Here is a 102,008-nt window from a genome sequence, read left to right as displayed (position 1 = left end):
ATGAAATACGGTATTCTGATGTGACAAAACCTGAATCCTGGTCGTTAAAGTGTTTGTTTGCACTCATATTTTAACTGTTAGGACTCAGGTTTTTTTATTTAAAGCAAACTATGGGACAGCAGTGACCCGAAGGCGGCTCTTTTCTATGATTCATCTATGTAAGATTAACCAATAAATTTACGTGCATTACGGAACATACGTAACCAAGCACCATCTTGATCCCAATCTTCTGGTTTCCACGAATGCTGAATCGCACGGAAGTTACGTTCAGGGTGCGGCATCATAATCGTTGCACGGCCGTCTTTAGACGTTACACCTGAAATCGCTTCTGGCGAACCATTCGGGTTCATTGGGTAATGCTGCGTTGGGTTGCCTTGGCTATTGACATAACGCAAGATCACTTGATCGCCTGCATTCAATGCTGCAATGTTTTCCGCACTAGCAACCACACGGCCTTCACCATGTGCAACAGCGATAGGAAGAATCGAACCTTCCATACCTTCTAACAATACAGAGTTAGATTTTTCAACGCGTACGTTAACTGCACGCGCTTCAAACATCTCAGATGTATTACGGTGGAAACGAGGCCAAGCTTCTGCGCCAGGAATAAGCGGTGCAAGCTGAGACAACATTTGGCAGCCGTTACAGATACCTAGAGAGAATGTTTCATCACGGTTGAAGAATTTCTCAAATTGGTCACGAAGTTTAGGATTGAACAATACAGATTTAGCCCAACCGCCGCCTGCGCCCAATACGTCACCGTAAGAGAAACCGCCACACGCTACTAGACCTTCAAAGTCATCAAGACTGATACGGCCAGCAAGCAAGTCGCTCATGTGTACGTCTACAGTGTTGAAGCCGACTTTATCAAATGCAGCAGCCATTTCTACATGACCGTTTACACCTTGTTCACGCAGAATCACCATGTTTGGACGGCGTTCATTGATGTACGGTGCTTCGATTGGCTCGTTCAAATCAAATGTTGGTTTTGCAATTAAACCTGCATGTGATTTGTCAGCAATCAGCGCATATTCTTGATCCGCAGTTTCTACGTTGTCACGCAGACGTTGGATTTGGTGAGACACTTCAGTCCATGCTTGCTGTAATTCAGCACGGTCTAAGCTCAAACCATTTACAGTTAAAGTATCTGTATCATTTACAGTACCTACCACTGCAATTGCATCTTTAAGGCTAGACGCTGCAACTTCAACTTCTAAGGCAGCCCAATCTGCTTTGCTGATTTGAAGCACTGCACCAATTTCTTCTGCAAACAAGCTTGCAGTAGATTGATCTTCAAGTGCTACACCTAGGCGTGAAGCGAACATCATTTCTGCAACAGTCGCCAATAGGCCGCCATCACCGATGTCATGGTAAGCCTTGATTAGACCACGGTTGTTCCAGTCTTGAACCAAGGCAAAGAATGCTTTGAAGTCATCGAAGCTGTCTACATCAGGAGTTACAGAACCAATTGCTTTGTAAACCTGAGCAAGGATCGAACCGCCTAGACGGAATTGACCTTTAGACAAATCAATACGTACCAGTACAGACTCGATATTTTTAAGTTCAGGTGTAAGCGTTTTACGAACATCGGTCACAGGTGCAAATGCTGTGATCACGCCTGACATTGGTGAAGTGACAGATTTGTCTTCGCCTTCGTCATTCCAAGTGGTACGCATAGACAATGAGTCTTTACCTACTGGAATTGCGATACCTAGTGCAGGACACATTTCCATACCGATGGCTTTAACGCCTTCGAATAGCGCTTGGTCTTCACCTTGTTGACCTGCAGCAGCCATCCAGTTTGCAGACAATTTAATGTCACTGATCTGGTCGATTTTTGCAGACATGATGTTTGAAATTGATTCTGCTACAGATAAACGTGCAGAAGCAGCAGGATTCAACAACGCAACTGGTGGACGCTCACCCATTGCCATCGCTTCACCTGTATAACCAACAAGGCTAGTCGTTGTTACTGCAACATCCGCTACAGGCACTTGCCACTTACCGACGAACTGATCCCGTGCAACCATACCTGTAATCGAACGGTCACCAATGGTGATCAAGAACGATTTAGATGCAACTGTTGGATTTTTAAGAACGCGGTAAATCGCATCTTTCAAATCTGTGACAGTTTCAGCAGTGAAATCATCGCCTTTACGTTCAATGGTTTCATATGAACGGCTCATACGCGGTGTACCACCAAGCATCACTTGCATAGGCATATCCACAGCTTTGTTTTCAAACAATGGATCGTTTACTGTCAATTGACGTGCTTCAGTTGCTTCACCAAGTACGGCGAATGGGCAGCGTTCACGTGCACACAGTGATTCAAACAATTCTAAAGAGCTTGGACGAATTGCCAATACATAACGCTCTTGTGCTTCGTTCGACCAAATCTCCATCGGAGACATGCCTTTTTCCAGTGATGGAATTTTACGAAGATCAAGGATTGCACCTAACTCATGATCGTTCACAAGTTCAGGCATTGCATTTGAAATACCGCCCGCACCCACGTCATGTACAGACACGATTGGGTTATGATCTTCCATGCGCCAGCATGCATCAATCACTTCTTGGCAACGGCGTTCCATTTCTGGGTTTTCACGCTGTACAGATGCGAAATCTAGGTTTTCACCTAACTTACCGCTGTCTACAGAAGACGCAGCACCGCCGCCTAAACCAATCAGCATTGCAGGACCACCTAGTACGATCAGTAAATCGCCTGGTTGAATCGCATCTTTTTCTACATGGTCAGGACGGATGTTACCGTAACCACCGGCAATCATAATTGGCTTATGGAAGCCTTTTACATCACCATTGACATTTTGTTCAAATGTACGGAAGTAACCATTTAACGCAGGACGACCAAATTCATTGTTAAACGCTGCACCACCCAATGGGCCTTCAATCATAATTTGAAGTGGAGATGCCATACGAGATGGTTTGCCGTAGTTTTCTTCCCATGGCTGTTCAAAACCCGGAATGTTCAAGTTAGAAACAGTGAAACCTGTTAAACCTGCTTTTGGCTTACCACCACGACCTGTTGCGCCTTCGTCACGGATTTCACCGCCCGAACCTGTTGCTGCACCAGCAAATGGTGCAATCGCTGTCGGATGGTTATGTGTTTCCACTTTCATCAAGATGTGAGCGGCTTGACTCTTGTATTTATAAACGTGGTGACCTGTTTCAGCATCTAGTTTTGGATAAAAACGCTGTGTGTCAAAACCCACAATTACAGAAGCGTTGTCTTTATATGCCGACAATACATCTGTAGGTGATTCTTTATAGGTGTTTTTAATCATTTGGAACAATGACAATGGTTGAACTTCACCATCAATTGTCCATTCTGAACCAAAGATTTTATGACGGCAGTGTTCAGAGTTTGCTTGAGCAAACATCATCAACTCGATGTCATGCGGGTTACGGCCTAACTTGATAAATGCTTCGGTTAAATAATCAATTTCTTCATCAGACAAGGCAAAACCAAACTCACTGTTGGCTTTTACCAATGCCGCTTTGCCTTCACCCAAAATATCAATGCTATTTAAAGGTTTTGGTTCAGTTTCAACAAATAACGCTGCAGCATCGTTAATGTGGTTAAACACACTTTCGGTCATGCGGTCATGCAATACTTGTTTTACTTCGTTTGAAACGTCTGTAATACCTTTTAAGGTAAACAAAACACCGCGTTCTAGGCGGTGTACAGGCGTATTACAGTTGGCAAAAATATCGGTTGCTTTTGATGACCAAGGAGAAATTGTGCCCACACGTGGTGTCACTAAAATTTGAACTTCATCACTTGCAGCTTGGCGTAATTCAAAAGATGCACCATCGTTTAAAAGCTGTAAAGCAGATTGCTGTTGTTGCTCGTCGAGCGCTTGGTCAAATAAATAAACCCATTGGCTATCGAAAGATTGAACAGAACTCATTGACGCTAAACGGTTTAAGAGTTGAGTTTTCTTAAAAGATGAATGTGCAGGTGCACCGGCAACGATAAACATGCTGATTTTGGCTCCACGGGCTGATCTTTTGGACCATGCCACAATGTGACTTGAAGAGAGCGCATATTCTACTGTGTATTAGTTAAATCAGCTAGATGTGAAAGTGAAATTGTAGTGCTTATATCGGGAAGTTTAGGCAATAATGCTTTTATTTTTAAATAATAAAATTGAATTTAGTCGCACAGATTAACACAAAATTATCTGATTTTTTCATTTCATCCTAAGAATAATATTCAAACTATAAAAATGTTTTATTTTTCAATAACAACTCACTTTTTAATCAAGCGTTCAAACCATATTTGAAAATGATTTTCAGGTCTAAATGTGTGAGATTTAAACCTGAAATTCATAAAAGACTAAAATCATTTCACATTTGAAATTGAAACATTTTATTTATTCAAATCTGACAATAGATGTTGAATTACATTGAGGGCTAAGTTCAGTGAGTTTACATCTACACCATCAATCGTATCGCAAGCCTTGTGATAGCACGGTGCAAATTCGAGTTCATCACCTTTCATTTGCTCATTAAATAAAATTAGTGAAGTAACGGGAACTTTCCCTAAAAATGGCAAAGTATCGCTTGCTGTTAAAGTCGTTACATCATCTTTAATCTGCATATTATTGGTTTTAAAATATTGACGCATACTTTGTTCTAATGCAGCATCCTGCGGGTGCTTAGGTAATTGACTCATGCTGTCTAAGATTGGCTGATAATCACTTTGTATAAGTCCATTGGCTTTAAACTGTGCCGCCATTTCTGCAATTGATGAATGGTCACCATCGGCAATCATGATATTCGGATTCTTTGTTCCCACCATATCAACATTGATATAGGCTTGAATGCCTTGAAGCTGTTTCTCACTGAGTGATTTCACAAAAGCTTGTGAACCTGCAATACCAACCTCTTCCGAATCCCAAAAGGCAAGATATAGTGTGTGTTTAGGTTTTACCTTTTGCTTCGCATAGTCTTGTAATAATGCTAACAATACTGCAACGCCTGAAGCATTATCATTAATCCCAGGCCCCATTTTCACCGAATCATAGTGCGCGCCGACAATCACAGCGGTATCTTTGAATTGCCCTTCAATCTCAATCACAATATTTTGCCCAACGGTCTTTTCTCGATTTTCAAATGGCAACATTTGCGCGTGCAAGCCTGCTTTCTTGGCTTGTTCAAGAATATATTGTGCAGAAGCCAATCCACCTGCTGTACCTACTGCACGATTGCCACCATTTTGTTCCGCAATTTCTTCAAATGTTTCTAAATGATGCATCATGCTATTTTCTGATGCAGCAACATTTTGGTTTGGCTGCACTTTCGTTATATTTTTTTCTGTATTGAAACTTGTACAACCTGACAAAAAAATGTCACGCCCAAACTTAGTGCAGTCAAAGTAGGAAGAAATTGCTTTCTATACATTTAAATTATTCTCATTGAAAATTAAAAAATGGGATAAAAGGTAAAATTTGCCCATCTATACTAACAGCCCATTTTTAAATTTCTGTTTTGTTTTGCATTTCATTAAGGCAAATCACTCATACATCTTTTAAGACAAGTTGTGTCGCCCCAGACTAGTGATTTTCAACTAAGTTTGGCATTATTCAATTCAAGTAATAAATGAATAATGATAAATGACTCAAATGCGTTGGCTTGAACTTCTTTCTACAGTTCGTATTGGTAGCAATAAACACAGTTCTGAACAGGCACGTAGCCCTTTTCATAAAGACTATGACCGCATTATATTTTCGCAGAGTTTTCGACAGCTTAATCGCAAGACCCAAGTCCATCCATTAACCCAACACGATGGCATTCATACTCGCCTGACGCACTCTTTAGAAGTGTCTTGTATTGGACGTTCATTGGGGATGCTGGCGGCTGAAAAAATTAAAGATGAACTCCCGATGTGGATTTCACCTGCCGATGTCGGTGCAATTATTCAAGCTGCGTGCTTGGCACACGATATTGGTAATCCACCTTTTGGCCATGCAGGCGAATATGCCATTCGAGAATGGTTTGATGACGCATCGCATACCAACTTTTTACAGGACTTAAGCCCTGAAGAAGAAGCCGATGTGCGTCAGTTTGAAGGTAATGCACAAGGCTTACGTTTACTGACTAAAATTGACTATCACCCGAATGATGGTGGTATGCGTTTAACCTATGCAACTTTAGGTGCATATTTAAAATACCCGTGGCTATCCAAAACTATTGCATCGCAAGGCAATAAACCTGCAAGCCAACGAGCAAAGTTTGGTTGTTATCAAGCAGAAAAAGAAATCTTGCAGCAAATTGCAGAACAATTGGGTTTAATTCAACTGGGCGAATATCACTACTGTCGTCATCCTTTGACTTATTTGCTTGAAGCCGCAGATGATATTTGTTATGCCTTAATTGACCTTGAAGATGGCATTATCCTCAACATGTTGAACTATAACGAAGTTGAGCCCATTTTCCTTGATTTGGTCGGTGACTATGGCATACCTGCCGAATTGGCTATGACTGATACCACTTGGCAACAAAAAATTGCCGCATTACGAGGTCGTGTGATGAAACGTCTAGTCGAAGAAGTCACGACTGCCTTTGCCCGTCATCATCATGATATTTTGTCAGGTCAACTCAAAGGCAGTTTATTGCAATATTGCAGTGAAGATATTGAGCGTGGAATTAACCGAGCAAAAGAATTAGCTCGCGATAAAATTTTTGAACATCCACAAAAAGCCGGCTTAGAGATTATTGCGCATCAAAGTCTACAAAATATTTTAGATGCATTTATTCCTCTAACTACGCCAAATAAAACCTTGAGTTTTAAAGAACAGCGACTGATGTCCATTCTCCACCGTTCGGGGGCACATTTTGGGCCGTTGCATTATGAAAACATCATGCAAGTATTGGATATTATCTCTAAATTTTCAGACCATCAGGCTTATAACCTTGCACAGGAACTTCAAGGCAATAAAGTTGGTTTCTTTTAAAGCTGAAAAAATGTGAAGGCTAGTAATTCGCTGGCCTTCACGCTAATCTCGCAACAAATTGAAATTGAGCAAATAGCTCAGACTAAACTGAAATAAAGTGAATAAATGACATGATCGGATGTTTAATTGGCGAAGTGCTGGCATTGGAAGCACCAACGGTATTACTCAATGTAAATGGTGTGGGCTATGAAATTGACACCCCACTTTCAACATTTTGCCAACTACAGAAAGGTCAAAAAATTACCTTGTGGACACATCTGGCTGTACGTGAAGATGCACAACTGCTGTATGGATTTAGCAATGCTCAAGAAAAACTGATCTTCCGCACACTGTTAAAAGTTAACGGCGTAGGCCCTAAAATGGCACTGGGCATTTTATCAACATTAAGTGTTGAAATGCTGATTCACACGGTTGAACATGAAGATGTAAACACTTTAGTCAAAGTTCCGGGTGTGGGTAAAAAGACCGCTGAACGCCTCATGATTGAGCTTCGTGATCGCTTTAAAGCCATGGCTTCAGGCACTGCACCAACCAATTCAACTGTTGAACAAATTCAATTTACAGGCAACTCTGCAGTTGCCGAAGCTGAGGCGGCATTGCAATCATTAGGTTACAAACCAATTGAAGCACAAAAATTAGTGAATGCTGCCAAAGGTGACTTTACTGAAGCCAGCGACATTATCCGTGCAGCACTTAAGTCGATGAATAAATAATTCAAATAGACATACCAATACACCTAAATTGGATACACGAAGGCGACATGGATGTCGCCATGTTGGATTGGGATATAAGGATATATCCTCAATCCAACACAAGATTTACTTGCGGACTTTTAAATATATTTAAAAGCCCTCATTTTGATCTTTCAAAAGTAAAGCAATGCCTACACAATGGCACTTAAACACAAATCACAACTTGAGGCTGTGCCTCGAAAGTTCAGCCAGAGATTGATTTAATTATATGCAAGACCGTCTTATCAGTGGTTCCGAAAAGCCCGAAGACCACTTCGACCGCGCCATCCGCCCAACTTCCCTTGATGACTACATCGGGCAGCCTGTCGTCCGTGAACAAATGGAAATCTTTATCGGTGCTGCACGTGGCCGTGAAGAAGCACTTGATCACACCTTAATTTTTGGCCCACCGGGTTTAGGAAAAACCACACTAGCCAATATTATTGCGCGTGAAATGGGCGGCAACTTAAAATCGACATCAGGCCCAGTCCTTGAGCGTGCAGGCGATTTGGCTGCGATGCTAACCAACCTCGAAGAAGGTGATGTTTTATTTATTGATGAGATCCATCGTCTTTCACCGGTCATCGAGGAAATTCTCTATCCAGCGATGGAGGATTACCAACTCGACATCATGATTGGTGAAGGCCCTGCTGCCCGTTCGATCAAACTGGATTTACCACCCTTCACTCTTGTTGCAGCGACGACTCGTGCAGGCCTACTGACCTCTCCTTTACGTGACCGTTTCGGTATCGTACAACGTTTAGAGTTCTATTCTGTCAAAGACTTAACGCATATTGTGACTCGATCTGCAAACTTGATGGATGTACCCATGACTGCCGAAGGTGCTCAAGAAGTTGCACGCCGTGCTCGTGGGACACCTCGTATTGCAAACCGTTTATTACGCCGGGTCCGTGATTATGCGCAAGTTAAAGGTACGGGTGAAGTAACCCAAGAGATGGCTCAACGTGCTTTGGACATGCTAAATGTCGATAAAGATGGTTTAGATACGCTAGACCGCCGTTATTTATCAATGCTACTAGAGCGTTTTGATGGTGGCCCTGCAGGTGTAGAAGCTTTAGCTGCTGCTATGGCAGAAGACTCAGGGACCCTAGAAGATGTGATCGAACCCTACCTCATTCAGCAAGGCTATGTCATGCGTACTGCACGTGGACGTATTGCCACCAATATGGCTTATTTACAGTTTGGGATGACACCACCAGAGCCGAAAGATAAATAGACGATTATTCACTGAACGACTTCAGGGAGTTAAATGCTCCCTGAATGTTTATTTAAATTTTAAAATAAATTCAATCCACTACAAACAGCAAACTAAAATGATAAATCTTGAGAATAGAATAATTAACAAAATTAATAGCGAATACATTCAAAACCTTCCATTAGACAGTGCCATTGAAAACATTCCCAGAGAACAACCCATCAGTTCATTTAGCCCAAAACAAATGAGTGATTTTGAAAGCTTATTCCACACCGAATACAATTATTTTATCACTGTCGAATGTGAAAACATTCTTAGCAAAGAAACTATAGAAGTAGATGAAGATAACATCTTAACTATTAAGCAATCGCCTTCTGCATATCGTATAAAAAACCTGAGCTTCAACTATACTTCTGCCCTCATTTTTATTGGGACGTACTATCACGACGACGTACAAGCTTTGGTCAAGGAAAACTTTAAGCCAGCAAAAATTAATACGTTGTATTTTAGCTTCTCATTCTTTGCTTTAGTCATACTCGTTTATGTGTTTTTCTGGATAGATCTACCTAATAAACTTTTACTCATGGTAGTTATTGGCCTTGGCTTTTGCTGCTTAACGTATATGTATGAATCTTTAAAAGCATTACTTCCAAAGCAACAGAAAAAGAAAATGGAAGAAACTCACTTTCATATTGCGGGATATTTAGCAGCTCATCTACAGGATTTTGTCGATGCAAAATTTAAATTAGATGAAAAAACAAATTAAAAGCAGCCACTTTTTAACCAATAATGACAACTACGAAAGTTAAAGATTTACGTGAGTTGAAACCTTGTGCCATTGGACTGATGACTCACGGTGCTAAACTGCCCGTCATTGAAGCACTTGACGAATCATTGAATTATCGCCATTTTTAAATGCTCTAATTCTTTGCTGAAGTGCAGACCAATATTTTTCAGATTTTATAAAGACGGAACACTCTCATGGCGAATAAATTCGAATTCAACATTCGTGTATATATTGAAGATACAGATGCAGGTGGCATTGTTTACCACGCAAATCATATTCGCTTTATGGAACGTACCCGCACAGAATGGCTACGCGCTTCAGGTGTAGACCATTATTGGCATCAAAAAGATTACAACTTTGTCGTTCATAAAATTAATGTGAAATATTCACGCCCTATATTAATGGATGACCTGATTACTGTTACAGCAAGTGTAGTTTCGTGTAAGGCTACGTCATTTGTGTTGCAACAAAATATTTATCGTGGTGATATTATGCTGGCATCAGGTGAGGTAGAATTGGCATGTATCAGTGCAGAGATGAAACCCCGTCGCCTTCCTGATGAAATACGTGAACTGATTCTGAAAGAATTGGAACAAGATTAAAAAAATTATTTGGCACATGTAGTAACTATGGCAACTCAACTAGAATCAACACTTAAAGTTTCAGACCTCATCTTACAAGCAAGTCCTGTCGTACAACTGGTAATGCTCCTGCTGCTCTTAGCTTCGTTATTCAGTTGGTATCTGATTGCCAAGTTACACATGAGTTATAAAAAAGCGCAGGCTGACGATGAACATTTCCAAAAAATCTTTTGGTCTGGCGCCGAACTCAACACTTTATACAACAATGCTCAGCTCAACTCGAAACGTGTTGGCCTTGAAGATGTTTTCTATCAAGGTTTAGGCGAGTTTTTCAAACTTAAAAAGCGTAATGCCAGCGCAGAACAATCCATTGAAGGTACAGAACGTATTCTTCGTGTGGGTTTAAGCCGTGACCAAGGACATTTAGAAAATGGTTTAGGCGCGCTTGCGAGTATTGGATCGGTTGCACCCTATGTTGGTTTATTCGGTACCGTTTGGGGCATTATGAACGCTTTTATTGGTTTGGCAGATGTTGACCAAGTCACCCTTGCTACGGTTGCTCCTGGTATTGCAGAAGCATTGATTGCAACGGCCATTGGTCTTTTTGCGGCAATTCCTGCTGTACTTGCATTTAACCATTTCACAGCCAAAGGTGAAGCCGTTTATAACGATCGTGCGCTTTTTGCCGAAGAAATGGTTGCGTTATTACAACGCCAGTCTGTAGGTTCAACTCAGGACAATGACTAATGGCTATTCAACGTTCTGGACGCTTTGAGCGCATCAAAAAACCATTAAAAAGTGACATGAACGTCGTACCTTATATTGATGTCATGTTAGTTCTTTTGGTGATTTTCATGGTCACTGCACCCATGATTACCACAGGTGTCAAAGTCGATTTACCACAGGCAAATGGCACGCCTATGCAAGCGGAAGATCGCCCTGCGATTGTTACACTTGAGGCGGATGGAACGATCAAACTCGAAGATAAAAATCATCAGAATGATGTACTCACACTTGATGAACTAAAATCTGTTTTAACTGCTTCACAAAATGAAGCGAACGAACAGAAAAAGCAAATGAGTGTCCTGATTAACGGCAGTGAATCTCGTCCTTATGGTGAAGTCATGAAACTCATGTCTGCCCTTCAAGATGCAGGTTTAACACAAGTAGGTTTACTGACTGAGCCATTAAAATAATTTATGAAAGATTTCAACAAGCCGCCTTTTAAACAAAAAGCCGTTGCGATTGGTTTCACACTAGGTGTGCATATCGTCGCTGTGGTTGGCTTACTTTATCTTGGCATGAGTAAACCACCTGAGCCCCCTAAAAAAATAACCACTGTTTTGGTAAAACCGGAAGATTTAAAACCTGTAACACGTGAAGTCACTGAGTTTGATGAAACCGCGCATGAAAATGTAGCTGAACAAATCACGCAAACAGCAGAACCTAGCGTTGAACCGGCACCCGAGATTCCAACGGCTGCACCACCTAAGCCAGCAGAACCACCTAAGGCAGATCCACAGATTGCTGCTCAACAGGCACTCGCTGCGGCAAAAGCACAGCAGCTTGCTGAACAAAAAGCTGCGGACAATGCAAAACGTGCTCAAGAACAAGCTAAAGCGGCTGAAGCTGCAAAACTAAAAGCACAACAAGAAGCCAAAGCGGATGCAGCTAAGGCAAAAGCAGATGCTACGGCGAAAGCCAATGCTGAAGCAGCAAAACGTAAAGCTGATGCTGATGCCAAAGCCAAGGCTGAAAAAATCCATGCCGATGCTTTAAGAAAAGCAGAAGCTGACAAAGCCAAAGCTGCAGCAACGGCAAAAGCCAATGCAGATGCAAAAGCCAAGGCCAATGCGGATGCTGCAAAACGTAAAGCAGATGCAGACGCGAAAGCTAAAGCCAATGCGGAAGCTGCAAAACGTAAAGCTGATGCTGATGCCAAAGCTAAAGCCAATGCAGAAGCTGCAAAACGTAAAGCTGATGCTGATGCGAAAGCCAAGGCCAATGCAGATGCGGCAAAACGTAAAGCAGATGCTGATGCAAAAGCTAAGGCCAATGCAGAAGCTGCAAAACGTAAAGCAGACGCCGATGCAAAAGCCAAGGCCGATGCAAAGACTAAAGCCGATGCCGAAGCACGCGAACGTGCAGCCGAAGAAGCCAAAGCTTCATCTGCAAAAAAAGCAGCTGAAGAAGCTGCACAGAAAAAAGCTGAAGCGAAGAAAATTGCTTCAACAGCAAAACGTGATTTTGAAAATAGGATTAAGCGTGCGTGGGATACACCTTCAGACTCTGCGGGTAAAACGGCGTCTGCTCGCGTTACCCTTACGGAAAGTGGTTCAGTTCGGTCAGTGATTGTGAACTCTAGTGATCCTGATATGAAAGCCAGTATTGAGGCTGCTGTTCGAGCTGCTGCACCATACCCAATGCCGAGTGACCCAGATGCAAAACGTGAAGCTCAAAGTTTTACGTCCACCTTCAAGTCATCACGTTAATTTTTAAATCCCTGCAAACCTTGTGGGGATTTTTCATTTACTTATATACTGAATTATATAACATGAAAACATTATTATTATTTTCGACACTAACACTCCTAGGCTCTCAATCATTCGCCGAAAATCGTTCAATTTACATCCCATCTTCGACCATGCCTGACCATATTCCACCTGAACAATTTAATGCTTTGCTGATGGATCATGCTAAAACAACTCAACCTGAGAAATCAGTACAGGACGTAAAAAAGCCTCTTAAACCCATTTCACATGCTCTAAATGAAGAAGATGCAAAGAAAAAAACGGAAGCCAAGAAAATCGCTTCAACAGCTAAACGTGATTTTGAACATAAAATCAAACGTGCTTGGGATACACCACCTGGCTCTAGCGGTAAAACGGCCATTGCTCGCGTGATTTTATCTGAAACAGGTGCTGTCCAAGCTGTCATCGTAAGCTCCAGTGATCCTGATATGAAAGCCAGTATTGAGGCTGCAGTTCGTGCTGCTGCACCATATCCGATGCCTAGCGACCCAGATGCTAGACGTGAAGCACAAAGTTTTACCTCTACATTTAGATCTTCAAATTAAGTTTGATAAATCCGTGCATTGCTTGCGGGGATTTTTTTGTGGTTAAGCAATGAATCACCCCATACCCATTTTTTCTTATCTTCAATAGATCAAGTTTCATCGCTGGTATGATGTTTATTTTTAAGCTTCTACATCCATCCCCCCAGTTCCACCCTTTCCTAAAATGAATACTCAATCGATTGTACCTGTGTGTTTCAATACTTGAGCTTTTATAAAGCTCTAGCCCCGACTAATTGATCCATTCTTGTCTTCGTTCTATATAACGCCGTGTATGTGGGACTCAGCAGCATCAAGTATTGCTAAAATTTTCTAAACACTTGATTCAAAAATAGAATCTTATAACTAAAGAATTATCATTTTCATTCCAAAATGTGATGTTGTGTTCATCATTTTTAAGCTAGACTTGACGAAACTCGAATAAAATCTTTGCATTTTTCACAGTGTTATAACAGTTCAGTCATATTTTCATGCTTTCAATATCCCAAAATCATGCCATTATGTGACACAACCAAATACAGACAATAACTCACATTTTTAGAGTAATTAGCGAATGATGGAAATGACGCGTAAACATCTTCTTTGCTTAGCCGTATTCACTGCTTTGAGCCCAGTTTTAATCACTCAAACGCATGCGCAGCTTCACCTCGAAATCACTAAAGCTCCTGAAGAAGCACCTAAAATTGCGATCGTGCCTTTTAGTAATGACTCAAATATTTATCCAGTGGTTGAAAATGACTTGAACCGCTCAGGTAAATTTACCAGTGCCTCTAAAAACTTACCTGCAACTGCAACAATAAACTCACCTAATGCAGAAGCATGGAAAGCTGCGGGCGTACCCTATGTTGTGACAGGTACATCAAAAACAACTGCAGATGGCTCTTATGAAATTCACTATCAACTGTATAATGTTGAAAAAAAACAATACCTGTTAAATGAACTACTCACTGTACCTGCTTCACGTTACCGTCAAGCTGCGCATATGATCAGTGATGCAATCTATCAAGCTTTAACGGGTATTCCAGGTGACTTCAGCGGCCGTATTGCCTATGTATTGCGTAATGCAGCAACACCAGATCAGCGCTATACCCTACAAATTGCAGATACGGATGGTGAACAACCCCGTACCATTTTGACTTCACGTGATCCAATCCTGTCCCCTGCGTGGACGCCTGATGCGAAAAAGCTAGCCTATGTTTCTTTTGAAACCAAGCGCCCTGCAATTTACATCCAAGACTTAGCAAGTGGTAACCGTGAAAAAGTTGCAAGTTTCCGTGGACTAAATGGTGCGCCAAGCTTCTCACCTGATGGTAAATCAATGTTATTTACCGCATCGATGCATGGCAATCCTGAAATCTATCAAATGGATTTACAGACTCGCCAATTAAAACGCATGACCAATGACACAGCGATTGATACAGAAGCACGTTATGCCCCTGACGGTAAATCATTTATTTTTACCTCTGACCGTGGCGGCTCTCCACAAATTTATACCTACAACTTAAGTGCTGAAAGTGTCAAACGTTTAACTTTCCGTGGCGCTTTCAATGCACGTGGTACGTTAAGTGCGGACGGTAAAAAATTAGCTTTGGTACATCGTCCTAGCGGTAGTAACTATAAAGTTGCAGTTCAAGACATTGGTTCTGGTGTAACCAATATTTTAACGCCAACCAGTTTAGATGAATCACCAAGCTTCTCTCCAAATGGTCAAATGGTGGTGTATGCAACACGTGAAGCAAACCGTGGTTTGCTCTCGATCATGTCTTTAGATGGTCGTTTCCGCATGAACTTACCAAGTGAACAAGGTGAAGTTCGTGAACCAGCTTGGGCACCGAAATAAACACTGCATGATTTATTCAACAATAACTTTTTAATGAAACATCATAAATAACTGTCATGGAGATCAATATGAACGCGATGAAACTGATTGCACTACCTGTTTTAGCTACAGCATTAGTAATGACTGGTTGTGCCAGCCGTAAACCTGCTGCAGATGTACAAGCAGGACAAAACCCAAATGGCTCAACCACTGTAAACACTTCAGGTTTAAGTGAAGATGCAGCACTCAATGCACAAAACCTTGCAGGTGCCTCATCGAAAGGTGTAACTGAAGCGAATAAAGCATTTTTAGCGAAGCGCGTAGTACACTTTGACTACGACAGTACAGAGCTTAGCAATGAAGATTTACAAACCCTTCAAGCTCACGCTCAGTTCCTAGTTGCTAATGCAAACTCACGTGTGGCTTTAACAGGTCACACCGATGAACGTGGTACTCGTGAATACAACATGGCACTTGGTGAACGTCGTGCCAAAGCTGTTGAAAGCTTCCTAATTACAACAGGCGTAAGTCCAAATCAGCTTGAAGCAGTCAGCTATGGTAAAGAAATGCCAATCAATGCGGGTCATGATGAAAATGCATGGAAAGAAAACCGTCGTGTAGAAATTAACTACGAAGCTGTTCCTCCGCTGCTTAAATAAGACTTGAATAAGACTTGAATAAAACTGAGCTAAAAAAGCACTCATTAATGAGTGCTTTTTTATTTAACCGGTATCATTTTATTTATATCGTTTCATTTGCACCGTTCTATTCAACGTTCTTTGCTTTAACTCAATTTAGCCCTTTAACTCAGGATAAATTCGATTAGCGGCTTTAGAACTTAAGAAAATATCCAATTAAAAATGCAAATGAACGACTTTTAAAACGATATCCTTAGCTTTACTAACTAGAAAATTAGCTTAACAATCCAAATCATTACGCTTCTGCTTCTGGATGTTCAGCATTTTCTTTTTCTGTTTGCATCGACTCAATGAGGTCATGTTTATTGAACTTTTTATACTCTGCTTTTGCTTCGTAACTGCTCCATGCAGCTTTTACGGTATCCGCAGAAATATCGTCTAAATTCAATCCCTCAGTTGCAGTCGGAGTCGCATCAAATTTTTGTGTGGTCATTGTTGTGCTCCCTGTCTTTCGATTTATACATTAGATTCAACATAGCATGTTATTCAGGACTTGCAAGGGTAAAATCACGACAAATAGTCTAGTTTAATTTTTCTTTTCCTTCGTTCTCATCTAAAATGTTGCACAATCACATTTTTATCATTTTTGATAAATTAATATTTGGAGTTTTCCGGTTATGTCAAATCTCACCCTTTCCCAATTTCTACAACAACAAAGTGGTAATCTAACTCCTGCATTAGCACAAGTTATTGAAACAATTGGTAATACATGCAAAGACATCGACCTTCTTTTACAAAAAGGTGCTTTGGCTGGTGTATTGGGTAGCGCGCAACACGAAAACGTTCAAGGTGAAGAACAAAAGAAACTTGATGTCATTTCAAATGATTACCTCATCGATGCATTAAAAGTTCATCCACATGTCGGTGGTTTGGCATCTGAAGAATTAGATGAATTCACACCAGCTCAAGAAAATGGCGATTATCTTGTCTTATTTGACCCATTAGATGGTTCAAGCAACATTGATATCAATATGTGTGTTGGCACAATTTTCTCAATTCTTCCTGCAAAAAATGCCGTAACACAAGCTGAAGATTTCATGCAAGCGGGTGTTAACCAAGCGGCTGCAGGTTATGTATTGTATGGCCCATCAACAATGATGGCTCTAACTGTCGGTGCTGGCGTAGTCTTTTTTACTTTTGATCCAGAAAGCAAAGAATTCTTATTAACTAAAGATGCGATTGCGGTTGCAGCAGATACTAAAGAATATGCAATTAATGCATCAAACCAGCGTCACTGGGAAGAGCCTGTAAAACGTTATATCGACGAACTTCTTGCAGGTAAAACTGGCCCGCGTGAAAAAGACTTCAATATGCGTTGGGTTGCATGCATGGTGGGTGATATTCATCGTATTCTTTGCCGTAGCGGTATCTTCATGTATCCATACGACTTCAAAGATCCGAAAAAAGCAGGCCGTCTACGTTTAATGTACGAAGCAAACCCAATGAGTATGTTGATGGAACAAGCTGGCGGTGCTTCTACAACAGGCCGTGTCCGCATTCTAGACATCCAACCAACAGAACTTCATCAACGTGTTCCTGTGATTATTGGTTCTAAAAACGAAGTTGACCTAGTTACGTCATACCATAATTAATTTCTTATAACGAAAGTCAGTATTTTTGCTGACTTTCGTGGATATCTCCCTCATGGCTCTGATTTATCTCGAATCAAAAGACAACCCGAAAATTAAGCACCTCCGTGGCTTAATCGAACAAAATGCCTACCGTAAAAAACAAGGTCAAACTGTTTTGGAAGGCACACACTTGGTGTTGTCATGGTTAGACTCAAAACGTCCAATCAAATCGATTTTCACCACTGAACAAGCAATTAACCATGCTGATTTCGACCGCATTGCGGAACAATATCAAGGTGCTGTGTTCATTCTAAGTGAATCTTTATACAAAGATATCAGTACACTTGGAACATCTATTGCTTGCTTAGCAATTGTGGATTTACCAAGTTCAAGTGAAGCGCTTAACTTCAGTGAAGACACCTTAATTTTAGACAATATTCAAGACCCCGGTAATGTAGGCACCCTACTCCGTTCTGCTGCCGCGGCGGGTATTGAGCAAGTTGTTTGTACCAAAGGCTCTGCATCGCTCTGGTCACCGCGTGTATTACGCGCAGGTATGGGCGCACATTTTTCATTAAATACCTTTGAAAATATTGCCCTTGAAGATATTTTGACGAAATTCAAAATTCCAGTGTATGCAACAAGCTCACATCAGTCTGAAAACCTATATAGCAAAAATTTACGCAAACAATGTGTGTGGATTTTAGGCAATGAAGGTCAAGGTGTTTCTGAGTATGCATTACAACATGCCGAAGCCGTTGCGATTCCTCAACCGGGTGGTCAAGAATCACTAAACGTAGCCATTGCTGGCTCGATCTGTTTTTTTGAAATGGTACGTCAGCGTCAGTAAAATCGTTATTTTATTGTATTTAGCGCTTAAGCCTGAAAAAAATAGACTACACTAGAAAAAATAATAATTCTTTTTGTCAACCTAACCGTTATTTCCATCGTTATTTGTACATGAATATGGAAATAACGGTGGGTATCCGATGACAGGATTTTCCATCTCTATGGATTTAGCACCCAAAAAGTCCGAGACGCAAGACAGCAGTGTTTTAAAAAGCACGGCTGAGTCTCGCCTGAAAAACTTCATGAATGAAGTGACGGGGCGTGCTTTAGTAATGATGGAAAGTGCAACGCACGGTCAACATGGCATTGCCATGGACTTGGTGCAAGAAGCCTTTATTTCCTTACATAAAGCTTATGCTGAAAAGTCCACAGAGGAATGGTATCCCCTGTTTTACACCATTTTAAATAATAAGCTGCAAGATTGGCGTCGAAAGGAAGCACGTCGTTCGCAGCCGTTTTCCCTATTTAGAAAAGTCAGCCTAGATGACGACGATGTCGAAATACAGGATGTTGTAGATGAATCTACACCAAACCCTTTCGACTTTCTGGATCAGGCTGTCACTGCAGAGGAAATACAAGATGCTATCGCAGAACTTCCAGTCCGCCAGCAACAAGCATTTATGTTACGAGCTTGGGAAGGCTTTGATACGCATACAACTGCAGAAATTATGAATTGTTCCGAAGGCAGTGTTAAAACACATTACCACCGTGCCATTCAAGGTTTACGTACCGCTTTGGCACATTTGAATCCACATATGGGAGGATCATCCGAATGAAACAAGATGATTTCTTAAAGCAAGTAACTTCCAAACTTGATGGACTCGCACAGCACCATAAAGACAAAGCAACTGTCATGAATAACGTGCTTGAAGATATTCATCAGCGCGAAACTTCTCGTTATGGTTTCTGGAAAATGTCTGGCTTTGCACTTGCAGCAGCAATTGCAGGTTTTGTCATTTTACCGAATGCGACTGTACTGGATGACAAACCACAAAATCAGGTGATTTCAACCCCTAAGCTCTCCCCTCAAATGGTGGAAGATCTTGAAATGTTGATGGTTCTGGGTGAGGACAAAGTTCCACATGGCAGCTAAAAAATTAGCAATTGCATTCTGTGCTTTTAGTTTTTTGCAAACCAGTTTTGCTGGCTTTGATCGCTTTTGGATTTTTTCAAAAGATGCAGATACTCAAGTTAATGAAACTTGGGATTCGCTATCTGAAGCAGAACAACAGGCTTTAATTAAAAAGTATCAGGCACTCAAAGAGATTCCTGCAGATCAACGTGTCAGCTTGCAACAGCGCATGGATTGGTTCACCCAACTTCCAGACAGTGAAAAGCAGCGTATGCGCGAAACATGGCAAAAAATGAGTACTTTAGAACGTAAAGAACTCGCGACACGTATGCAAAAAGCTAGTCCTGATGAACGACCTGCTATTCGCGATGAGTATATCAATAAATACTTACAGCCTATCGCTATCGTTCACTAATCAAAAACAACAGTATGCTGTGAAAATCAAATCCATTACATTAGCTAAGCCATAAAAAAAGCCTCTTATCGAGGCTTTTTTTATTGTATTACTTGCTCAACCGACGCTGACGATACACACCTAAACCAATCAATGCCAACAGTCCAAATACTCCCATTGAGCCACCGCCGCTAGAAGAAGAGTTGGTATTTTTCGCGGTATTCTTAAGGGTCAGAATTGCATTACTTGATGCAATGCCGTCACTATCGACAACACTATATTCAACAGGATAGTCAAACTGACTAAAGCCATTTTTTACAGAGAAGGTGATTTTGCCACCGTAGCAGGTTTCCTTTAAATAACTTGCTGGACAGCTACCACTATACTCAGCTTCAAAGTTTAAACCTGCTGGGATTTTCGTAAAACGAATTGGAATAATTTGGCCTTCTTCATTTTTATGCCATACCGATTTACCCGCTGGCATAGATGCAACTGGACCATCACCATCATCATTAGCATTTTCTAATAAATTATTGACGGTAACAGACAAATTATTTGACGGACTAATCGTATATTGAGCAGCTTTGGCCACTGGGGTCATATTTTTAAATGCCACACGGACCACACCAGAGGATTCCGCCTGACTCCCTGTCTTTTGTTTTAGCGTATATTTACAAAAACCGTATTCGGTAGGCGCTGTTGTTACCCCACTGGTGCGATATATAACGATTTGTTTTATTCCAGCATCCCAATCACAGTGCAGGTCATGTGGTGGATTACCCACAATACTTGCTTCGCCTGTACTAGACACCGTAATTTCACTACCAATGCCGATTGGTGAAGTCGTCACGGTATAGTTGTCAGCATTTAAGGCGATTTGTCGTGTTTCAGCACTTCCATTCACAGACTCTTCTTGAGGTAATGATGCTGGGAATGGATCAAAATAAACCGCACGATATTTAAGGTTATTTTTTAATGCACTGAATACCGCTTCGTACTTTGTTAAATCATCCTGATTGGCAACTTTGTATTCTGCATAATCAGGATCATCGATATCCTTTTTCAAAGCATCAATTGTATTTTGATACTTATCTTGCAGAGCTGTTAAAGACTCATTGGTAATATCTGCCATATCTGCTGCGGTTAAATTCATTAACTCAACCGAACCAATATCACATGTGTTTCTTTGCGTAGGTGATAACTGTAAAGTACCATCTGTGATCCGCAAAATACCCCGTTGATCCGCATCACTACAACCTTCTAAGCCAAGATTGATCAAGTCAAAACCGCTGCCGATTGCTTTCGGGTAATACAAAGGTAAATACAAGTTATAAGCAGATTTTGTTTGTAGGGCGCTTAATAAAGTGCCCATAGCATAGCTACTTACGTCATGGTTTTGCAGAAAGCTTTCCGTACTATTCAGCACACTTTCGGGTAAATCACACTGTGCGGCTGCCAGTTCAAAAGCGTTATTACTTGCAACAAATTTTTGACTATTATCAGGTACAGCGTTATTGAGATAACGACAAGATTTCCCACCAGTATTGTAGGCCAATACATTGAAATACCAAGCCTTTGTACCATTGTTATCATAATAATAGGTACTAGCCGCATTGTTCTCGACTATTGTATTACTGGTTAAAACGAAGCTAGAAAAAGCACTTAAACGTTCCGTTCCCTGAGAAATGGCACGGATAATACTACCCGTATTTGGATTTGCTTGGTTTTTTGCAATCGTATTTGCTGTCAGTTCAACTTTGGCATTTCCACAGAAGTCCATCACACTATTGCTCGTCGATGAACCATTTTGAATAATACTGCTTTGCTGGAACACAATTTCAGGCTGGGTATCCCCCAAGTTGCCGATACAGTCCATAGCTACCACACTACCTTTAGGTGCGACGTTACCCTGAACTAAACTGCTCACCAATAATGTTTTTTTCGACATATTATGCGCAACGGAGTAGATCGCACCGCCAGCAACTTTGGCCTGAGAGTTTTCTATTGCACCATTATTTAAGGTAAATGCTCCCCCTAAATACAAGGCACCACCACGGTCTTCTGCCATCCCGCCAGTAAGGCGTACATTATTGACGATAAAGTTGGCTTCTGAGCGTGAAGTATTAAAAATACGCGATTTGCCTTGGGCATTAATCGTCGTTCTAATATATTCATAGGCAGGAAATTTCTGCGTCAGTAAATTTTTTGAATCATAGTTAAAGCGACTTTTCCCCTCTATCACGATCTGATTTAGAGGAACTAACTCACCTTTGGTCAGAAGATATTCACCTGCTTCAAGTTGAATATAATCGGTCTGCCCATTATTTGGATTACCGACATTACATCCACCAAAAGATTTGTTTTTACGTGCAGTTTCAATCGCTTCACGTAAAGAACATTGATTGAGATTTTCACCATTTTCATCATCAAAGGTCGTAACTTTGATGATGTTACTTGTCGCTGCCATAGATGACATAGCCGCAAGGACCATGACCGCCAGCAATCCTTTTTTATAATTTTTCATGTGCTGTCCTTAATTCTATCCAGACTATTTTTTAAAGCGACGAAATCCAACTAAGCCAAGCAGCGCAAAAATACTCGCCCAGCCTAGAGCACCACCCGAAGTTTTAACGGTTTTACTTTCCATTTCATTGTTTGGTTCTTGGAAAATACGCACTTCTGCAGCTAAATAATTTTTTGCCGAAGTATTAAAACGGGTTGAAGACGTCACCACACGCAATTCAAAAATATCTGCGCCATGCCAATTTCCATTTGGCGTGTATTCAAAATCACCATTCAAATTCAGTGTAAATTTACCTTTAGATTCGGTGCTTTGTACAATTATTGGGCAACCATCTTGCCATGGCTCACCCGTTGAATTTGCCATACCCATCACTTTTGTACATTCTTCTTTTGGAATTAAATCACTGTCACCTAATGCATCTAAAATATTAAACTTGGCCACTTCACCTGTACGAATGTCTTTACCTAATCGAGGCATGCTCACAGGAACCACAATTTCTATAGCCCCACGATCACACCAAACATCATCCAAATTACGATTTTTTCCACGCTGATCAGAAGACTCACAATACACATGATGCTCATTGCCATCTGCTGTGGTCTTCCCCTTATTTAATATCGGGCTTGAGAAAATCGTTTCGTAATCTAATAAAATACGAGGACGTAAATAACCAATAAATGCGTTATTTGCTGTGGTAAATGGACAGAAAAGTGCATTACGATCTTCTGTTAAGGTTTTACAGCTACCTTCATCTTCACCCGCAATTAAACTCGTCCCAGACCATACATCATTTAAATTTGCAGCAGGCCCAACAGGACAACTCGCAGCCACTAAGTTGTTATAAAAAACAGATTGGTCTGTTCCTGAGTTCACGACTTTACAATCTTGAGCGGTACCACTGAGCGCATTACCAATCACCACACTATTGGCTAAATAAGCATGCTCAGAGGTACTATTTAGTTCGATACCGCCACTGTTCTTCAGTACTGTAATATTATTGAGTGCTAAACCATCACGTAAGTTGACAGCAAAACCTTTGTTTTTGAAAAAGGTACTATTGGCAATGATATTTTGAGGGTTACTGAACACCAACTTGCTGATGTCTGCGAGCCCATTTTGATTGTAAACAATCGCTCGACCAGAAGTGCTTTCATTATTTTTGAACAAAGATGTATAGATTTCATAAGCCGGTGCTTCTGAGTAAATTGCACCACCATCTACCGCTTTGTTGTTTTGAAAAATCGTGGTTCGCATATACAGACGGCTTGCTACAGCTGCGCCATCTTCTGAGAATCCAACATTGTAGATTGCACCACCAAGTCGTGCATTACCATCTTCAAACTTTACATTTTCAAGTGTGAGTTTTTCATTATTAAAAAGGATGCCGCCTTTATCAGCGCACTGATCTTGCTTACATCCTTTAAATGAAATTTCTTTAAAATTGATCGCAATTAGTTCTTTTTCGCCGTCATTAATATTAAAAATTTGATCCTTACCGGTCATTTCAATGACGGCATTATTAAGACCGAGTACGACATCTTCATTGACGTTACTGTCATACGCCGTTTTCAGATTCAGTTCTGCTTTAATATCAATTTTTTTAGTGAGTTTATAAACTTCATTTTTTTTCAGAGAAATTGAGGCATAGGCGTCTTTCCCCCCGCAACCATTATATCCGGCTTCTGGCATACCATTATTGATATATTCTATGGCTTCACGAAGTGAACATTCCTTGTCATCCTTTACAACATCTTCAGTGGTTGTAACGGTAATTTCTGCGCTAAATGCATGACCTGCCATGAGAAGCATGCCAATGCCTATGCTCTGTTTGAGCATATCCATCTCCTTAAATATTTTTTATCTTTTTATTCTTAAGTTGCACAATCCTTGCAACATTAAAATATTTTTATGTACTTTGTCACAGCTTGAGTAATTACTCAAGAATTTTTATTGCTTACCGATATTCATCAATTAGGGCAAAAATTTGTCTTAAATTGGCATGACTCAATTTGACTTTTTCACCTTTTAACATCTGAATAAGTTGTTCTAAAGAGCGAAGTAAAATAGACGCCTGATGCGGCCCATGTGCCAACAAATAATCCACAATTTGTTGATCCATATGGATGCCACGTCGCGCTAAAACAGAGTTCACGAGCGCTTGACGGTCTGCGTATAAGCTACCATTCGGCACTTTCACACTAACAGCCTGAGTTAATCTAGACTGTAGGTCTGGCAGTTCAAGTTTGAGTTCAATTGGCGCTAGTCGAGATGAAAAGACCAATTGACCACCTTCTTCGTTATTATAGTTAATCAGGTGAAAAACAGCTTTTTGCCAATGTGGAACTCCACTGATGGCTTCAATATCATCTAAAGCCACCAAATCATAGCGATCAAGCGAAGTAATCGCTTCAGTTGGCGCATCGAGCAATTCAAGCAATGAAACTTGAATTGCTGATTTGCCAATTTCTAAATAGGAGTCACATATTGCAGACAGTAAATGGCTTTTTCCTGTGCCAGCTCCACCATAGATATAGAAACGATTCATTAAACCAGCATGTAACTGACGAACACCATCGATTACATGCCCCCAACTCGGCCCAGAAAAATCACTAATTCGGGCATCGAGTTGTGGTTCTATATCTAGCTGCAATTGACGCATATCTATATTTTGGCCTTATCAATCTTTATGTTCTGATCTTTCAATGTTACTCGAAATTTCAGGATCTTGCAGCGAATTTGCAGACTGATTTTTGAGCTCAATATCGACAGCAACTTGATTGGTTTCTATGTTTAAAGTGCCACTTGCAGCATCATTTACGACAAGTACATCATTTCGGTATAAATTACTTTTCTCGTAATTTTCGCGTGCATGACGTAATAAGACCACAATAATCGCTGCAACGGGTAGTGCAATGAGCATTCCGAGGAGTCCTGCCAATTGCGCGCCTGCAAGGACTGCAAATACCACTGCCACAGGAGACAAACCAATTTTGTCGCCTAATAAGAAAGGCTGTAAAATATAACCTTCTATCGCCTGCCCTACCATGAATACCACCAGTACTAAGGCCAAATGCACCCAATCCAAACCGAATTGGAACAGGCAAGCCACAATTGCCGAAATAATACCTACCGCAAAACCCAAATACGGAATAATACTGGCTAGACCCGCAATCATCCCAATGATGATGCCAACCTCAATACCGACTAATTGGAGTCCAACCGCATAAACAACACCCAATAAGAACATTACCAAGAATTGGCCTTTTACAAATGCACCTAAAACTTCATGACATTCGCCCACGATTGTGAGCGTGCTTTTTTCATATTTACGTGGAATAAGTCGACGCATGTTTTCTAACATTCGTTCCCAATCTAATAAGAAATAGAAAGCTATGATTGGAATTAAGACAATCGTGCCACCAATCTGTATGAAATTCAGACCCGATTGTGCCACTTTTAACAACATGGCTTGGATACTGTCTGCACTATAGTTGGTTTGAATATACTCCATGATCGCTGCTGACATTTGCTCTGTATCAATTTCCATCGGTACAAGATTAAATGTCTCTGATAACCACGGCAGGAATGTATAGTTGACCCAATGAATATTGCTTGGAATATTGTTTTTCGCATACATCAACTGTTCCCATACCAGTGGTAAGAGGAACCACATTGCAAGGAATATAGCAACACCAATTCCAATAAAGACCAAACTGATGGATAACCAGCGCGGCAAACCAATTTTATGTAATTTATCGACTAAAGGGCTAAATAAATATGCAATTAGAAATGCGCCGATAAAAGGAACAACTACAGGCTTTAATAAGTATAAAACCCATAGGATCAATGCTATCCCAGCAAGAATAAAAATTCGGCGCAAGGTGCGATCACCCATATAAAGTCACCTTTTTTCAATGTAATCGTTATAGAAAAGAAAATATTTTAATAAAGATAACATTTTAGTGCGAAATAGCATAAGAGTTTTGCATATTCAGGTTATAATCCCCGCGCGAATGCGGAGACTTCATTATGAGCAACTCAACTTCTACCCCAAACACTGGTTTAAGCTACAAAGATGCAGGTGTCGACATTGAAGCGGGCGACGCGTTAGTCGATCGTATCAAATCTGTCGCGAAACGTACTGCACGTCCTGAAGTAATGGGCGGTCTAGGCGGCTTCGGCGCTCTTTGTAAAATTCCTAAAGGTTATGAAGAACCTGTTCTCGTATCTGGCACAGATGGTGTTGGTACAAAATTACGTTTAGCATTGAATTTGAACCGTCATGACACAATTGGTCAAGACTTGGTTGCAATGTGCGTAAACGATCTTCTCGTATGTGGTGCTGAACCACTGTTCTTCCTTGACTACTATGCAACTGGCCACCTCAACGTTGACGTTGCAGCAAATGTTGTGACTGGTATCGGTGCGGGTTGTGAACTTGCAGGCTGTGCATTGGTTGGCGGTGAAACTGCTGAAATGCCAGGTATGTATGAAGGCGAAGACTACGACCTTGCAGGTTTCTGCGTAGGTGTAGTTGAGCAAAGCAAAATTATTGATGGCTCTAAAGTTAAAGCGGGTGACGTTTTAGTTGGTGTTGCATCTTCTGGCGCACACTCAAATGGTTACTCACTTCTTCGTAAAATTTTAGATGTGAAAAACGTTGACCTTACTCAAATCGTTGATGGTCGTCCACTTGCCGATACAGCAATGGAACCAACTCGTATTTATGTAAAACCAATACTTCAGTTATTGAAAGAAGTGGATGTACACGCAATGGCACACATCACTGGTGGTGGTTTACCGGGTAACTTACCTCGCGTACTGCCAAATGGTGCTCAAGCGGTAGTGAATGAAGCATCTTGGGAATGGCCAGAATTGTTCAAACTACTTCAAAAAGAAGGTGGTGTTGAACAATTTGAAATGTACCGCACATTTAACTGTGGCGTAGGTATGGTTCTCGTAGTTGATGCAGCAGATGCTGACAAAACTGTTGAATTACTCAACAGCCTTGGCGAAAAAGCATTCACAATGGGTCACATTGCAGACAATGCTGAATCTGTTGAAGGCGCTGACGAAAAAATCCGTGTAGTTTTCGCATAAGCAACGTTCATGATTAAAATTGCTGTACTTGTTTCAGGCAGCGGATCTAACCTGCAAGCCCTGATCGATGCCAATCTATCAGGTCAAATCGTTGGGGTAATTTCCAATAAACCTGATGCTTTTGCACTGCAACGTGCAGAAAAAGCAAAGATTGCAACTGCAGTCATTGAACACAAACAATATCCAAGTCGTGAAGCTTTTGATGATGTGATGCATCAACAACTGCTCGACTGGGATGTTGACTTGGTGATTTTGGCAGGCTTTATGCGCATTTTAAGCCCAAAATTTGTCAAAGCATGGGAAGGGAAAATGATTAACATCCACCCTTCTCTGCTGCCAAATTATAAAGGCATGCATACTCATCAACGTGTGTTAAACACTGGTGATGTCTTCCATGGCTGTACAGTTCACTATGTGACTGCAGAGCTAGATGCCGGCCAAGCGCTTGCTCAAGGTGTGCTTAAAGTCAATGTGCATGATCATGCTGAAAGTCTGGCAAATCGCGTTCACGTGCTTGAGCATGTGATTTATCCTCAAGTCGCAGAATGGATTTGTAATGGCACCATTCAACACACTGAAAACGGTGTTTTATATCGTGGTGAGCCTTTGCAACAACCTGTTCAATTCTGTAAGTTCTAAGCATCTGTATAATTTAACAATCAACGCATCTTAGGGTGCGTTTTGTTTTTTCAGTGCCAAATAAAACTCTATTTATTACTAAAATCTAAAATCTAAAATCTAAAATCTAAAATCTAAAATCCATTTTTGCAGAATGTTCAACTTTATGATCAATATGTAGTTTTTAGTTAAATTAAAGCTTTTAGCATCATTAAAATAATAAGCTTATATTGCAATTAGTAAACCTTATAAATCTAGAAATATTACATCCTTCAAACAAAAGTGGAGAAAATCACATGTTAAAATCCATCACACTGGCGACTTGTGCATGTATAACACTGGGTATGATTGGTTGTGCTACGACATCAAATCCGGCTACTGATCGTAATTTAGATAAATTACAAAACAAAAATTGGGTTGCGAGTGAAATTCAAGGCGTTAAGCTTGAAGCTGACCCTAACAATTCGAACGTACCCACCATCACTTTCGACGATACTCGTGTAAGTGGTTCTGATGGTTGTAATCAATTCATGGGCGGTTACGCTGTGCAAAAAACAAAAATCCAATTTTCAAACCTTGCTACAACACAAAGAGCGTGTTTGACTGCGACAAATATTCCTCAACATTTTTCGCAGGCATTGAGCCAAGTTACTCATTATGATGCCTCTAAAGATCATTTGAAATTTTTAGATGCCAACAACAAAGTTGTTTTACAATTTGAAAATGCGAAATAAATCTCAAAAGTAGAAAGTAGAATGTTTCATTCATAAAAAAAGCACTCTATAGAGTGCTTTTTTGTGTTGTCGTTTTTAAGGTTCAATGATGACGCTTAGACAATTTAAGTAAATTTTTGATCAATTCAACAGTTTCCACAGGATGTTCCAAGGGAAACATATGACTCCCCGCAGCAACTTTAAATGGAATCCCAAATTTTTTCTCAACCTTTTGTGGAAAGTGACGTGCCAAAAATGGCCCCTGCTCTGCAATTAACTGCTGCACAGGCACTTGTGGTTGAGTCTGAGGTAACCACCACAGTGAAGGATTGGTTCGAAAAATATGAACCTCATCATCACGTGAAATCGTTAATTCCACCCCACCACGCAGTTTATCGTCCATCAATGCATAATCAATATAAGCTTGATAACAGTCTGGATCGAAATCTTTATAAAAACCTTTCGGCCTTAAAAGCTCCGCTGCTTGTTCACGACTGTCCCAATGATCACGACGACGTTTCGACAAGCCTGCGGGCGACATTTTATCGAGGACTTTAAGTTTGAGGAGTTTTGCAATGTGCAAAGCAAAAGACTCTTTACCCATGATCATAGGCGGATCAATCATTAACACTTGTTCAAACAATTCTGGGCGTTGTAACGCAGCCTGAAATGTTAAAACCGAACCTAATGAGTGACCTAATCCAATCACCTTACGACCATTGGCCTGACGTACAATACTGTCTATTACCTGCTGTGTTAAGCTTTTCCAATGGTTATCGATTGGGTAACGCTTATCTGGCCCAAGTAACGGCACATAGATCACATCATATTCATCACTCAGTAAATCAAACAATTTTTGATAAACCTGTGATGGCACGCCATTGGCGTGCGCAAAATGAATTAACGGTTTCATTGTAACTTCGTGCTGTTTTCAGATTGAACCTGTTGTGACAATGCACTTGCCAAACCTTGACCAAATGAACTTCCCATACGACCTAGCACAGAATCAAATGGACTATTTTCAATGGTGTAGTTTACGGCTTTTTCAGTTTTCAATTCACGTTTCAGGCTATTTAAACTACCTGTACGGTCAGCAATACCCAGCTTCACAGCCTGATCACCTGTCCAAAATAAACCTGAGAAAATAGCCGGATCATTTGATTTTAATTTCTTACCGCGACCTTCTTTCACGGCATTAATGAAATGCGCATGAACGTTATCGAGTACACCTTGAACATGTGCTTTTTGTGCAGCATCGACAGGTTGAGTCATGGATAAAATCGCTTTGTTCTCACCCGAAGTCATGGTGCGATCTTCTACACCGAACTTTTGCATCAAACCACTAACACCATAATTCGGCATAATCACGCCAATTGAACCCACTAAACTTGAAGGGTTGACAATAATTTCATCTGCGGCAGACGCAATATAGTACGCACCTGAAGCACCAGTATCACCAATAATGGCATACAGTTTTTTATCGGTATGGGCTTTTTTCAAGTACTGAATTTCTTGCCAAATTTCATCAGACTGAACAGGTGAACCGCCCGGTGAGTTAATATTTAAAACAACCGCTTTGCTTTGTTTATTTTCATAGGCTTTTTTCAAAGCTTTGATGGTATTTGCACTGTTTACACTTTGCTTGTCCGCTGCAATGGTCCCAATGATATCAACCACGGCAATATGTGAGCCCACTGTTGCTGCAGGATCTGATGATGACATGCTGCAACTTTTTGCCATCGCAATGATAATAAATAGCAAATAAGCAAAGGTTAAAAATTTAAAAAATATACCCCATCTACGTGCTCTACGTTGTTCCTCAACGGAAGAAAGCACGGCTTTTTCTAATATTTTCCATTCATTTCCAGTTGGCTGCTGGATATTGTTTGAAGAACTTTGCTGTTTTTCTTCAGGTTTTGGTGGCCATTCGGACATAAAAAAAACCTAGTTAATCGTTAATTTGTAGTCATTATATACACGCTAATCGCTATAACTGTCTAATCAATTCATTTTCCCCTATAATTATTTTAAATTTTCTTTCATTTGTATCAGACTTAAACAAGATGACCGACCAAAATTCACAGGACACCACATATCACCTGTTAAAATTTATCAGCCGTCAACCTATTCAAATTTCTAGATTAATTGCAAAAGGTTTGGCTGGGTTAGTCAATGTTTTAAAAATCTCTAAAACCTACTCTACGATTCAACGCAATCTTAAAATTGCATTGCCTGAATTATCAGAGTCAGCTCGCATTCAACTCACTAAACAAGCGATTCGAAACGAACTTTGTTCTTATTTTGAATTTTTTAACATTTGGGGTGCAAGTACAGAAAAAAATATTCAACGAATTCATCACGTACATGGCGCTGAATATTTACATGAAGCGCTCGCCCTACAAAAAGGCGTTGTCCTCGTGGTACCGCATTTTGGCACATGGGAAATCATGAATGCATGGGTTGCGCAGTACACTCAAATGACCATCATGTACAAGCCGGTAAAAAGTGAATCTGCCAACAATTTTGTCCGTGCTGCACGAAGCCGCGAGCAAGCAACATTGGTTCCTACGGATGAATCAGGTGTACGTCAAATTTTCAAAGCCTTAAAACAAGGTGGGACGACTGTAATCTTGCCAGACCATACGCCCAATGCCGGCGGCGAAATGATCCCTTATTTTGGCATCCCATTAAAAACCAGCAACTTAAGTGCAAAACTAATTCAAAAAACCAAAGCACGTGCGCTCTTACTATATGCCATTCGTAACGATAATCATGGTTTTGATATGCATATCGAACCTATCGATGACAATATTTATCAAGGTAATGCAGATGATGGCTCGATGGTTATCTTTAAAGCAGTGGAAGATTTAATCCATCGTTACCCAGAGCATTATCACTGGAGCTATAAACGCTTTAAAGCCAATCCAAAATTGAGAAATCTATACAATATTAGTGATGAAGAGGCTGCTCAACGCATCCACGATATTCGTGAGGAATATCAACAACAGCAAACAATGACAGTGGCTGAATAACATCTTCACGCCTTGCCCTTGAGCGAGTTTCTCTATTCGGATTCTTTTGATAGGCTGCGATATAGATCAAGCCATTTATACTTTGTTCGCTCTTCGATCAACTCGATTTGCTGTTTATTTTGCTTGAAATGAATACTTCCACTTTGTGCGGTCTGTAAGAGTGGAATATCTAATTGTTTGAGTCGTGTTTGGGTCATCTTTGCAGGATGTCCATAACGATTAAATCGCCCCGCAGAAGCAATCGCCAACTTGGGCTTAAAATGGTTTAAAAACGCATAGGATGAACTATGCTGACTACCATGATGTCCAAGTACCAAAATATCGACTTTTAGGTCTGGATAATCACGTAATATTTGATATTCAGTCTCCCAACCCGCATCCCCCATCAATAGAAAATGTCTTGGTCCATTGACGCCTTTGACCGTCACATACAGTACACAAGAGCGTTCATTGGCATTCCATTGGGCATTTGTCAGATCTTCAGGCTTTGGCGAGAGTATTTCAAAATAGACTTGCTGATCCCAATTCCACTGCTGACCACGCTGACATAAACGCTGTGGAACTTGGTTCGTGGTTTGTACTCGCTCATTACTTGAAAGCTGCCCGATATCAAGCTGTTGCTCCAATGAGAAAAAACCACCGCTATGGTCTTGATCTAAATGAGTCAATAACACCCGATCTAGTCGATGGACACCATTCACACTCAAAAATGGCCGGATGATATTCTGCCCGACACTAAATTGACTTTCATCATAGTTTCCACCGAAGTCCACCATCATATGATGATCTACAGAACGGATATAGATCGCCTGCCCTTGTCCCACATCTAAAATTGAAAGCTGAAAATTTGCTGAATTTTTCCATGGAATAAACAGAGCAAAAAAGGTAATGACCGCCCAATATTTTGGCAAGATTCCTTCAGGTAAAAATAAGATTACTATGGCGAGTATCAACAGTACGATCTGAGTGGACGTCAATGCGACATCTTGCATTTGTGGTGCAAAGAGTCGATCTAAGCCATAGAGAAATACATGTAACACTTCTAAACACAGATCATTGAATAAAAAGACCAAATGCGCCAAAGGTGTAGAAATATATGAAAGTGCCCCTCCGATGATATCTAAAGGAACCACCACTGCCCCTAGCCACGGGATGGCGAATAAATTACTTAATGGGCTAATCCACGTGACTTGCTTGAAAAAAATCACCATCAATGGAAATAAGGCAACAAAGATTTTCCATTGTGATTCCACCATCAACCACATTGAATGTTTTAACTTTTGCCAAAAACTGACTTCTGTTTGAGCCAGTATATGCTTCCTTAAGGTTTGATAAATCCGCAGTAAAATAAAGCATGCGCCATAAGACAACCAAAATGCCGCGGATAAAATACTAAAGGGATCCACTAACAATAAAATTGCGGCACTAAAAACCAGCAGTTGAAAAGGCTGAATGGTTTGCCGTAACAACAGCATGCTACTGGCGACAAGGCAGATCGTCAGCGTTCTCAGCGCCGGTATTTCAAAACCGGTAAATGCACAATATACAAGGACACAGAAGATAAAGGGCACGACCAAAACATACTGTTTGGGCCATTTGAGATAGATTTTGGGACAATATTTTCGAATAGCTAACTGTATCGCCCAACAGAGCATACTGGCAAATACCAACACATGCGGACCAGAGATTGCCAATAAATGACTCATGCCAAAACGTTGAAATAATTCACTAGTGCCTTCAGTGAGTAAACTTTTATCGCCTGTAAGCAGTGCTAACAACAAGCCATGATTCCGCAGCGGTTGTTGATATATAAACGCTCTTAAATATAAACGTTGTTGTTCGACTTTTATTTTGAACTGATGTAACACACCTTGATGCCGTTGATACTGTTGACCATAGCCCATCGCAGTCATATGTCGAGGTGGTATCAATTCAACCGACTTCACCTTTAAACTGGCATGTATATTTTGCTGTATACTCCACCTTTCTTGGTCAAATGCACCTTCGGTCACATAGCTTTGGGTAGGTCTTAACTCACCATACATACGATAGTATTGTCCAGGGACCAACTGAATCGTCTGTTCATTATTTTGCAAAATTGAATTGGGTAAATGCGCCATAAAATATTGAATCTGCTGATTCATATTTAGCACTTCAATTTTTTGCTGAATTGCTTGGTCTTTGAGTTGGCTGATCTGTGGAATATACGCAATAAATTCGCCTTGTCTGCTCTGATGTTCAACCAATGCCAAACGCTGATCGAGTTGAGTATTGGCAAAACTAAAGCCGAGAATTGCGCCCATGCAAAGATTTGTACTGAGCTGTAAGATTTTCAAAAAAATACTTTTTAGTTTTGGTGAAATACAAAGCTGTAAACCTAGCCAAATAAGAACAATAAAAAGCAACTGAGCTGTCGAAATATGTGGATTCCAAAACCTGAACCCCATAAAAGAAATGCCTAAAATCCAGCCAATACAAAAGCTTTGCAACATAAGTCATCATTATTTTTATTATGTGCTGGCAATAATAAAGCCCACCGCGGTGAGCTTCAATCAAACAATCTTAATCCACTAATTTTTGCGAAATCAATTTAGCGCTTAGTCATCTACCCATAAACCATCTTGCATATGCAAAATCGCATCAGCAGATTGAGCTAAATATTCATCATGGGTCACGATTAACATGGCCATGTTAAATTCTTTACGCAACTCAGACAGCAACTCAAAAATCTTCACCGCGGTTTTGCGGTCTAAGTTCCCTGTTGGCTCATCAGCCATCATCAACTTAGGTTTTGCTACCAATGCACGAGCCAAAGCCACACGTTGACGTTCACCGCCTGAAAGCTCACCGGGTTTGTGCGTCATGCGGTGGGAAAGTCCAACGCGTTCCAAAAGATATTCAGCTTGCTGCTTCACTTCTTTGAAGTTACTCGACTTCCGTAACATTAATGGCATCGCCACATTTTCAAACGCGGTAAATTCAGGCAACAAGTGATGGAATTGATACACAAAACCTAAATGCTCATTGCGGATATAACCACGCTCTGCTTCACCTAAAGTGTCAAAGCGTTGACCATTAATCAACACTTGACCCGATGTTGGACGATCCAAGCCACCCAATACATGCAATAACGTACTTTTACCAGAGCCACTTGACCCCACAATCGAAACAAACTCACCTGCTTTGACTTGTAATGAAAGTCCACGAATTACATCGACTGTAGACTTCCCATCGGTAAAAGATTTGGTAATGTTTTGGGCATCTAAAACTAAATTACTCATAGCGTAGAGCCTCTGCAGGTTGAACTTTAGCTGCACGTAATGCCGGATAAATAGTCGCGATAAAGCTAAGACCCAATGATAAAGATACAATCACCACAACATCTTGCCATCTTAAATAAGACGGTAAATAGTTGATGAAGTAAGCATCAAACATATTTAAGCCCAATGTTGTATTCAACCAACCGACTAAATTACTAATACTCGATGCAGCGATAATCCCTAAAATCGCCCCAGACACCGTACCAATCACCCCAATCACTGTACCTTGCACCATGAAGATCCGCGTGATTGTAGCCGGTGAAGCGCCTAGAGTACGCAAAATGGCAATATCGGATTTTTTATCAGTAACCACCATCACCAATGAAGACACGATATTAAATGCTGCAACCAATACAATCAGGAACAGCAATAAACTCACCATTGCCTTTTCCATTTGAATCGCGCTGAATAGGTTGCCGTGTGTATAAGTCCAGTCAGAAGCATAGAAGTTTGCAGGTAGATCACGCACAATTTCTTGAGACACTTGTGGCGCTGCAAAAATATCATCCAACTTCATACGGATGCCTTGCGCACCGTCTGGTAGTCTTAATAAAGTTGATGCATCGTTCAGAGCAATATAGCCCATCATCGAATCAACTTCTGCACCAATACTGAAAATACCCACAATTTTAAATCGTTTAAAACGCGGAACGACCCCAGCCGGCGAAGGTGTTGCTTCAGGAAGCACCAAGGTCACACTGTCATTCAAACCTAAACCTAAGGCATCTGTCATTTGCTTGCCAAGGACAATACCAAACTCACCTTTTTTCAGGTTATCGATACTGCCTTCCACCATATGGTCTTGGATAATTGATACCTTTTTTTCATACTGCGGTTCAATCCCACTGACCATAATGCCAGACACTTGACCTTGTGCCGTCAACATTCCCTGTAATTGGGTGAATGGTGCGACCCCTTGAACATGCTCATGCTGCTCAATTTTTTTTGCAAGTTCAGGCCAATTTGTTAAAATTTGTGTTGAAGAAACAGTGGCTTGAGGTATCATTCCTAAGACACGAGTTTTCAGCTCACGATCGAAACCATTCATCACAGATAAAACTGTAATAAGGACTGCCACACCAAGCGTGAGGCCGATCATGGATACCAGAGCAATAAAAGAAATAAAGTGGTTACTGCGCCGAGCGCGAGTGTATCTCAACCCTATATACAGCGAGATTGGTTTAAACATAACCATCTAGTCCGAGGTAATATATTATGGAAAATTTACAGCATCAAAGCGTTCAAACTGAACGCCGTGTAATGTCGCGTATCGATGCTGCTTTGCGCATCAACTATCAGATTATCTCTGATGATGTTGCACTGAATGATCCTTACGATCCTAATTTTGTATTGCCGCGCTATTTTCTACTACTTGCTGAATTAGATCAATTTGATCATGCACTCAACTACGAATTAGAACAATTAGCTGAGAAAGATCAACAAATTGCTCGAATCTTATCCTTATTTAACCAAAAGTTAAACCTTATTACGGGTTCTTTATACGACGCAATTGTACAAAGCATGTTACCAGTGCCTGAGCATGTGAATTTCTCAGAGACTGGTTTGAGCTTTTTTAGCGAACGCGCGATTAAAGAAGGTACTTATATCCATGTGACCTTAAGCCACCCTGAAAATTTCTTCCATATTGCGGCAACTGCGCAAGTGGTTTATAGCCGTGAAGAAGAAAGCAACTTATACCGTACGGGTGCCTATTTTATCACACTGCTCCCTCAAGACCGCGTCAAACTTGCAGAGTGTATCGCACTGACCCAAAACAAAGAGTGATTTTTAATCAATGTTTTAATTTGTGGGCGAGCTCTCTGTTCGCCCGAAAATCTTTATAAAAATAAACAAACAAGCCTGATAATAGAATCACAGCACCAAGTAAAACCATCAATGATAATTTTTCATCATTCAGTAAAGCACCAAAGAGCATAGCAAGCATGGGTGTGAGTACCGTTGTTAAAGACAAAGTTGTCGCCTTGATGTTTTGTACCAGTTTGAAATAACAAAACATTGCAATCAATGAAGCCATAATCACTGCATAAAATAAGCCAATGAGTGCTTTGGTCGAAGGCATCTGTGTCGGTGCATACTGCCAAATAAACGGTAGCATCGCGGCAGAAAATAGTGCTGAGATAAGAATCGAACCCGTGGCCTGAGACATAGGCTGCAAAGGTGCATTGACTTTTTTCACCCAAAAAATCGACATACAGTAGACGAATACGCTCATTAACATTAAGACAATACCAACAGGCTGTACGTGCTGATCACTGCCGCCTAAGCAAATAATGGCTAAACCACAAACGGCAATCAACATCCCAATCCATTGCAAGCGATGCAGATAGGTATGAAAGAAGAAACGACCGATCAGACCCGTCATAATTGGTGCCAAACCAAACATCAGGGCAATAATGCCTGAGCTGAGATAGGCCGTTGCCATATAGGTAAAAATCTGAGAACCAATAAAACTAAATGCCCCCGCCAAATAACTGTGCAGCGAGGTTTTATCCATCGGAAGTTTATGTTTAAAAATAAACAATAATGCAACAGCCAAGGGTAATGCGATAAAAAAGCGTAATGTCAGTGCCCAAAACGCATTGATATCACTGACACTCCAAACGATGGCAAGTGGCGTGGTCGACCAAATGAACACCAACAACGCATAGGTCGTCGCTAGATTTGTTTTAGATGGCATGGTTTTTACTTCTGCGCCGTTTTACGTTTTTGCTTTTGAATGGTTTGATCTAAGCTACTAGAAAATTCGCGCTTATCACGTTCTGAAATAGGGGCTGGACCACCGGTTTGCACACCTGCGCCCCGTAAAGTATCCATAAAGTCGCGTAAGTGTAGACGTGCTTTGACATTTGCTGTGGTATAAATCTCTCCGCGTGGATGTATCGCTATACCGCCCCGCTCAATCACTTCAGCAGCAAGTGGAATATCCTGTGTCATCACGATGTCGTGCTCTTTCATGCGCTGAATAATTTCTTTATCCGCTGCATCTGCCCCACTCATGACTTGAATCGAGTTAATTCGCACCGAAGGCGTTATCCCAACATTTTGATTGGCGACAAAAGTGACTTCTAACTTGTAACGATCAGAAGCACGAATAATTACATCACGTAAAATGCGTGGTAACGCATCTGCATCCACCCATAATTTAAATGGCAGCACTGATTTTCCATTCACTTTTAAACATGACTCATAGTAACAAATCCACATGACAATTTGGGGATCTGTATCCGCTGAATGGATCTACATTTCTTTAATCATGAGAATCAAAAAGCTGCAAAATGACTCCTACTTGGACTTATTTTCCAATGCTTTTACATTTAAATCCTACTGAAAACATTTTTTATGCATGATTTCATGATAAATATGACGTCGGTGACTTGAAAATTTCAAATAACCCTCGATTTATTAATTATGAAACCAACCCAATATCAATTGTGCATATGAAAAAACAAAATAGCCCTGAAATTATCACTATTGAAGATCAAACTTTTGGTAGTCATGTTGAACATTGGAATTTGCTCACCGGCAACCCGACAACTGATGTACCAGTTTGGCTGGGTCAGGCATTGGATGCACCCATTATGCCAATGGGCTTATGCGCACAAGAATCTGATATGGATCAAAATACCTGGCTGATTCAAGGTCCATCACAAGCGTCGATTCAACTGTGCCAAGTGATTGCGGTAGAAAATAATAAACCTAAAGCCGTTAAAACTGCATTTCCAAGTTTTGATAGCCCATATAAAACCAAAGCCACCATTGAACGTATTATTACCTGTAAATCCAATACACAAGCAGTGCTTTGCCTCGACTTAGGCGCAAATACCAGTGTGTATGCTTTTGATAGTTTATATAGCGTCAATCACGACCAATATGAAAAAGATGCAAGCTACAGTGTGCAACTCAATGCTTGGGCTTATGAACTCGAAGCTGTCGCAGAACATGAACAGCTTGTCGTTGACGATCCTGCATCGATTAAACATCATCGTGCTTTAAACGATATCTTGGCAGCAAATAATGGTGTTGCCCCTGCAGACTTACACGAACAAATTAAAGCATGGCAACCAAAGTCTGAAGATGACAAAGCACCAGTCACAGTCGATTTTTCTAAAATGGTTGCATACCTATATGGTGAAAATCTTGGACAAGAAGATGAAGCATGGTTCCAAGGGCATATAGTTGGCAAAACCGCCATGCAATTTAAAGAGCAAGACTATACGCTGTATGATGTGACCTTAATCCACGAAGAAAACCAAGAAGCGGTGATTGTTCGTGTTGCAACACGAAATCCGGCGCATAAAGATTTCAATGTTGGGCAATATATTCGTGGCAACCTGTGGATACAAGCCAATATTTACGCGAAATCTGCCTAATTTGAATTCAAAAACCCTATTTCAAATAAAAAAAACCGCCTCAGTGCGGTTTTTTTATTTCTCGCTAATCATGTGTATTCGCTGAATATTTAAATGATTGATTATTTCTTATCCACAAGCCAGTCAATATATTCTATTTTTAAATTCAAATTAAAATAACTTATCCACAATATTAAATTCAAAATAATGCTGCTAAATAAATCCATCTGCAAAGGATAAAATATAAAAATCTAATATAAATAAATAAGATAGGAAATTTATGAAACTAAATTTAGCAATTCAATTGCTCATTTTTTAATAAACTAAATAGTTTAGTAAGTTTATGGCAGATAGTACTTTATTTAATCAAATAATTATGTTAAAAATGCGTTTAAGAAATAGTAATTAACGATAAATAGATCGGAAAGAATATCTATGAAAGTCGTGCAAGAAGAAAACTTATCGCAAGTTGACCATCACATGGAATCTCGATATCAAATCGAGCCAATGTCCTGCTTATTTTTTATGTTAGGTATGCTGATTTGTGCATACGTGTTACATACTTTTATTTTTTAATCTATTCAATAAAAAAAACCGGCAAATGCCGGTTTTTTTTATGCCTTTAGGATTATGCGTTGCGTTTTGCAAAGTCATCCATAAAGTTAACGAGTGCTTGAACGCCTTCTAGCGGAACAGCATTATAAATACTTGCACGCATACCACCCACTGAACGGTGACCAGCTAAATTCAGTAAATGGTTTTCTTCAGCTTCTTTCAAGAATTGTTTTTCCAATTCTGGATTCGCCAAAGTAAATGGTACGTTCATGATTGAACGGAATTCTTTTGCAATTGGATTTGCATAAAAATCGCTTGAATCGATATAACCATAAAGCAATTCAGCTTTTGCCATATTCGCTTTATAAATTGCGTCTACACCGCCCTGCTCAAGTAACCATTCAAAAACGAGGCCAGATAAGTACCATGCATAAGTTGATGGTGTATTCACCATTGAACCATTTTTCGCTTGAGCTGAATATTTCAAGATACTTGGAATATCTGCTTTCGCTTGATCCAATAAATCATCACGAATAATCACTAAAGTTAAACCAGCCGGACCAATATTTTTCTGAGCGCCTGCATAGATTAAACCGAACTTAGAGACGTCTAATGGTGCAGATAAAATGCTTGATGAAAAATCGGCAACCAATGGCTTGTCTGTTTCAGGAATGTTGGCAAACTGAAGACCACCAATGGTTTCATTATCTGCATAATGCACATAAGCCGCATCATCAGATAAGTTCCAGGTGCTTTGATCAGTAATCGCAAGTTTACCGTCAATGCTCGTACCCGCTTCAACGACATTAATGTCGCCATAACGCTGTGCTTCTTTCAACGCTTTTTCAGACCAAATACCAGTGTGGATATAGTCTGCTTTGCTGTTTTTACCCAATAGGTTTAATGGGATCGCAGAGAATTGCAGTGATGCGCCACCTTGAAGGAATAACACTTTATAGTTGTCTGGAATATTCATCAGCTTACGAAGATCAGCTTCTGCTTTCTCTGCCACAGCGACATAGTCTTTACTACGGTGGCTCATTTCCATGATCGAAAGGCCTTTGCCTTGCCAGTCAAGCATTTCAGCTTGAGCTTTTTCTAAAACGGCAGTGGGTAATGCAGCAGGACCAGCACAGAAGTTGTACGCGCGCATGAGTTTTCCTTTCAAAGTGAAACACAATAAAATGATGGCATTTAACCATATCTGACGCGTGCTTGCAGTAGTTAAAGCTGAAAATATTCCAATGCTGTCTGACATTTGAAGTCAAATTTTCAATAAAGATCAAAATTAATTCTTCTTAATTCAAATTATTAGATTTACTGATATTTTTTATCCCTTGAATTGATGCTAATTTAAGGTCTTGATGTGCGAAAATGACGTGCGCTACAAAGATAAAATTTATTTACATATGTATATGAAACAATACAACAACTTAGTGAATTTACCCAACTTCATCACAATGACTATAATGAACCCATCCTAGCTGTGAGTGTGTTTTTATGCCTCTACCTCGAACAGATTATTCTATAAAAATTAAACATACATTTCGTTCAGGATTGCTGCTTGGCCTTGGTTGTTTGAGTGTTTTTTTTAGCCCGACAGTACTTGCGCAAAGTATCAGTTATAGCCAAGCAGAACAAAGTCTACTCACTAGTTCTTTTAGCACTCAGGCCAACCAAGCGCTACAACAATCTGCCGAACTTCAAGCTCAGGCCATTAAAGGCCTTGGTTTACCTCGTGTGGATTTAAACGTCCGTGCCTATACCTTTCATAATGAACTCGATATTCCTCTCGGCGCCTTAAAAAACAACTTAGAACAAACGCTGAGTAATGGCATTAATAATAAAATTGATGAAAGCTTACCGAGTGATTTGGCAGACCCATTAAAAGACAGTCTGCAACAGCCAATCCGTGATGGTGTCGGATTAATTCCAGATTCTTCCCAAGTGGTCTTAGATGATCAAGTGATCCGCCCTACCGTTTCCGTAATGATGCCGCTGTATACCGGTGGGTTAACGTCTAGCGCCAAGGAAATTGCCAATATCCAAGCCAAACGCAGCGCGATAAGCAGTGAACAACAACAAGATGTGCAACGTTTTGAATTAATCCAAGCCTACTTCAATGCTCAATTACAAAAAAAATTAGTCGAAAGCAGCCGCTTCAATTTAAATGCGATGCAACAACACTATGCCAATGCGCTCAAAATGGAACAACAGGGTTTTATTAGCAAAGGCCAGCGTATGCAATTTGAAGTGGCGAAGAATAATGCACTCAGAACTTTTCAAAATACTGAAGCGAATCTTCGCTCTAGCTTATTTAAGTTAAACAACTTAATGCAAAGCAGCCAAATTACTGATCTTTCAACGCCATTATTTATTAATCAGCAACACAATCAAAATATAACCGCCTTGCTGAAAAGTTATCAGGATCAGTCTAGTTTGGTGCGTAAAATGCAATTGGACAGTCAATTGGCTGGTGCTAATGTGAAAGCCCAAAGCGCAGCAAAAAAACCCAACGTCTTTGCATTTGGCGAATATAGTCTCGACGATAAACAAAACTGGATTGTTGGTGTTGCCGCTCGCTACAACTTATTTTCAGGTATTGATAAAAACAAATCCGTACAAGCTGCCGAACTTCAACGCTATGCATCTGAGTTAATGACTGAGCGTACCAAACAAGAAATTGAAAGCCTGATTTATAGCTCATTTAATGAAGTCACCAGCGCTCAGCAAAGTCACCTGTTGTTGCAGCAAAACCTAAAAGCTGCTCAAGAAAATTTAAGAATTCAACAGCTTTCATTTAAGGAAGATATGGGTACGGCCACACAAGTCATTGATGCACAAAATGCATTGAACGGGCTACAAAGTGAAATGGCGCTGAATGCTTATAAATACGTGATGTCACTCGCAACACTGCTACAAAGTCACGGGAGCATTGACCAGTTCCAAAGCTATATCAATCAATCACACACCGACTATATTCGCTAAGCTTAGCCGAGGGGAAAACATATGAATCAGGAACCAACTGATCACCAAGAAGATGCCTCTGCGAAAGGTGAAACATCCCAATCCAATGTCTCGAGTTCAGACGTTTCATCTACAGCAAATACTGCTGACGATACTCAAGAAAAAGTGGCGACTAATACCGATGGAGAGACGAAAAATAGCTCTGTGCAAAGTCGCAATAAAGCTGCATTGATCAAGTTCGGGATTGGCATTGTCTTGATTCTGCTTTTGGCATTGATTGCATTTGGCTTATGGAAAAGTTATCAGCCCAAACAGGTTGAATTACAAGGTCGAGTTGAGGCTGAAACCATCCACATTAGTACCAAAGTACCTAGCCGTATCGAAGAATTATTTGTGCATGACGGTGAAAAAGTACAAGCAGGTCAAGCACTGGTTCGTTTAACCAGCCCTGAAGTCGATGCAAAAAAACAACAGGCTTTAGCTGCACTCCAATCTGCGCAAGCACTGCAATCCACAGCTGAACGCGGCTCTCAACAAGAAAATATTGATAGTTTGTATGCCAATTGGCAAAGTCTAAAAGCACAGCAACAATTGGCGCAAACCACCTACCAACGTGGTCAAAACCTCTATAAAGAAGGTGTCATTTCACGACAACGCCGTGATGAAATGCAAGCTGCCGCAGTGTCTGCTGCACAAATGACAGAAGCGTCTTATCAACAATATGCGCGTGCAAAACGTGGCAGTACACCGCAACAACAAAGCTCGGCAGATGCCCAAGTCAAGATTGCGCAAGCCGCGTTGGCCGAAGCAAATGCACTTGAGGCTGAAACCAAATTGTTTGCACCGTCCAATGGCACCATTTCAAAAACCTATGGCAAAGTTTCAGAATTAGTTGCGATGGGTGTGCCCGTTGTAAGCCTGATTCAAGATGATAGCTTATGGATTAGCTTAAATGTCCGTGAAGACCAGTATGCTCAAGTGTATCAACTCAAGACCATGCAAGGATTTATACCGGCGCTAAACAAATCTGCCGAGTTTAAAATTGATCACATCGAAGCCGAAGGTGAATTTGCAACAATCAAAACCACGCGACAAACGGGCGGCTATGACATTCGTAGTTTTAAAGTCCAACTGAAACCCGCTCAGCCGATTGCTGACTTAAAAGTGGGTATGAGCGTTTTGTTTAAAATTGAAGAGCGTAAATAATGTTTAGGGGCATTCTGCGTGAGTTTCGCTATTTGATGCAGCATAAATGGGACTTGTGTATGGTCACACTTGCCCCTGCCCTTGTGATTTTGCTCTTTACCAATATGTTTGCTCAAGGCAAACCAGATCATTTACCCATCGCGATCATAGACCAAGATCAAAGCAGTTTAAGCCGTAACATTACTCATTTTGCGCAGCTGAACCATACCTTAAAAGTAGCCACCATTACACCCAGTATGGATGATGCTGAAAAGCTTTTAAATCAGACTCAAATTTGGGGCTATATTCATATTCCTGCTGGTGCAGAGCAACGGCTGGTTCAAGCAAAAGATGCAGAAGTCAGCATTGCCTATAACCAAAGCTATTTTAGTGTCGGCAATAGTATTTCATCAGCCATGCTGCTAAGTACATTGCAAGCCATGGCCGATTTTAGTGGTCATCAGTATTTAGAAAATACAATTCCCTACCTCGATGCACCGACACCCAATGTCAAAATTTCACCTTTATATAATCCAGGTTTAAATTATGAGTTCTATTTAGAGCCGTACATGATTCCTGCGATTCTGCATTTATTACTGTGTTGCTGTGTCGCATTTTCAGTCGGTCAAGAAATCAAATATGGCACTGTAAATCAATGGGTGAAACCGACTTCTGTCTTTCAAGCTTTAATCGCTAAAAATCTCAGTTATGTTTTCATTTTTACCGCTTGGACATGGGCGTGGATGTTGTGGCTAATCGTGTTTCGAGGGTGGTTTGTTCAGGGTTCATTACTGCTCATTTTGCTCGGGCAATTGTTTTTTTATACAGCCTATGCCTTTATCAGTTCTACTGTAGTTTTGGCGACACGTGATCTCACCAAATCTTTTGGTTTTATTGCGGTATATGGTGGCTCATCACTGAGTTTTGCAGGGGTAACATTGCCGCTGAATAACGCGCCGATGTTTACAAAATTCTGGGCCAATATTATTCCCTATACGCCTTATGCCAAATTACAAACAGAACAATGGGTCATTGGTAGCCCAATCTCCATTTCAATCACACCGCTTGTCACCCTGATCATTTACTGTCTGTTCTATTTTGTTCTCGCCAGCTTCTTTTTACGTAAAGTACTGAAGGAGCAAGTCATATGAATAAAATCGCGTTATTTATAACAGCTTTGCTCAGATACTATATTCAAACCTTTAAAGATATTGTGAAGCACAGTTCGATTTTTACCACTTTGGTGCTTTCTGTTTTTCTTTATAGTTTTTTTTATCCCATTGCCTATCAAGCGGAACACGCAGAATCGCTCCCCATTATTGTGGTGGATGAGGAACAAAGCATACTCACCAATACGATTATTGGTGCTGTAGCCAATAGTCCCAATGTAGAAATTCAAGCTGTGACTGGTAATTTTGCTGAGGCTGAAAATATGCTCAGAAGTCAGCAAGCTGACGGGATTTTACTGTTGCCTAGTAATCTTTCAAATAGCATTCGCCGTGGTGAAACCGGTGGAATTGGTTTATATCTCAGTGCTGCAAACTTTCTAAAGACACAAAAAATTGGCTTAGGTTTAGCCAGTTCGATGGAAAATGCCCTCGTCGAATATGCAGAAAAATTCCAGAACATATCCGATTTTAGCCCCGCTTTGTCTATCCATAAGATTCCATTATTTAATCCACTTTCAGGCTATGGTAGCTATATTTTCCCAGCGGTTGCACCCTTAATTATTCATCAGACGATTTTATTGGGTCTGTGCATGCTGATTGCGACCTATCGACAAAACACCACTTGGCGTCCGAGCTATGCACAATTGGCTGGCATCTTCTTGTGTATTTTGACCATTGGAACGTTGGGATGCTTCTATTTATTTGGTTTTACCTTTTGGCTGAACGACTATCCACGCGGTGGAAATTTTTGGGGCATGTTCATTGCTGTGCCCATCTTCCTCAGTTGTATTATTGCGATGACGCTCTATTTAGCCACCTTTCTTGACCTGCCAGAACGTGCGGGACATGTCATCGTTTTTAGTTCTATTCCACTATTTCTACTCTCGGGAACGGCATGGCCGCATGCAGCTATGCCTGAATGGATGCAAATACTTGCTCAGGTGTTGCCGTCAACTCAAGGCATTCAAATGTTTCTTCAACTCAATCAGATGGGTGTACCTACAGCAATTGTCATCCCAAAACTGCTTTACCTCACAAGTATTGGACTGATTTTTTTATGTCTTGCTCTCTGGCGTTTAAAGTTTGCCAAAAGATAAAGCTTTTTGTGCTGTAAGACATGTCTGATCTCAGGCGAAATGGGTTCAAATCTATTCATCATGGACTCGAACGCTTTGCTTCTTAGCATGTCTCAAATTTTAATGCTTGCTGTCATCTATTAACTGTATGCATTTGGCGTCACAGTCGATGCTTCATCCACTTGAATATCAAAATCATCTGAATCTTTTTCTGCAGCGTTTTCAAGCCAGAATCCTTTCACTTTATCGTCCCCATCATGACCTGCAAAGACCACACTCATATACAGTTCTTTTTGCGGATAATCATATTTATACACAATCGTTGTGGTCTCACCTTCTCCCAGCCGAGTATTTGCCATTCGCTGAATTACTTCAGCCTCAGCACTAGGTTGACCTGCAGGAATCAGCTTTTTCATACGTGAAAACAGCTCTGGATCTGCTAGCATCGCATCACGAACATTTTCTTCAACCAATGCCAAAAAGCTGTCTTGATGGGGTTCGTGTAGCGCGACGAATAATTTTTCTGACTTCACACGCTGTGAACTTGTCTCACTTGGCAGGCTTGATTCGAATTTTGCAATCAAGAAATCGCCGATTTTTTCACAAGCCGTTATAGGTAAGATTAAAGTGATGATGACGACTAATTTTTTCAACACCGTACAAGCCCTCTGGTTATTATTAAAATATATAAAGCTAAAATTTATTTCGGATAATCTGTGTGATTTATAGAATTTTCACTGATTTATCTGCCTGACAAGTATAAAGCAAACTTCTATATAAAAATGAAAAATACAGGCTCACATTTAGTTTTTCGATCTTTCTAGGCAAATCAGAAATTTTGTGAAGTGTTTATTAATAACTCAATTTTATTCGTTTTATAAATTAAACTTAACAATCGAATCGCTTATACAACTTAAAATGATAATTTATCGATCAAACAGTTTGGTTTTGATCAAAATCGTTGGCTGTATTCTCATATAAACTGCAAAATATTGTCGTATTTATCTCCCAAATTATTCAGAACTTTTTGTCATTGCGGATTCAGTCTGTCTGCAACATTTGTTCGTGGATGACTGTGGGCTTTTTTCTCCCAAATCTGACATAAGAGCTGATGTATGAAAAAGATTAAGGTGAGCCTTGCCTGGCAAATCGTGATTGCTCTCATTCTAGGTATACTTGTTGGTGCTTTCCTACACTATTCTCCTGAATATCGTGATGCTTTAGTTAATAACTTTTTGACTCCTTTGGGCTCAATTTTTATTAATCTTATTAAGATGATCGTTATTCCGCTTGTTGTGTCGATGCTTATTTTAGGTATTGCCAATACAAGTCACGGTAGTAACTTAGGTAAACTAGGTTTCAAAACAATTATTTATTTTGAAATCATTACCACCGTTGCTATTTTAGTCGGTTTAGTTGCAGCCAACGTATTCCAACCTGGTGCCGGCATTGATATGTCTGCATTGACGCAAGTCGATATTTCAAAGTATCAAGAAACAACACATGAAGTCAGTGAACATTCTCATGGTTTGATTCAAACAATACTTTCACTTATTCCATCTAACTTTTTTGCAGCTTTGACTAGTGGTCAAATGCTCCCAATCATCTTTTTCTCTGTGATGTTTGGTGTAGGTTTAGGTGCGCTTGATCAGGAAGTAAAACAACCTTTAATTAAAGTGTTGACCGCTGTTTCTGAAACGATGTTTAAAGTTACGCACATGATCATGATGTTTGCACCTATTGGTGTATTCGGCTTGATTGCTGCAACTGTTGCGAATTTCGGCTTCAGCTCACTTGTGCCACTGCTTAAACTCGCAGTTTTAGTTTATGGTGCAATCTTCTTCTTTATTTTCATTGTATTAGGTGCAGTTGCTAAATTCTGTGGCTTAAGTGTTTGGGCCATTATCAAGATCTTAAAAGATGAATTGATTCTCGCGTATTCAACTGCAAGTTCTGAAACTGTCCTCCCCCGTATTATGGAAAAGATGGAAGCTTATGGTGCTCCGAAACCGATTACCAGTTTTGTCATTCCAATTGGCTATTCATTTAACCTCGATGGTTCGACCTTATATCAAAGTATTGCGGCTATCTTTATTGCTCAGCTTTACGGGATTGATCTGACAATCACCCAACAAGTGATTCTAGTACTGACCTTGATGATTACCTCTAAAGGGATTGCAGGTGTACCTGGCGTTTCTTTCGTGGTCTTGCTGGCGACTCTCGGCAGTGTCGGTATTCCTCTCGAAGGTCTGGCATTCATTGCAGGTATTGACCGTATTTTAGATATGGCACGTACTGTACTGAATGTGATTGGTAACGCGCTTGCGGTACTGGTGATCAGTAAATGGGAAGGCCAATTTGATACTGAAAAACAAAAAAATTATGCCGCTAATCTAAAAGATGCCGCTTAATTTTATGTTATAAAAAAGGACGCTTCGGCGTCCTTTTTTACAGCTTTGTTTTATTTTTTACCAAACTTTATTTATTTTTTTCACCAAACACTGAAATATTAAAATCTCGAATTTTGTTACTTCCTGCCGGCTTATCAAAACTTACATCGTACTGTACAAGGTTTTTATTGGTATAACCGTACTCATAAGTGACCGTATATAAAGACGGCTTTTCAGTCGATTTTTCAATGTGCTTAGCCACTATATTTTTGCGTGAGTAATCTTGTTTCGGAATACCTCGTGCAAATTTACGCAGCTCTTTTTCATTCTGTTCAAACTTCGCTTTGAGTTCTGGTTCAAAGTAGGTGTACAGCTTTTCAAAATTGCCTTCACGTAATTGATCATAGGCAGCTTGGGCAACTTCAGTCTGTTCAGCACTTGGGTCTGGTATTGCATTTAAGGCTTTTTGACCTATTTGGTCACAGCCGCCCAGCCCAATAAGTGAAGCCATTGCAAAATATTTTAATTTCATATTGTACTCATCAATCTAAAATTATCTGTCTATAAAAAAGGACGCCGTAGCGCCCTCTTTTCTCAATCTTCAATTAGTCTTCTTCAGGCTCATTGAGACCTGATTCATTGTCATTTTGATCAATAATCGTTGAGTCATCGACAAGCTGCTCAGTTTCGATTGCTTCCACTTCTTCAAAAGTTTCGTCTTCTTCAACTGCTTCGATCGCCACAACACCGACTAAGATTTCGCTTTCACCTAAACGGATCAAACGAACACCTTGAGCATTACGACCTGTTTGTGCCACTTCAGATGCACGTGTACGAACCAGCGTACCACCATCTGAAATTAACATTAGCTCTTTAGACGCATCAATCGCTACCGCACCAACAAGTTCACCGTTACGTTCAGATGTTTTAATTGCAATAACACCTTTACCGCCACGTTTCTTAGTTGGGAAGTCATCTACTGGTGTACGTTTACCATAACCATTAGCTGAAGCACAAAGTACTTCACCAGTTTCCGGAACAACTACCAATGACACTATACGGCTAATGAGAGCTGAATCAGAGGTATCTTCATCATCAGACTCTACATCCGCATCTTCAGCGTCTTCAGCTTGAGCTGCTGCACCAATGGTCACGCGCATACCACGAACACCTTTGGCAGAACGACCCATTGAACGCACGTCAGTTTCTGCAAAACGAATGGCTTTACCTTCGTTTGAGAACAACATGATTTGTTGTTCGCCGTCGGTAATGGCAACACCGATTAAGGTGTCATCACCATTGAGTTCAATCGCGCGTAGACCGTTTGAACGAACATTCGAGAATTGTTCTAACTCAACACGTTTAATCGTACCGTATTCTGTTGCCATAAATACGTAGAAGTTTTTACGAACGGCTTCCGCTTGCTGTGCAAAGTCATTGATGATTTCATCATCAAGATCAGTCGTAGACAACTCTAGACCCAATTGTTTCAACTGAATACGAAGTGCGTCAGATAAATCATCTGCACCATCTTCAGTCTCAGCAAGTGCAGCTTCTAAGCCCGCAAAATGACTATTAATCACTTCATTGGTTTGTAACTGTGCACTATTGGCTTTTACAAATACTTTAAAGTCAGCCAAACGTTCTTTAAATTTCTTCGGCGCATCGACCACTGGTAAAATAGCGGTGATGGTTTCGTTTTCATCTAATGGCAATAAGTTCACCATCGGACGACCTTTCGCACCACGAGATGCTTGAGGCACTTCATAGACTTTCAGACGATAAACTTTACCTACATTGGTAAAGCAAAGCACTGTTGCGTGGTTTGAAGTCACGATCAAATGTTGGATGTAATCGTCTTCTTTCATTGAAGTTGCAGACTTACCACGTCCACCACGACGCTGTGCAGCGTAGTCTGACAATGGTTGAGTTTTTGCATAACCTGATTTAGAAACAGTCAGTACCATTTGCTCTTCAGGGATTAAATCTTCACGAGAGAAGTCGATACGTGATTCCACGATATCGGTACGACGTGCATCGCCATATTGTTGAAGGATTAAAGCCAATTCTTCTTTAATTACGTTCATCAATAAGTTGAAATCGTTCAAAATTGCCGTGTATTCAGCAATTTGACCAAGAATTTCTGTATATTCAGCTTGTAACTTGTCTTGTTCTAGACCGGTTAAGCGATGTAAACGAAGTTCTAAGATCGCACCTACTTGGGTTGGAGACAGACGATAAATATCACCTGTTAAACCAAATGGACGTGCTGGATCTTCGCCTTCAATTTCATCTGGACGGACAGATACCGCGCCTGCTTTTTCAAGCAAGGCAACAACACCACCGCCTGCCCACTCGCCCGCTTGTAAACGTTCACGTGCTTCGCTTGGGTTTGCAGATGTTTTGATGGTTTCAATGATCGCATCGATGTTTGCAAGTGCAACCGTCAAACCTTCTAAGATATGTCCACGTTCACGTGCTTTACGCAATTCGAACATGGTACGGCGTGTAACCACTTCCTGACGGTGACGGATAAACGCTGCAATAATATCTTTCAAGTTCATTAACTTAGGCTGACCATTATCGAGGCAGACCATGTTAATACTGAATGAATTTTCTAATTGGGTATTTTGGAATAAGTTATTTACAATCACTTCAGCGTTTTCACCACGCTTCAAGTCAATTGCAATACGCATCCCTTCTTTATCTGATTCATCACGAAGTTCAGAAATACCTTCAAGTTTTTTCTCTTTGACCAACTCAGCAATACGTTCAATGGTTTTTGCTTTGTTAACTTGATAAGGAATTTCAGTGAAGACAATCGTGCTACGGCCCGATTTTTGGTCTTCTTCAATGTGATATTTACCACGGATATGCAAACGGCCTTTACCAGTACGGTACGCATCGACAATGCCAGATTTACCGTAAATTATACCGCCTGTAGGGAAGTCTGGACCAGAAATGTGTTCCATTAATCCTTCAATGCTGATGTGCGGATCGTTGGCATAAGCAAGACATGCATTAATGACTTCTGTCATGTTATGCGGAGCCATATTGGTTGCCATACCTACAGCAATACCAGCTACACCGTTAATCAACAAGTTAGGCACACGTGTTGGCATGACTTGTGGAATACGTTCAGAACCGTCGTAGTTGTCTTCCCACTCTACGGTATCTTTCTCAAGATCCGCTAAAAGTTCGTGGGTTAATTTACGCATACGAACTTCGGTATAACGCATTGCTGCTGCACTGTCACCATCGACAGAACCGAAGTTACCCTGACCATCAACCAATTGATAGCGTAAACTGAAATCTTGAGCCATACGAACAATGGTTTCGTATACAGCTAAGTCACCATGTGGGTGATATTTACCGATGACGTCACCGACTACACGGGCAGACTTTTTGTAAGCTTTGTTGTAGTCATTGCCCAATTCGTGCATTGCAAAAAGCACACGACGGTGAACAGGTTTGAGACCATCTCGGACATCTGGCAACGCACGTGACACAATCACGCTCATTGCATAATCGAGATATGAGCTCTTCAGTTCATCCTCAATGGCAATCGGTCTAATTTCCGATACGCTCATGCATACTCCTTGTTATACAAGCAGAATTCTGCCCGCATTTATATATCGTAAATCTGTAAAAATTAGTTCAAAAAATACTGAACCAATATCAAAAATCAAGTCGGACAGTATAGCATAAAAACCCTGATTTTTGTGCCAATCATCTTGCACTAGAACCATGATTTTTTGTATTTATTTTAAGCATTTTGATTTTATTTGCTGTGAAAAAAACCTCTACGAATAGAGGTTGTTTAATGTTCAAAATATTTCTTTTCGAAGCTTCAAATTTAGACCCATAAATGTGATAAAAATCACTCTTTATGATATTGCATGACCTCTAATTCTTGAGGCACATGATCATGCTGCAACCATGGGTATGCTGTTAGAAACAAACCAAAAATAAGCGGAAATTCATAAACTTCTTCGATGAAATCTTTATAAGCCAAATCGTACAAAAATAAAAAACTAAGACTTCGACTATGCTCAACTGCATCAGAAATAAATAAGCCCAATATCACCAAGCCGAATGGCCAAATTGGCAAAGCCAAGGTTTTTAAGTTACGTGCGATTTCTTGGCGTAAATAAGGCGAAAACAGCATAAAGACGACAGGGTGCAATCATGAATACCGAAATTAAACGAAAATACGGTTTAGGCACATCAGGAAAATAGTCACGCCCCCAACTAATACTACGACCAAATAGCAACAACCACCATGCAACAGCCCACAACCAAAATTGTTTCTTTCCATCTTGCATTTCAAGTGGTCGAATATAGAAAAAAGTAAAAATCGCAAAAAACAGCAATAACAATGCTTGGACCGATTCAACTGCTGTAACAGTCATTCCATCAAATAAAGGAAAAGAGATACTTTGTAAAACAGGAAAAAGTAAACAACAGATCATCAGCACCAATACACTGATTGGTAACTGAAAATCAAATTTCAAAGGGAGACTCCGCCTAAAGGGCAAGTTCAATAAAAAAGCAATGTTAACACAAAATATACAATTCTTTAAGCTTGCTTTAAGTTTAAGATTCAAACTTGAAGGATAAATTTTTATTATTTTATTTTAAATCTTTGTATTTTTTATAATTTATTAATCTCCATCCTATTACCAAGCGATTGCGCCTGCTTACTTACCATTTAAGTTTTAACGTACAAATAGCTTGCGCTACAGTAGTGTCTAATACCAATAATAAGAAACACTATATGAATTTTGAACTACAAAACTAAGAATCCACTACCCTCATAAGCATGAAACATCTAAGTGCAATTTATATATGTACATTTACGTATAATTAATCGATTAAACATAACCAAGAAGACCTACTAATTCTTCAAACAACAAAAACGCCCCTAAACCATAAGCTTAGGAGCGTTTTGAACTGCGTTCAGAAATTAGATTTTAGATACTAATTCTGGAACAACAGTATTCAAATCACCCACTAACCAGTAGTCAGCTACTGAGTTAATTGGCGCTTCTTCATCTTTGTTGATCGCAACGATCACTTTAGATTCTTTCATACCTGCCAAGTGCTGAATCGCACCAGAGATACCTACAGCGATGTACAAGTCAGGAGCAACGATTTTACCTGTTTGACCCACTTGCATATCGTTTGGTACGAAACCAGCATCAACTGCTGCACGAGATGCGCCTTGCGCAGCACCAAGCTTGTCCGCTAATGGATCAAGAACAGTGTGATAGTTTTCACCTGAACCAACACCACGACCGCCTGAAACAACAATACGCGCAGCTGTTAATTCTGGACGTTCAGATTTCACGATTTCTTCAGAAACAAACTTAGAAATACCAGCATCACCAGTAGATGCAACAGCTTCAACTGCAGCAGAGCCGCCTTCGCTTGCAACAGCATCAAATGCAGTACCACGAACAGTCGCAACTACAACAGACTCGCCAGACTCTACAGTTGCAATCGCGTTGCCTGCATAGATTGGACGTTTGAAAGTTTTAGGACCTTCAACAGCAATGATGTCAGTGATCATGCTTACGTCAAGTAGCGCAGCAGCACGTGGAAGTACGTTTTTGCCCGTTGTCGTAGAAGCAGCAAGGATGTGAGTGTAACCCGCACCGATAGAAGCAACTAATTTAGCAACGTTTTCAGCCAATTGATTAGCATAAGCAGCGTCGTCAGCAAGTAATACTTTGCTTACACCCGCAACTTTAGCTGCTTGGTCTGCAACTGCTTGAGCGCCTGAACCAGCTACTAATACAGTGATATCACCACCGATTTTTTGCGCTGCAGCAACAACGTTAAGAGTTGCACCATTTAGTGCTTTGTTGTCGTGCTCAGCGATAACTAAAATACTCATGATTTTTATCCTTCTGTATTAGATCACTTTCGCTTCGTTTTTCAATTTATCTACAAGCTCGTCTACAGACTTCACTTGTACGCCCGCTTTACGTTCTGCAGGAGCTTCAACTTTAACAGTTTTAAGCTTAGTTGCAGGTGAAACGCCATAATCAGCAGGTGACTTAGTATCAAGCGGCTTTTTACGCGCTTTCATGATGTTTGGAAGAGCAGCATAACGTGGCTCATTCAAACGTAAGTCAGTTGTGATGATTGCAGGAAGTGCAAGTTCAACAGTTTGTAAACCACCGTCGATTTCACGAGTCACTTGTACTTTATCGCCTTCAACTTTAACTTCTGAAGCGAAAGTACCTTGGCCAGCACCTAAAAGCGCACCAAGCATCTGACCAACTTGGTTAGAGTCGTCATCAATTGCTTGTTTACCAAGAAGGATCAATTGAGGTTGTTCAGCGTCTACAACACCTTTTAGGATTTTTGCAACTTCAAGTGCACCTAACTGGCTGTCGTCAGCTTCAACAAGGATACCGCGGTCTGCACCAAGCGCCATAGAAGAACGGATTTGTTCTTGAGCTTCTTTAGGACCAATAGAAACAACAACGATTTCTGAAACAGTTCCTTTTTCTTTTAAACGAACCGCTTCTTCCACTGCGATTTCACAGAATGGGTTAATTGACATTTTAACGTTCGTTAAGTCAACACCACTGTTGTCCGGCTTAACGCGAACTTTAACGTTGGCATCAACCACACGTTTTACAGCAACAAGAGCCTTCATGTAATCCTCGGCTGTTTTAGCAAATGTAAATGTTGAGAAAAGTTATATTAACTCTTCACTTTAAATTTTTTAGGTGCCCTATCTTGCAATGTGTACGGCATTTCGGTCAAGTCACAATTATCGAAAGACCTGTAAAAAAGCGTAATTTCCTTGAACTTATCGTTCACATTTTTTAAAGAATGCTTCAGTTATCCAAAAAAACGCATTATTCAGTTATTTTTTAAGCATTGATTTTTATTATTTTTTTACTTGATTTAGCTCATCAAAAGATCTGATTTAATATCAATTTTCGATCAATCTTTCTGAAATAGAGCTTTCCCTCTACACATTCGGCAACATATCTAAACTTGTCATTTAAGATAGAAGCATAATGAATTTAGCGCTAATTTCACTTTTCCGAAGCTAATTGGTGGGTTTTTCTCTCTTTCTTGTTCTTAATATGTGTCGATATTCAGCACATATAAAAAAACCTCCGCTTTCACGAAGGTTTTAGTTAAGGCATTTATTTCTATTTACATTTGCTGTTTTTAATTGGCAATTAACCATGTCGCAGCAAGAGCCAACAAACCACCTGATGTACCATCAACCCACTTTTGTTTGCGTTCATCAATTTCAGTTTTTTGTGTAATACGTGCAAAGACCACACTTAAACTACAATACACCACAAAAATCAGCCCAATAAAAATGAAGGACAAAATCAAACCTTGACTCACGGTATTCGCTGATTTATCGATAAATTGCGGCAAAATTGCAAAATATATCAACATTCCTTTCGGGTTCAGTAAAGCCGTAAAAAAGCCTTTTTTAATCGGGTTGGACGCTGACTTTTTCTCAATACTTAATTTTTTACTGCTAAATACTGAACGCAGCAAATGCGTTGCCAAATATAAAAGATAAGCAATCCCCAACCAGCGGATTGTTTCAAACAGTAGTGGAAATGACACGATAATCGCAGCAATACCCAATGCCACCAAAATCGAGTGAACCAAGTAACCTGAACACACACCTACTGTAGCCATCATGCCTGCTTTTGCATCCTTACCCATCACTTGTGACAGGATAAAAAGCATATCGGGTCCTGGTGTGAAAATAAGGGGAATTACCGTTAAGGCAAATAAAGCAAATACAGACATTTCAATTTTCCCTTTCTATGTCCTGAAAGTGAAATTAGTATGTTTGAATCGCTTTAAAATAGGATATCAAATATTCTATAATAGATATTATTTTTAGAATTATATTCTATTTCATGAAGACATCTTCTAAGTCAATTCTAGTTAAACTAGATCGTATTGATAAAAATATCATTCGCGCACTTCAAAATAATGGTCGCATGCAAAATAATGACTTAGCCAAGGAAATTGGACTCTCTCCATCTTCTTGTTTACGTCGGGTCAAATTACTCGAAGAAGCAGGTGTGATTCAGAATTACACCACCGTGGTCGATCCACAAAAGATTGGCTTTCAATTAATTTTGTTCTCTCGTATTTGGTTAACTGGGCAAGATGCTGAAACCATCGATACCTTTATCGAAGCTATGAAAGAACTACCTCAAGTCATGGAGTGCTACATTATTTTGGGTGAGTGCGATGCAATGCTCAAAGTTGTTGTTCCTGACCTAGAAAGTTACCGTAAATTTCAGTCTACTCACTTAACCAAGAAAAATGGCATTACCAGTGTGAAGACTGATTTACCAAGCCAAATCATCAAACAAAGCTTCCAGTTACCGTTAGAAGATTTATAACCACACAATTGATCTGCCAAGAAACAACCCAAGCATTTAAAACAACAAGGCCGATACTACAAGCTTGGCAATGTAGTGACGGATTACCCTCACAGCCTCGAATGCAAATACCTAGTTTGCGGTATTTTCCTTTTATTTTAAGCAAAGAAAAATCATGATTTGCGGCAATTGGATGAGAACTATTAAGGAGGTCTTTAAGCTCAATTGCTCAAGTAGGAAAACCATTGATTTTTAGGCTCACACTATCAAGACTGAATGAATTAAATCACTGAGCAGCGAAAAGGGTTGGCATTTAGAGATTTTGTTTAGGCAGCTAAGCTATGCAAAGAAAGTCCATCGGCTCACCTCAAATGTACATTTGAAAGCTTAAAACCAAATGAGGTCAACACTCTAACGCTCTGCACAAGAGCAAATCAAGATGTCATGGTATAAGTGATATAAGGGCTAAACATCCAAATCCAATGAAGATAGCCCATGAGTTGTATATTTGCCGGATAGTTTAGGCTGGCTGATTTTCCAAAAAGTCACGATGGATGTGGCTTAGGTCAATAAGTTCATATTGTGCCAAATCAAAAATGCGCCAAATGGTGAGGGCATCTTCTTTACTGTCAAATTTTACAGTTGCTTTATTGCTAAGCTGCCACTGTTTATCCGAAATCCAAATAAAGTATTGGCCCGTCGCCGCATTAAACGCCTGAACTTTACCATCCGCATTAATCCCTTGAAGCTGTGAACCTTCTGGTAATACAGCTTCTATTTCAGGCAAACCAATTTCAACAAAGTGTTTGATTTGGCGTAAGCCGTATCCTGCAAAAATTTCTTTTTGCTGACCATTTAACTGGTCATATTTTTCTTGAATATCTGAAATCATGGTATGGCCTATATATTTTTTTAACGGTACAGCAATTTAGTAAATAGCGAATTTCACTTCGGCACTTACGTCAATTCAATAATGGACAATTTTTATACCCGATAATTTGAATTTTTATAATGCGACAATAGTTCAAAATGTCGGTCAATTTTACCAATATTTTTTCACATCCTTATTTAACTTTCATGAAGCAGACCACTTTAGGATGCAAAATGTGAAATCTAGCCTATAAATTTAAGCAATATTTAGACCACTACGAGCCAAAGTCTAATTTGCAATTGTTACGAATCTTTATGCTGCGCCCGTGGATGGGCCTGATCATAAACTTGTGCCAATCGATCAAAATCCACATGGGTATAAATTTGCGTGGTGGTTAAATTACTATGCCCCAACATTTCTTGTACAGCACGCAAGTCACCACTATTGGACAACATATGACTGGCAAAGCAATGACGCAATAAATGCGGATGTAAATCGACATTTACACCTGCACGTTGAGCTTGAAATTTAACTCGATTTTCTATTTGTCTTACCCCCAGTGGATTACCTTTTTGAGTGATAAAAACTTGGGCTTCTGGGACAAAATCACCATGCCATGCAGGATATAATTGCAACCAATGCATCACAGCCTCTTTGGCTTTAGAACCAAAAGGTACAATGCGCGTTTTATTCCCTTTACCCGTAATACGTAACAGTTGGCGATTAAAATCAATATCTCGAATGGTTAAGCCCTGCACTTCAGCCAAACGTAAACCACTTGAATATAGCAGCTCCAAAATCGCTTTATCACGTATCCAAAGCTGCCGTTGAGTTTCACTTTCTGGCTCAGGCTGTTCCATGATTTGTTTAATGGTTTCAATATCGACCAATCCAGGTAGAGGACGTGATTGGCGTTTGAGCTGAAAATCATCTGCAGGATTAAAATTGAGATAATTTCCTTGTTCTGCCCATTTCATAAATTGGCGTATCGAAGATAACATGCGCTGTAAACTACTTGGACTGAGCTGAAACTGTTCCACTTTATGAGCAACAAATTCACGCAGATCTGACTTTTCAACATCATGCAGTGGCAAGTTGCGTATTGTACAAAATTGGAGAAAATCACTGACATCACGCTCATACGCTTGCAAGGTATGTTTAGACTGATTTTGAATTTCACGTTCCTTCAACCACATAGCCAGTAGTTGACTCTGATCCATCGTCACCTGTCTTCTCCCATTTCAACATGTGCTTTAGCGTTGCAGTACGTTCACTAAAGCGATTTTACATATCTATTTTATGAAAAGAGTCTAGCAAAGAACCCCTTAGGCTTACCATCAACACGTTGGTAAAAAGCTTGCGTTTCATTAAGCAAATACCCTTCTACACCATCCACACTGTGCGTATTGACATGGATTAAATCCACTGGGCATTGCTCTTTTAAACTGTCCTGTGTGATACGACCAATTTTACTGTGTAAATCTTGAATTTGTTGTTCAGATAATCCTGCTTCTAAATCTAGTCCGATCAGCAAAGTTGGTGAATCATCTCGAACTTTATTCAGCATTTGCGCCAAATAAGCAGCTTTTACCACACGCTCTGTGCCAAAAAAAATGCTTAATTGATCAATCATAAACTGCGGATATTCCGCCGACTGACCAATTAAAACTTCCGTATCTTCCGTAACTTCATAGTTTTCTGAGGGCTGAATATACTGCCCGTTCAGCAAATGTTGAATTTCTTCTGGTACAAAGTCCTTCGTCGCATCAGGTGATTGTGGATTCAATACAAGCCTTGCTCCCAAGGTCATTTCAAATAATGCCTTGGTTGGTAGCCGGATATACGACTCCTCTTCAGATATTGCCAACCGCATTTTTTCCAAGGACGTAAAAAATGGGATGACGCAATCATAAGTCTCATCTTCCCATGATTTCAATTGAACACTGTCACCTTCATCCAAGATCAAATCTTCGGCAATACGTGAATCACGTCCCCCTGTTGTTCCCACACAATACACTTTGGCTGCCAATAACTGAGCTAAAAATTCTGGGCGATACGCGGGTTCATGTAAGGCTTTATGAAAAAGTTGCTCTAAGATTTCTTCTTTTATTTCTTCGTTTATTTGTTCCATGTTGACTCCAATCCCATTGAATTATAAATTTTTATTCACTTTTTATTTTGTGAAAAAAGCCCTGAATGAATCAGGGCTTGGAGTTTAACCTTGGAAGTAACTTAAGTCTAAGCGTCCTTCGTAAACTGTTGCGGTTGGTCCGGTCATCCAGACCACACCACCTTCTTGCCACTCAATTTGCAGCTTACCACCTGCCAACTCTATTTCGACCGAATTGGCTAATAAGCCACGACGCATACCTGATACTGCCGCTGCACAAGCACCTGTACCACAGGCCATCGTTTCACCGACACCACGTTCAAATACACGTAAGCGTGCATGTTTCTCATCCACAATTTGCATAAAGCCAGCATTTACTCGCTGTGGAAAACGCTCATGCGATTCGACTTGTGGACCAATTTTAGCAACGTCTGCGGTAATAACATCAGGAACGATCGTCACTGCATGCGGATTACCCATACTCACCACATCAATGGTGAGTTGTTCATTATTCGCCAATGCAATGTCGTATAAGTTTTCAGGCTCTTCCGCAATAAATGGAATTTCATGCGGCAAAAAGCGTGGATAACCCATATTGACTCGCACCCAACCATTTGCACCTAATTCAGGCTCTACGATACCTGACTTGGTTTGTACTTTGATTTTGGTTTTGCTGGTCAACTTACGTTCATGCACAAAGCGCGCAAAACAACGTACGCCATTTCCGCATTGTTCAACTTCCGAACCATCTGCATTAAAAATACGATATTTAAAATCGACATTGGGTAAATCAGGTGGTTCTACAATCAAAAGCTGATCAAAACCAATACCAAAATGACGGTCGGCCAAACGCTGAATCGTCACTGTATCTAAATAAGCCCGTTGGCTAATTAGATCGACCACCATAAAGTCATTGCCAAGGCCATGCATTTTGGTAAATTCTAATAACATCTCGAATTTCTCCTTAAGGCAATAAACGTTCACGTTCCCATAATGATTCGATGGTTTCACGCTCACGAATCAAATGAGACTGATCACCATCAACCATCACTTCAGCAGCACGTCCACGGCTGTTGTAGTTTGAACTCATGACAAAACCATAAGCACCCGCACCCAATACTGCAAGCACGTCATTTTCTTGAATCGCCAACTGACGTTGCTTACCGAGGAAATCGCCAGTTTCGCAAATCGCGCCAACCACATCCCAGTCTTTCTTTTCAGTATCTGTACGAGGTGTTACTTCCTGAATATCCATCCATGCTTCATATAAAGCGGGACGGATTAAGTCGTTCATTGCAGCATCAATAATGGCAAAATTACGATGATTGGTCGGTTTGAGTAAATCAACTTTGGTTAACAACACGCCTGCATTTGCAGAAATACTACGCCCCGGTTCCATATACACCTTAAGGCCTAATTTTTCTAATGCAGGACGCATTGCCTGAGCATATTCTTCAACAGTTGGTGGAACTTCGTCTTTGTAGGTCACGCCTAAACCACCACCGATATCGATGTGTTTCAGCTGAATCCCCATCTCTTTTAGTTGATTGATCATCACAATGATACGATCAAGTGCATCAACAAAAGGCTGAGTTTCAGTCAACTGTGAACCGATATGGCAATCAATCCCGATTATCTCAAGATTTGGCAATGATGCCGCATACGCATAAGTGTCAAAAACGCTGTCTGAAGGAATACCGAATTTATTTTCTTTTAAACCCGTAGAGATATAAGGATGCGTTTTAGCATCCACATCTGGATTTACGCGCAATGAAATCGGTGCTTTCTTACCCATTGCCGCAGCAACTTTTTGGATTCGATCCAACTCTGCATGTGATTCAACGTTAAAACATGCAATACCCACGTCCAATGCTTTTTGGATATCGGCTTCAGTTTTACCCAAACCTGAGAATACAATTTTAGAAGCTTCACCACCGGCTTTTAATACACGTGCGAGTTCACCACCCGTCACGATATCAAAACCAGCGCCCTGCTTGGCAAGTACGTTTAACACCGCAAGATTAGAGTTTGACTTTACCGCAAAACAAATTTGATGGTCGATAAAGCTAAATGCACGATCCATATCTGAATAATGCTTTTCAAAAGTAGCTTTTGAATAAACATAAAGCGGTGTGCCATATTGCTGTGCAAGCTGTTGTAAAGAACATTGCTCTGCATGCAATACCCCATTCGTACGGGTGAAACTCATGAAAGTATCCTTTCTATAAAAGCATTAAGGTGTAGGGTTAGAATTTGAAGATTCCGACTCAGTTGTAACAGGAGCCGCTTGTTTTTCCTGCTTTTGCTGTGCAGGCGTATCTGGATAAATCAGATATTTTGCGCGTTTATCTGCATTTGCATCAGAAGGTAAATGCAATGCACCAGACTGACCACAAGCTGTCAACAGCACAGCACTTGCTAATACAATAATTTTATAATTCATAAAACGATACATAAACGTACCTAATGAAAAGATTTTTCCGAGTATAACGTGATCAACCCGCGGATAAAAGAAAAGCCCTGTAATTCCAAGTGAGCTTTTTGCCATTCTGCACTAAATTTAAGCAAAATTTGATGGTGCTGTTTTCAACCCTTATTTGTCTTTATTTCTAGCTCGATCAGGCTATTGATTTCTCTGAAATAGCTTATCAATTTGAATGCTGTTTAATACAAATCGAAACGCTAATAAACAGTCTGTTTTAACTTAAAATAAGTCCATATCCAAATAAAAAAGCTGCCCCATCAGGAGCAGCTTTTTATGTTTTTACATCAGATCAAAAATGTAAATTAATGGTGCTTTTTCTTATAAAAACCGAAATAGCCAATAATCAATATGATGAACCAAATCGGGCTCACCATGAGCGCTTTCATGGTATCTGCTTCTAATGACAAAACATAAATCATGCCGATGAAGAAGATAATCACGAGCCAGCAAGTATATAAGCCGCCCGGCAATTTAAAGGTTGATTTCGCATGCAGCTCAGGACGAGTTTTATAGTAAACGATATAGCTCCAGATAATCATGAGCCATACGCAGATAAATAAAATCGTCGAAAGTGTGGTTGCTAAAGTGAAGGCTTCAACCGTGTTCGGAACGAAATACTGTAATGCCGCACCCAACAGTAAACATACTGCAGAGAAATACAGTGCATTTGCAGGAACTGCACGTGAGTTTAGACGACCAAACGCTTTTGGACCTTGCTCTTCACGAGATAAACCAAACAACATACGTGAAGTCGAGAACACACCACTATTCATAGATGACATGACCGATGACAACACCACCAAGTTCATGATAATCGCAGCAGCAGCAATACCGGCTTGGCTAAACAAGTTCACGAATGGTGAAATGCTCGGATCAATGGTATTCCAAGGTGTTACTGACATTACAATCACAAGTGCCAGCACATAGAAAATAATGATACGAATCGGAATCGAGTTCACAGCTTTAGGCAAGTTGTGCTCTGGATCTTTGGTTTCTGCAGCCGTAGTACCAACGAGTTCTACGCCGACAAAGGCAAAAATAGCGATCTGGAAACCTGCCAAGAAGCCGGTTACACCTGTTGGGAATAGACCACCATGCGACCATAAATGTGTGAATGATGCAATTTCACCTGTCGATGAGGTAAAACCGGTAAAGATCATCCAAAGACCGACACCAATGAGCACCACGATTGCAATAATCTTAATCAATGCAAACCAAAACTCTAATTCACCAAAAAGTTTAACCGTAACAAGGTTCAAACCCATGATAAAGACAATGGCGGCAACACTGATCATCACCCCTTCTTCGGGCGAGAATGGGTTACCTCCATTAAAGAATTGCAGGTAATAAATAATGGCCGATAAATCTGCAATCCCTATAGTGATCCAGCACAGCCAATAGGTCCAACCCACAAAATAACCTGCCCACGGGCCGATTAAGTCGGTTGCAAAATCGATAAAAGATTTATATTCAAGATTTGATAGTAATAACTCGCCTAATGCACGCATGACGAGGAAAACCATAAAACCAATAATCATATAGATAATAAGGATGGACGGACCAGCTAAACTGATGGTCTTTCCTGACCCCATAAATAAACCTGTACCAATCGCACCACCAATCGCAATCAATTGCAGGTGTCGATTGGACAAGCTTCGTTTCAAATCGCCGCTATCAGCGTGCGATCCATGAATTTCATTTGACATTATTTAATTCAACTTCGCGTTCCAATTGCGACAAATTAACGTAAAAATTTCAGAAAATACAAAATTATTTTTCATCATCTATATTTTCGGATTAAGTGACAAAGTTAATTTATTTTTCTTATATATAAAAATCTTAGCGCCAGTTCACATTTTAAAGCGACCAATAAAACAACAATTTACTTGTAATAACTTAAATTTTATGCAAAAAATATTTTACCAACGATAAAAAATTATGCCAAAAATCATGGAAGTTTCTAACAATGGCATATCAATTGCTACAGATATCAAAAATGTAGCATTCACTCACTCTGGGCCGATAAGAAGAAGATACTATGCAAGAAATTCAAAATATCATGGAAACACTCAGTGGATGGGTCTGGGGCCCATACATGTTGGTCCTCATTGTCGGAACAGGTGTATTCCTCACCTTCCGATTACTTTTCTGGCAATTTCGCATGTTGCCTTTCGCATTCAAACAAGTCTTTGGCAAACATCCTAAAGTAGATCATCATGATGGGGACATTTCTCATTTCGCCGCACTCATGACTGCACTTTCTGCCACCATTGGTACAGGTAATATTGCTGGTGTAGCCACCGCTTGTGTACTCGGTGGACCAGGCGCAGTGTTTTGGATGTGGATGACCGCACTCTTTGGTATGGCAACCAAATATGGTGAAGGTGTACTCGCTGTAAAGTTTCGTCATAAAAATGAAAATGGTGAAATGAACGGTGGTCCGATGTATTACATCGAACGTGGACTTGGGCCTAAGTGGAAATGGTTGGCAGTGGTATTTGCCCTATTTGGTACTTTGGCATCCTTTGGTATTGGTAGTTCAGTACAGTCCAATACTGTCGCGCTTGCTGTGGAAAATAGCTTAGGGATCAGCACACTCACCACGGCTATAGTCATCACCATATTCTCTGCTCTCGTTATTTTAGGCGGCATCAAATCCATTTCTAAAGCCTCTTCATTTATTGTTCCAATCATGGCGGTAGGTTATGTATTGGGTGGCTTAATCATTATTTTCAACAACCTTGAATTAGTTGTGCCTGCACTAAAAATGATCTTTAGCTATGCATTTACGGGCGAAGCTGCTGCAGGTGGTGCGATTGGTGCTGCGATTCGTTATGGTGTAGCACGTGGTGTATTCTCTAACGAAGCAGGCATGGGCTCTGCACCTATTGCCGCTGCGGCCGCAAAAACTGACCATCCAGCACGTCAAGGTCTTGTCTCTATGACAGGTACGTTCTTAGACACCATCATTGTTTGCTCAATTACAGGTATCGTACTGGTGATGGGCTTCATCATGGCGGGACAAAGCTTTGGTGATCAAACTGGTGCCGTACTGACGATTAGTGTTTTTGACAAACTACTTCCGGGCTTCGGTGGTTGGGTCGTGACTTTCGGTATTATTTTCTTCGCTTATTCAACCATTCTGGGTTGGAGCTATTATGGTGAAAAATGCTGTACATACCTCTTAGGTGAAAAGTCAGTACTGATTTATCGCTTAATTTACATCGCATCAGTCTTTGTCGGCTGTGTCGTAACACTCGATCTCGTTTGGTTATTTGCCGATACCTTTAACGGTTTGATGGCTGCACCAAACTGTATTGCACTGTTATTGCTCTCAGGCATCATTGTAAAAGAATCGAAAGATTTTATTGAACGTCGTAAATCAGGTGAATTGTACTAATCCCCTGCTAAACAAAAAGCCACGTGAATTCACGTGGCTTTTTTTTTCGGACTGAAAATCAATATTTACTTATTGAATCGTACCAATTTGACCATCATCAAATTTGTCGTTTTTCGTGTTGCTTTCATTGGCTGCTTCATCTTTTGGATCTGATTCAGTATCTTCAATAAAGCCTTCACCAAATTGGTCACCAAACTCATTTTCAGCATATTCAGAATCTACAGCACTGGCTTCCATCAGATCAGCTTCGATTTCTAGGGCAATTTCCAAAGATAAAGAAAAGAACAATACCCCCTGAATTTTCATGTTCCCTTGTTCATCTTCAAGGTATTCACTGAGGGTTTTATATGCAGGGCTGCTTTCATCAAAAGGCACGTCAAGGTATAAATCACCTGTATAGCTATCGATCAAAGACTCACCTTCTAGCCCCATACAAGGGAAATAGTCGATATTTTGCAGGTCAAACCAGTGCATAACATCATTACGCACCGTATTTTTTTCAGGATGTTGATGATCATATTCTTCAAAATGCACAAATAACACATCACGATTTTTTTCACGTGCGATGGCATCGATATGTCGTAATAGTTCAGTCATGTGGTGACCCATTTCAAAAAATATAATGCGCTATTATAAAGTGCTTACCATGTAAAAGTGCATCTGTTGAAAATAAAACGACATCAATTGACCTTCAACAGTCATTTCATGCGATAAAAACTTGGTTTTTCGATGTATTCACCGCTATGCTGTGACTCAATTTGAGTTTGTGCACAGTAAATATTATGGCGAAAGCAAAAAGTGTCTATCGATGTGAACAATGTGGTGCTGATCATCCCAAATGGGCCGGTCAATGTACCGAATGTGGTGAATGGAATTCATTAGTCGAAGTCAATATTGCACCCGCCGTTACACACCGTGCACAGCCTAAAATGGGCGGTGGCTATGCAGGTCAAGCTGCTGCTGTGACCACCTTAAATCAAGTTTCCGTTTCGCATGAAACCCGTATGGCAACAGGTATTGGTGAATTTGACCGTGTGCTCGGTGGTGGACTGGTCACAGGTTCAGTAGTGCTGATTGGTGGTGACCCCGGCATTGGTAAATCCACTATTTTGCTACAAACCGCAACCTATATGGCGGCGAGTAAAAGCTCTGCCTTATATGTCACTGGTGAGGAATCTTTGTCTCAGGTGGCGCTACGTGCCCAGCGCTTAGATTTACCGACCGATCAACTCAAAGTCATGGCCGAAACCTGTGTCGAGCGTATTTGTGAAGTATTGGCACATGAACGCCCTGCCGTGGCCATTTTAGATTCGATCCAAACCTTATACACCGAGACACTCCAGTCTGCGCCGGGGGGTGTTTCCCAAATTCGTGAATCGGCTGCACTCCTGACCCGTTTTGCCAAAAATAGTGGTACAGCATTGTTTATTGTCGGTCATGTAACAAAAGAAGGTTCTTTGGCTGGCCCTCGTGTGCTTGAGCACATGGTCGATTGTGTTTTGTATTTTGAAGGTCAGTCTGACTCGCGCTTCCGTATGATTCGTGCAGTGAAAAACCGTTTTGGTGCAGTCAACGAGCTTGGTGTATTTGGCATGACCGATAAAGGTCTGCGCGAGGTATCAAACCCCTCCGCTATTTTCCTTAGTCGTTATGATGAAGCCATTCCGGGTTCCATTGTCATGATTAGCCGTGAAGGTACACGCCCACTTTTGGTTGAAGTTCAAGCTTTGGTAGATGATGCGCACGGACAACCTCGACGCGTGGCCTTAGGTTTAGAACAAAACCGTTTAAACATGCTTTTAGCCGTTATGCACCGTCATGGTGGCGTACAAACCGCTGGACAAGATGTCTATGTCAATGTCGTGGGTGGTTTAAAAATCACAGAAACAGGTTCTGACCTTGCCGTACTTTTAGCTTGTGCCTCTAGCTTAAGAGCTAAAGCCCTGCCACAGCATTTGGCGGTATTTGGCGAAGTTGGACTTTCAGGCGAAATCCGTCCTGTACCCAATGGACAGGAACGACTCAAAGAAGCCATTAAGCATGGCTTCAAAACCATTATTTTACCGCGTGGGAATGCACCGCAAAAACCAATTTCAGGTGTAGAGATTATTTCTGTGGCACGTTTACATGAGGCATTGAGTCAGGCAATTACGCTGACCGATGAGTCTTAGTCACGTTGAATCGTTTATTTTGAATGAATTTTCAATTTTTTACCGATGTTCTATTGAAATTCAGTACAAATGGCGGCATAACTAGATGGCTATTTTAAATTTATATAGATATAGGAAAATTTGATGGAAGTTCGACAGCGTGGTTTGATGACTGCTCTTTTAACAGCAGCCCTTTTGGTAGCGCCGATTGCAGAAGCGAAACGTGCCGGTGGTGGTAAAAGCCATGGTATGAGCCGTCAAGCTGCTCCAACTCAGTCTTATCAGCAACCTCGTCAATCTGCTCCTGTTCAACAGCCTGCAACTGCTGGCGCTCCAGCAAAATCTGGCTCGAATGTGGGCGGAATGGTTGCTGCTGGTGTGGCTGGTGCTGCAATTGGTGCTGTCGCTGCAAATGCGATGGCCGATGACAATAACGGTCAAGCAGCTTCTGAAGCGCAAGCTCAACAACAGGAAGAGAAAGGTGGTATTCCAGGCTGGATCTGGATTTTACTTGCCGCTGCTGTTGCCTTCTTCATTTTCCGTAAGATGGGCGCAAAAAAAAAACTAGCCACTAACAATCCGTATGCGCCAAACAGCGGTGCAAACAATGCACCGTTTGGCCAGCAAAATGCCGCACCTCGTGCAGGCAATGACAATACGAATATTTTTGGTAATTCTGTAGGCGGTAATTCAGCAGCTTCAAATGCTCCATTTGGTGCAGCTGCTGCAACGAACGCGCCTTTTGGTGCTGCCTATACCAACAGCGGCAATCAATTGCCTGATGGTACAGAACCAGCAACATTTTTACGTGTTGCACGTCAGCGTTTTAACCACATTCAATCGATGAATACTGCAAGCAACATTTCTGAAATTCAGCGTTACTTAACGCCTGACCTTTACCAGTCTATGTATAACGACATTATGGCGAATAAAGATGAAGACGTTGCTGAGTTTTCTAACTTAAATGCTATGGTGGTCGATTCTGCTAACGAAAATGGTCAATACGTTGTAAGTGTGCGTTTTACAGGTACGGTAAGTGAAGACTTAAATAGCCTGCCACAGCCATTTGCTGAAGTATGGCATTTTGTTAAACCTGTGGGTTCTGATCAAGACTGGTTAGTTGCAGGCATTCAACAAGAGCAATAATGTAGAGAATTAAGCATTCTTGCATTCTAAAATAGCGACTCCGGTCGCTATTTTTTCGCCTTTAATTCTCCTCATTTAAATCCATTTCTACTCAGCATGCTGAAAAATCAATAATTTTGTGAATACATTATTCTAATTATTAATAATAATTGTTATCATTTAGATTAACTTTAATACAATTTCCAAGCGCTTAAGTATTTTATGAATAGCTCACCACCTGAGGCACTCGTGACCCCCCTCACATCTGCGCTGCCTAAAACGCGTAAAGACACCCCTTCTCTATTGACCTATCGCTTGATGATTTTCTATCGCTTTGCCCTCGCTTTAGTGGGCGGATATGTTGTCGCGATGCTATCTGCCATCGTAATCGCAGATGTGTTTAGCGAAGACCGCGGAAGTGCAGCCATGAGTGCAACTTTAATTGCATTTATCCTGTGGAGCTGTGCATTTATTTGGGTCTTTATGGTGAATAAAACCCTCAAAGCAACTTTAGGCATTGTGATCCCTGCGGTGTGTTTGTATGCCGTTTATATGATGATGGGAAGCTAAAATGCGTGTTGATGCAAAAGTTGAGGGACCACGCCAGTCCATGTCTTGGCTGCATACATGGGCTAGCCTCATCTTAGGTTGGTTGCTGTATGCAATTTTCCTGACCGGAACCCTGAGCTTTTTTAAAAATGAAATCAATGTTTGGATGACACCTGAGCTGCATCAATCCGTTCCAGCCAGTTCACAAGTCCAACAAACTCAAGTCGCACTGAATTATTTACAGCAAAATCATCCAAATGCAGGTGCTTGGAATATTTTACTGCCGAATACGCGTCAAAATGCCACATTAATTACCGTTCGTGAACAAGGTGAAGACCCTCGCGCACGCCGTGGTGGTAAACAAATCTACATTGATAGTGCTACAGGTGAAGTGCTTGAGCCGCGCGATACGCGTGGTGGTAATTTTCTCTATCGTTTCCATTTCGAACTTTATGGTATGCCACGTATGTGGACGCGATGGTTTGTCGGGATAGCGACACTGTTGATGTTAGTTGCCATCATTAGTGGTGTGATTACTCATAAAAAAATCTTTAAAGATTTCTTTACCTTCCGTTCAGGTAAAGGACAACGTTCTTGGCTCGATGCACATAATGCAACCGCAGTATTTGCGCTTCCCTTCCACATCATGATCACCTTTAGTGGCCTGTTGCTGCTGTTATTTACAATCATGCCTTGGGGGATTGAGCGTATTTATGAAAACCGTGGACAATTTTTACAAGAACAAAATCGTGCCCTAGTTCAAGAAAATAAACCTGAAGGACGTGAATCTGCCCAAGGACGCGAAGAACGTGGCGAACGCCCACAGCAAGCCCGTGCCAATTCTGCACAAAACCAAGGCGAAAATCGTGCTGAGGGCCGTGGTGAAGGTCGAGGAGATCGTCGCTCTAAACGTGAAGAGCAACCTGTCGTTGCTGCGCCGTTGACCAACTTAGCGCCAATCGTGACTGCGGTTCAGACTGAATGGAAAACCAATCCGATTAGTACCGTTAGCATCATTGCACCGAATACAGACCAAGCTAAAATTGAACTACGCGCCTTACATGGTGAAAGTGTTGCTTATCGAAATGTCTATGCAAGCAAACAATTTGATGGCGTAACTGGCAAAGACTTAACTGACGAAAGTGCCAAGTTAAAGCACCCTTCTGTACCGATGGGTATTTACAATGTAGTCACTACGCTACATGAAGCACGCGGTGTAGATTTAGCACTACGTTGGCTGCTGTTTATTTCAGGGATTGTAGGCACCCTGATGGTCGCTACAGGTCTCATTCTGTGGTGTGTAAAACGTGCGCCTCAACAGCAGAAACAAGGCTTTAAATCATTTGGCTACCGCACGGCTGAAGTGACCAATATTGCAGCGATTATTGGTTTACCCATTGCCTGTGCAGCATTTTTCTATGCCAACCGTTTTATTCCCGCACAGCTTGAAAACCGTTCGGAATTAGAAATTCGTAGTTTCTTTATTGTTTGGCTACTGACGCTCGTTTATGCGATGTTCCGTACGCACCGTCAAGCGTGGCTGGAACTTTTAGCTTTTGCCACAGCAATTTTTGCCTTACTGCCAATTGTAAACTTCATGACTGGTGGTCAAGCGCTTTGGAATACCATGGCAAATGGCCAATGGATGATTGCATCCTTTGATCTTGCAATGTGGCTTTTGGCTATCTTGTTTGCCTATTCATTTTACAAAGTGAAAAAGCATAAAGGGCTGCCTGTTAAAAAAGCACGTGGCACAAAGGAGGTTGAAGCATGATGTTCTTTCTCCTGATTTGGGCACTGAGTAGCTTAGGTTTTTTTGCCTTGGCATGCAGCATGTCTAAACATCAAAAGCAGTTCTACAGCAAAGAGTTAAGTGTGGGCCAAACACGGTTAGCCACGTTAGTCGGCTGGGCGCTATTGATTATTGCCTTGATAATTTGCCTCTCACTTGGCACGCCGAGCAATAACATCAGTTATTGGTTTGGCGCGCTGACCATTGCGGCTTTATTTGTCGGGCTATGTATTAGTTATATCGCTGAATATTTTTGGAAAATTATCGGTGCATTAGTTGTCATATTTGTATTGTCTGCAGTGTTATTGAAATTTTAATTCTTTAGACAACGATCTCTAAACATTGAAAGCCAATCTTCGGATTGGCTTTTTTCATGCCAACCGATTAGGCTATGCCTATTCTGCTCTTTTGGATTACACATGTCTGAACTTTCGATCTCTCCTGCTTTATATAACCGCGCCATGGCAGGAAATAAAGATGCTCAATTTGAACTGGCTGAAATTTATATGCAAAGTGAAAATGATGAGCATGTTGAACTTGCTGAAGAATGGGCACTCAAAGCAGCTCAGTTAGGTCATGTAGAAGCGATGTATTGGCTGGGTGAAGGTTATGCAGTCTATGCCAAAGATATGCTCGAAGAAGATCCTGAAGAATCTAAAACCTATTTTGAGCATGCGCACCGCTGGTTAGAACAAGCGTCAAAACATGACCATCCTGCTGCAATTTTAGAACTCGCCAATTTTTACCGTCGCGGCGATGTGGTGGAAAAAGATGTCGCTAAATCCATTGAACTGGTTGAACAATCTGCAAAATTAGGTGAAGTTCAAGCCATGCGTGATTTGGCTTTTATTTATGCTAATGGATTAGGCATCGACGCTGATGAAGAAAAAGCAGATTTTTGGAATGAAAAAGCCAATGCGGCCGAACAGCCCAAAGCTTAAATCACAAAGAAAAAGGCCCATCTCATGATGGGCTTTTTGCTTTTAACAAAATGGCTCAGCTCGCCACATAATCATTTACATCCACAATAATGACTTGTCGGCAAATGCCTTCCGCACCACGCTGCTGTTCAAATACGTCTGCTGGCATGGCATCAAAGCTGTCAAAGAAACTGATCTCTGTCTCATCAATGTCATACACCAAGGAATGATTCCCCACTCCGTCTAGGGTGTCGTAATAGACAATCACAAACTGATTTTGTTCAAAAGCCTGCTGAATTTGTGCATAGCCAATTGCAGGCAATATAGGCAGTTCCAATTGATCCGCTTCCGCATAGCTGCGTTTTTCACTGTCTTGCAGCTCAGGATCATGCTCTGTGTAAAACTTTACTTGGAAGCCAAACTTCTTTAACCCAACGGCTAAACCAATGGTTGTTGTGCCATGGTCAGCTTCATAAGCGCAAACTTCGATGAGTTGCTGAATGTCTGCATCTATACCTAAGTGCTGCAGCAGCATCCACACCGCATAAATGCCCCCGTTGGCTTCTAAATTTGCCAACTCATCAGGTATTTCCATCGACATATATCAAAACTCAAAATTGCTTATGGACGATGATAAACAAATCGCAGCAGTTTTGCCTGCAAGTTTTAATCCAGACCTGATTTCACATGCACAAAAATAATGTCCAAATCTTGTTTGGGCACAAAATTCTTTTCAACCATTTGAAACTGCGTAGCGCTGATTTTCTTCACTTTACCTGCCCAGCAAAAAGAAACCAACTCTCCTGCATCACGCTCGATAGTCAGTTTAAAATCTTGAATAGGCTTTGCCCAATTGGCACCAGTTTTTAAGATATAGCCCAGCGCTTGAAATGGTGCATGCTGTGATTTAGCCTTTCTGAGTCCTGCCTTAAAGTTTTGATCCATACAATAACTTTTATTATATTCATCAGGATATAAAGCCACAGACCCACCCACTAGCGGTGCATATTGATGCTGTACACGTGTGAGCGCATTGGCTTTAAACGTTTGCTTCCAGCTATAAATCACCTGAGATGACCATGAAATTTCTTCACTCAAATCTTTGGGCAATACTTTTTGCAGCGCTGCATTTTTACAGTTTCTAAGCTTTGCCTCAAAAGTTTTATATTCAACATCTTGCCTGCTCCACGGATTCAGCATGTCTTTTTCCGTAAATCCGCATTGCTTAAAACTCTCAGTCATATCAATCGGCGCTGTTTTCTCATCTTTTTGAATAAAAGTGCGTACGTGCATTTCAGGCTGAATCGTTTTTCCATTCACCTGAACTTTAAAACTTTTTAGCAATTTTTCAGTATTGGCAAAATCAGATTCAAAGAAGTTTTCAACTTTTGGCAGCGGAAATAAGACCGTTTCAGTCACATCTTTATTGCTTAAATTTTTGAACTGGTAATCGACCTTGATGATTTTTTTACTAATAAACAGGTCTTCACTGAACATTTGAATATCTTTATTTTTCAGGTATTGCACACCGCCTGTTGCCACATAGCCTGTTGAATCATTGGATACGGCAAGCACTGGCCAAAACATCAATAAAGCCATTAAGGGTTTAATCATTCTTCTTATACTCCCAAGCGATTTATTAAATTTAAATACTCACAGCGTAATTTTATAGATCAAGAAATCTATAAGTCAGATATTAACCAATTTCAGATTGGAACAAAACGTAATTCCAAGTACAATACTGCCCTAGTCGAGGGATGCTGCGACTTTCTTATAGGCACTAAATATAAGATCGCTAGGCTCGACGATTCGGTTGGACACTCGTTCCAATCAACAACGGCATCCGCGAACTGAATGATCAATTGTTTTTATTAAGGAGATCGTGATGAACGCGGTTAATGCTTCATTTACAGATTACAAAGTTGCCGATATTTCACTAGCTGACTACGGCCGTAAAGAAATCAAACTCGCAGAAGCAGAAATGCCAGCCCTAATGGGTCTTCGCAAACGCTATGCAGCGGCTAAACCCCTTGCTGGCGCGAAAATCCTAGGCTGTATCCACATGACTATTCAAACTGCAGTTTTAATTGAAACTCTAGTTGAATTGGGCGCAGAAGTACGCTGGACTTCATGCAACATCTTCTCTACTCAAGACCACGCTGCTGCTGCAATCGCTGCTGCAGGTATTCCTGTATTTGCTTGGAAAGGCGAAACTGAAGAAGAATACATGTGGTGTCTTGAACAGCAAATCAATGTGAACGGTACACCTTGGGATGCCAACATGATTCTGGATGATGGCGGTGACTTAACTGCACTTGTTCACGAAAAATACCCAGAAGTAATTGCTAAAATCCACGGTATTACTGAAGAAACCACTACAGGTGTTCAACGTCTTTACGAAATGCACCGCGACGGTACTTTAAAAGTTCCTGCAATCAACGTAAACGACTCTGTAACTAAGTCTAAAAACGACAACAAATACGGTTGCCGTCACTCTCTAAATGATGCCATCAAACGTGGTACAGATATGCTTTTATCTGGCCGCCGTGCGCTTGTGATCGGTTATGGCGACGTAGGTAAAGGTTCTGCTCAATCACTTCGTCAAGAAGGCATGATTGTACGTGTAACTGAAGTTGACCCAATCTGCGCAATGCAAGCATGCATGGACGGTTTCGAAGTTGTTGCTCCGTATAAAAATGGCATTCAAACTGGCAAGAAAGAAGACATCAACCTTGACCTTCTTCAAAATACTGACTTGATCGTAACAACGACTGGTAACTACCACGTATGTGACGCAGCAATGCTTGATTCATTAAAAGCTGGCGCTGTAGTTTGTAACATCGGTCACTTCGACACTGAAATCGATACAAACTACCTACGCGGTTACAAGTGGGTTGAAGTTAAGCCACAAGTTCACCAAGTGTATCGTACCGAAAATGAAAACGATTACTTAATCCTTCTTTCTGAAGGTCGTTTGGTGAACCTTGGTAACGCAACTGGTCACCCATCGCGTATTATGGATGGTTCTTTTGCTAACCAAGTATTGGGTCAAATGCACTTGTTCGCTGAAAAATTTGCTGATCTTTCAGAAGATCAAAAACAAGCGGCGATCCGCGTAGAACTTATTCCTAAGAAATTAGACGAAGAAGTTGCTGCAGCAATGGTTGCAGGTTTCGGTGGCGTATTGACGACTTTGACTCAAGAACAAGCGGATTACCTCGGTGTTCAAGTTGAAGGCCCGTTCAAAGCTGAGGCTTATAAATACTAAGTTTTATAAATACCTCTCCCTAACCCTCTCCTGAGCGTGCTTCAAGCACTGCTTTGAAGCTCAGCGCAAGAGAGGGAACTCTTCATTGTGAAAGCAAATTTGTTGTTAACTCCAAATAACTATTACTTTCATAATGGAAGTCCCTTCTCTTGCGCCATATATGGCTCAGGGAGAAGGTTAGGATGAGGGGATTTTTTTAAATAAAAGTATTTATAAAAAAAGGATTTGAACATGTCAAAACAGATTCCTATTTCCTTTGAGTTCTTCCCGACCAAAACTGATGCGGGCGCGGAAAAACTTAAAGTTGTACACCAAGAACTACAATTATTAAATCCTGAATTTTTCTCTGTAACATACGGTGCAGGCGGTTCTACCCGTGAACGTACTTTGTCTACATTGAACGACTTCAACGGTAAAGGCACACCTGTTGCCCCTCACCTGTCTTGTATTGGTGACAGCAAAGAACGTATTGCCGAATTGCTGGATTTGTATAAGTCACAAGGCATTGACCGTATTGTTGCGCTGCGCGGTGACTTGCCCTCTGGTCAGGTGGGCTTAGGCGAATTGCCTTATGCAACAGATCTTGTGCGTTTCATCCGTGAACATACTGGTGATCATTTCAAAATTGAAGTTGCAGCATACCCAGAAATGCACCCGCAAGCAGACAGCTTTGATCTCGACATCAAACGTTTCTGCGACAAAGCCAATGCTGGCGCTAATGCAGCACTCACCCAGTTCTTCTTTAATCCAGATGCCTATTTCTACTTTGTAGAGCGCATTCAAAAAGAAGGCGTGAACATTCCTGTCGCTCCAGGCATTATGCCGATTACCAATGCAAGCAATTTAATTCGTTTTGCTGATGGTACAGGTGCAGAAATTCCTCGCTGGATTCGCAAACAGCTTGCGACTTATGGCGACGACACAGCGTCAATCAAAGCCTTTGGTCATGAAGTGATTGTGAAACTTTGCGAACGCCTGATTGCTGGTGGTGCGCCAAGCCTGCACTTCTACACCATGAATACCACTGACCCTACACGTCAACTTGTGAAAGACCTCGGTCTTGCATAAGACATTTCGACCTTTTTGAGAGTAAAACTTTAATGCCACGTTTTTATATTGAAGCTGATTTAACTGTTGATACGACTGTTGAATTAACGGAAACAGTGTTTCATCACTGGGTAAAAGTTTTACGTGCTCAAGTGGGCGAAACTGCCACTTTGTTCAATGGGCAAGGTGGCGAATACCATGTTGAATTGGTTGAAGTCGCTAAAAAGTCGGCTGCCGTCCAAGTTTTGCAATTCAATCCAAGCAATCGCACACCACATTTTACAGCACTATTGGGTCAAGTGATGAGCAAAGGCGACCGCATGGATTATGCAATTCAAAAAGCGGTGGAACTCGGTGTTTCTGAAATTCAACTACTCACATCCGAACGTTGTGAAATGCGTTTGAAGTACGATCGTGATCAAAAGAAACTCGACCATTGGCAAAGCATTGCTATTGCTGCATGTGAACAATGTGGTCTCAACATTGTCCCTAAAGTACTTGCGCCCCTTTCTCTTGAAAAATGGTTGGAGAGTAATCTACCGACAACCAAGTTGGTACTCGCACCCAATAAAGATGAAGTTGATGTATTAGCAGATGCTGACCCGCACTTTGCCTTACTGATTGGCCCTGAAGGTGGCTTGAGCGAAGCCGAGATCAGCGCAGCAAATGAGAAAGGTTTTGTGAACTGGTGTATCGGTGAACGTGTCCTTCGCACAGAAACTGCACCTGTAGTTGCACTTTCAATTTTAAATTATAAATTTATTTAATTTTTACTCGATGGTTCATCTGAAAGCATCAATGATGGCATCCTTGATATTGCTTTTTATTTGTAACGCAATTACCCTAGAGTCAATAAAAACAAATGATTTGTTACTAAGAATAAACAAATACTCTCAGGAACAATACAAATACAACGATCTAAATTTGGTTAAGGCAGGGTTTTTATATTCATGACGTATAAACAAGATGAATATATCAAGCAGTACAATCATACTGCTCAAATTGCGAACACGATTCGCCATAGCCGCTATTTTTTAGTCAGTATTCTGATTATTTGCTTATATATTTTTTCGATATATCAAATTTTTTATAAATCACCATCTTTATATTTCAATATTTGGTTTATTTTTACCGAAGTTTTTGTCAGTTTATGCTGGCTGATGAGCACCGTTTATTTTAAACCTGAACAATATTCACTGATGATTGCGCATCGTTGGCTACAATTTCAGTGTTTTTCAGTCGGTACGCTTATTGCGAGCGGTATCTTTTTAATTTTTTACTATTTACCTGCGACCAATCAAAGCTTTGAACCGATTCAGGCCTTAACGCTCTCAGCCCTACTCTTGATCGTGACGCAAACCTTTGGTTTGACCTATTTAACGCAAAAACTCAATTATTTTTGTTTAGCCTTTATCCCGTCTATCGTGCCGTATCTGATTGCACAGTTCTTTTTCTTAGATAGTTCAAATCACTTATTTAGCCTGAGTATTAATTTTGGGCTCATTGTGATTCTAATGTGCGCCATGACGTCATATCGGATTCACCGTCGTGTGTCGACCTTACATGCAAAAAACAACCTACTGGTTGATAGTGCCAAGCAACAAGTCAAATGGACTGATGAACTGTGTCAGCAGCTCCAAGATGAAGTCAACAAATCACGTGACATCGAATTACAATTACAACTAGGTAACCAAATCCTTGAACAAAAAGTCAAAGAACGGACCTTCGACATTGAGCAAATGAACAAGGATTTAGAAAACCAACAAGCCAATTTAGTCCTTGCGCATGAAATCGCCGGTTTACGTCCTTGGGATTGGAATATCAAAGACCGTAAAATCGTTGTCACCAACTATAAGCAAGAAAAAACCCTTAGACATTCGAAAGAGCATCAGCAACAATTACAACATGTGATCCATCCTGATGATATCCCTCATTTTAAATCAGCGATGATTCAACATCTTCGTGGATTTAAAGACCGTTATGAGGCCACCTATCGGATTCAAAACAGTCAAGGAAAATGGAGTTGGGTACATGATATTGGGCGAGTCATTCAACGCGATCCTGATAACCGCAAGCCCTTGCGCATGGTCGGTATTCGTCGTGATATCCATCAAGAACGGACGTCTCAAGAACGTTTAAAACTTGCAGCCAGCGTACTCGAACAAGCCGCTGAAGGGATTTTCATTTTAAATGAAGAGCTGTGCTATATCGAAGTCAATCCGTTTTACGAACAATTAACTGGATTTAACTACGACCAAATTATTGGCAAACATCTATTTGATATCACAGCAAATTACAAATCAATTCAACGCAGTATGCACTACTCGATCATTAAACAAGTGCTGAAAATTGGTGAATATGATGGTGAATTGCACGAAAAATTTCTTTCAGGTAAAGAACTGACGCTATGGATGCATATTAATGCGATTACCGATGATCAAAATCGCGTCACCCATTACATTGGAATTGTCTCAGATTTAACAGAACGTAAATTGCAAGAACAACGTTTATCTTATTTAGAAAATTATGACACTTTAACGGATTTGCCGAACCGTTTTTATTACAACTATCAACTGCATCAGTATTTAGTTTCGCAACAAGATTCGATTAAACAGTTGGCCGTCATACGTTTAAACATCGACCGTTTCCGTCCATTAAATGAATATCTCAGCAATAACGGTGGTGACGAACTGTTACGCCAAGTCGCACAGCGTTTGCGTCTGACCAATGCCGAAGCTCTGTTTGTTGCACATTTAAATGGCGATGATTTTGCGATTGTGTATGAAATTTCACACATCCGCCCTTCTGTGCATGAGCATTGTGAACGCATCAATAAAGCCTTTAGCATTCCATTTAATATTTTTGGCCAAGAACATGTCATCACCTTATCGATGGGTGTAGCGTTCTATCCTGAGCATGGCCGTCAGCTAGATTATCTAAATAACTGTGCAGAACAAGCGCTGAGCGAAGCTAAAAATTTGGGAGGCAATACTACACGTTATTATTCCAATGAAAATACCGCATTATTAGAGCAAGGGATCTTCTTGGAACGAGACTTACGTAAAGCCATTCAAAATAATGAGCTGGTGGTGTATTACCAACCGAAGATCAATTTCCGTGATAAAAATATTTACGGTTTTGAAGCCTTGGTGCGCTGGAATCATCCTGAAAAAGGCTTAATACCACCGGGCTTATTTATTCCTTTAGCAGAACAAACCAGTTTAATTTCCGATATCGGGCGTTTTGTCCTGCAAAAAACCGCGCAGCAAATTCGCTTTTGGAATAATTTGGGTTATCAAAATATTTGTGTATCCGTCAATATTGTCGCGCAGCAACTGCGCCGTGGACAATTGTTAAATGATCTTGATGAAGCGATAGATGCCAATCAAATTGATGGTGCAAGTTTAGAACTGGAAATTACCGAATCCTCTTTGGTCGAAAATCTAGATTCAGTACGTGAACTGTTAAACGAAATCAAAAAACGTAAAATCAATATTTCACTTGATGACTTTGGTACGGGCTACTCATCATTATCTTATCTAGCTGATTTCCCAATTGATATCTTAAAAATTGACCGGAGTTTTATCTCTAAAATTGGTGAAAATAAACAATTGGCCATCGTCAGTGCCATGATTGCCATGGGCAAAGCGATGGGCATGACGGTAGTCGCTGAAGGGATTGAAACCGAACAACAGTTACAGTATCTACAAGACTTAGAATGTGACATTGCTCAAGGCTATTTTTTCTCTAAGCCATTGCCACAAGAAGAGGCAACCGTGTTCCTTGAAAATAATATCTCTTCGCCTGCTTATACTTACTTAATATAAGTCACTATGCCTGAGCTATAAGATTGTCTGAAAAAGACGCGACTTCGACTGTCCCAACTGTGCAACTAATGTTATATTCAAGCGGATAAAGCAAGCATTTCAGCTTTATATTGGATAAACAAAACACAATCGAGATACAGATGGACGATCAATCTTTAAAACAGCAGGCTTTGTATTATCACGAATTTCCAACTCCGGGGAAAATCAGCGTTACACCAAGCAAACAATTGGTCAACCAACACGATTTAGCCCTCGCATACTCGCCAGGTGTCGCTGCACCTTGTTTAGAAATTGAACGCGACCCATCTACTGCTGCACTTTACACAGCGCGCGGTAATCTTGTTGCTGTAGTCAGTAACGGTACAGCCGTACTAGGCTTAGGTAACATTGGTCCTTTAGCGTCAAAACCTGTTATGGAAGGTAAAGGCGTTCTATTCAAAAAATTCGCTGGTGTTGATGTTTTTGACATTGAAATTGCTGAAAACGATCCAGACAAAATCGTAGATATCGTTGCAGCATTAGAACCTACTTTCGGTGGTATCAACCTTGAAGACATCAAGGCCCCAGAGTGTTTCTACATCGAGCAAAAACTTCGTGAACGCATGAATATTCCTGTGTTCCATGATGACCAACACGGTACATCGATCATTGTGGGTTCTGCATTACTGAATGCACTTCAACTCAATGGCAAAAAAATTGAAGAAATCAAAATTGTCGCTTCTGGCGCAGGTGCTGCTGCCCTTTCATGTTTGAACTTACTTTGCGCACTTGGCGTGAAAAAAGAAAACATCGTTGTGGCAGATTCACGCGGTTTATTGACCACTAAACGTGAAGGCTTGGATGAGTCTAAAAAAGCATATGTTCAAGACATCGAAGGCTCTCAGCTTGCTGATGTAATGGAAGGTGCGGACATGTTCCTTGGTCTTTCTGCAGCAGGTATTTTGACCAAAGAAATGGTTAAAGTCATGGCGAAAGATCCGATTATCTTTGCCCTTGCTAACCCAGACCCTGAAATTCTTCCTGAACATGCACATGAAGCACGTCCAGACGTGATTATGGCAACAGGTCGTTCAGACTATCCAAACCAAGTGAACAATGCACTTTGCTTCCCTTATATTTTCCGTGGTGCACTAGATGTTGGCGCAACTACGATTAATGAAGAGATGAAGATTGCTTGTGTACATGCGATTGCTCGCATGGCGCATGTCGAAGCTGATGCTGCATCGTATGGTGAAAAATCTGCTTCATTTGGTCGTGATTACCTGATTCCGCGCCCATTAGATCAACGTTTGATTCTTGAAATTGCACCTGCAATTGCACAAGCAGCGATGGATTCTGGTGTTGCAACTCGTCCGATTCAAGACTTCTCTGCATATCGTCAACGTTTATCTGAATTCGTCTACAACTCTGCGTTTATGATGAAACCAATTTTTGCGCAAGCGAAAACTGATCCGAAACGCATTGCATATGCTGAAGGTGAAGATTTACGTGTACTTCGCGCGGTGCAAATTGCTGTTGATGAAGGTTTAGCAAAACCAATTCTTGTCGGTCGTCCTGCAGTCATTGAAGCGAACATCAAGAAATTAGGTCTACGTCTTGAAGACGGCGTGAACATCACTATCGTCGATCAAGAGAAAAACCCTGAATACGATAAGTTTGCTGACGATTACTACAGCATCATGCAACGTAAAGGTGTAACACCTGAATACGCTCAGCGTGAAGCACGTCGTCGCTCTACCCTGATCGCTGCAATGCTGGTTCGTCATGGTGTGGCTGACGGTATGCTATGTGGTACTTATTCTAGCTATGACATTCACTTAGACTTCGTCAGCAATGTGATTGGGCTAAAAGAAGGCCGTAATAACTTCTTCACGCTGAATGCATTAATGCTTGAAGATCGTAACTTGTTTATTGCCGACACTTACATTAACCGTAACCCAACAGCTGAACAGCTTGCTGAAATGACTATTTTAGCGGCTGAAGAAGTCCGCCGTTTTGGTATTACGCCGCGTGTAGCATTGCTTTCTCACTCAAGTTTCGGTTCTGACCAAAATGATCCTAGCGCACAAAAAATGCGTAAGGTTTATGATATTTTGTCAGAAATTGCACCTGAACTTGAAGTTGAAGGTGAAATGCATGGTGATGCTGCATTGGATGAAAATATTCGTCATTTCGCATACCCGAACTCACGTTTTAAAGGTTCTGCGAACTTGCTGATTATGCCGAATCTGGATGCAGCGAACATTTCGTTCAACTTGTTGAAATCAACATCGGGTAGTAACGTGACGATTGGCCCAATTCTTTTGGGTGCTGCAAAACCTGTTCATATTTTAACACCAACAGCGACAACTCGCCGTTTAGTGAATATGACTGCATTAACAGTTGCAGAGATTCAAGAAAACGAAAAATTAGCACTCTAATTTAGTTGACTTGAACACACTTTGTGACTTGAGAAAACCTCTGTTCTGTAGCATGATTGCTCTAAGAATAGAGGTTTTTTCATGCAAGTTTATTTAGTAGGCGGTGCAGTTCGAGATCACTTGCTCGGGCACCCCTATCACGAAAAAGATTATGTCGTTGTCGGTGCAACGCCGGAACAATTACTTGCTCAAGGTTATCAACCTGTGGGTAAAGATTTCCCTGTTTTTCTTCATCCAGAGACCAAAGACGAATATGCCTTAGCCCGTACAGAACGTAAGTCTGGACATGGGTATCATGGCTTTGAATTTTATACCGACGTCAATGTCACACTCGAACAAGATCTCATTCGACGTGACCTCACGATCAATGCGATTGCCATGGATGATGCTGGCCAAATTTATGATCCCTACCATGGTCAACAAGATTTAGAGCGACGCATCCTTCGCCATGTGTCTGATGCCTTCGTCGAAGATCCTTTGCGAGTTCTGCGGATTGCACGTTTTGCAGCACGTTATAAAGCTTTAGGTTTTAAAGTGGCTGAAGAAACACTTGCGCTGATGCAAGAGCTTGCCAAATCTGGCGAGCTTGAAGCCCTCACACCTGAACGCGTATGGAAGGAAACATCCCGTGCATTAATGGAAGACCATGCAGATGAATATTTTGAAGTCTTAAGAGCCTGTGGCGCTTTAAAAGTCTTATTCCCTGAAATTGATGCGTTATACGGTATTCCACAGCGTCCTGAATATCATCCTGAAATAGACTGTGGTATTCATACCATGATGTCGCTACAACAAGCGTGTCGTGCAAATTATTCTTTGGATGTTCGTTTTGCTGTACTGGTACACGACTTGGGTAAAGCACTCACTCCAGTAGATGAGTTACCGCGCCATATCATGCATGAAGAGCGTGGGGTAAAACCTGTTACCGAAATCTGTGACCGTATGCGAGTTCCCACCAATACCAAACAATTGGCCATCTCAGTGTGTAAAGAGCATTTAAAATGCCATCAAGCTCTGAGTTTAAAACCGGGAACATTATGGCGTCTGTTACAACGTATGGATGTATTACGCCGTCCTGAACGCGTAGAGGCCTTTGTACAAGCCTGTGAATGTGATTCACGTGGTCGCTTAGGTTTAGAGGATCGTGCCTATCCGCAAGCTCAATACGTTTTAGATGCCATGCAGGTGGTTCGTAATATTAAGGCTTCTGACTTACCTTCAGATGTGAAAGGCCCTGATATTGGTGAAATGTTGATTCAGAAACGAATTGAAGCTATCGGACAATTCAAGCATGAACTCGGCCATAACACGCCTACAGCTTAAAATAAATCCTCTCAGAAATGAGAGGATTGACTTTCATCATTGCTGTTAAGCCTGCCGAAGTATTTTGAAATAAATGAAAAATTGAAATAATCTAGTGTCATCTCTGAAAATTAAATACTGATACTCAACCCAATTTAAGACTGGTAAAAAGAATAAAAATAATGAAGAAACAACTTTCCAATATATTGATTGCTATTGTCTTTTGCGGACTCCTAGTAGGGATGGGCTTTACCCAAACCCTTTTAAAAAGTTTGCCACAGCTCATCATGATATTTTTTGGAATGTTAGCCCTAGGCTCCTTAATAATTAAGCGTTCATTTATAAGCTCTATTCCTTTTTATATAGTTTTGGGAGTTATGTTTTATATTAATATTTTTCTATTAGCGAGCGCTGCTGTGGATTTTATTCATCCACATCAAGACTGGACTACACAGAATGACGGGAGTATTGATAGAAGCCCAAATTTAAACTGGCTGTGGGCGATAATTGTCTCCTTTTTTCTTTCCCCACTCAGCATTGTTTTCTATCATAAAAAAATTCAAAGAAATAAAGGTCTTGAAATAGCCTTTATTACTCTTTTTATTATTGTGACATTGATAATTTATATAAAATTTGAGCTACTCTGCTGTAATTAAATTGCATCTTTTATAAATATTTAGACATATTATCGCTAAATCACAATCTATACGTTGATAGGCCTTTTTAAATTTGAAAGCTATGCTGCTGTCTAAAATGTATAAGCATTTATAGACAGCAGCTATTCAGTTCACTTATGACACAGCTGCTGGAAAACTAATGACTTTTTCAAGCTTTAGCTGATTCATAGCCACCATTAGCAATCGATCAATACCTAAGGCTATACCTGCACACTCGCTCATATGCGGTAATGCAGCAAGCAAATATTCATCAATCGGCATCACATGCAAGCCAAGTTTAGCGCGCTCTGCATTATCCGCCTCAAAACGACGGCGTAAAACGTCTGCATCAATCAGTTCATCATAAGCATTTGCTAACTCTAAACCTTCGATATATAGCTCAAATCGTGCTGCAACCAATTCACCATCTTCGTCCACACGGGTTTTCGCCAAAGAAGCCATTTCCGGTGGAAAATCTGTAAGGAATGCTGGCGTATCAAAACCGAGACTCAGCTCTACATAATGCGAGAACAATAAATCGATATAGCCTAAACGGTCTTCACCCAGATCTAAGCTTAGCCCCACACGACGACAGCAATCTTTCAGCTCTTGTAAAGTGGCTTGTAACGGATTCAAATCCAAACGATCCATAAAGGCATGCTTATAGCTCAAAATAGTCGGACGAATTTCACCAAAGCGCTGTTTCAAAGTTTCATTCAATAGGTCAGTCACTTCAAACATCAAGTCTTTTAAGCTAAAACCCGGACGGTACCATTCCAACATGGTGAATTCACTATTGTGTTTACGTCCATGTTCATCATCACGGAAAACTTTACAGATTTGGTAGATAGGCCCACTGCCACTTGCCAACAGACGCTTCATGGCAAATTCAGGTGAAGTTTGCAAATAATGCGTTTGCTTTTGACCATTCACATGACGCTGAGCTTGTACCGATGCTAAATGCACATCGGTGACACCCGCTTGTGAAAGCACAGGTGTTTCCACTTCAAGCACATCACGTGCAGCAAAAAACTGGCGAATTTGAGCATACATCGTGGCACGTGCACGAAGTGCAGTGAGTTCACAACTCGGCTGAAAGTTCATCTGACTCATGCTGCTGGGCCTCCATGCGCAGCCCATTCACGGCGTAAAGGATAGGTTTTACGTAAATAATCAAAGGCTTTTTGATCCACCTTGCCGTCTTTTAGGCAAGCACGTAAGTTGGCATCATCACGAGCGATATCATAAATATCTTTTAAATAACGCTGTAATACCGTCTTAAAGTCAGCACCAGTAAAATACTGCTCACAGACGGGCAACTGACTTTCAAAAGCTTTATTTATCGGTTGATTGAAAGTTTGACAGAATGCTTCATAGATCATCTGTGTGCCACGTGCTTTACCTTCCAAGCTATAGCCTGCAATATGGGGTGTCACCACGTAAATTAAATCCAACAATGCTACTGAAATCTCTGGCTCATGTTCAAAAACATCTAAGACCACTTTACGCTGAGTTTGTTGAATATCGGCAATTAAGGCAGCTTCTTCGACCACGGGCCCACGCGCGGAATTAATCAAAATCGCTGAAGGCTTCATAACGGCAAGTGCAGCAGCATTAATTAAATGATAGGTTGGATATTCCCCCACTTTAGTTAGTGGCACATGGATACTAATCGCATCTGCTTTTTTTAACAGTTCTGCAAATTCAACTTGTTTCACATGATCAGATTGCACAAATGGATCATAGCCAATGACATTCCAACCGAATAATTCTGCCATGACGGCCAAACGTGAACCGACATTACCTAAGCCAACGATGCCCAAGGTAAATTGTTCATTTGCATTCAATAATTCAGGTTTAACGAAGAGCAATGCAGTAATCACATATTCAGCAACCGCTTGTGCATTACAACCTGCGGCATTTGACCAAGCAATACCCTGCTTTTCTAGAGCATTAATATCTAAATGATCTGTTCCAATCGTAGCACTACCGACAAATTTGAGTGCGGTCTGTTGAATTAATTCTGCATTTACCTGAGTCACTGATCGTACCAATAATGCATCGGCTTCTTTGACATCCTCATGGGTCAATGTTCGACCTGCCGCTTGCTTTATTTCACCAAATTCGGTAAAAAAATACTCAGTAAATGCCAGATTTTCATCTGCAACGATTTTCATAGTTCATCTCATAATTCCACTACGAACATGATAACGCGTTGCTCATGCCATGACTATTCTTCTGCACATAAAGCATAGCGCCATTTTTTTATAAGCTAAATGACAGAAAATTATATTAACGACAATAATCTGAGTGCTGATCTTCAATTAAAGACAAGGCCGCCTGCCAAGCCGCTTGAATAATGGGCTCGGCCATCGGATTTTCAAACTGCTGCAACGTATGTTCACAAATCTTCGGACTTGGATAATGCAATGTAGCACTCGACAATGCTTTTACTTGAATTTGACAAGCTCGTTCTAAAAAATAAATTTCATGAAATGCCCGTGCCACACTATCTCCAGTCGCAAGTAAACCATGATTGCGTAAAATCATGCAGCGATAATGACCCATGTCATGCACCAACCTTTCACGCTCTTCAGTTGAAAAGGCTATGCCCTCATATTCATGATAAGCAATGTTCTGATAGAACTTTAACGCGTGTTGTGAGATTGGCAATAAACCATGTTCTTGTGCAGAAACTGCTACGCCATCCGCAGTATGCGTATGAATCACACAATTAATATTTGCACGCGCATGATGTAAGGCAGAATGAATCACAAAGCCCGCAACATTCACCATCTTCCCTGCATCATAACTTTCAATAATTTTTCCTTCATGATCAATTTTGACCAAATCAGAAGCCGTCATTTTGTCAAAGGTCACACCATAACGATTAATCAGAAAATGCTCAGGTTCATGACTTAAACGCAGGCTGATATGGGTATCAATTAAGTCGGTCATTTTATAATAAGCCATCAAGCGATACAGTGCCGCCAATTGACAACGCGCTTGCCATTCCAGTTCATGAATAAGCTCTGGTTTTTGCATGGATGAATTCCTTTTCTAAATCGATTGATCTTGTTTTCTGTTTATTGTGAATAATTAATAGCATGTCATATCCATGCTGTATATCAGCTTCGCCTGTCGAAAAAATAATTCAAAAATTTTAGGCAAAAAAAACCCCAATGTAAAACATTGGGGTTTTTTGAATATGGCGGAAGCGGTGAGATTCGAACTCACGGAGGACTCGCGCCCTCGTCGGTTTTCAAGACCGGTGCATTAAACCGCTCTGCCACGCTTCCATGGCCGCTATCATATAAATAAAAATTCAGATTGGCAAATTATTTTGCCTTATTTTGAACACTTGGCGAATCGTTCAGACAAAATTTAGGCGATTGTAAAATTTTGGCTTAGAGCTGAAAAACAGATGCTCAATCAATATATACTAACTTAAGATCATAGCTAATTACATTGCCTCAATTTACGCATATAAAAAAACCCTGATGTTAAAACATCAGGGTTTTTGAATTTGGCGGAAGCGGTGAGATTCGAACTCACGGAGGACTCGCGCCCTCGTCGGTTTTCAAGACCGGTGCATTAAACCGCTCTGCCACGCTTCCATGGCCGCCATCATATAAATAAATTTCAGCAATGGCAAATTATTTTGTAAAAAACACATCCAATTGAACAAAATAAGAGCAGTTTGTTATTTTTCAGTACTTTCGCCCATTTCATAACGAATTGAATTGATATACCAACATTTTTTTCCCAGTGGGGTTAGGACTTCGACCTCATCATCCACTTGCTTGGACAGGAGTGCTCGAGCCATAGGTGAATCAATTGAGATATGCTGTGGATGATGATCATAAATTTCATCTACCCCCACGATCCTTAACGTTTTTTGTTCGCCTTCATCATTTTCAATATCGACCCACGCCCCAAAATAGACTTTCCCTTTTTGTTCGGGTGAATAATCGATAATACGAAGCTCTTCCAAACGTTTTCCCAAATAGCGTACACGTCGGTCAATTTTGCGTAACAATTGCTTATTATATTGATAATCCGCGTTTTCCGAACGGTCGCCAAGACTGGCCGCCCAGTTCACTTTTTTGGTAATTTCAGGTCGTTCTTCATGCCATAAATGTTGAAGTTCAGCGACCAATAAATCGTGTCCACCACGGGTAATTAAGTTAGATTTCATGATGATTTTTCGGCCTTGAGCAAGCGCTGATTTTTACAAAACATGCCTATTTTATCCTCCATTTCTACACAGGCAAAGTATATAAAATTTATTCGCAAACAAAATCAATTATTTATGTTACATATTTTAATATTTTTTCGTACAAAATTTGACAAGTATTTTTTTGCTTATTATTATGCGCACATCTTTTAGGCTTGTTTAATTTTTATCCAGTGTAGATTTTCTACACATTTCCCGAAAACCCCTAGTCATTTTTGAATGACGTCATGACTGCCCAACCCTTATTGAATTTATCAAACTTGAAAAAGTCTGAGGCGTGTTTGCCTTTGCTTTTTAGGGCATAAATTACTTGTAGCGGAGACAACATGCACAGTAGTTCAACTTCTGGGTCGAGGCTTTGCCTTAACTCTTTTAACTCTCTCCCATTTAAAGCGCTTGCACTTAGTACTGTCTTAATTCCTTTTCACAGTATTAATGCCAGCAAAACAGCTCATCAATATGATGCGGTCGTCAACAGTAATAAACTCACTGTTGTTGCCGTTGCCAATCCTGATATTGTTTTTCAGGATGGTAAACATCGACATGGTTTTGGTTACGACCTTGCACGTAACTATGCAGAAAGTTTAAATGTCCAATTAGATTTTAAAACAGTGAACGACAATGCTACTGCTTTAAAAATGGTTGCCAAAGGTCAAGCTAATTTTGCTATGACCACTGCCGGAATGAGTACCATTGAAGCCAAACACTTGACTTCATTTTCAGCCAGTTGTGGTGATACCGTTTCTTTGAAAAAAAATGGTTTAAACAGCAACTTAAACTGGGTATTTAAAAATGCAGACGATCCACTCAGCCAAACCGCGAGTGGCTTTATTTGCCGTGCCAAACAAAATGGCGCAATTGGACAGTTGGCATCATTCTACAACCGTAATGTGGTCAAACAAGATTCTTGGAATGTGATTCAACGTGATTTAAGTAAACGTATGCCGATCTATAAGGCAAGTTTTAAAAACACGGCCAAGCAATACGACCTAGACTGGCATTTATTGGCAGCAATTGGTTATCAAGAGTCTTACCTCAAACCTGACTCGGTATCCCCGACCGGTGTTCGTGGCATTATGATGCTGACCAACAGTACAGCAAAAGCCATGGGTGTGAGCAACCGTACAGATGCGACTCAAAGCATTCAAGGTGGTGCAAAGTACTATGACCAAATGTTAAACCGTTATAGCAACATTCCCTACCCAGATCGTAATTGGTATGCCTTAGTGGCGTATAACATGGGTCCTGGTGCTGTAAGTCAGATTCAAAAGCGCATCCAAGCTCAGGGTAAAAACCCGAATAAGTGGGTGAACTTATATGCTTATCTCGACCGTAACAAAGCCAGCAATGGTCGTTATCGTCAAGCCGTGCAATATGTCACACGTATTCGTGCTTATTTGGAACATATTAAAACCACACCACAACTGGTGAATATCTAATATACATCCACCTAACATTTACATGTGAGCGCACAAAAAAAAGCTTACCTTCGGGTAAGCTTTTTTCGTTTTAGACTTAAGCAGTTTGCTCAAGTACTTTTTTGAATAAATCTTTTTGTTCAGTACTTGGTTTTGCTGTTTGCAATGCCATCAATTGTGACATATCACCTTGTACTTTTATTTTGCCTGTCATAAACGCTTGCATCGCTGCAGCCATATCAAACTCAAGAAATACTTTACGTAACGTTTCAGCATCCATGTTCAACGTTGTTTTCGCGTTTGAAGATAAACCTTTTTTAATTGCACCACCGTCTAATGACAATTCAGTATTGCCTGCAGCGTCAGCAACTACAAGGTTAATTGCAAGATTAGCCAATGCAGGTGGTAAGTTTAAATCACCAGCTTGAGCTGTCAGAGTTTCTACAGTTGAAAACCAATCATCAGTTAAAAAAGCAGGCATGATCTTTCCTCAATTTATTTTGTTCGTGTGTGTTGCCGTTCCGGACAACATCAGTGCAAGCATATTTTGCTTGAGGCTTGTTATAGCATGATCATTTGCGAAAAGGCTAAAGTTTTTTGTACGCACCGTTCAATATTTAACTGTTTAACAACAAAATGAGAAAAATCATAAGCATAAAAAAGGCATTCCGTAGAATGCCTTTTGCGTGATGAAGTTTTCGGCTTAATCTGCCATAAAACCTAAGTTCACCATATTAATGCGTTTGCTTTCAGGCTCACCTTCTTCAGTTGAACAACTTTCGCTATTTTTGAAGTCAAATTCGCGTTGTTCATCCAAGGCTTCAAAGTCGAATAACTCACGGTCTGCCAGTTGTGAAGGCGATACATTTTGCAATGCGCCAAAAATACTGTGTAAACGTTTTGGAAATTCTTTATCCCAAGTACGCAGCATGTCATTTAGCATCGCACGTTGTAAGTTTTCCTGTGAACCACACAAGTTACATGGGATAATTGGGAACTTACGCATTTCTGCATACTTGATAATGTCTTTTTCTTCCACATAAGCCAGTGGACGAATCAAAATGTTCTTTTTATCAGAAGACAATAATTTCGGTGGCATGGCTTTTAAGCTACCGCCATGGAACAAGTTCAAGAAGAACGTCGCCAAAATATCATCACGATGATGACCTAAAGCCACTTTCGTCGCCCCAATTTCTTGAGCAAAGCCGTATAACGAACCACGACGTAAACGTGAGCATACTGCACAATACGTTTTACCTTCTGGGGTTAAACGTTTAGTAATGCTGTAGGTATCTTTTTCTAAGATGTAATACGGAATTTTGTTTTCTTCTAAATAACGTGGCAATACTTCTTCAGGGAAACCCGGTTGTTTTTGGTCAAGGTTGACCGCAACCACATCAAAATTAATCGGTGCGATACGCTTAAACTGCAACAAAATGTCGAGCAAGGTATAACTGTCTTTACCGCCTGAAATACAGACCATCACCTTGTCGCCCTCTTCGATCATTTTAAAATCACGAATGGCATGACCGACCTGACGGCGTAGCTTTTTCAATAAACGATAATACGCAGAGCTAGTTGGTAGTTCTGGTTTGAAATTAAATCCTTGTTCGGACTCAACTGGCGAGAACATAGACGAGTTAAACCTAAAAAAAAATACCGCGCAATTTTATCCGATTCGCAGACTTCTCGCATCAAAAGAATGTAATTTCCGAAAAAACTAAAAATACTGTCATGATCACGTCATCCTCAGCGCATTATTTTATACGGTCGAGTTCATTTTTTAGGCGAAACGCTTATCTTTTGGACTTTTCCACAGTTGTCCACAAAAGCTGTGGATAACTTTGTGGATTTTAAATGACTTGACAAGGTGAGCTGCCCTTATTTTAAGGCTTCTATTTAAATTGATCATTTTTTGATCAATTTATTATCCCTTACTTATCAATGCTTTAGATGTGTCAAGTTATGCTCATTAAAAAAAAATAAATATTTTTTTTGATTATTGAATCATCAAAATGACTTGATTTTTACAAAGTAAAGAAGAAATCAGCCCTCGAAGCCTTTTCATCTGATTTTTTTTTGATAAACTCTATTTTAACTGTTTGGGGACAGAATTTTTTTCTTCACAATAAAATGAAAAACAATACTTGGACTTTGGGGCTGTTATTAAGTGGAAGTGTGGCTATCAGTTTAGCTGCACCGAGCATTTTTGCCGGCCAAACGATCTATCAATTACGTGAAAGTAACGGCACAACGCTACTAACCAATAAACAAGGCCGCTATAGCAATCTGAAAGTCGAGAAAAAAACCTACTATCCGGACAGTAATATCCATAGTTATAGTAACTGGGGCTCAAATGAAGCGTCTGTGTTGCCAAGCTATAGCCGTAATAAAAATGCCTTTGACAATATTATTAAACAAGCCGCGGCCCAACATGGTGTTTCCGAAGGTCTGATCAAAGCGGTGATGCATACCGAATCTGGTTTTAACACCAATGCACGCTCACCAGTCGGTGCGCAAGGATTAATGCAACTCATGCCTGCCACAGCACGTCGCTTCAATGTATCGAATGCCTACGATCCACATCAGAACATTATGGCTGGTGCGCGCTATTTATCTTGGCTACTGAAACGTTTTAATGGCAACACCTCACTTGCCTTAGCTGGTTATAACGCAGGTGAAGGCAATGTCGCAAAATATGGTGGCATCCCACCTTTTCGTGAAACTCAAGACTATGTCCGCCGTGTCACTAGCCGCTACAGCAACCTATATGCTGGTAGTTTAAGTGTCTCGGGTTCGAGCAGTTCAAATAGCACTTCTAATAGTGGTCGGATTATTGCCAGTTCGGACAATTATCATGCTGCTGCCCCTGCTGTTGCCAAGTCACCGGCACGTCAAATTATTCAAACGGACAATGGTAGTTTTACCGATGCACCTTCAGGTTCATTTGCGACAGCAAATGCTTCTGCCTCAGCGCGCATTTATCTCAATGAATAAAATCACTGATTTTGTAAAATTGCATCTGTTTTACTAATTTTTCCTTGAAATTTTAAGACTTTCACCTCATATTGAGTTTAATGATTTTTATTTGTAAATCAGATCATTTTTCTATAATAAGAGGATTTACCCAATGATGCGGATTGGTTTGTTCTTGCTGACCAACCTCGCGGTACTGGTTGTAGCTGGCATAATCTTGTCACTCTTCGGTGTCGGTAGTTACCACGGTGCAGGCGGCTTAAACTTAGGCAACTTGCTCGTTATCTGTTTTGTGTTCGGTATGGTGGGTTCGATGATCTCACTATTCATGTCAAAATGGATGGCGAAAAAAACCACGGGTACAGAGCTGATTGACCCTAATGCACCACGTAGCCAAGCTGAAGCATGGTTACTCAACGAAGTTGCGCAACTAGCACAACGTTCTGGTATCAAAATGCCAGAAGTGGGTATTTTCCCATCGTACCAGTCAAATGCCTTTGCAACAGGCTGGAACAAAAATGATGCTTTAGTGGCGGTTTCTACCGGTCTACTGGAGCGTATGAACAAAGATGAACTCCGTGCCGTACTCGCTCACGAAATTGGTCACGTAGCCAATGGTGACATGGTGACCCTTGCTTTGGTGCAAGGTGTAGTCAACGCCTTTGTCATGTTCTTTGCACGTGTAGCAGGTGACTTTATCGACCGTAATGTCTTCGGTCGTGAAGATGGTGAAGCACCGGGTATCGCATACTTCGTCATTACGATTGTATTAGATATTGTCTTTGGTATCGCAGCGTCTGCCATTGTGATGTGGTTCTCTCGCTACCGTGAATACCGTGCCGATGAAGCTGGTGCGCGTCTAGCAGGTAAACAAGCGATGATTTCTGCCCTATTACGTTTACAAGCAGAATCTGAAATGCCAGATCAAATGCCAAAAGAAATGAAAGCCTTTGCTATTTCTGCGGGTCAAGAACAAGGTTTCAGCTTAGCTGCATTGTTCCAAACACACCCAACGATTGAACAACGTGTTGCGGCTTTACAACAATTAGATTGCCCATAATTCAGCATCTGATGTAAGTCGTAAAAAAGCCTCCCTATGGAGGCTTTTTTATTGAGTCTAATTTTTCTCAGAGCGTTTACCGTTTTATCAATCACTTTTCAGTTGAATAGCCTTTCATTGATCGCGCTCAAGCAACAGTGCATTTCTCTCTACAATACCCCATTGGCCTTTAACCATTGCCAAAGCAATGAACCACCCATATAAATTGCAAAGATAAAGACTAATAAGAAAATCATCCCGAGTATATCTGGGATATGGATCCATATCCATGCAACCACAGGGTTGCGCCAAAAAGCAGATTGCTGTTGTTTCTGTTCTAATTTTTCATGTAAAAACGGATGTACCACATGTTGATCTGTACTGATTTGATATTCTTCACGAATGTGCGTATGTACAACATCTAAAGCTTTACGGCTCGGTCGAATAAACACATCAAAGATCGTCCCTGCAACAGGAATAAACCCCACGACAGCATCTATAACTGCGAGTTTCATCACACCATTTAATTTGGCTTGTGGTACGCCAATCTGTTTGGCTTTATAGACGGCATAACAGGTCAAGACAAATCCTGCGATATCACCAGCTACGGGAATGGTACTCAACGCTGCGTCCGCACCTACCCCTTGTCGAGTAAATGGAATCCGAACCACGGAGTCCATCATATTGGCAAACTTTGCGAGATCGCGTTCAAGACGAATGACTTCTTGCTTTGACATTTTTTGTTTTAATGGTTCAGTCATGTTTTATCCAATAAAAACCGTGTAAATCACTGAGATTAAAACATATTAGAAGTCTTCAATCTGTAGCAAAATGCTAATCTCTATAAATTGAGCAATTGTGAAGCAATCATCAAATACACCACCACGCCTGTCGCATCACAAATCGAGGTCACCAAGGGTGCAGATGCACTTGCAGGATCGAGCTTCAACTTATTGAGTACAAAGGGCAAACTCATGCCAATTAAACAACCGAGCAATACGATACCCATCATACTTAAAGCCAAGACCAAAGCGACGGTTGCATCACCACGGTAGTAGCCTAAAATCGATACAGCAATGGCCATGGTTCCACCGAGGCAAAGCGCGACGAGCGTCTCCCGACCCAATAAATAAAACCAATCACGAATTTTTACATCCCCAGTGGCAAGCGCTCGCACCATTAAGGTTGCAGACTGTGAACCTGCATTGCCTCCACTTCCGACCAATAAGGGTAAGAAAAAAACCAAGACGATATGTGCGGCAATGATGTCTTCATAATATGAAATGCCTAATCCGGACAATAAGCTGCCAAAGACCAATATCACCAACCAGAACACCCGCTTTTGATACAACTTTAAAATCGGTGCTTTATTAATGCTCATACCTGGTTCGGTACTCACCGCACTGGCTTTTAAAAAGTCTTCAGTGGTTTCAGCCTGTACCACATCCATCGCATCATCATAGGTGACAATCCCCATCAAACGCTGGGCATGATCCACAATCGGTAAGGCCATAAAATCATATTCAGCCAATTTTCGCGCAATACTTTCTTGGTCTTCATCTATCCAGCCGGTCACCACATCTTTGGTCATCACCTGTTGAATCCGTGCATCACGATCGGCCTGCAAAATTTGCCGCAGTGAAATCACCCCTTCTAATTGAGACTGATCATTGGTGACATAAATTAAATACAGGGTTTCACGGTCATGCGGTTCATGGCGTAAGGCCTCTATAGCTTGTTGCATGGTAAAGTCAGCAGGCATACTGACATAGTCTGAACTCATGATTGCACCTGCAGACTCTTCTGCATATGCAGATAATGCCTTTAGATGCTCTTGGGTATCTTGATCAAGTTGTTGGTAAATTCGATCTTGTTCTGCATCAGTTAAACTTTTATATAAATCCGTTGCATCATCAGAATGCATATCATCAAATAATTCAATTTGTAGACGCAGTGGATAACGCGAGATTAACTGTCGCTGTGACTCAAACGGGAAAAACTCAAATACCAAGCCTTGATGGTCTAAACCTGAAAGTAACTCGATTTGATCTTCGATTGGAAATTGCTGAATTAAACGAGCCTGATCAGCGTAGTTCAGAGGCTGTAAAGCGAAAACTGCTGCTGCATAATTTTGTTGTTGCAGCAAAGCGGAAATTTCACGCTGTCTTTGTATTAAATCCGCCATTCAACTCACTCTTATTTTAATCTTTCTATGTAGAGCACATTTTGAAGGATAAACTAAAGAGTTTCAAATCTCTTCAATATGTTCTCGGTGAACGTTCTTTGCGAAAATTCTCTGTGAACATTCCCTGTCGAAAGTTTGGTGACATAAATTTGGCGACATAAAAAACCACCGCGATGTACTCAAGCTTTCACGGTGGCTTTTAGTGGAGCGATACGCTGTGCGTGAATTATTTCTAAGTTTCAGACACCGGCTTGATTTTAAAAATAGATCGGACCATCACATACATAAACGGAATAAAAATCAGCACCAAGACTGTACCGAATATTACCCCACCGAGTACGCTTACCCCGATCTCTTGACGACTGGCTGCACCAGCACCAAAAGCAAGAACTAAAGGAACCACCCCTGCACCAAATGCTAAAGAAGTCATCAAAATAGGACGTAAACGTAGTGCTGCGCCTTCCATTGCAGCCTCGATCACATGTTTGCCTTTTTCTTGTGCCATCGCTGCAAACTCTACAATCAAGATCGCATTTTTACAGGACAGACCAATGGTCGTCAGCAAGGCAATTTGGAAGTAGATGTCATTTGGAAAACCAGTCATGTAGCTAAACAAAATATTACCGCCAATCCCGAGTGGAATCGCACTCATGACTGCGGTTGGAATGCTCCAACTTTCATATAGGGCGGCAAGACAGAGGAAAATAAATCCAATCGAGACCAAATATAGCCAAATCGCTTGATGACTTGATTTTTGCTCTTCAAAAGATAAACCACTCCATGCCACATCCACGCCAGGCACCTGATCGACTAAAGCTTTAACATCCTGCATGGCTTGGCCACTTGAGACATTTTTGGCTGTATCCGCTTCCATTTGTAATGCGGTGTATCCCATAAAGCGATTGACGACTTCAGGGCCGCCACTCCAGCCAATGGTTGAAAAATTACTAAATGGAATCATTTCATTTTGGTCATTACGTACATGCCAATAAGCCAAATCTTCTGGTTTAGAACGGAATTCGGCATCTGCCTGCATCATGACGCGTTTAATACGTCCACGGTCAATGAAATCGTTAATATAACTCCCGCCCCATGCACTACTCATGGTGCTATTAATCGCATTTTGCGTTAAACCCATAGCCATCGCTTGTTTTTGATCAATATCAACTTTCAGTTCAGCTTTGTCTGGGTTAGAGCGTTTGTCTAAATTTTCGAAACTACTGAATTGTGCGGATTTCTCTTGCAGGCTTTTAAATTGCGCATCGAGATAAGCTCGACCTTCACCATTCATATCTCGCAGCCAAAACTCCAGACCATCGGTTTGCCCAAGACCGCTGACTGAAGACGGCATGCTGACATTGATTTGTGCATTGTTGAACTTTTTAAAATGTTTCATAGCACGTTCACGAATCGCTTGCGCTGAATTGTATTGTCCTGAACGTTCATCCCAATGCTTCAGTGCAATAAAGCCTTGCCCTAAGTTTTGACCCGTACCAGAAAAATTTCGTCCATAACGAATCATCACCAAATCAATATTTTGCTTTTCTTCAGTCAAAAAGTACTGCCGAATTTGTTCACCGATCTCACGACTTTTCGACATCGGTGCACCTTCTTGTAATTTAAGTTGCACACTCAAAATGCCCTGGTCTTCACTAGGAATAAAACTGGTCGGCAAAGCACGATAAAACAAAGCAAATACCGTAATGAGCCCCGCAAACAAAACCACCGTCCATAAGCGATAACGAACCGTGGCTTGTGCAAGTGCTAGATATTTGGTTTTTAAAGTCTCTAATTTGGTGTTAAACCAAATCGCCCAGCGCTGTGGTTTCGGATTGGGTTTTAAAATTAAGGCACATAATGCAGGGGTTAAAATCAGCGCAACCATCAGTGACAAGCCCATTGCAGCCACGAGTGTGATGGAAAATTGTCTATAGATCACGCCCGTTGAGCCACCAAAGAACGCCATGGGAATAAATACAGCGGTCAATACCAAAGTAATCCCGATTAATGCCCCGCTAATTTCATGCATCGACTCGATGGCCGCTTGTTTTGCTGTTAACTGTTGTTCATGCATTAAACGTTCGACGTTTTCCACCACCACAATCGCATCATCGACCAACAGACCGATGGCCAGTACCAATGCAAACAATGTGAGCGTATTAATGGTCATGCCCAAAGCATATAAAATCGCTAAAGTCCCAAGAATCACCACAGGCACCGTAATCGCAGGTATCAGCGTTGCTCGCCAATTTTGTAAGAAGATAAACATCACCAAAACCACCAGTAAAACGGCTTCGAATAACGTTTTCACCACTTCTTTAATCGATTCTTGTACAAATGGCGTGTTATCCCGTGGATAAACGATTTTATAACCGGCAGGTAATTGCTTCGCTAACTGTTCAATTTCTTGCTTAATTAAGGCTGAGGTTTCAAGTGCATTTGCCCCAGAAGCCAATGAGATCCCCATCCCTGAAGATGGATACCCGTTAATGGTATTAACCCCTGAATAATTTTCCGCACCCAATTCAACACGTGCAACGTCTTTTAAATAGACAAAACTGCCGTTTCGTGCAGATTTGACAATAATATTTTCAAATTCTTCAACTGACTTTAAACGTGAACCTGAAGTGACTTTTGCATTGAGATATTGATCCGATACACTCGGCAATTCACCTACGGCTCCGGCTGCAACCTGCGTATTTTGTGATTCAACAGCCGCACGGATATCACTGGGCATAAGGCTATATTGCTTTAACTTCAGTGGGTTGAGCCAAATGCGCATGGCAAATTGCGAACCAAAAACATCGACTTCACCGATACCCTCAATTCGAGCAATGTCCTGCTCTAGATGAGTCATCATATAGTCACCAAGCTCGATATTCGAACTCTTGCCAGTCTCATCATAGAGGCCGATAACCATATGGGTATCACCCAAAGATTTATAGACATTTACCCCTTGGCGCTGCACATCTTCAGGCAGCCGATTGATTACTCCATTTATGGCATTTTGTACTTGTACTTGAGCGGTATCTGGGTCAGTGCCATTTTCAAAACTGATGCTGATCCGGCTTCGACCTGAAGAGTCGCTGCTTGAACTAAAATATAAAAGGTGATCAATTCCTTTAATTTGTTGTTCAAGAACTTGTGTGACACTTTCCTCAACTGTTTCTGCTGACGCACCGCTATAACTTGCGCTGACCGTAATTCGTGGTGGCGCAATATCTGGATAGCGCTCTACCGGTAAATTGAGCACAGCAAATAGCCCGAGCGCCATGACGATGATCGCCAAGACACCTGCAAAAATCGGTCGATAAATAAAAAACTTAGACAGCATCAGTCCATGTCACTTTTCAATTAATGAAATAAAATATGTTGATTGATTTTTTCAAAAAATCTTATTGATAATCAATCACAATGTGCTTGATTACAAGCCTAGACTACATAAAAACCTTGCTTGAAGCGAAATATGTAGAAAATATGGAGAGCCTCCACTTCAGCTATTTTAGTAAATTTATGTGACAAAACCGCCTCTGTCATGAAGTCTTAGCCACTGCCCTGCAATGTATGCCTGCAACTTCATTCATTTAAATAAAAAGATGCCGAGGCAGCCATGCAAAAACAATTAACAAAACAGTTAAATCTAGCCATAACAAGCAAAGTGAAATCCTCATGGGGCGTGTCTTCACTGCTCCTTTTTAGCGTTTTTGGTTTATCTGCATGTAATTCGGATGACGATAAAACCCATGTCACCAAGCCCCCTATTTTGCCTGATACAGGTTTTGTCATTGTTGGGCATCGTGGTGCCAGTGCTTTGCGACCCGAGCATACCCTTGCCGCATATCAAAAAGCGATTGATGATGGTGCGGATTTTATCGAACCCGATTTAGTGCCAACCAAGGATGGCTATCTGGTTGCGCGCCATGAAAGTGAAATTTCAGGGACAACCAATATTAGTACGCTGTCACAATTTGCGGATCGAAAAACCACCAAAAAAATCGATGGTATCGACTATACAGGATGGTTTACGGAAGACTTTAATTTGAATGAACTGACTCAAAATGTAAAAGCACGTGAGCGTATTGCTCAATATCGCCCTAATAACACTCAATATAATGATCAATACAGCATCCCAACGCTCGAACAAATCATTGAACTTGCCGAAGCTCATTATAAAAAAACTGGAAAAATTGTTGGTTTATATATTGAAACCAAGCATCCCACATTTTTCCAACAGCAAAATCTAGCCATGGAAGATCGTTTACTCACAACGCTTGCCAAATACAGTTATACACGTGATATCGCGCCTGTATATTTACAGTCCTTTGAAACCACCAATCTTAAATACTTACGTGATCAACTCACGCAAAAGAAAACCCTCAAACATGGCAAAATTATTCAATTATTAGATAGCCCAACTGCCATACCGGGTGACTTACAGCAACAAAACTCACCTCAAAATTATGCAAGTTTAGCCACTGCAGATGGCCTAAAATCAGTGGCAAAATATGCAGATGGTGTAGGTCCAAGTAAAACCTATATTTTTTCAAACACTGAATTTAAACAAACCAGTTTTGTCAAAGATGCCCATGCTGCTGGTTTGAAAGTCCATCCTTATACACTCAGACCTGAAAATGGTTTTTTACCTGACTATTTAAAATGTAACTCAGTGGCGACCGAACGTTGTGATACAGGTGCGGCTAAAGAATTTGAAAACTTCTATAAAGCTGGTGTAGATGGTGTATTTGCCGATGATCCAGGACTGGCGCGCAAAACCTTAACGCAACTGCAAAAGCCCTAATTTTCCTAAAATGAAAAAAGACGCCGAGGCGTCTTTTTTATTGTTCAACAGAAATCTTAAAGCGGGTTTGCCAAATATTCTGCGGCTGACTGCGTTGCCACTGGCTGAGGTGCTGGAGCTGTCGGAGCTGTCGGAGCTGTCGGAGCTGTCGGAGCTGTCGGAGCTGTCGGAGCTGTCGGAGCTGTCGGAGCTGTCGGAGCTGTCGGAGCTGTCGGAGCTGTCGGAGCTGTCGGAGCTGTCGGAGCTGTCGGATGTA

Annotated in this window: 88 protein-coding genes, 2 tRNA genes and 2 pseudogenes; 47 read left to right on the top strand and 45 right to left on the bottom strand. The window is 40.8% G+C overall.

Going from position 1 to position 102,008, the window contains the following annotated elements; genetic code table 11:
* Positions 1-164: 164 nt before the first annotated feature.
* Complete coding sequence (purL, locus tag FTT98_RS06190; protein ID WP_180177163.1) at positions 165-4,001, bottom strand: phosphoribosylformylglycinamidine synthase; 3,837 nt, start codon at positions 3,999-4,001, stop codon at positions 165-167.
* A 389-nt stretch (positions 4,002-4,390) separates the two neighbouring features.
* On the bottom strand, positions 4,391-5,281 hold the full coding sequence (locus tag FTT98_RS06185) for a M20/M25/M40 family metallo-hydrolase (protein ID WP_180164264.1): 891 nt from the start codon (positions 5,279-5,281) through the stop codon (positions 4,391-4,393).
* A 355-nt stretch (positions 5,282-5,636) separates the two neighbouring features.
* On the opposite strand from FTT98_RS06185, the gene FTT98_RS06180 reads away from it, so the two are divergent.
* The 12 genes and pseudogenes from FTT98_RS06180 to pal all read left to right on the top strand — a co-directional run bounded on the left by FTT98_RS06180 (position 5,637) and on the right by pal (position 15,843).
* Positions 5,637-6,977, top strand: coding sequence for a deoxyguanosinetriphosphate triphosphohydrolase (locus FTT98_RS06180; RefSeq protein ID WP_180007613.1), 1,341 nt, complete (start codon positions 5,637-5,639; stop codon positions 6,975-6,977).
* 110 nt (positions 6,978-7,087) lie between these two features.
* The gene (ruvA, locus tag FTT98_RS06175; RefSeq protein ID WP_168378057.1) at positions 7,088-7,690 is read left to right on the top strand and encodes a Holliday junction branch migration protein RuvA; all 603 of its coding nucleotides are present in this window, start codon (positions 7,088-7,090) and stop codon (positions 7,688-7,690) included.
* 247 nt (positions 7,691-7,937) lie between these two features.
* The gene (gene ruvB / locus FTT98_RS06170; protein WP_168378058.1) at positions 7,938-8,945 is read left to right on the top strand and encodes a Holliday junction branch migration DNA helicase RuvB; all 1,008 of its coding nucleotides are present in this window, start codon (positions 7,938-7,940) and stop codon (positions 8,943-8,945) included.
* A 97-nt stretch (positions 8,946-9,042) separates the two neighbouring features.
* Positions 9,043-9,690: a hypothetical protein gene (locus FTT98_RS06165; RefSeq protein ID WP_180177162.1), complete on the top strand. Its 648-nt coding sequence runs from the start codon at positions 9,043-9,045 to the stop codon at positions 9,688-9,690.
* A 23-nt stretch (positions 9,691-9,713) separates the two neighbouring features.
* On the top strand, positions 9,714-9,839 hold the full coding sequence (locus tag FTT98_RS18100) for a hypothetical protein (RefSeq protein ID WP_257223222.1): 126 nt from the start codon (positions 9,714-9,716) through the stop codon (positions 9,837-9,839).
* A 66-nt stretch (positions 9,840-9,905) separates the two neighbouring features.
* Positions 9,906-10,313: a tol-pal system-associated acyl-CoA thioesterase gene (ybgC, locus tag FTT98_RS06160; protein WP_078190367.1), complete on the top strand. Its 408-nt coding sequence runs from the start codon at positions 9,906-9,908 to the stop codon at positions 10,311-10,313.
* Positions 10,314-10,340: 27 nt separating this feature from the next.
* The gene (gene tolQ, locus FTT98_RS06155) at positions 10,341-11,039 is read left to right on the top strand and encodes a protein TolQ (protein WP_078192037.1); all 699 of its coding nucleotides are present in this window, start codon (positions 10,341-10,343) and stop codon (positions 11,037-11,039) included.
* Positions 11,039-11,488 (top strand): protein TolR, encoded by a 450-nt coding sequence (tolR, locus tag FTT98_RS06150; RefSeq protein WP_078190369.1) that lies wholly within the window; start codon positions 11,039-11,041, stop codon positions 11,486-11,488. Before tolQ ends, tolR begins: the two co-directional genes overlap by 1 nt.
* A gap of 3 nt (positions 11,489-11,491) precedes the next feature.
* Positions 11,492-12,784, top strand: a complete 1,293-nt coding sequence (tolA, locus tag FTT98_RS06145) for a cell envelope integrity protein TolA (protein WP_180009967.1) — start codon at positions 11,492-11,494, stop codon at positions 12,782-12,784.
* 278 nt (positions 12,785-13,062) lie between these two features.
* A pseudogene (locus tag FTT98_RS06140) lies at positions 13,063-13,368 on the top strand (cell envelope integrity protein TolA); the annotation flags it as partial.
* Positions 13,369-13,921: 553 nt separating this feature from the next.
* Positions 13,922-15,205 (top strand): Tol-Pal system beta propeller repeat protein TolB, encoded by a 1,284-nt coding sequence (tolB, locus tag FTT98_RS06135; protein ID WP_180177166.1) that lies wholly within the window; start codon positions 13,922-13,924, stop codon positions 15,203-15,205.
* A 68-nt stretch (positions 15,206-15,273) separates the two neighbouring features.
* A complete protein-coding gene (gene pal / locus FTT98_RS06130; RefSeq protein ID WP_078190372.1) occupies positions 15,274-15,843 on the top strand; it encodes a peptidoglycan-associated lipoprotein Pal in 570 nt (189 codons plus the stop codon).
* Between the two features lie 274 nt (positions 15,844-16,117).
* On the opposite strand, the gene FTT98_RS06125 is transcribed toward pal, so the two are convergent.
* On the bottom strand, positions 16,118-16,315 hold the full coding sequence (locus FTT98_RS06125) for an NF038105 family protein (RefSeq protein ID WP_078190373.1): 198 nt from the start codon (positions 16,313-16,315) through the stop codon (positions 16,118-16,120).
* A gap of 184 nt (positions 16,316-16,499) precedes the next feature.
* Here FTT98_RS06125 and FTT98_RS06120 point away from each other — a divergent pair, with 184 nt between their 5' ends.
* The 5 genes from FTT98_RS06120 to FTT98_RS06100 all read left to right on the top strand — a co-directional run bounded on the left by FTT98_RS06120 (position 16,500) and on the right by FTT98_RS06100 (position 19,789).
* Positions 16,500-17,474 (top strand): class 1 fructose-bisphosphatase, encoded by a 975-nt coding sequence (locus FTT98_RS06120; RefSeq protein ID WP_078192041.1) that lies wholly within the window; start codon positions 16,500-16,502, stop codon positions 17,472-17,474.
* Positions 17,475-17,526: 52 nt separating this feature from the next.
* The gene (locus FTT98_RS06115; RefSeq protein ID WP_078192042.1) at positions 17,527-18,303 is read left to right on the top strand and encodes an RNA methyltransferase; all 777 of its coding nucleotides are present in this window, start codon (positions 17,527-17,529) and stop codon (positions 18,301-18,303) included.
* A gap of 160 nt (positions 18,304-18,463) precedes the next feature.
* The gene (locus FTT98_RS06110) at positions 18,464-19,078 is read left to right on the top strand and encodes an RNA polymerase sigma factor (RefSeq protein ID WP_111883945.1); all 615 of its coding nucleotides are present in this window, start codon (positions 18,464-18,466) and stop codon (positions 19,076-19,078) included.
* Positions 19,075-19,395: a hypothetical protein gene (locus tag FTT98_RS06105; RefSeq protein WP_078190377.1), complete on the top strand. Its 321-nt coding sequence runs from the start codon at positions 19,075-19,077 to the stop codon at positions 19,393-19,395. Before FTT98_RS06110 ends, FTT98_RS06105 begins: the two co-directional genes overlap by 4 nt.
* Complete coding sequence (locus tag FTT98_RS06100) at positions 19,385-19,789, top strand: DUF3106 domain-containing protein (protein ID WP_180105997.1); 405 nt, start codon at positions 19,385-19,387, stop codon at positions 19,787-19,789. The genes FTT98_RS06105 and FTT98_RS06100 overlap by 11 nt, the downstream gene beginning before the upstream one ends.
* An 88-nt stretch (positions 19,790-19,877) precedes the next feature.
* Here FTT98_RS06100 and FTT98_RS06095 read toward each other — a convergent pair whose 3' ends face one another.
* From FTT98_RS06095 to cxpE, 4 genes are all read right to left on the bottom strand, one after another.
* Positions 19,878-22,292, bottom strand: coding sequence for a CSLREA domain-containing protein (locus FTT98_RS06095; protein ID WP_180177165.1), 2,415 nt, complete (start codon positions 22,290-22,292; stop codon positions 19,878-19,880).
* A gap of 24 nt (positions 22,293-22,316) precedes the next feature.
* A complete protein-coding gene (gene rbtA, locus FTT98_RS06090) occupies positions 22,317-24,128 on the bottom strand; it encodes a rhombotarget A (RefSeq protein WP_180177161.1) in 1,812 nt (603 codons plus the stop codon).
* A 118-nt stretch (positions 24,129-24,246) separates the two neighbouring features.
* A complete protein-coding gene (gene hda / locus FTT98_RS06085; protein WP_078190380.1) occupies positions 24,247-24,951 on the bottom strand; it encodes a DnaA regulatory inactivator Hda in 705 nt (234 codons plus the stop codon).
* A gap of 18 nt (positions 24,952-24,969) precedes the next feature.
* Complete coding sequence (cxpE, locus tag FTT98_RS06080; RefSeq protein WP_180177160.1) at positions 24,970-26,187, bottom strand: chloramphenicol efflux transporter CxpE; 1,218 nt, start codon at positions 26,185-26,187, stop codon at positions 24,970-24,972.
* Positions 26,188-26,321: 134 nt separating this feature from the next.
* Between cxpE and purM the strand changes: the two genes are divergently transcribed.
* From purM to FTT98_RS06065, 3 genes are all read left to right on the top strand, one after another.
* On the top strand, positions 26,322-27,392 hold the full coding sequence (purM, locus tag FTT98_RS06075; RefSeq protein WP_078190382.1) for a phosphoribosylformylglycinamidine cyclo-ligase: 1,071 nt from the start codon (positions 26,322-26,324) through the stop codon (positions 27,390-27,392).
* A gap of 9 nt (positions 27,393-27,401) precedes the next feature.
* On the top strand, positions 27,402-28,031 hold the full coding sequence (gene purN, locus FTT98_RS06070; protein WP_180177159.1) for a phosphoribosylglycinamide formyltransferase: 630 nt from the start codon (positions 27,402-27,404) through the stop codon (positions 28,029-28,031).
* A 275-nt stretch (positions 28,032-28,306) separates the two neighbouring features.
* Entirely contained in the window at positions 28,307-28,744 is a 438-nt protein-coding gene (locus FTT98_RS06065) for an META domain-containing protein (protein WP_180177158.1), read from the top strand.
* Between the two features lie 82 nt (positions 28,745-28,826).
* Here the strand turns inward: FTT98_RS06065 and FTT98_RS06060 are convergent, their stop codons facing one another.
* Both FTT98_RS06060 and sppA read right to left on the bottom strand, forming a co-directional pair.
* On the bottom strand, positions 28,827-29,636 hold the full coding sequence (locus FTT98_RS06060) for an alpha/beta fold hydrolase (RefSeq protein ID WP_180177157.1): 810 nt from the start codon (positions 29,634-29,636) through the stop codon (positions 28,827-28,829).
* A complete protein-coding gene (gene sppA / locus FTT98_RS06055) occupies positions 29,633-30,658 on the bottom strand; it encodes a signal peptide peptidase SppA (protein ID WP_180170269.1) in 1,026 nt (341 codons plus the stop codon). Before sppA ends, FTT98_RS06060 begins: the two co-directional genes overlap by 4 nt.
* 128 nt (positions 30,659-30,786) lie before the next feature.
* On the opposite strand from sppA, the gene FTT98_RS06050 reads away from it, so the two are divergent.
* The gene (locus tag FTT98_RS06050) at positions 30,787-31,755 is read left to right on the top strand and encodes a lysophospholipid acyltransferase family protein (RefSeq protein ID WP_180177156.1); all 969 of its coding nucleotides are present in this window, start codon (positions 30,787-30,789) and stop codon (positions 31,753-31,755) included.
* Positions 31,756-31,787: 32 nt separating this feature from the next.
* Here FTT98_RS06050 and FTT98_RS06045 read toward each other — a convergent pair whose 3' ends face one another.
* From FTT98_RS06045 to FTT98_RS06035, 3 genes are all read right to left on the bottom strand, one after another.
* Entirely contained in the window at positions 31,788-34,247 is a 2,460-nt protein-coding gene (locus FTT98_RS06045; RefSeq protein WP_180177155.1) for a DNA internalization-related competence protein ComEC/Rec2, read from the bottom strand.
* A gap of 105 nt (positions 34,248-34,352) precedes the next feature.
* Complete coding sequence (gene lolD / locus FTT98_RS06040) at positions 34,353-35,036, bottom strand: lipoprotein-releasing ABC transporter ATP-binding protein LolD (RefSeq protein WP_111883937.1); 684 nt, start codon at positions 35,034-35,036, stop codon at positions 34,353-34,355.
* Positions 35,029-36,264, bottom strand: a complete 1,236-nt coding sequence (locus tag FTT98_RS06035) for a lipoprotein-releasing ABC transporter permease subunit (RefSeq protein WP_180048730.1) — start codon at positions 36,262-36,264, stop codon at positions 35,029-35,031. Before FTT98_RS06035 ends, lolD begins: the two co-directional genes overlap by 8 nt.
* A gap of 26 nt (positions 36,265-36,290) precedes the next feature.
* Here FTT98_RS06035 and FTT98_RS06030 point away from each other — a divergent pair, with 26 nt between their 5' ends.
* Positions 36,291-36,860 (top strand): PilZ domain-containing protein, encoded by a 570-nt coding sequence (locus tag FTT98_RS06030; RefSeq protein WP_078192054.1) that lies wholly within the window; start codon positions 36,291-36,293, stop codon positions 36,858-36,860.
* Between the two features lie 7 nt (positions 36,861-36,867).
* On the opposite strand, the gene FTT98_RS06025 is transcribed toward FTT98_RS06030, so the two are convergent.
* On the bottom strand, positions 36,868-37,773 hold the full coding sequence (locus FTT98_RS06025) for a DMT family transporter (protein WP_168378072.1): 906 nt from the start codon (positions 37,771-37,773) through the stop codon (positions 36,868-36,870).
* Between the two features lie 5 nt (positions 37,774-37,778).
* Positions 37,779-38,300 carry a YaiI/YqxD family protein gene (locus FTT98_RS06020; protein ID WP_180177154.1) on the bottom strand — a complete coding sequence of 174 codons (522 nt, stop codon included), beginning with the start codon at positions 38,298-38,300 and terminating at the stop codon, positions 37,779-37,781.
* A 233-nt stretch (positions 38,301-38,533) separates the two neighbouring features.
* On the opposite strand from FTT98_RS06020, the gene FTT98_RS06015 reads away from it, so the two are divergent.
* On the top strand, positions 38,534-39,466 hold the full coding sequence (locus FTT98_RS06015; protein ID WP_180162976.1) for a hypothetical protein: 933 nt from the start codon (positions 38,534-38,536) through the stop codon (positions 39,464-39,466).
* 607 nt (positions 39,467-40,073) lie between these two features.
* Here the strand turns inward: FTT98_RS06015 and serC are convergent.
* Positions 40,074-41,153, bottom strand: coding sequence for a 3-phosphoserine/phosphohydroxythreonine transaminase (gene serC / locus FTT98_RS06010; protein ID WP_078190394.1), 1,080 nt, complete (start codon positions 41,151-41,153; stop codon positions 40,074-40,076).
* Positions 41,154-41,500: 347 nt separating this feature from the next.
* On the opposite strand from serC, the gene FTT98_RS06005 reads away from it, so the two are divergent.
* From FTT98_RS06005 to FTT98_RS05990, 4 genes are read left to right on the top strand one after another with little or no spacing between them, the layout of a single operon-like run.
* The gene (locus FTT98_RS06005) at positions 41,501-42,988 is read left to right on the top strand and encodes a TolC family protein (RefSeq protein WP_180162977.1); all 1,488 of its coding nucleotides are present in this window, start codon (positions 41,501-41,503) and stop codon (positions 42,986-42,988) included.
* 21 nt (positions 42,989-43,009) lie between these two features.
* Complete coding sequence (locus FTT98_RS06000) at positions 43,010-44,173, top strand: HlyD family secretion protein (protein WP_180008319.1); 1,164 nt, start codon at positions 43,010-43,012, stop codon at positions 44,171-44,173.
* On the top strand, positions 44,173-45,303 hold the full coding sequence (locus tag FTT98_RS05995; RefSeq protein ID WP_180177153.1) for an ABC transporter permease: 1,131 nt from the start codon (positions 44,173-44,175) through the stop codon (positions 45,301-45,303). The genes FTT98_RS06000 and FTT98_RS05995 overlap by 1 nt, the downstream gene beginning before the upstream one ends.
* Before the next feature lie 17 nt (positions 45,304-45,320).
* Entirely contained in the window at positions 45,321-46,418 is a 1,098-nt protein-coding gene (locus FTT98_RS05990; RefSeq protein ID WP_180177164.1) for an ABC transporter permease, read from the top strand.
* Positions 46,419-46,537: 119 nt separating this feature from the next.
* Here the strand turns inward: FTT98_RS05990 and FTT98_RS05985 are convergent, their stop codons facing one another.
* Complete coding sequence (locus tag FTT98_RS05985) at positions 46,538-47,053, bottom strand: hypothetical protein (RefSeq protein WP_180177152.1); 516 nt, start codon at positions 47,051-47,053, stop codon at positions 46,538-46,540.
* A gap of 459 nt (positions 47,054-47,512) precedes the next feature.
* Between FTT98_RS05985 and gltP the strand changes: the two genes are divergently transcribed.
* A complete protein-coding gene (gene gltP / locus FTT98_RS05980) occupies positions 47,513-48,808 on the top strand; it encodes a glutamate/aspartate:proton symporter GltP (RefSeq protein ID WP_180177151.1) in 1,296 nt (431 codons plus the stop codon).
* 67 nt (positions 48,809-48,875) lie between these two features.
* Here gltP and FTT98_RS05975 read toward each other — a convergent pair whose 3' ends face one another.
* The 7 genes from FTT98_RS05975 to FTT98_RS05950 all read right to left on the bottom strand — a co-directional run bounded on the left by FTT98_RS05975 (position 48,876) and on the right by FTT98_RS05950 (position 56,590).
* On the bottom strand, positions 48,876-49,319 hold the full coding sequence (locus FTT98_RS05975) for a DUF3887 domain-containing protein (RefSeq protein WP_078192064.1): 444 nt from the start codon (positions 49,317-49,319) through the stop codon (positions 48,876-48,878).
* Between the two features lie 73 nt (positions 49,320-49,392).
* Positions 49,393-52,377: a DNA gyrase subunit A gene (gyrA, locus tag FTT98_RS05970; protein ID WP_180177150.1), complete on the bottom strand. Its 2,985-nt coding sequence runs from the start codon at positions 52,375-52,377 to the stop codon at positions 49,393-49,395.
* Between the two features lie 290 nt (positions 52,378-52,667).
* The gene (locus tag FTT98_RS18095) at positions 52,668-52,955 is read right to left on the bottom strand and encodes a hypothetical protein (RefSeq protein ID WP_257224686.1); all 288 of its coding nucleotides are present in this window, start codon (positions 52,953-52,955) and stop codon (positions 52,668-52,670) included.
* On the bottom strand, positions 52,915-53,301 hold the full coding sequence (locus FTT98_RS18090; RefSeq protein ID WP_257224687.1) for a hypothetical protein: 387 nt from the start codon (positions 53,299-53,301) through the stop codon (positions 52,915-52,917). The genes FTT98_RS18095 and FTT98_RS18090 overlap by 41 nt, the downstream gene beginning before the upstream one ends.
* A 452-nt stretch (positions 53,302-53,753) precedes the next feature.
* A complete protein-coding gene (locus tag FTT98_RS05960; RefSeq protein WP_111883923.1) occupies positions 53,754-54,686 on the bottom strand; it encodes an FAD-binding protein in 933 nt (310 codons plus the stop codon).
* Positions 54,687-54,704: 18 nt separating this feature from the next.
* Positions 54,705-55,457, bottom strand: a complete 753-nt coding sequence (locus tag FTT98_RS05955; RefSeq protein ID WP_078192067.1) for an electron transfer flavoprotein subunit beta/FixA family protein — start codon at positions 55,455-55,457, stop codon at positions 54,705-54,707.
* Positions 55,458-55,984: 527 nt separating this feature from the next.
* A complete protein-coding gene (locus tag FTT98_RS05950; protein ID WP_168378266.1) occupies positions 55,985-56,590 on the bottom strand; it encodes a LysE family translocator in 606 nt (201 codons plus the stop codon).
* A 113-nt stretch (positions 56,591-56,703) separates the two neighbouring features.
* On the opposite strand from FTT98_RS05950, the gene FTT98_RS05945 reads away from it, so the two are divergent.
* On the top strand, positions 56,704-57,198 hold the full coding sequence (locus FTT98_RS05945) for an Lrp/AsnC family transcriptional regulator (RefSeq protein ID WP_078190405.1): 495 nt from the start codon (positions 56,704-56,706) through the stop codon (positions 57,196-57,198).
* Positions 57,199-57,697: 499 nt separating this feature from the next.
* Here the strand turns inward: FTT98_RS05945 and FTT98_RS05940 are convergent, their stop codons facing one another.
* The 7 genes from FTT98_RS05940 to FTT98_RS05910 all read right to left on the bottom strand — a co-directional run bounded on the left by FTT98_RS05940 (position 57,698) and on the right by FTT98_RS05910 (position 64,349).
* Positions 57,698-58,069, bottom strand: a complete 372-nt coding sequence (locus tag FTT98_RS05940; RefSeq protein WP_078190406.1) for a hypothetical protein — start codon at positions 58,067-58,069, stop codon at positions 57,698-57,700.
* A 281-nt stretch (positions 58,070-58,350) separates the two neighbouring features.
* Positions 58,351-59,268 carry a tyrosine recombinase XerC gene (locus FTT98_RS05935; RefSeq protein WP_180177149.1) on the bottom strand — a complete coding sequence of 306 codons (918 nt, stop codon included), beginning with the start codon at positions 59,266-59,268 and terminating at the stop codon, positions 58,351-58,353.
* Positions 59,269-59,345: 77 nt separating this feature from the next.
* Positions 59,346-60,179, bottom strand: coding sequence for an enhanced serine sensitivity protein SseB C-terminal domain-containing protein (locus FTT98_RS05930; protein ID WP_180177148.1), 834 nt, complete (start codon positions 60,177-60,179; stop codon positions 59,346-59,348).
* An 84-nt stretch (positions 60,180-60,263) separates the two neighbouring features.
* Positions 60,264-61,109: a diaminopimelate epimerase gene (gene dapF, locus FTT98_RS05925; protein ID WP_111883917.1), complete on the bottom strand. Its 846-nt coding sequence runs from the start codon at positions 61,107-61,109 to the stop codon at positions 60,264-60,266.
* A 13-nt stretch (positions 61,110-61,122) separates the two neighbouring features.
* The gene (gene lysA, locus FTT98_RS05920) at positions 61,123-62,367 is read right to left on the bottom strand and encodes a diaminopimelate decarboxylase (RefSeq protein WP_180177147.1); all 1,245 of its coding nucleotides are present in this window, start codon (positions 62,365-62,367) and stop codon (positions 61,123-61,125) included.
* A 24-nt stretch (positions 62,368-62,391) separates the two neighbouring features.
* The gene (locus FTT98_RS05915; RefSeq protein WP_373685129.1) at positions 62,392-62,601 is read right to left on the bottom strand and encodes a lipoprotein; all 210 of its coding nucleotides are present in this window, start codon (positions 62,599-62,601) and stop codon (positions 62,392-62,394) included.
* A gap of 344 nt (positions 62,602-62,945) precedes the next feature.
* Positions 62,946-64,349 carry an amino acid permease gene (locus FTT98_RS05910; RefSeq protein ID WP_180039619.1) on the bottom strand — a complete coding sequence of 468 codons (1,404 nt, stop codon included), beginning with the start codon at positions 64,347-64,349 and terminating at the stop codon, positions 62,946-62,948.
* Positions 64,350-64,681: 332 nt separating this feature from the next.
* On the opposite strand from FTT98_RS05910, the gene FTT98_RS05905 reads away from it, so the two are divergent.
* On the top strand, positions 64,682-66,043 hold the full coding sequence (locus FTT98_RS05905) for a sodium:alanine symporter family protein (protein ID WP_180059254.1): 1,362 nt from the start codon (positions 64,682-64,684) through the stop codon (positions 66,041-66,043).
* A 240-nt stretch (positions 66,044-66,283) separates the two neighbouring features.
* Here FTT98_RS05905 and FTT98_RS05900 read toward each other — a convergent pair.
* A pseudogene (locus FTT98_RS05900) lies at positions 66,284-66,640 on the bottom strand (hypothetical protein); the annotation flags it as partial.
* A gap of 185 nt (positions 66,641-66,825) precedes the next feature.
* On the opposite strand from FTT98_RS05900, the gene radA reads away from it, so the two are divergent.
* The 6 genes from radA to FTT98_RS05870 all read left to right on the top strand — a co-directional run bounded on the left by radA (position 66,826) and on the right by FTT98_RS05870 (position 72,600).
* Positions 66,826-68,214: a DNA repair protein RadA gene (radA, locus tag FTT98_RS05895; protein WP_180003350.1), complete on the top strand. Its 1,389-nt coding sequence runs from the start codon at positions 66,826-66,828 to the stop codon at positions 68,212-68,214.
* Between the two features lie 123 nt (positions 68,215-68,337).
* A complete protein-coding gene (locus FTT98_RS05890) occupies positions 68,338-69,339 on the top strand; it encodes a Tim44 domain-containing protein (RefSeq protein WP_168378274.1) in 1,002 nt (333 codons plus the stop codon).
* Positions 69,340-69,540: 201 nt separating this feature from the next.
* On the top strand, positions 69,541-69,888 hold the full coding sequence (locus FTT98_RS05885) for a hypothetical protein (protein ID WP_168378275.1): 348 nt from the start codon (positions 69,541-69,543) through the stop codon (positions 69,886-69,888).
* A gap of 1 nt (position 69,889) precedes the next feature.
* A complete protein-coding gene (locus FTT98_RS05880; protein ID WP_180177146.1) occupies positions 69,890-71,641 on the top strand; it encodes a PepSY domain-containing protein in 1,752 nt (583 codons plus the stop codon).
* Entirely contained in the window at positions 71,638-71,976 is a 339-nt protein-coding gene (locus tag FTT98_RS05875; RefSeq protein WP_180177145.1) for a DUF3325 domain-containing protein, read from the top strand. Before FTT98_RS05880 ends, FTT98_RS05875 begins: the two co-directional genes overlap by 4 nt.
* 102 nt (positions 71,977-72,078) lie before the next feature.
* Positions 72,079-72,600 carry a tetratricopeptide repeat protein gene (locus tag FTT98_RS05870; RefSeq protein WP_180076778.1) on the top strand — a complete coding sequence of 174 codons (522 nt, stop codon included), beginning with the start codon at positions 72,079-72,081 and terminating at the stop codon, positions 72,598-72,600.
* A 55-nt stretch (positions 72,601-72,655) separates the two neighbouring features.
* Here FTT98_RS05870 and FTT98_RS05865 read toward each other — a convergent pair whose 3' ends face one another.
* Complete coding sequence (locus FTT98_RS05865; protein ID WP_180049060.1) at positions 72,656-73,180, bottom strand: cysteine peptidase family C39 domain-containing protein; 525 nt, start codon at positions 73,178-73,180, stop codon at positions 72,656-72,658.
* Between the two features lie 65 nt (positions 73,181-73,245).
* On the bottom strand, positions 73,246-74,193 hold the full coding sequence (locus FTT98_RS05860) for a DUF4424 family protein (RefSeq protein ID WP_180106420.1): 948 nt from the start codon (positions 74,191-74,193) through the stop codon (positions 73,246-73,248).
* 271 nt (positions 74,194-74,464) lie between these two features.
* Between FTT98_RS05860 and ahcY the strand changes: the two genes are divergently transcribed.
* From ahcY to FTT98_RS05825, 7 genes are all read left to right on the top strand, one after another.
* Positions 74,465-75,847, top strand: coding sequence for an adenosylhomocysteinase (ahcY, locus tag FTT98_RS05855; RefSeq protein ID WP_180177144.1), 1,383 nt, complete (start codon positions 74,465-74,467; stop codon positions 75,845-75,847).
* Between the two features lie 231 nt (positions 75,848-76,078).
* Positions 76,079-76,915: a methylenetetrahydrofolate reductase [NAD(P)H] gene (gene metF / locus FTT98_RS05850; protein ID WP_168378282.1), complete on the top strand. Its 837-nt coding sequence runs from the start codon at positions 76,079-76,081 to the stop codon at positions 76,913-76,915.
* Between the two features lie 32 nt (positions 76,916-76,947).
* A complete protein-coding gene (locus tag FTT98_RS05845) occupies positions 76,948-77,661 on the top strand; it encodes a 16S rRNA (uracil(1498)-N(3))-methyltransferase (protein ID WP_180055741.1) in 714 nt (237 codons plus the stop codon).
* Positions 77,662-77,844: 183 nt separating this feature from the next.
* Positions 77,845-80,721, top strand: coding sequence for an EAL domain-containing protein (locus FTT98_RS05840; RefSeq protein ID WP_180177143.1), 2,877 nt, complete (start codon positions 77,845-77,847; stop codon positions 80,719-80,721).
* Between the two features lie 140 nt (positions 80,722-80,861).
* Positions 80,862-83,141: an NADP-dependent malic enzyme gene (locus FTT98_RS05835; protein WP_180123743.1), complete on the top strand. Its 2,280-nt coding sequence runs from the start codon at positions 80,862-80,864 to the stop codon at positions 83,139-83,141.
* Positions 83,142-83,222: 81 nt separating this feature from the next.
* Positions 83,223-84,464, top strand: a complete 1,242-nt coding sequence (locus FTT98_RS05830) for a multifunctional CCA addition/repair protein (RefSeq protein WP_180116885.1) — start codon at positions 83,223-83,225, stop codon at positions 84,462-84,464.
* Positions 84,465-84,625: 161 nt separating this feature from the next.
* A complete protein-coding gene (locus tag FTT98_RS05825; RefSeq protein ID WP_111883903.1) occupies positions 84,626-85,099 on the top strand; it encodes a hypothetical protein in 474 nt (157 codons plus the stop codon).
* A gap of 135 nt (positions 85,100-85,234) precedes the next feature.
* On the opposite strand, the gene epmA is transcribed toward FTT98_RS05825, so the two are convergent.
* The 6 genes from epmA to greB form a co-directional block, all read right to left on the bottom strand.
* A complete protein-coding gene (epmA, locus tag FTT98_RS05820) occupies positions 85,235-86,203 on the bottom strand; it encodes an EF-P lysine aminoacylase EpmA (RefSeq protein WP_373685130.1) in 969 nt (322 codons plus the stop codon).
* Positions 86,204-86,208: 5 nt separating this feature from the next.
* Positions 86,209-87,276, bottom strand: coding sequence for a 4-phosphoerythronate dehydrogenase (locus tag FTT98_RS05815; protein WP_180113920.1), 1,068 nt, complete (start codon positions 87,274-87,276; stop codon positions 86,209-86,211).
* Positions 87,277-87,391: 115 nt separating this feature from the next.
* The gene (locus FTT98_RS05810) at positions 87,392-88,144 is read right to left on the bottom strand and encodes a class II aldolase/adducin family protein (protein WP_180177141.1); all 753 of its coding nucleotides are present in this window, start codon (positions 88,142-88,144) and stop codon (positions 87,392-87,394) included.
* A gap of 164 nt (positions 88,145-88,308) precedes the next feature.
* Positions 88,309-88,398 (bottom strand) — tRNA-Ser (locus FTT98_RS05805).
* A gap of 228 nt (positions 88,399-88,626) precedes the next feature.
* A tRNA-Ser gene (locus FTT98_RS05800) sits at positions 88,627-88,716 on the bottom strand.
* An 86-nt stretch (positions 88,717-88,802) separates the two neighbouring features.
* Complete coding sequence (greB, locus tag FTT98_RS05795) at positions 88,803-89,297, bottom strand: transcription elongation factor GreB (protein WP_180003371.1); 495 nt, start codon at positions 89,295-89,297, stop codon at positions 88,803-88,805.
* Positions 89,298-89,662: 365 nt separating this feature from the next.
* Between greB and FTT98_RS05790 the strand changes: the two genes are divergently transcribed.
* The gene (locus FTT98_RS05790; RefSeq protein ID WP_180113918.1) at positions 89,663-90,775 is read left to right on the top strand and encodes a transglycosylase SLT domain-containing protein; all 1,113 of its coding nucleotides are present in this window, start codon (positions 89,663-89,665) and stop codon (positions 90,773-90,775) included.
* Between the two features lie 76 nt (positions 90,776-90,851).
* Here FTT98_RS05790 and FTT98_RS05785 read toward each other — a convergent pair whose 3' ends face one another.
* Positions 90,852-91,235: an SCP2 sterol-binding domain-containing protein gene (locus tag FTT98_RS05785; RefSeq protein ID WP_078190434.1), complete on the bottom strand. Its 384-nt coding sequence runs from the start codon at positions 91,233-91,235 to the stop codon at positions 90,852-90,854.
* 222 nt (positions 91,236-91,457) lie between these two features.
* Positions 91,458-92,387 (bottom strand): tRNA 2-thiocytidine(32) synthetase TtcA, encoded by a 930-nt coding sequence (gene ttcA / locus FTT98_RS05780; protein WP_168378304.1) that lies wholly within the window; start codon positions 92,385-92,387, stop codon positions 91,458-91,460.
* A 500-nt stretch (positions 92,388-92,887) separates the two neighbouring features.
* On the opposite strand from ttcA, the gene FTT98_RS05775 reads away from it, so the two are divergent.
* Both FTT98_RS05775 and htpX read left to right on the top strand, forming a co-directional pair.
* Positions 92,888-93,751, top strand: coding sequence for a lytic transglycosylase domain-containing protein (locus FTT98_RS05775; protein ID WP_180020710.1), 864 nt, complete (start codon positions 92,888-92,890; stop codon positions 93,749-93,751).
* Between the two features lie 133 nt (positions 93,752-93,884).
* Positions 93,885-94,790, top strand: coding sequence for a protease HtpX (gene htpX / locus FTT98_RS05770; protein WP_078190437.1), 906 nt, complete (start codon positions 93,885-93,887; stop codon positions 94,788-94,790).
* Positions 94,791-94,939: 149 nt separating this feature from the next.
* On the opposite strand, the gene FTT98_RS05765 is transcribed toward htpX, so the two are convergent.
* From FTT98_RS05765 to FTT98_RS05755, 3 genes are all read right to left on the bottom strand, one after another.
* Entirely contained in the window at positions 94,940-95,530 is a 591-nt protein-coding gene (locus FTT98_RS05765) for a DUF4112 domain-containing protein (RefSeq protein ID WP_111883898.1), read from the bottom strand.
* A gap of 80 nt (positions 95,531-95,610) precedes the next feature.
* Positions 95,611-96,954 carry a magnesium transporter gene (gene mgtE / locus FTT98_RS05760; protein WP_180007504.1) on the bottom strand — a complete coding sequence of 448 codons (1,344 nt, stop codon included), beginning with the start codon at positions 96,952-96,954 and terminating at the stop codon, positions 95,611-95,613.
* Between the two features lie 232 nt (positions 96,955-97,186).
* Positions 97,187-100,288, bottom strand: a complete 3,102-nt coding sequence (locus FTT98_RS05755) for a multidrug efflux RND transporter permease subunit (protein ID WP_180177140.1) — start codon at positions 100,286-100,288, stop codon at positions 97,187-97,189.
* Positions 100,289-100,564: 276 nt separating this feature from the next.
* Here FTT98_RS05755 and FTT98_RS05750 point away from each other — a divergent pair, with 276 nt between their 5' ends.
* Complete coding sequence (locus FTT98_RS05750) at positions 100,565-101,752, top strand: glycerophosphodiester phosphodiesterase (RefSeq protein WP_180026670.1); 1,188 nt, start codon at positions 100,565-100,567, stop codon at positions 101,750-101,752.
* 56 nt (positions 101,753-101,808) lie between these two features.
* On the opposite strand, the gene FTT98_RS05745 is transcribed toward FTT98_RS05750, so the two are convergent.
* The coding region (locus FTT98_RS05745; protein ID WP_180129252.1) for a hypothetical protein at positions 101,809-102,008 on the bottom strand (200 nt) is incomplete at its 5' end.

This window comes from Acinetobacter sp. YH12039 (assembly GCF_013420015.1).
GTDB lineage: Bacteria > Pseudomonadota > Gammaproteobacteria > Pseudomonadales > Moraxellaceae > Acinetobacter > Acinetobacter amyesii.
Note: the sequence above shows the minus strand (reverse complement) of the source record. Positions and strands in the feature narration are given on the sequence as shown.

What these genes read in the sequence shown, in the direction of transcription:
- FTT98_RS05835 (WP_180123743.1), top strand. Translation starts at nt 80,862, where the DNA reads ATGGACGATCAATCTTTAAAACAGCAGGCTTTGTATTATCACGAATTT.
- ruvA (WP_168378057.1), top strand. Translation starts at nt 7,088, where the DNA reads ATGATCGGATGTTTAATTGGCGAAGTGCTGGCATTGGAAGCACCAACG.
- FTT98_RS05935 (WP_180177149.1), bottom strand. Translation starts at nt 59,268, where the DNA reads ATGGATCAGAGTCAACTACTGGCTATGTGGTTGAAGGAACGTGAAATT.
- serC (WP_078190394.1), bottom strand. Translation starts at nt 41,153, where the DNA reads ATGCGCGCGTACAACTTCTGTGCTGGTCCTGCTGCATTACCCACTGCC.
- tolQ (WP_078192037.1), top strand. Translation starts at nt 10,341, where the DNA reads ATGGCAACTCAACTAGAATCAACACTTAAAGTTTCAGACCTCATCTTA.
- FTT98_RS05815 (WP_180113920.1), bottom strand. Translation starts at nt 87,276, where the DNA reads ATGAAAATCGTTGCAGATGAAAATCTGGCATTTACTGAGTATTTTTTT.
- FTT98_RS05995 (WP_180177153.1), top strand. Translation starts at nt 44,173, where the DNA reads ATGTTTAGGGGCATTCTGCGTGAGTTTCGCTATTTGATGCAGCATAAA.
- FTT98_RS06165 (WP_180177162.1), top strand. Translation starts at nt 9,043, where the DNA reads ATGATAAATCTTGAGAATAGAATAATTAACAAAATTAATAGCGAATAC.
- FTT98_RS05830 (WP_180116885.1), top strand. Translation starts at nt 83,223, where the DNA reads ATGCAAGTTTATTTAGTAGGCGGTGCAGTTCGAGATCACTTGCTCGGG.
- FTT98_RS05775 (WP_180020710.1), top strand. Translation starts at nt 92,888, where the DNA reads ATGAAAAACAATACTTGGACTTTGGGGCTGTTATTAAGTGGAAGTGTG.
- gyrA (WP_180177150.1), bottom strand. Translation starts at nt 52,377, where the DNA reads ATGAGCGTATCGGAAATTAGACCGATTGCCATTGAGGATGAACTGAAG.
- FTT98_RS06065 (WP_180177158.1), top strand. Translation starts at nt 28,307, where the DNA reads ATGTTAAAATCCATCACACTGGCGACTTGTGCATGTATAACACTGGGT.
- ahcY (WP_180177144.1), top strand. Translation starts at nt 74,465, where the DNA reads ATGAACGCGGTTAATGCTTCATTTACAGATTACAAAGTTGCCGATATT.
- FTT98_RS06125 (WP_078190373.1), bottom strand. Translation starts at nt 16,315, where the DNA reads ATGACCACACAAAAATTTGATGCGACTCCGACTGCAACTGAGGGATTG.
- rbtA (WP_180177161.1), bottom strand. Translation starts at nt 24,128, where the DNA reads ATGCTCAAACAGAGCATAGGCATTGGCATGCTTCTCATGGCAGGTCAT.
- FTT98_RS18095 (WP_257224686.1), bottom strand. Translation starts at nt 52,955, where the DNA reads ATGCTGTTTTCGCCTTATTTACGCCAAGAAATCGCACGTAACTTAAAA.
- FTT98_RS05755 (WP_180177140.1), bottom strand. Translation starts at nt 100,288, where the DNA reads ATGCTGTCTAAGTTTTTTATTTATCGACCGATTTTTGCAGGTGTCTTG.
- FTT98_RS05905 (WP_180059254.1), top strand. Translation starts at nt 64,682, where the DNA reads ATGCAAGAAATTCAAAATATCATGGAAACACTCAGTGGATGGGTCTGG.
- FTT98_RS05930 (WP_180177148.1), bottom strand. Translation starts at nt 60,179, where the DNA reads ATGGAACAAATAAACGAAGAAATAAAAGAAGAAATCTTAGAGCAACTT.
- FTT98_RS05790 (WP_180113918.1), top strand. Translation starts at nt 89,663, where the DNA reads ATGCACAGTAGTTCAACTTCTGGGTCGAGGCTTTGCCTTAACTCTTTT.
- purL (WP_180177163.1), bottom strand. Translation starts at nt 4,001, where the DNA reads ATGTTTATCGTTGCCGGTGCACCTGCACATTCATCTTTTAAGAAAACT.
- FTT98_RS06105 (WP_078190377.1), top strand. Translation starts at nt 19,075, where the DNA reads ATGAAACAAGATGATTTCTTAAAGCAAGTAACTTCCAAACTTGATGGA.
- FTT98_RS06120 (WP_078192041.1), top strand. Translation starts at nt 16,500, where the DNA reads ATGTCAAATCTCACCCTTTCCCAATTTCTACAACAACAAAGTGGTAAT.
- FTT98_RS06030 (WP_078192054.1), top strand. Translation starts at nt 36,291, where the DNA reads ATGGAAAATTTACAGCATCAAAGCGTTCAAACTGAACGCCGTGTAATG.
- FTT98_RS06060 (WP_180177157.1), bottom strand. Translation starts at nt 29,636, where the DNA reads ATGAAACCGTTAATTCATTTTGCGCACGCCAATGGCGTGCCATCACAG.
- FTT98_RS05765 (WP_111883898.1), bottom strand. Translation starts at nt 95,530, where the DNA reads ATGACTGAACCATTAAAACAAAAAATGTCAAAGCAAGAAGTCATTCGT.
- FTT98_RS18100 (WP_257223222.1), top strand. Translation starts at nt 9,714, where the DNA reads ATGACAACTACGAAAGTTAAAGATTTACGTGAGTTGAAACCTTGTGCC.
- purM (WP_078190382.1), top strand. Translation starts at nt 26,322, where the DNA reads ATGAGCAACTCAACTTCTACCCCAAACACTGGTTTAAGCTACAAAGAT.
- FTT98_RS06100 (WP_180105997.1), top strand. Translation starts at nt 19,385, where the DNA reads ATGGCAGCTAAAAAATTAGCAATTGCATTCTGTGCTTTTAGTTTTTTG.
- FTT98_RS05915 (WP_373685129.1), bottom strand. Translation starts at nt 62,601, where the DNA reads ATGAATTATAAAATTATTGTATTAGCAAGTGCTGTGCTGTTGACAGCT.
- FTT98_RS06025 (WP_168378072.1), bottom strand. Translation starts at nt 37,773, where the DNA reads ATGCCATCTAAAACAAATCTAGCGACGACCTATGCGTTGTTGGTGTTC.
- ruvB (WP_168378058.1), top strand. Translation starts at nt 7,938, where the DNA reads ATGCAAGACCGTCTTATCAGTGGTTCCGAAAAGCCCGAAGACCACTTC.
- htpX (WP_078190437.1), top strand. Translation starts at nt 93,885, where the DNA reads ATGATGCGGATTGGTTTGTTCTTGCTGACCAACCTCGCGGTACTGGTT.
- radA (WP_180003350.1), top strand. Translation starts at nt 66,826, where the DNA reads ATGGCGAAAGCAAAAAGTGTCTATCGATGTGAACAATGTGGTGCTGAT.
- ttcA (WP_168378304.1), bottom strand. Translation starts at nt 92,387, where the DNA reads ATGTTCTCGCCAGTTGAGTCCGAACAAGGATTTAATTTCAAACCAGAA.
- dapF (WP_111883917.1), bottom strand. Translation starts at nt 61,109, where the DNA reads ATGTTATTAGAATTTACCAAAATGCATGGCCTTGGCAATGACTTTATG.
- FTT98_RS05885 (WP_168378275.1), top strand. Translation starts at nt 69,541, where the DNA reads ATGAATAGCTCACCACCTGAGGCACTCGTGACCCCCCTCACATCTGCG.
- FTT98_RS06095 (WP_180177165.1), bottom strand. Translation starts at nt 22,292, where the DNA reads ATGAAAAATTATAAAAAAGGATTGCTGGCGGTCATGGTCCTTGCGGCT.
- FTT98_RS06185 (WP_180164264.1), bottom strand. Translation starts at nt 5,281, where the DNA reads ATGATGCATCATTTAGAAACATTTGAAGAAATTGCGGAACAAAATGGT.
- FTT98_RS06015 (WP_180162976.1), top strand. Translation starts at nt 38,534, where the DNA reads ATGAAAAAACAAAATAGCCCTGAAATTATCACTATTGAAGATCAAACT.
- FTT98_RS05825 (WP_111883903.1), top strand. Translation starts at nt 84,626, where the DNA reads ATGAAGAAACAACTTTCCAATATATTGATTGCTATTGTCTTTTGCGGA.
- greB (WP_180003371.1), bottom strand. Translation starts at nt 89,297, where the DNA reads ATGAAATCTAACTTAATTACCCGTGGTGGACACGATTTATTGGTCGCT.
- FTT98_RS05875 (WP_180177145.1), top strand. Translation starts at nt 71,638, where the DNA reads ATGATGTTCTTTCTCCTGATTTGGGCACTGAGTAGCTTAGGTTTTTTT.
- FTT98_RS05955 (WP_078192067.1), bottom strand. Translation starts at nt 55,457, where the DNA reads ATGAAGGCTCTTGTTGCTGTAAAACGTGTGGTTGATGCCAACGTTAAA.
- FTT98_RS06110 (WP_111883945.1), top strand. Translation starts at nt 18,464, where the DNA reads ATGGATTTAGCACCCAAAAAGTCCGAGACGCAAGACAGCAGTGTTTTA.
- tolB (WP_180177166.1), top strand. Translation starts at nt 13,922, where the DNA reads ATGGAAATGACGCGTAAACATCTTCTTTGCTTAGCCGTATTCACTGCT.
- FTT98_RS06115 (WP_078192042.1), top strand. Translation starts at nt 17,527, where the DNA reads ATGGCTCTGATTTATCTCGAATCAAAAGACAACCCGAAAATTAAGCAC.
- purN (WP_180177159.1), top strand. Translation starts at nt 27,402, where the DNA reads ATGATTAAAATTGCTGTACTTGTTTCAGGCAGCGGATCTAACCTGCAA.
- tolR (WP_078190369.1), top strand. Translation starts at nt 11,039, where the DNA reads ATGGCTATTCAACGTTCTGGACGCTTTGAGCGCATCAAAAAACCATTA.
- lolD (WP_111883937.1), bottom strand. Translation starts at nt 35,036, where the DNA reads ATGAGTAATTTAGTTTTAGATGCCCAAAACATTACCAAATCTTTTACC.
- FTT98_RS05870 (WP_180076778.1), top strand. Translation starts at nt 72,079, where the DNA reads ATGTCTGAACTTTCGATCTCTCCTGCTTTATATAACCGCGCCATGGCA.
- FTT98_RS05860 (WP_180106420.1), bottom strand. Translation starts at nt 74,193, where the DNA reads ATGATTAAACCCTTAATGGCTTTATTGATGTTTTGGCCAGTGCTTGCC.
- FTT98_RS05960 (WP_111883923.1), bottom strand. Translation starts at nt 54,686, where the DNA reads ATGAGTATTTTAGTTATCGCTGAGCACGACAACAAAGCACTAAATGGT.
- FTT98_RS06000 (WP_180008319.1), top strand. Translation starts at nt 43,010, where the DNA reads ATGAATCAGGAACCAACTGATCACCAAGAAGATGCCTCTGCGAAAGGT.
- tolA (WP_180009967.1), top strand. Translation starts at nt 11,492, where the DNA reads ATGAAAGATTTCAACAAGCCGCCTTTTAAACAAAAAGCCGTTGCGATT.
- mgtE (WP_180007504.1), bottom strand. Translation starts at nt 96,954, where the DNA reads ATGGCGGATTTAATACAAAGACAGCGTGAAATTTCCGCTTTGCTGCAA.
- pal (WP_078190372.1), top strand. Translation starts at nt 15,274, where the DNA reads ATGAACGCGATGAAACTGATTGCACTACCTGTTTTAGCTACAGCATTA.
- FTT98_RS05810 (WP_180177141.1), bottom strand. Translation starts at nt 88,144, where the DNA reads ATGCAAAAACCAGAGCTTATTCATGAACTGGAATGGCAAGCGCGTTGT.
- FTT98_RS05845 (WP_180055741.1), top strand. Translation starts at nt 76,948, where the DNA reads ATGCCACGTTTTTATATTGAAGCTGATTTAACTGTTGATACGACTGTT.
- metF (WP_168378282.1), top strand. Translation starts at nt 76,079, where the DNA reads ATGTCAAAACAGATTCCTATTTCCTTTGAGTTCTTCCCGACCAAAACT.
- gltP (WP_180177151.1), top strand. Translation starts at nt 47,513, where the DNA reads ATGAAAAAGATTAAGGTGAGCCTTGCCTGGCAAATCGTGATTGCTCTC.
- FTT98_RS05910 (WP_180039619.1), bottom strand. Translation starts at nt 64,349, where the DNA reads ATGTCAAATGAAATTCATGGATCGCACGCTGATAGCGGCGATTTGAAA.
- hda (WP_078190380.1), bottom strand. Translation starts at nt 24,951, where the DNA reads ATGCGTCAATTGCAGCTAGATATAGAACCACAACTCGATGCCCGAATT.
- FTT98_RS06020 (WP_180177154.1), bottom strand. Translation starts at nt 38,300, where the DNA reads ATGTGGATTTGTTACTATGAGTCATGTTTAAAAGTGAATGGAAAATCA.
- FTT98_RS06045 (WP_180177155.1), bottom strand. Translation starts at nt 34,247, where the DNA reads ATGTTGCAAAGCTTTTGTATTGGCTGGATTTTAGGCATTTCTTTTATG.
- FTT98_RS05880 (WP_180177146.1), top strand. Translation starts at nt 69,890, where the DNA reads ATGCGTGTTGATGCAAAAGTTGAGGGACCACGCCAGTCCATGTCTTGG.
- lysA (WP_180177147.1), bottom strand. Translation starts at nt 62,367, where the DNA reads ATGAGTTTCACCCGTACGAATGGGGTATTGCATGCAGAGCAATGTTCT.
- FTT98_RS05975 (WP_078192064.1), bottom strand. Translation starts at nt 49,319, where the DNA reads ATGAAATTAAAATATTTTGCAATGGCTTCACTTATTGGGCTGGGCGGC.
- FTT98_RS06180 (WP_180007613.1), top strand. Translation starts at nt 5,637, where the DNA reads ATGACTCAAATGCGTTGGCTTGAACTTCTTTCTACAGTTCGTATTGGT.
- ybgC (WP_078190367.1), top strand. Translation starts at nt 9,906, where the DNA reads ATGGCGAATAAATTCGAATTCAACATTCGTGTATATATTGAAGATACA.
- FTT98_RS05890 (WP_168378274.1), top strand. Translation starts at nt 68,338, where the DNA reads ATGGAAGTTCGACAGCGTGGTTTGATGACTGCTCTTTTAACAGCAGCC.
- FTT98_RS05785 (WP_078190434.1), bottom strand. Translation starts at nt 91,235, where the DNA reads ATGCCTGCTTTTTTAACTGATGATTGGTTTTCAACTGTAGAAACTCTG.
- FTT98_RS05950 (WP_168378266.1), bottom strand. Translation starts at nt 56,590, where the DNA reads ATGTCTGTATTTGCTTTATTTGCCTTAACGGTAATTCCCCTTATTTTC.
- FTT98_RS05750 (WP_180026670.1), top strand. Translation starts at nt 100,565, where the DNA reads ATGCAAAAACAATTAACAAAACAGTTAAATCTAGCCATAACAAGCAAA.
- FTT98_RS06035 (WP_180048730.1), bottom strand. Translation starts at nt 36,264, where the DNA reads ATGTTTAAACCAATCTCGCTGTATATAGGGTTGAGATACACTCGCGCT.
- sppA (WP_180170269.1), bottom strand. Translation starts at nt 30,658, where the DNA reads ATGTCCGAATGGCCACCAAAACCTGAAGAAAAACAGCAAAGTTCTTCA.
- FTT98_RS05865 (WP_180049060.1), bottom strand. Translation starts at nt 73,180, where the DNA reads ATGTCGATGGAAATACCTGATGAGTTGGCAAATTTAGAAGCCAACGGG.
- cxpE (WP_180177160.1), bottom strand. Translation starts at nt 26,187, where the DNA reads ATGGGTGATCGCACCTTGCGCCGAATTTTTATTCTTGCTGGGATAGCA.
- FTT98_RS05945 (WP_078190405.1), top strand. Translation starts at nt 56,704, where the DNA reads ATGAAGACATCTTCTAAGTCAATTCTAGTTAAACTAGATCGTATTGAT.
- FTT98_RS06005 (WP_180162977.1), top strand. Translation starts at nt 41,501, where the DNA reads ATGCCTCTACCTCGAACAGATTATTCTATAAAAATTAAACATACATTT.
- FTT98_RS05940 (WP_078190406.1), bottom strand. Translation starts at nt 58,069, where the DNA reads ATGATTTCAGATATTCAAGAAAAATATGACCAGTTAAATGGTCAGCAA.
- epmA (WP_373685130.1), bottom strand. Translation starts at nt 86,203, where the DNA reads ATGAACTTTCAGCCGAGTTGTGAACTCACTGCACTTCGTGCACGTGCC.
- FTT98_RS06050 (WP_180177156.1), top strand. Translation starts at nt 30,787, where the DNA reads ATGACCGACCAAAATTCACAGGACACCACATATCACCTGTTAAAATTT.
- FTT98_RS05840 (WP_180177143.1), top strand. Translation starts at nt 77,845, where the DNA reads ATGACGTATAAACAAGATGAATATATCAAGCAGTACAATCATACTGCT.